Source organism: Bacillus sp. CIS52, from assembly GCF_053545315.1.
Window position 1 is genome coordinate 170,113 of record NZ_JBIUFR010000002.1, and the last position, 115,343, is coordinate 285,455.

Here is a 115,343-nt window from a genome sequence, read left to right on the forward strand (position 1 = left end):
AAGCGCTGAGGAAAGCGGCCAGCGACTGGTACCAAATTGAAAGAAGCGGGAAGCTTCCGGAACTGATTGATAAAACACAGCCTGTCCGTCTGCGGGAAAACAAGACGGAAAAGGACGATTCATTGAATGCCGAACTCATTGCACAGCTTGAGACCATATCACCGAGAAAGCTTCTTCAGGACATTGCGGACGGGACCGAGCCGTCCAAAGCAGACCTGCAGATCATCGCCGATATTATGTTCGAACAGAAGCTTGAGCCCGGTGTCACCAATGTGCTGATTTATTATGTCATGCTGAAAACGGATATGAAGCTGTCCAAAAACTATACTCAAAAAATCGCCGCTCACTGGGCCAGAAAGAAAGTAAAAACGGTCCGGGAAGCAATGAAGCTCGCAATAGAAGAGCACAGGCAGTATCTTGATTGGGCGGACGGCAAAACAAACGGCGCGGCACGCGGCAAAAAAACTGTCCGGGAAGAAAAGCGCCCTGATTGGATGAAAGAAGAAGAAACCGGGAAGAAGTCTGAACAGCAGCCGGCTCTTTCCGCGGAGGATCTTGAAGAACAGAAGAAAAAAATGATGGAAGAAATGAAAAAACTGAAAAAATACTCTGCCTACTGAGACAGAGAAGCGGGGTGATACTGAATGGAACCGATCAGCCGATCCTTAGAAGGCGTGACGAAGAGACCTGACTTTCAAAAACGCCTGGAACGAATGCAGCAGCAAGTCATGGCCGACAAAGACGTCCAGGCTTTTTTGAAGGAACAGAAAGATGCAATTAATCAAAGCATGATTGACAGAGGGTTAAATAAACTGTACGAATACGTTCAGCAAAGCAAGCGGTGCGCCTTCTGTTCAAAAGACAACGAGACGAACAGCCTGCTTGAAGGCTATCATCCGAAGCTTGTGATCAACGGACGTTCTATTGATATTGAATATTACGAATGTCCGGAAAAGAGAAAGCTCGACCGCCAGAAAAGACAAAAGTCCCTGATGAAGAGCATGTATATCCAGCGGGATCTTCTCGGCGCGACGTTTCAGCAGATCGACATTACAGATCCGAGCAGACTCGGCATCTTCCAGCATGTGACGGATTTTTTGAAAAGCTATAATGAAACGGGCAAAGGCAAAGGGCTGTACCTGTATGGAAAATTCGGAATCGGAAAGACATTTATTCTAGCCGCCATTGCCAATGAGCTGGCGGAAAAAGAGTATTCATCAATGATCGTATATGTTCCCGAATTTGTCAGAGAGCTGAAAAACTCGCTCCAGGATCAGTCGCTGGAGGAGAAACTGAATATGGTCAAAACGACGCCCGTCCTGATGCTTGATGACATCGGAGCGGAGTCAATGACAAGCTGGGTCAGGGATGAGGTCATCGGCACCGTGCTTCAGCACAGAATGAGCCAGCAGCTTCCCACGTTTTTCTCGTCTAATTTTTCACCTGACGAGCTGAAGCATCATTTTACGTATTCACAGCGGGGAGAAAAGGAAGAGGTAAAAGCGGCAAGATTGATGGAGCGGATTTTATATTTGGCTTCGCCTGTCCGTCTTGACGGGGAAAACCGCCGCCGTCCATAATGCCGGCGTCCAAAGGGAAGGATTTGAGGGAATGAGGAATAAGAAGGCTGTCACATGGGCTGCGGCTGCGGCGGGAGCGGGCCTTTTGCTTTGGGCAAACCGCAAATATCTGAATCTGTCGCCTAAGGAGATCCGTCTTTGGGTGTTATCGTTCGGTGTCTTTGCGCCGCTTGTGTTTATCGGAATTTCCATCGTCAGGCCTTTTGTGCTGTTTCCCGTATCAATCGTTTCCGTCGCCGGAGGATTGGCGTTCGGACCGTTTTTCGGCACCGTGTATACGCTGGCGGGCTCAATGGGCGCTGCGGCCGCGTCTTTTTTTGCGGCCGGGCTGTTTGCCTTTAAAGAAAAAAGCCGTCACGGAAAAATGGAAGCCATTCAAAAGCAGATGAAAACCAATGGCTTCTTTTATATTTTTATCCTTCGCATTCTGCCTGTGAATTTTGATGTGATCAGCTATGCCGCGGGTCTTTCGAAAGTCAGGCCGATGACGTATTTTTTGGCGACTGCAGCAGGCATCATTCCGGGGACGATCGTTCTGAATGTGCTTGGCGCGAGCTTTATGTCCGGAAATGTGCTGAACATGCTCGGAGTCATCTGTCTTTACATCGTGTTTTTATCGCTTCCCTTCATCTTTAAGAAGAAGGTCCGCCATTTGTTCGGCGGTGAAAGCTAACCTTTACGTCTATTTTAAAAACATCCCCCATATACTTGTAACAGATGCCGTAAGGGGGGACAAATATGCTTGAAGTGATCTTTGAAGATGACCACGATACCGCCGCTTTTTTACATCTCATTCAGCAATCGGACGACCGGAGACATTTTATTGTCCGTGAAGGCATAAAAAAAGTCGGAATCGCAAGGTCTGAATCGGCTTTTTGCGTCCAGCGCTTTATTGAGCCGATCCTGGTCAGATTTTTTTTAGAATGTAAAGAAGACGAGCATATGCTTTCGCTTATTGAAGACGAATACTGCTTCACCGATCAGGATGAACAGCAGCAAATCCTTCAGCTTGCACACAGCATTATGGAAGGGGAGCTTGATGATCATCCGTTTGAGCCGAAGAAAGAGCCGCGCACACAGTTTATTTCAGAAGCGCTCCGGACGATTTCACTTGATGCGGGTGTTTTTTCCGTGCGTTCGTTTCAGACGTTCCGGCTCGGCAGGTATTATGAGCGGCTCAGGGAATATACCGAGGCTGCGATAGATGAATACCGGATGGAACAGGAATATCAAAACTTTATCCAGTCTTTGAGAGATTACGTGACATCCAATCCGCCGCGGATGAAGAAAGTCCATATCGTACATGACCGGGCTTTTACACTGTGGGAGCTGCGCTACGTGTCAGAACGGGAACAGAAAAAATACATAGACAGACGGTTTGTGCGGGAGCACCCGATGTATATAGATTCCCACCTGCTTGCGCCGCTGATCTCTATCGCGCCTGAGACGGTAGAACTGTATACGGACAAACCGGAGCATATGATGTCCAGAACGATTCAAAACGTGTTTCAGGAGCGGGTGCGTCTTTTTCCGTTAGGCGCGTTTGCGGCGGAAAAGACGGAAGGATAGCTGCACAGACGGCCTTGCGGCAGCAGCGGGGCTGTCTGTGCGAAATCAGACGAAAAACCGAGTTGCATTTTTCTCACAGACATTTTATAATACATAACAGATTAATGATTGCTACACGTATTGATAAGGACATGAAGCATTGATACCGGCTTTATAAGAGAGGAGAGCCCAGGCTGAAAGCTTTCCAGCTATGGATCATTGTCTTTACCGCCTTTGAACTTCAGCTGTGAACGCCGGAATAAGCGCCAGTAATAGCTGACGGGAACTCCCGTTACAGAGTTTAGAGCCGCAGGTGCCGAAAAAAACCGGCCGCGCGGAAAAAAGGGTGGAACCACGATTCCGTTTATTTAACCTCGTCCCTTTCATAGGGGGCGGGGTTTTTGATTTGCATAAAAAAAGGAGTGACGAAGATGTCAGATATGATCAACATCACATTTCCGGACGGAGCGGTAAAGGAATTTCCGAAAGGAACAACAACAGAAGATATCGCGGCATCCATCAGTCCGGGATTAAAGAAAAAATCTTTAGCCGGAAAACTGAACGGACAGGAAATTGATTTAAGAACGCCGATTCAAGAGGACGGTGCCGTAGAAATTATTACAGAAGGCACAGAAGAAGGCCTGAATATCATGCGTCACAGCACGGCGCATTTATTGGCTCAGGCGATTAAACGCATTTATAAAGATGTGAAATTCGGAGTAGGCCCCGTTATTGAAAATGGGTTCTATTATGATGTTGAAATGGAGCAGGCGCTGACGCCGGATGACCTTCCTAAGATTGAAAAAGAAATGAAACGCATCATCGGTGAAAATCTGCCGATCATCCGAAAAGAAGTGAGCCGTGAGGAAGCAAAAGCCATGTTTGCGGAAATCGGCGATAATCTGAAGCTTGAACTGCTGGATGCCATCCCAGAAGGAGAAACGGTCTCCATTTATGAGCAGGGTGAATTTTTTGACCTCTGCCGCGGCGTGCACGTGCCGTCTACAGGAAAAATTAAAGAATTTAAGCTGCTCAGCCTTGCAGGCGCATACTGGCGCGGCGACAGCAAAAACCAAATGCTTCAGCGCATTTACGGCACGGCTTTCTTTAAAAAAGATGACCTGAAAGAGCATTTGCGCATGCTTGAAGAAGCGAAAGAACGCGACCACAGAAAACTGGGCAAAGAACTAAAATTGTTCGCCAACTCTCAAAAAGTCGGACAAGGCCTGCCGCTCTGGCTGCCGAAAGGCGCGACCATCCGCCGCGTGATTGAGCGCTACATTGTGGATAAAGAGCTGAGCCTCGGCTATGAACACGTGTATACGCCTGTTCTCGGAAGCAAAGACCTGTACGAAACATCAGGTCACTGGGAACATTATCAGGACGGCATGTTCCCGCCGATGGAAATGGACAATGAAACGCTTGTGCTCCGTCCGATGAACTGTCCTCACCATATGATGATTTACAAACAGGACATTCACAGCTACCGGGAGCTTCCGATCCGCATCGCCGAGCTCGGAACGATGCATCGTTATGAAATGTCCGGGGCGCTTTCAGGTCTTCAGCGCGTACGCGGCATGACGTTAAATGACGCGCACATTTTCGTCCGCCCGGATCAGATTAAAGAAGAATTCATCCGCACGGTCCGCTTGATTCAAGACGTATACGAAGACTTCGGCCTGAGTGATTACACATTCCGCCTGTCTTACCGGGATCCTGAAGACACGGAAAAATATTTTGATGATGATGAGATGTGGAATAAAGCGCAATCCATGCTGAAGGCGGCAATGGATGAAATCGGCCATGATTACTATGAAGCGGAAGGCGAAGCGGCATTTTACGGCCCTAAGCTTGACGTGCAGGTGAAAACGGCGATCGGCAAAGAAGAGACATTGTCAACCGTGCAGCTTGACTTCCTTCTTCCGGAACGCTTTGATCTCACTTACGTCGGGGAAGACGGCAAACAGCACCGTCCAGTCGTTATCCACCGCGGCGTCGTGTCAACGATGGAACGCTTTGTTGCTTTCTTAATCGAAGAGCACAAAGGCGCCCTTCCGACATGGCTTGCGCCTGTGCAATTCCAAGTCATTCCTGTATCACCGTCTGTGCATCTTGACTACGCGAAAAAGGTGCAGGAGCGCCTGCAGCGCGAAGGCCTGCGTGTCGAGCTTGACAGCCGGGACGAGAAAATCGGCTATAAAATCCGTGAAGCGCAAATGCAAAAAATCCCGTACATGCTTGTGGTCGGTGACCAAGAAGCTGAAAACGGCGCGGTAAACGTCCGGAAATACGGAGAGCAGAAATCCGAAACCGTTTCATTGGACGATTTTGTGAAAAAGGCTGTAGCCGAAGCGAAAAAATAACCAGACACACAAAAAACCCCATTCTGAATGAATGGGGTTTTTTTTATCTTTGTTTCTGCTTCTCTATAATCGCAAACAGTTCGTGAAGATCGCTGATCACATAATCAGGCGTAATGTCTGTTTCATTTTTCTTATTCGTCCGGTTTACCCACACCGTCGTGATGCCTGCCCGTTTCGCTCCCAAAATATCAGTGTTGAGATTATCTCCGACCATTATGGCATCTTCTTTTTTCAGCTTCAGGAGGCTGAGGCAATGTTCAAATATGGAGGCGTCGGGTTTCCCTTTTCCGAAAGCGCCTGAGATGACGATTTCATTAAAATAAGGCGCAAGCTCAGGAACGCCGGCAAGTTTTTCTTTTTGCAGGCTGGGATCGCCGTTTGTCAGCAGAAGCAGTTCATAAACACCTTTCAGCTTATCAAGCACCGCAAATGTTTCATCATACACATACGGGCGCTGTCTGCGTTCCGCCGCGAAAAACTCCGCCAAATATTCGCCGTAAGCCGCATCGTCTATGCCGACACTTTTTAAGCCGTTCGTCCAGGCGTTTCGTCTGTATTCCGGCGCAATCTGATTCAGCTGTTTAAATCCTTCGCTGACCGGCTCGGAGAAATTCGCCCACAACCCTTCAAACGGATTAATGCCGATCATGACCGTATAAGGATAGGTTTCGTATGACATATACAATTCCCGTGCCGCTTTCCGAACCGCTTCTTCAAAAGTGTGCGGGTCAAGGCCATATTTTTTTTCTGCTTGTAAACATGTTTCCCTGAATGTTGTTCTGACGCTTTTTTCATCCCATAACAGTGTATCGTCCAAATCAAAAAATACGGCTTTCATGATCTTCTCCTCTTTGTTATATTCTGAAACTCTCTGCCGCAAGGCTCCCGTTTATTCTACAATAGATACATAGACTGCGAAAGATTTGTTTTCAGATGATTTGAAAAAAACAGGCAGATTTGTGTCATATTCTGTCTCGAGCATTAAAACGTGATAAAATAAAATTTGAAAGAACAGGTGAAAAAGCATGCTGCATTTGATTATTATGATGCTGGAAAGAGTCGGAATAATCGTCATATTGGGCTTTGTTCTGGCTCATACCAGATTGTTCAGACAGGCGCTCCAGCAGCCTGAGAGCTATAAAGGCAAAGCGGTGCTGATTTCAATTTTCTCGCTGTTCAGTATTATCAGCAACTATACGGGAATAGAAATTCAGCAGAATACAATTATGAATAATGACTGGGTGTTTCAAATTAATCCGTCCGGTTCAATTGCCAACACGCGGATTATGGGTGTTGAAATCGGCGGACTCTTGGGCGGCCCGTATGTAGGGATCGGTGTCGGCATACTGTCCGGCCTGCATCGTTTATCACTAGGCGGCGCGACCGCAGTCAGCTGTGCCGTCTCATCCGTTTTAGCCGGGGTTTTGTCCGGCTGGATCGGGCGGTATTTCAGAAAGCGTTATGCAATGCCGACACCGCGAGTGGCCGCGCTGGTCGGACTCGGGATGGAATCATTGCAAATGCTGCTCATTCTTTTAATGGCCAAGCCGTTTTCTGACGCTTGGACCCTAGTGAGCATCATTGGCATCCCGATGATATTGGTAAACGGGTCAGGGACTTTTATTTTTCTTTCGATCATTCAATCGATGATCCGGAAGGAAGAACGGGCAAGAGCTCTTGAAACCCACAGGGTGCTGATGATTGCCGACCAGACGCTTCCGTTTTTCCGTCAGGGGCTGAATGAAAGCTCATGCAAAAGCGTCGCTGCCATCATCCACAGGCAAACAGGAACGGACGCGGTATCGCTTACGGATAATGAAAAGATTTTAGCTCACGTCGGAGCGGGTGCCGACCATCATATTCCGTCTGAAAGCCTGATTACCGGATTGTCAAAACGCGTCATTAAAACGGGGCATATTATGAAAGCGACATCAAAGAAAGAAATTGAATGCACGCACGATCCCTGTCCGCTGCATGCGGCGATCGTATTGCCGCTGACGTCAAACGGCAAAACAATCGGGACGCTGAAAATGTATTTTAAAAGCCCGTCAGGTTTAAGCCGGGTTGAAGAAGAGCTCGCAGAGGGGCTCGCCATGCTGTTTTCCACCCAGCTTGAACTCGGCGAGGCGGAACTGCAGAGCAAATTGCTGAAAGATGCAGAAATAAAGGCGCTTCAGGCACAGGTCAATCCGCATTTTCTGTTTAATGCAATCAATACGATTTCTGCTCTTTGCCGTACGGATGTGGAAAAAACCCGAAAGCTTCTGCTGCAGCTCAGCGTCTATTTCCGTTCCAACCTGCAGGGGGCAAGGCAGCTGCTCATCCCGCTTTCTAAAGAACTGAACCATCTGCAGGCATATTTGTCATTGGAGCAGGCCCGTTTTCCCGGGAAATATAAAATCAGTCTTGAAATTGAAAACGGTTTGGAGGACATCGAAATTCCTCCTTTTGTGCTGCAGATCCTCGTCGAAAATGCGCTCCGCCATGCATTTTCAAGAAAGCAGGACAGCTGTGCCGTCAATGTCAGCGTGGTATCCGCCGGCCCGTCGGTTTTAATGCGGGTGAGGGACAATGGACGGGGAATTGATCCGGAATTGCTGTCCGTGCTCGGAAACCGTCCGCTGCCGTCTAAAGAAGGAACGGGAACCGCACTTTACAATTTAAATCAGCGGCTGATCGGGCTGTTCGGCCCTGAAGCCGCTCTGCGATTGGAAAGTGAGCCCCAAAAAGGTACGGACGTATCATTTGAGCTGCCTTTGAAACTGATGACTAAAGGAGAAGAACATGCTGAAGGTGTTAATCGTTGATGATGAAATGCTGGCAAGGGATGAATTAGCTTATTTGCTGAAACGGACGAATGAAGTAGATGACATAAACGAGGCGGAAAATATTGAATCCGCTTTTGACAGCATGATGGATCAAAAACCGGATCTGCTGTTTTTAGATGTTGATTTGTCAGGAGAAAACGGATTTGACATTGCCAAGCGGCTGAAAAACATGAAAAATCCGCCGGCTGTCGTTTTTGCGACGGCTTATGACCAATTTGCTTTAAAGGCCTTTGAAGTCGATGCGCTCGATTATTTAACAAAGCCTTTTGATGAAGAAAGAGTCCGCCAGACAATCAGAAAGTTTAAAAGAGTGAAGCAGGACAGGGCAGAAGCCGTCTCAGAACAGCAAACCGCAGCCGGAGCGCATAAGCTTGCGGTATCAGCCGGCGAATCCATTGTCATTTTAGATACGAAGGATATTATTTTTGCGGGCATGGAGGACGGGCACGTTTCCGTCAAAACGTTTGCCGCGTCTTATTCCGTTCATGAAACCTTAGCTGTTATTGAGAAAAAACTGCCTGAGACGGGCTTCTTGAGAGTGCACCGCGCGTTCATCGTGAATACGGAGCATATTACGGAAATTCATCCGTGGTTTAATTCGACCTACAATCTGATCTTAAAAGACGGCTCTAAAATTCCCGTCAGCCGTACATACGCAAAGGACTTAAAAAAGCTGCTTCATATTATATGAGGCGGCTTTCTGCATTTCAGCAGCCGTTTTTTGCATTTCAGATTGAATATTCTGCCGTTTGTGATGAAAGCGCTTAATAAGCCGGTTTCTCTTTTATAATGGACCTAACTTAGAGAAAGAGGTGAAGAAAATGAGTGCGAAGAAAGTGTACGGATTTCTGACACAAGCATTTATTTTTGCCGGCATTATGCTCATATCTAATGGGATTGCAGCGATTGTCCCCATTCCTATACCCGCTTCCGTAGTAGGTTTGGTGCTATTATTTGTCCTTTTATGCCTGAAAGTGATAAAACTTGAACAAGTAGAAACGCTGGGAACATCATTAACGTCACTGATCGGATTTTTATTTGTCCCGTCGGGCATCTCCGTGATGAATTCACTTGGCGTCATGCAGCAGTACGGCGTGCAGATCGCACTCGTCATCTTACTCGCCACCATCATTCTGTTAGGGGCGACGGGCCTTTTTTCTCAGCTGATTCTGTCAGTCAGCCAAAAACGTCAGAAGGCAGCTCCGGCTGATAAACAAACGGTGCGCCGTTCCAATCAAGAAAATGAACTTGTGCAGCATTAGGAGGGAAATCGGATGAGTCCATATTTCGGTATTGTCGTTTCGCTTGCGGCCTTTGGCATCGGCACGTATTTATTTAAAAAAACGAAAGGATTTTTCCTCTTCACCCCGCTGTTTGTCGCGATGGTGCTTGGCATCCTTTTTCTGAAGCTCGGCGGTTTTTCATATGAAGATTATAAAAGCGGCGGAGACATTATTAAGTTCTTCCTGGAGCCCGCGACGATTGCTTTTGCCATTCCTTTATACAAACAGCGTGACAAGCTGAAAAAATACTGGTGGCAGATCATGTCGTCTATCATTGCCGGCTCTATCTGCTCAGTCACGATTGTCTATCTGATCGCAAAAGGCATTCATCTTGACGCGGCCGTTATGAAAAGCATGCTTCCGCAGGCAGCGACAACGGCAATTGCCCTTCCGCTGTCAAAAGGGATCGGCGGCATCACCGACATCACTGCTTTCGCCGTCATTTTCAACGCCGTCATTGTCTATGCTCTCGGGGCTTTATTCTTAAAACTGTTTAAAGTGAAACATCCGATCTCTAAAGGACTGGCTCTCGGCACATCCGGACACGCACTCGGTGTTGCGGTCGGTATTGAGATGGGAGAAGTAGAAGCGGCAATGGCAAGTATCGCGGTTGTCGTCGTAGGAGTGGTGACGGTGCTGGTCATCCCGGTATTCGTTCAGCTCATTGGTGGATAAACCCGGATCATACATCCGGGTTTTTTTATTGTCCGGCTCATCCGCGGACGGCAAAGAACGAAATTTCACATTTTTCCTTGCGCTCCCCCCGGTGCCGTGTTAAAATGAAAAAGTTGATCCGGATAAGTCATTCTTGACTAACGTTCCGGTATTGTGTAGAATAGTTATTGAATTGAATATAAATCACAAGCAGAGGCACCCGCTTCTCACCTGATTGACACATTCATGTAGTTGGCAGGTTGACCGTACATTTTTATTTATGCAGATGTTCGTAGTGTGGGTGTGTTGTCATGCCCGCACTTTTTGTTTGCCTGCAGAATGCAGTCAAAACGCGTTGTGAATCAATTCGAAGAAACTATGGAGGTGGCTCATTATTAGCAAAGATCAATTGGTTAATGAGGGTATCCGTGCACGTGAAGTTCGTCTGATCGGACAAAATGGCGATCAGCTCGGCATCAAGTCCCGTCAGGAAGCACTTGAAATCGCCGGCCGCGCAAATCTTGACCTTGTGTTAGTTGCAGCGAATGCAAAACCGCCTGTATGCCGCATCATGGACTACGGTAAGTTCAGATTCGAGCAGCAGAAAAAGGACAAAGAAGCACGCAAAAATCAAAAAATCATTAACTTAAAAGAAGTTAGATTAAGTCCGACAATCGATGAGCATGACTTTAACACGAAATTGCGAAATGCGATTAAATTCCTTGAAAAAGGCGATAAAGTGAAAGCTTCTATCCGCTTTAAAGGACGCGCAATCACTCATAAAGAAATCGGCCAGCGCGTATTGGACCGTTTCTCTGAAGCATGTGCGGAAGTTGCGACAGTCGAAACAAAACCAAAAATGGACGGCCGCAGCATGTTCTTAATGCTCGCGCCGAAAAACGAAAAGCAATAAGGAGGAAATCCCATGCCAAAAATGAAAACTCACCGCGGATCTGCTAAACGTTTTAAAAAGACAGGTTCTGGGAAGTTAAAACGTTCTCATGCATATACAAGTCACTTATTCGCCAACAAATCCCAAAAGCAAAAGCGTAAGCTTCGCAAGGGTGCTATTGTAAGCGCAGGAGACTTCAAACGTATCAAACAACAGCTTGCTAACATCAAGTAATCGGACAAGGAACAATTAGGAGGGAAATATAATGCCAAGAGTAAAAGGCGGAACTGTGTCGCGTCAGCGTCGTAAAAAGGTTCTTAAATTAGCAAAAGGTTATTTCGGTTCAAAACATAGATTATACAAAGTAGCAAACCAGCAGGTCATGAAATCTGGAAACTACGCTTTCCGTGACCGTCGTCAGAAAAAACGTGACTTCCGTAAGCTTTGGATCACTCGTATCAACGCAGCTGCTCGTATGAACGGTCTTTCTTACAGCCGTTTAATGCACGGTCTTAAGCTTTCAGGCATCGAAGTAAACCGCAAAATGCTTGCTGATCTTGCTGTAAACGATCTTACTGCTTTCAATCAGCTTGCTGATGCTGCTAAAGCTCAGTTAGACAAGTAAGTTGAAAAAGCCGCTCTCTTTCCGGGAGCGGTTTTTTTACGTAAAGGGTGACAATTAATGGCTCTCTTCATTTATGCCGTACTGATAAACGGATACGGCTTTTGGATCATGGGCGCTGATAAAAGAAGAGCGAAAGCGCACAGATGGAGAATATCAGAGAAACGGATATGGCTCACAGCCGCCATGTTCGGCTCACTCGGCGTATGGATCGGCATGCGCACCTTCAGGCATAAGACAAAGCACAAAGCTTTTTTATACGGGGTGCCGCTGCTTTTTCTCGTTGAAGCCGCCCTTGTGGTGATCTATTTGAATGATAAATAAAAAGCAGGAGGGCTCAGCGCCCGCCTGCTTTTTTTGCTTTTTTAATGGGCTGGTCCCAATCAATCTTGCAATTCGGGTACCGCTCCAATACCTTTTTCTCAACTTCTTCGAAATCATCTGCAGAAAAGCTGCTCAGCTTTTCCGGAGTCTCAGTCCATACAAATATCGTATGAATAAACAGCGGATGGTCTTTGGAAGGGATATGCTTCTCTCCTTCAAAGAGCACTCCTTTATAAGTAAGCTGGAGATTTTTTCGCGTGTTTTTCTGTTCATCAATAAAATAAAAATTTTCTTTTGATTGTGCCAGTCTGAGCCTTCTCTTCGGGTTTGCGTAGAATTTGACCGCCATGTAAATAAAATAAATAAGAAGTGCAAGCAAGACAATCCTGAATACTGTAATGGCCATCTGTGTGAAGGCACCTCCTCACCTTTGTCATGATCTGATGTAATACGAAAAACAAAACAAAAGGTTTCATTTTTTTAAAAGAAATAGATAAAAACATTTACCCGTTTTTCAGGCGAATTAATCGTATGCTTCTGCATCGGTTCTGTATAATAAGAAGGTAGTGAAAAAAAGGAGGTTTATTGATGACAAAATTAGATGAAACGCTCACCATGCTGAAAGCGTTAACGGACGCAAAAGGGATACCGGGAAATGAGAGAGAAGTCAGACAAGTGATGAAATCATACATAGAACCATTTGCCGATGAGGTCACAACCGACCGGCTGGGAAGCTTAATCGCCAAAAAAACCGGCGAAGAAAACGGTCCGAAAATCATGATCTCAGGGCATTTAGACGAAGTCGGTTTTATGGTGACGCAAATCACTGATAAAGGCTTTCTCCGCTTCCAAACCGTCGGCGGCTGGTGGTCTCAGGTGATGCTGGCCCAGCGCGTCACCGTCGTGACAAAAAAAGGAGACATCACGGGAATCATCGGTTCGAAGCCGCCTCATATTTTACCGCCTGACGCCAGAAAAAAAGCCGCCGATATCAAAGAGATGTTCATCGATATCGGGGCGTCCAGCCGTGAAGAAGCAATGGAATGGGGCGTTCTACCGGGTGACCAGGTTGTGCCGTATTTTGAATTTACAGTGATGAACAATGAAAAACATTTATTGGCGAAAGCATGGGACAACCGTATCGGCTGTGCGATTGCCATCGATGTATTAAAAAATCTGGAAAACAGCGATCATCCGAATGAAGTATACGGAGTGGGAACGGTTCAAGAAGAAGTCGGGCTGCGCGGGGCGAAAACAGCGGCGCATACCATCCAGCCTGATATCGCGTTCGGTGTGGATGTCGGAATTGCCGGAGATACACCGGGAATTTCTGAAAAAGAAGCGCAAAGTAAAATCGGCGAAGGGCCGCAAATTATTCTGTATGACGCATCTATGGTCTCTCACAAAGGGCTGCGCGACCTTGTCGTAAACACGGCGGAAGAAGCGGGAATTCCGTATCAATTCGATTCCATTGCCGGGGGCGGGACGGATTCAGGTTCCATTCATTTAACCGCAAACGGAGTGCCGGCGCTGTCTATTACGATCGCAACGCGCTACATTCACACTCATGCCGCTATTTTGCATCGGGATGATTATGAGAATACGGTAAAATTGATCACAGAAGTAATTAAAAAATTAGACCGGGAAACGGTTGACCGTATTACATATCAATAATGATACGGAAGAATCTGCTTTTTCAAGCAGATTCTTTTTTTTGTCTGTACAAATATGATCACGATGGCTACAATAAGAAAAGACATAGAAATATCTTACAGAAGATTTTTGTAAGCGCTTCAAAAAAAGAGAGGGGTTATGAAATGAAAAACAGATTCAAACGCATGATCCGCTTTTCGTGCGCAGTCGTCACAGCCGGGCTGCTGCTGCTGTCTTCGTCCCCGGCATCTGCCGCGTTTTGGGGTGCGTCGAATGAATTGCTGCACGATCCGACAATGGCGAAAGAAGGAAACACGTGGTACGCGTTCGGAACCGGTTTGGAAGGTGAGAGGGGGCTTCGTGTCTTAAAGGCGGGCAGCGGCGGCGTGTGGACCGTTCAGAAATCAATTTTTACTTCCCCGCTGTCTTGGTGGGGCAATTACGTGCCGAATTACGGGCTGAATCAATGGGCCCCCGATGTTCAATTTTATAACGGAAAGTATTGGCTTTACTATGCCGTTTCTTCATTCGGCAAAAATACCTCCGCGATCGGTCTTGCATCATCTACAAGTCTCAGTTCGGGAAACTGGAAGGACGAAGGGCTCGTCATCCGTTCAACAAGCGCCAATAACTACAATGCAATTGACCCGGAGCTGACAATTGATAAAGACGGAAATCCATGGCTTGCCTTCGGTTCTTTTTGGAGCGGCATTAAGCTGACAAAGCTTGATAAAAACACAATGAAACCGACGGGATCACTGTATTCCATCGCTGCCAGACCGAATAACGGCGGAGCTTTGGAAGCGCCGGCCATCACCTACCAGAACGGCTACTATTACTTAATGGTGTCGTTTGATAAATGCTGTTCAGGCGTGAATAGTACGTACAAAATCGCTTATGGAAGATCCAAAAGCATCACCGGTCCATATCTCGATAAAAGCGGGAAAAGCATGTCAGAAGGCGGAGGGACGATTCTTGATTCCGGCAATGACCGCTGGAAAGGCCCGGGCGGTCAAGACATTGTGAACGGAAATATTTTAGTGCGTCATGCGTATGATGCCGAAAACAGCGGAATCCCGAAGATGCTCATCAATGATATCGATTGGAGTTCAGGGTGGCCATCCTATTAATTGAGCAGCCGGGCATGTGTGTCCGGCTTTTTACTTGTAATAAAAGATTGACAGTTTGATTCCTCCTTAACTATAATAAAATTGTTCGTACAAATAAAAAGTTAAAAGTTTAATATTTTAATTTATACGTATATTTTTAAATGCAAGCGCTTTATTTTGACAGGAAGGGGAAATGATTGTGCTTCAGAACAAAGAATATGAATTTTGGTTTGTGACGGGAAGTCAGCACTTATACGGAGAGGAAACGCTTCAGCTTGTCGATCAACACGCAAAAGGGATATGTGACGGTCTCAGCGGGGTGTCATCAAGATACAAGATCAGGCATAAAGCGGTTGTTACGTCATCTGAAACAATCAGAGAGGTTTTGCGGGAAGCCCAATATCAAGAAAACTGCGCCGGGATCATCACGTGGATGCATACATTTTCTCCGGCGAAAATGTGGATTGAAGGTCTTTCCGCCTTTCAAAAGCCGATGCTTCATCTGCATACCCAATATCATCACGACATTCCGTGGGAAACGATTGATATGGATTTTATGAACAGCAACCAATCCGCCCACGGAGACCGGGAATACGGATATATCCAGTCAAGAATGGGGCAGACGAGAAAAGTCATTGCAGGCTATTGGGATGATGAAGAAGTTAAACGTGACATTTCACAATGGATGAATACTGCTGCCGCTTGGAATGAAAGCAGGCATATTAAAGTAGCCCGGTTCGGCGACAACATGCGGAATGTAGCCGTTACTGACGGAGACAAAGTCGGCGCCCACATTCAATTCGGCTGGCAGGTTGACGGGTACGGAATCGGTGATCTTACCGAGGTGATGAACAATGTCACCGATGCAGAAATTGAAGCGCTTTATGAAGAATACGACAAATTGTATATCATCAGCGATGAAACGAAACGGGATGAAGCAAAAGTTTCTTCCATTAAAGAACAGGCGAAAATCGAACTCGGATTAACGGCCTTTCTCGAACGGGGCGGATATACAGCGTTTTCGACCTCCTTTGAAGTTTTGCACGGAATGAAGCAGCTTCCGGGGCTTGCCGTTCAGCGTCTCATGGAAAAAGGGTACGGATTTGCCGGCGAAGGCGATTGGAAAACGGCTGCCTTGGTACGAATGATGAAAATAATGGCGGACGGAAAACAAACCTCCTTCATGGAAGATTACACGTACCATTTTGAGCCGGGGCGTGCGATGATTCTCGGATCACATATGCTTGAAGTATGTCCGACAATTGCCCTTGACCGGCCGAAAATCGAAGTCCATCCTCTCTCAATCGGGGGAAAGGAAGATCCCGCCCGATTGGTCTTTAACGGAATCGGCGGTTCAGCCATCATCGCAAGTATCATTGACATCGGAGGGCGGTTCCGTCTCATTCTGAATGAAGCGGAAGGCAGGGAAATTGAACATGATATGCCGAATCTGCCTGTGGCGCGGGTGCTGTGGAAGCCTGAGCCATCGCTGAAAACAGCTGCGGAAGCATGGATTTTGGCGGGAGGCGCTCATCATACCTGTATGTCCTTCCGTCTTACGGCTGAACAGATGCTTGACTGGGCTGAAATGGCAGGCATTGAAAGCATCTTTATTTCCCGCAATACCGAAATACGCGAGCTGAAAAAAGAGCTGAAGTGGAATGACGCATTATACCGGCTGGGAGGGAATTGATATGGCGTATACAATTGGTGTGGATTTCGGCACATTGTCCGGCAGGGCGGTGCTTGTCAATGTCCGGACAGGAGAAGAAATTGCATCCGCGGTCAAAGAATACACTCATGCCGTTATCGACCGTACGCTGCCGAAAACGGGGGAAAAGCTCCCTCGTGACTGGGCGCTTCAAGATCCCGCCGATTATATTGAAGTTTTGGAAACGGCGATTCCGAGCCTGCTTCAGCAGTCGGGCGCTGATCCAAAAGATGTGATCGGCATAGGAATTGATTTTACGGCCTGCACCATTTTGCCGGTAGACGGCGCGGGACAGCCGCTTTGTATGCTTCCGGAATTTGAGCGGGAGCCGCACAGTTATGTGAAGCTGTGGAAGCATCATGCGGCTCAAAAGCATGCAGACCGTTTGAACGCGATTGCCGAAGACACAAAAGAAGAATTTCTCAAAAGATACGGCGGTAAAATTTCTTCCGAATGGATGATCCCGAAAATCATGCAAATTGCGGAAGAAGCGCCGCATATATACGAGGCGGCAGATCGGATTGTGGAAGCGGCAGACTGGACCGTCTATCAATTGTGCGGTTCATTGAAGCGGAGCAACTGCACGGCCGGCTACAAAGCAATTTGGAATGAGGAGACGGGATATCCGCCTAATCATTTTTTCGAAAGGCTCAACCCGTTAATGAAAACGATTACAAATGATAAATTAAGCGGAACCATTTATTCAGTCGGAGAAAAGGCAGGAGGACTGACCGAAAAAATGGCGGAGCTGACCGGGCTTTTGCCGGGGACGGCCGTTGCCGTCGCCAATGTTGACGCTCACGTGTCAGTGCCAGCGGTCGGCATTACAGAGCCGGGGAAAATGCTGATGATCATGGGAACGTCCACCTGTCATGTGCTGCTCGGTGAGGAAGAACATATCGTCCCCGGTATGTGCGGAGTTGTCAATAACGGCATCTTGCCTGGATATGCGGGATATGAAGCGGGGCAGTCCTGTGTCGGCGACCATTTTGAATGGTTTGTTAAAACGTGCGTTCCGAAAGACTATGAGAAGGAAGCCGAGGAAAAACAGATCGATATTCACGAGCTTTTAAGCGAAAAAGCAGCTGAGCTTGCTCCGGGGGAAAGCGGTCTTCTCGCGCTTGACTGGTGGAACGGAAACCGGTCAACCTTGGTGGACGCCGATTTGACGGGCATGATGCTCGGCATGACGCTGCACACGAAACCGGAAGAAATCTACAGGGCATTGATTGAAGCGACGGCGTTCGGAACGAGGATGATTATCGAAACATTCCGCGAAAACGGCGTTCCGGTCGAGGAGCTTTATGCAGCCGGAGGAATCGCTGAGAAAAATCCATTTATCATGCAAATTTATGCAGACGTCACAAATATGGACATTAAATTATCCGGGTCTCCGCAGGCGCCGGCACTGGGATCCGCGATTTTCGGAGCGCTCGCTGCGGGACGGGAAAACGGGGGTTTCTCCAATATTGCTGAGGCTTGCGCACATATGGGGAAATTAAAAGACGGCTCTTATGTCCCGAATCGGGGAAGAGCTGAGATTTATGACAGCTTATATGCGGAATACAAAGAGCTCGTTCACTACTTCGGCAAAGAAAACAATGTCATGAAACGCCTGAAAGCCATTAAAAACCGTGAGTTCGCGAAAGGGGAGAGCCGCCATGCTTGAAGCGTTAAAAGAAGAAGTGCTCGCCGCCAACCTGAAGCTTGAGGAACATAATCTTGTCACGTTTACATGGGGAAATGTCAGCGGCATTGACAGAGAAAGCGGGAGAATCGTCATTAAACCGAGCGGTGTCGATTACAGTGAGCTGACCGCAGACAAACTGGTCGTCCTGAATGAGGACGGAGAGATTCTGGAAGGCTCGCTGAAGCCGTCCTCTGACACGCCGACCCATCTTTATCTGTATAAAGCCTTTCCCGCTATCGGCGGAATCGTTCATACGCATTCCCGCTGGGCGACGAGCTGGGCGCAGTCAGGCAGAGACATTCCCGCGCTCGGAACGACCCACGCGGATTATTTTGAAAGCGCTATACCCTGTACGAGGGAAATGTATGAAGAAGAAATTGTGAAAGATTACGAATATCATACAGGCAAAGTCATAGCGGAAACTTTTCAAAATGAATCGTATGAACAAAATCCGGGTGTTCTTGTCCACAGCCACGGTCCATTCTGCTGGGGAACGGACGCGCTGAATGCCGTGCATAACGCTGTAGTGCTCGAAACCGTGGCGGAAATGGCCTACCATTCGCTTATGCTGAACAAACAGCTCAGCCCGATAGACAGAGTGCTGCATGATAAGCATTTTTACAGAAAACACGGGGCGAATGCTTATTATGGCCAAACTTGACGCATCCGGGTTTCTGATTGATTTAGACGGAACCGTATTCAGGGGGCAGGAGCTGATTGACGGCGCAACAGAAGCCATTCATACCCTTCAGTCCCTAGGCAAAGCCGTTGTCTTTTTAAGCAACCGCGGCAATCTATCAAGAGCCATGTGCCAAAAGAAACTGCTTGGTGCCGGTATCCGCACGGATGAACGGAGCATCGTGCTGTCCTCCAGTGTGACGGCATCATTTTTAAAGAAGCATTATCCTTTGTCAAAGGTATGGGTGTTAGGAGAGAAAGGGCTGACTGATGAACTCGCTTTAGCGGGTGTCACCATGGCGCAAAAACCGGAGGCGGCAGACTGGCTTGTTATCTCTTTGCATGAAACTGTCACCTATGAGGATCTGAATCTCGCTTTTCAGGCAGCTTCCTCCGGCGCGCGCATCATCGCCACGAACCGGGACCGCTCGTTTCCGAATGAAGGCGGCCATGCTATGGACGTTGCGGGAATGATCGGGGCCATTGAGGCATCTGCCGGAGTAAAAACGGAGCTTGTCGTCGGCAAACCGTCTTGGCTGATGGCTGAGGCAGCATGTGAAGCGCTCGGGCTTTCTCCGGGAGAATGCGCAATAATCGGGGACAGCCTCGAATCAGATATCGCAATGGGAAGGCTGTACGGGATGAAAAGCGTGTTGGTTCTGACGGGATCGGCAAAACTTGGGGAGACGCGTCTCTATGAGCCTGACATCGTGCTCGATTCTATGAAAGACCTGACAGAATTAGCGAAGGGGGGAATCCTTTTATGAAACTTTCTCCGGCGGACATTCAATCCGAGTTTAATAAGGAAGGAGGCAGCCGCTCTCCTATTCAAATAGAAGACATCATCATCGGAGCGGATGCAAAAGAAGAGCTTTTCAGATTTCTTCAAAAAAAATGCTGGAAACATCCGGCGATCGTCTGTGACCGGAACACTGACGAAGCGGCGGGAGGGATGCTTGCGGACGAATTGAAGGCCGGCGGGATCAAAGCGGCAAAGATCATCATTCCGGAGCATGAAACAGGAACCGCGGCTGCTGATGAAAGGACACTGATCTATACGCTGATCAATATCGCGGAAGAGACGGATGTCATCATTGCGGCCGGGTCAGGAACGATTCACGACATTACGCGGTTTGCCGCCTGCCAGCGCGGTTTGCCGTTTATCTCATTCCCCACCGCTCCTTCAGTCGACGGATTTACATCGGCGGGAGCGCCGCTTATATTAAACGGCATCAAAACGACGATTCAAACGAAAGCGCCGATCGCCTTATTTGCGGATACGAATCTATTAAAAGAAGCGCCGCGCGCAATGACAGCCGCAGGCTTCGGCGACATGCTCGGAAAAATAACTTCGCTGGCAGATTGGGAGATCTCCCATAGGCTTGCGGATGAGCCGTACTCAGAAGCCGGGGCGAAACTTGTGAAAGACGCGCTTTGGCAGTGCATTGATCACCGTGCTGACATTGCCATGGGAACAGAGGCCGGCATTCGCATCCTGATGGAAGCGCTGATCGTCTCGGGTCTTGTCATGCTTGCTCTTGATCACTCCCGTCCCGCTTCAGGAGGAGAGCATCACATCTCGCATTGGATTGAGATGGAACTGCTGAAGACGAAACAGCCCCCGATTCTCCACGGTGCGAAGGTGGGCTGCGCGTGCGCGGTGCTAAGTGATATTTACAAAGATCTAGCCTGTCACGAAAAGCTTGCAGAACTTCCGCCGCACTTTCGCGAGGCGGTTCAATCAGCATATGAAGGGCTTCCTGACGGCAAAACAATTGCCGGGTGGCTCACATCTGCCGGAGGTCCCGCCAGTTTTGATGAAATCGGTGTAAAACAGGACCTTGTCAGCGACGCCCTTAAGCACGCGCACACACTGCGAGACCGTTATACCGGCTTAACCATCATAAATGAAAATATCGCGCTCTTTGCACATCATTCGCCGCACGGCCTGAAGCGGAAGGGGTAATGACATGAAAAAAACGACCGCTGCATGTTTGGCGCTGATGATGTTCTTATTATTTACCGCCGGCTGTTCACAAGAACGGACTGCCGGCAGGGCGGGAGAAACGGAGCTGACATTTTGGACGTTTAACGGACTGCACGAACAGTTTTATCAGGAAATGGCCAAAGAATGGAATCAGAAATATCCGGAGCGCAAAATTAAGCTGAATACCGTTGTTTATCCTTATGGACAAATGCATGATAATCTATCCGTTTCCCTGATCGCGGGCGAAGGGCTTCCTGATATTGCCGACGTGGAATTAAGCCGGTTCTCGAATTTTCTGAAGGGGAAGGATATCCCGCTTGCCGATCTGACTCCGCTGATTGAAAAAGACCGCGATAAGTTTGTGGAAGCGCGCCTGGCCTTATACAGCAAAAACGGCAAACTGTACGGCCTTGACACACATGTAGGGACGACCGTGATGTTTTACAACATGGATATTATGAAAAAGGCGGGCGTTGATCCCGCATCGATTAAGACATGGGAGGACTACCGGCGGGCGGGGAAAAAAGTACGCGAAATCGCGGGGAAACCGATGGGAACGGTTGAAACAAATGACTCCGCCACATTTCTTTCCGTGATTTCGCAGCAAGGATCAGGCTACTTCAGCAAAAACGGAAAGTTGATTCTGAACAATAAAACGAATATAGACACATTGAATGACTTAAAGGACATGGTAAATGATAAGACCCTTCTGCCGGCTCCCGGCGGCGGCCATCACAGTGAAGAATACTACGGTTTTATGAATCAGGGCGGGGCAGCGTCAGTGCTGATGCCCATCTGGTACATGGGACGGTTTATCGATTATATGCCTGATTTAAAAGGGAAAATGGCGATTTACCCTATGCCGGCCTGGAAAGAAGGCGGGGACAGATCAGCGGGCTTGGGCGGAACAGCCACCGTTGTGCCGAAACAGGCCGAACATCTGAAGCTCGCGAAAGAATTTCTCGGATTTGCGAAAGGTTCAAAGGAAGGAAATATTAAGCTGTGGACGGTGCTCGGCTTTGATCCGCTCCGCTGGGACGTGTGGGATTCAAAAGAATTGAAGGAGAAAAACAAGTACACGGATTTCTTCCGGAACGGTACATCCATTTTTTCCACGCTCCTTGAAGTAAAAGATGAGATCAATCCGATTTATTTGCATGAAGACTTCTCTAAAGCGGCTGATCTCGTCGTCAGACAGGTGCTGTTCGATGCGCTGAAGACGCAGGAAAAAACACCTAAGGAAGCCTTGGACGAGGCGGCACAGCAATTGGAAAAATAAGCAGCCGCCCATTTTAACGGAGAAAGCGGGGGAGCTTTTATGAGACCTGTAAAGACAGAGACAGCGCAAACCGTTTCCGCAGCCCGGAAGAAGCCGCGCCGGCGCAATGTGCTGTATTCCAAAAAAGCGGCGCCTTATCTTTTTACGGCGCCTTTTATCATTTCGTTTCTCGTTTTCTTTTTGTATCCGATCATCAGCGTGTGTATCATGAGCTTTCAGCGGATACTGCCGGGAGAAGCTGCATTTGTCGGTTTTTCCAATTACTCCTCTCTTCTTAATCCAACCTTTTACACCGCACTGTTTAATACATTGGAATATACCTTCTGGACGCTGATCGTGCTGATCCCGGTGCCGCTTCTTTTGGCGGTGATTCTGAATTCGAAGCTCGTCAGATTCAGAAATGTGTTTAAATCGGCACTGTTCGTACCGGCTTTGACATCGACGATCGTCGCGGGGATTATATTCCGGCTGATGTTCGGAGAAATGAATACGTCGCTGGCAAACGAGCTGATGATGAAGCTTGGCGTATCGCCTCAAAACTGGCTCAATAACAAAGGAACCGGCATGTTTTTAATGGTGCTGCTTGCATCATGGAGATGGATGGGCATTAACATTCTTTATTTTCTGGCCGGATTGCAAAACGTGCCGAAAGAATTATATGAGGCGGCTGAAATTGACGGGGCGAGTACGTGGAAAAAGTTCCGGCATATTACCCTCCCGTTTTTAAAGCCGGTATCGGTTTATGTGTTAACGATCAGTATGATCGGCGGTTTCAGAATGTTTGAGGAAAGCTATGTGCTTTGGCAGAATAATTCCCCGGGCAATATCGGCCTCACGCTTGTCGGTTATTTATATCAGCAGGGGCTTGCGTACAACGAAATGGGGTACGGGGCCGCCATCGGAATTGTCCTTTTGCTTGTCATCTTACTTGTCAGCCTTGTGTCGCTGAAACTGTCCGGTTCGTTTAAAGGGGAGGGATAGGTGGTGCGTAACAATCACATGTTTTCCGTGTACAGAGTCGCGTTTACCTTGTTTTTTATCATGCTGAGCCTGCTGTATATCTTTCCGATGATCTGTCTATTACTCGGTTCATTAAAGCCGTCATCTGAGCTGATGCGCATCGGACTGAATCTGCGTCTTGATCCGGATGTGATGAGCTTTGATAACTACACGTATTTGTTCAACGGGGGAAGCATTTATTTTAAGTGGTTTTTTAACAGCCTGCTGCTCGGCGTTCTCACCACGGTTCTCACACTGTTTTTTTCCTCTATGATCGGCTACGGACTCGGTGTATACGAGTTTAAAGGCAGAAATGTTATTTTCGTTCTTGTGCTGATCATTATGATGGTGCCTCTGGAAGTGATGATGCTTCCGTTATTTAAACTGACGGTGGGGCTTCATTTGATTGATTCTTATACGGGGGTGATTCTGCCGTTTATTGTGTCGCCTGTCGCCGTGTTCTTTTTCAGGCAATACGCACTCGGCCTTCCGAGGGATCTGCTCGATTCAGCGAGAATGGATGGCTGCACGGAATTCGGAATTTTCTTCAGAATTATGGCGCCCCTCATGAAACCGGCATTCGGAGCAATGATCATTCTCCAATCTTTAAACAGCTGGAATAACTTTTTATGGCCGCTGATCGTGCTTCGGTCGAAAGAAATGTTTACGCTTCCAATCGGACTGTCAGGGCTGCTGAGTCCGTACGGCAACAACTATGACATGCTGATCTCCGGTTCCGTTTTTGCGATACTGCCGGTGATTATCATATTCTTGTTTTTCCAAAAATACTTTATTTCCGGCCTGACAGTCGGCGGAGTGAAGGGATAGAGAGAGGGAGGAAACATAATGAAAAAAGCGGGAATTACAGCAGATAAAGAATATATCATCGGTGAAGTGGACAAACGGATGTACGGATCATTTATAGAACATATGGGCCGGGCGGTGTATGAAGGCATTTATGAGCCAGGACACCCGAAAGCCGACAAGGACGGGTTCAGAACAGACGTACAGGAGCTGATCAGAGAATTACAGGTGCCGTTCATCCGCTATCCGGGCGGGAATTTTCTCTCGGGCTACAATTGGGAAGACGGCGTCGGACCGGTGAAGGGCCGACCGCGGAGGCTTGATCTGGCATGGCAGACGACAGAAACGAACGAAGTCGGGACGAATGAATTTTTAACGTGGGCAAAAAAAGTGAACGCCGAAGTGAATATGGCGGTCAATCTCGGGACGAGAGGAATCGATGCCGCCCGGAACCTCGTCGAGTACTGCAACCATCCTGAAGGGTCATACTGGAGCGACTTGCGAAAATCGCACGGCTATGAAAAACCTTACGGCATAAAAACGTGGTGCTTAGGAAATGAGATGGACGGCCCTTGGCAGATCGGGCACAAAACGGCGCATGAATACGGACGGCTCGCCGCTGAAACGGCAAAAGTGATGAAATGGACGGACCCGACGATCGAATTGGTGGCCTGCGGAAGCTCAAACAGCGGCATGCCGACCTTTATCGAATGGGAGGCGGAGGTGCTTGAGCATACGTACGAGCATGTGGATTACATCTCACTGCATACGTATTACGGCAACCATGAAAATGATCTTGAAAACTATTTGGCGAAGTCGATGGATTTAGACCATTTTATCAAATCCGTCACAGCCGTATGTGATTATATGAAAGCGAAAAAACGGAGCAAAAAAACGATTCACCTTTCTTTAGATGAGTGGAATGTATGGTATCACTCCAATGAAGCGGATAAAAAAGTGGAGCCGTGGATTACGGCCCGGCCGATTCTGGAAGACATCTACAATTTTGAAGATGCGCTGTTGATCGGTTCATTGCTGATTACGATGCTGCAGCATGCGGACAGACTAAAGATCGCCTGTCTTGCCCAGCTTGTCAACGTGATTGCGCCTATCATGACTGAAAAGGGCGGAGAAGCATGGAGGCAGCCGATCTTTTATCCTTACATGCACGCCTCTGTCTACGGGAGAGGGACTTCGATGAAGCTGCTGATTACCTCCCCGAAATACGACTCAGCGGATTTTACGGATGTGCCGTATGTTGATGCCGCGGCCGTTTACCGTGAAGAGGATGAAGCCCTGACCATTTTTGCCGTCAACAAAAGCAAGGAACCGATAGAAACGGAGATCAAACTGAGAGGGTTTGAAGATTACCGCATCATTGAGCATATCGTGCTGGAGCATCAGGATATGAAAGCGACCAATCAAAAAAACAGAAAAGAAGTTATGCCTCACTCAAACGGAACGTCTTCCGCAAACGCTGAAGGGATAACGGCCTATTTTACGCCGCTGTCCTGGAATGTCATCCGTTTATCAGGAAAATAATGTTCCGAAAAGCCGGGCTGCGACGCCGGCTTTTTTTACGCAAAAATCATCTCTCGTTATCTGATAATTGTGATAATATTTAGAAAAAGAGAAAAGGGGCTGGGATTAAATGAATGCGATTACAATCGTCATAGCGTCTATATGCATTTTGGCGATCGCCTATCGGCTTTACGGTACCTTTATGATGGTCAAAGTATTAAAAATCAATGATCAGACACCGACTCCGGCCCATTTGCTTGAGGATGGGAAAGATTATGTGCCGACGAATAAATGGGTGTCATTCGGCCACCATTTCGCGGCAATTGCCGCTGCCGGCCCGCTTGTCGGACCGATTCTCGCAGCTCAGTTCGGCTATCTGCCCGGGCTGTTATGGCTGTTAATCGGGGCGGTGATCGGGGGAGCCGTGCACGATATTGTCGTATTGTTTGCATCTATGCGGAAAAACGGGAAAACGCTTTCTGAAGTCGCCAAAGAAGAGCTCGGCCCGGTGGCGGGCTTTTGCACGGGTCTTTCGATGCTGTTTATCATTACGATCACGATGGCGGGGCTGTCCATGGTTGTGCTGCACGCACTTGAGAAAAACCCGTGGGGAACGTTTGCGGTGGGGATTACGATTCCGATCGCGATGGGGGTCGGCGTCTACTATAAAAAAACGGGCAATCTCAAACTTGCATCAACTGTCGGTTTTCTTTTGTTAATGGCCGGCGTTGTGATCGGGCCGCGGCTGCAGACAACGGCTCTCGGCGACATGCTGACGTTGGATGCGAAAACACTCGCGGTGGCGCTTCCCGTCTATGCTTTTTTCGCCGCGGCGCTTCCGGTTTGGCTTTTGCTTGCCCCGCGTGACTATTTAAGCAGTTTTATGAAAATCGGGGTATTTGCCGCTTTGATCGCCGGAGTCTTTTTCGTTAATCCAGCCGTTAAATTCCCGGCCGTAACGGAGTTCATTCACGGCGGCGGACCGGTGATCGCGGGACCTGTCTGGCCGTTTATTTCAATAACGATTGCCTGCGGCGCCATTTCAGGCTTTCATGCGTTTGTCGGTTCCGGCACAACGCCGAAAATGCTGGATAAATGGAGTGATATAAAGCCGGTTGCTTTCGGAGCGATGCTTGTTGAATGTCTCGTCGGGATTATGGCGCTCATAGCCGCCGCCGCACTTGAGCCAGCCGATTATTTTGCCATTAACAGCACGCCGGAAATTTTCCGCGCCCTTGGGATGAATGTCGTCCATCTGCCTGAATTGAGCAAAGAAATCGGGCTCAGTCTGGAAGGAAGAACGGGCGGCGCTGTTACGCTTGCCGTCGGAATGACGTATATCTTTACGGAGATTCCGTTTTTCAGTCATTTGGCTTCATACTTTTTTCAATTTGTCATTATGTTTGAAGCGGTGTTTATTTTAACGGCGATTGATGCGGGAACCCGTGTCGCCCGCTACTTGATCCAGGAGTTTTTCGGAGAGGTGTATAAGCCTCTGAAAAAAACAGACTGGCTGCCGGGCTCGATTTTCTCAAGCGCGCTCGCCTGCCTGCTGTGGGGCTATCTTCTGTATTCGGGCGACATCAGCTCCATTTGGGCGCTGTTCGGCGTGTCCAATCAGCTTATGGCGTCCGTCGGATTAATCATCGGTGCGACTGTCGTATTGAAGATAGCCGATAAGCGGCGTTATATGCTGACATGCCTGATTCCTCTCGCTTATTTGTACGTGACCGTCAATTATGCGGGTTATTGGATGGTGCGGTATGTGTATTTGAATCCCGAAGCGGCGGGATACAATGTGCTGAATGGCGTTTTATCTATTATCATGCTCATTCTCGGGTTTGTGATTATCATGGCGGCTGTGAAAAAATGGGCAAACATTTGGCGTGATCCGAGTGCCAGATTGGAAGCTTCAATACCCGGATAAATCTGCCCCGAACTGTAAAACTTGCAGCATCATAAAAGCAGAGAGCCGTTCGGTCTCTCTGCTTTTTCCGTTTATGACAAATCCGCCGCTTCCAAAAGGTAATCCGCCAAATGGACCGCGCGGACACGGTCTGTTAATCCTTCGCGCAAAATGCCGAGCTGCATTTGCAAAAGGCATCCTGGGTTGGCTGTCACGATGACGGTTGCTTCCGTTTTTCCGGCGGCTTTCATCTTGCTGTCTAATATTTTCATAGACATCTCTGATTCTGTTATATTATAAATTCCCGCCGACCCGCAGCAGCTGTCGGCCTTTTCCATTTCTCTGTACTCAGCCCCTTTAATGCCTTTCAAAAGCATGCGCGGTTCCTCTGACGTATGCATCACATTGCGGAGATGGCAGGAGTCCTGATATGTGACGATATGAGGGGATTGCGCCTGAAGGTTCCTTTGATGGAACTTCAGTTCAACCAGTACGGATGAAAAGTCTTTGAGCTTCCGGACGAATTGTTCGGCACGATCCGCCCATTCAGGTTCATCCTTCAGCAAATGCGGATATTCCTGAAGAAAGGCGCCGCATCCGCCGGCGTTTGTAATGATATAATCTGCGTCAAGCGCTTCAAAAGCCGCGATATTCCGCTTGGCCAGTTCTTTTCCCGTCTCTTTTTCTCCGCTGTGCCCGTGAAGCGCGCCGCAGCACGCCTGACCTTCCGGAACCGCGATTTCACATCCGGCCGCCTGTAAAAGCGCCGTTGTCGCATGATTTGTTGCTAAAAACATCGTATCCATTAAACAGCCCGAGAAAAAAGCGGCCCGTTTTTGAACGGGACCCGAGGCGGGAAGAAAACGGGGCCGTTCCTTCATGTCTTTCCGTTTCGGGACGGGCGGGAGCACTTGTTCCATTGTGCGCAGATGCTCAGGCAAAACGCGCAGCATACCGGTTTTTCTGACGGCGGTCTGCAGTCCTGATCTTTGGTATATTCCGAGAAGATTCGCCGCTGTCCGCATGCGGTTTTGATGCGGGAAAAGCCCGGTAAATGCCGCTTTCCGCAAGAGTCGCACGCCCGGCTTATGTTTTTTATTTTGATGAATGATATCCCTTGCTTCTTCAAGCAGCTGTCCGTAATTGACTCCTGCCGGACAAACGGGCTCGCATGCCCGGCATCCGAGACACAGCGAAAGTGAGCGCTCGACATCTTCATCCGGCTCGATCAGTCCGTCTGTGACGGCTTTCATCAGGGCGATCCGGCCGCGCGGCGAATGGGATTCTTGAAATCCCGATTCGATATAGGTCGGACAGGAAGGAAGGCAGAAGCCGCAGCGCATGCAGTTCAGCAATTCACCTTCATCCATGCGGTTTTTGAATTCTGTTTGTATTTGTTTCTGCTCTTTAGCCGTTGTCATTTCATCACCACCACGCGTTTCCTTGACGAATTGGCGAATATTTTTCCCGGATTCAGCAGGTTTTGGGGATCGAGCGCTTGTTTGATCGCTTTCATGGCGGTGATGCCTTCTGTTTTCAGCTTCATTTCTAAATAAGGCGCTTTTACGATGCCGACCCCATGTTCACCTGTTATCGTTCCTCCCAGCTCAATCGCTTTCTCAAAAATGGCGGCAAAGGCTTTTTCGACACGTTCCATCTCCTCTGTATTTCGGATATCGGTGGTGCACGTCGGATGGAGGTTGCCGTCGCCTGCATGGCCGAATGTACAGATGGACAAGCCGTATGTTTCTGCAATCTCGTTAATGGCTCTGACCATATTGGCAATTTGTGATCTCGGCACGGTGGCATCTTCCAGAATCGTCGTCGGTTTCAGTCTGGCGAGAGCTGATAGTGCGGACCGTCTGGCCTCTGTAAGGGCGAATGCTTCCTCCTCGGTTTCAGCCGTTTGGACGGATACGGCGGCTCCGTTTTTACAGATGGCTTCGATTTTTTCCATATCGCGTCTGACCGTGTCGCTGTCACCGTCCTGTTCGATCAGCAGTACGGCTTTTGCGTCTGTCGGAAGCCCGATCTTGGCGTAATCTTCAATGACCTGCAGTGTCGGCTGATCCAGAAATTCGAGTGTCGCCGGAATGATTTTTTCAGCGATGATGGAAGAAACCGATTCTGCAGCCGCTTCAATATGTTCATAGAGTGCGAGCAGCGTTTTTTTCGTTTCCGGCTTCGGAACAAGCTTTAAAGTCGCTTCCGTCACAACACCGAGCGTCCCCTCTGATCCGACGAAAAGCCGGGTCAGATCATAACCGGCGACATCCTTTGTCAGCTTTCCTCCTGTGCGGATGATATCGCCTGAAGCCAAGACGGCTTCAAGGCCGAGGACATAATCCCGGGTGACACCGTACTTCAGGCCGCGCAGTCCGCCGGAATTTTCATTAATATTTCCGCCGATCGTCGATATTTTCATGCTGCTCGGATCAGGCGGATAAAATAACCCTTTCCGTTCAACCGCATGAATCATATCTTGCGTGATCACACCCGGCTGGACGGTTGCCGTCAAATTTTCCTCATCAATTTCAAGAATTCGGTTCATATGTTTGAATAAAAGAACAAGACCGCCCTCAGACGGACATGTGCCGCCGCATAAGTTTGTGCCTGAACCCCTCGGCACGATCGGAATGTCATGTCTGCTGCAAATCGTTAATATACGGGACACGTCATCCGTACAGCGGGGGGCGATTACCGCATCCGGCATGGCTTGCAGCTGAGGGGCCGCATCGTACGAATACACAAGACGGCCAGCCGCAGAATCATCATAATTCTCCTTCCCGACCGCCCGGATGAACTGTTCCTTTGCCTCTCGTGAAATCATATTCTCCCAACCTCCCGATTAGAAAAGCGTTTTCATTTAATTGTAAAGAAAAATGATTTCGTAAACTATGGAGAAATAGATGAAAAATGATGGTTATATCACGTGATTTTTGTATGTTGATCTAAAAAGCGAAGCGCCAAATAAAAAGCCGTTATGTCTTCAGGGCGGTCAAGCTTCATATTTGTCAGCGATTCCAGTTTGGAAAGACGGTAGCGCAGCGTATTAATATGAATATGCATGTCATCAGCGGTGCGCTTTAACGATAACTGCCGGTCGAAAAAGGCGCGCAGCGTATCCAGAAGTTCTTCACGGCCGAGCACATGCTCGAGAACCCGCCGTGAAAATTCAGACCGTGTGCCGGGCGCAATATCGGCAAGACACATATCCAGTTTTAAATCTTCTTCAAAGACGGCCTGCTTGTCAATAGCGCCCGCCGAAAGAGCTTTCTCCGCCTGTCCGTATGATTCCGTCAGGCGTTCTCCCGGAACGATCCGTCCGATGCCGGCCGTGACAGGCTGCCCAAAAACAGTGTTCATTCTTTTGACGAGCTTCTCCTTAGAATCCGAGTTTGTTTCATGATTAATGAGAATACGTTCATTTCCCCAGCGGACAAACAGGTCTCCAGGGTATTCACTTTGCCAGAGGCGCCCGAGCTCTTCTGCTTCATATTGCTCAAAACGGCTTTGAATGAGTATGATTCGGCGTTGCGAATGAAGGTCTGCTGCAAGGAGCTTTGCTTTTTCTAAAAAACCCGGCGACCATTCTTTTAACTGCAGCCAATCCACCATAAAGGATTCAAGCATTCTCTCACGCCATTGCACTTCTTCCAGGTGGCGCGTTTCTTTTATAAAAAGCTCCGTCATTTTTCTGAGCAATTCCCCGAAAGGCAGGATATCGTCAGGGTTTCCTGTCAGACCGAATACTCCGATCACCTCATGACCCGAAAAAACGGGGAGGTTTAATCCTGCTTTTACGCCCTCGAGCCGTTTTTCATCTTCTTTCGTAATGATGACATTCCGTTTTTCCCGCGCGCAGATCAGAGCTCCTTCATGAAAACATCCGGCGCGCGCAGCGTTGGTGCCCGCGATGATCATTCCTTTTGTATCGGCAATAATTACTTCGCGGCTGTACATATGTTTGACTTCGGCAATCAATTTTTTTGCCAGTTCCGGCTGTAACTGCATTGGCGATCCCCCTCGCCATTATTATACAAAAAAAACCGGGTGTGCCATCACCCGGTTTCATGCTTATTGCGCAGGTTTTAATCCGCCTTCAAGTGTTTTGAGCATTTCATTTTTTTCTGAGTCTGACGCATGCTGCCAAAGCACTTCGAATAAGACACCGAGACCCGGAAGCATTTTTTCTTCACCGCTTTGGATGGCGTCAACGATAGTATGCTCCAGCTGATCCTGGTTATTGCCGGTCACATTGGCAATAACGGCGTTGCGTAAATTAAGATCCATTACAACCGCTCCTTTTTTCCTGAATGTGATACGCATATTCTTACCGCGCACGCGGTTTATTATGTGCTGTTCTTGAGATATAATAACAACATGCATGAAAAAAGGAGAGCGCAGAAATAAAGTGAAACGAATTGACTCGGCAAAAAACCAAAAAGTGAAGGACTGGAAAAAACTTCACACAAAAAAAGAGAGACATAAAACGAATACATTTCTGATAGAAGGAGAGCATCTGGCAGAAGAAGCGCTCAAGTCAAAGGGAACAGTAAAAGAAATTCTCGTAAAAGATGAGAGCGCCATCCCGGCCGATCTGGACATGAGCATTCCGTGCTATGTGCTGAGCGAAGATGCGTTTTCAGCCGTGACGGAAACGGAAACGCCGCAGCAGATCGCCGCAGTGTGCCATATGCCGGACGAGAAGCCTGACCGGCTGAAGCGGCTGCTTCTGATTGATGCCGTGCAGGATCCGGGGAATTTAGGAACAATGATCAGAACGGCAGATGCGGCGGGGATTGACGCCGTTGTCCTTGGTGAGGGAACGGCAGATCCATACAACGGAAAAACGCTGCGTTCAGCCCAAGGATCTCACTTTCATATTCCCATTTTGAAACGTCCGCTCGACGAGTTTACCGATGAGCTGAAATCACAAGGCGTCGCGATCTACGGCACGGCGCTTGAAAACGGTGCGGCTTATCAAAGCGTGAAGCCTGAAGAATCGTTCGCGTTAATCGTCGGGAACGAGGGGGCGGGAGTGGACGCCGGTCTTCTGCAAAAAACGGATCTCAACCTGTACGTTCCGCTGTACGGACAGGCGGAGTCGCTGAATGTGGCGGTGGCGGCCGCCATCCTCGTCTATCATCTCAGAGGATAGGTTGCGCAAAGCCGCGAATTTCACTATAATAGATAGCAATAATGTAAAAACCGTGACAGAGGACGTCAATTTTTTCACAAGCTGCCTTCCAGGGAGAAAATGCCGCCGACTGAAAGCATTTTTATCGCAGCACAGAAATTGATTTTCACCTCTCGAGTTGTCACCGGGACCGCGCCAAACGCGCGTAAAGGTGAACCGGAACGATCGTTTCCGTTATGTCAATGAAGCTGTCGGCAGATGAAGTCTGCCTTAAAAAGGGTGGTACCGCGGCCACAACTCGTCCCTTCTCTCAAGGGGCGGGTTTTTTTGTTTTCTGAAAAAGGCATAGAACGGTTTGGTTTACATAAAAGGAGGATGCATGATGGAAGAGAAGCTTAAACAGCTCGAACTGGAAGCTGCAGAAAAAGTAGAAGCGGCAGGTTCATTAAAAGAAGTTAACGACATTCGGGTGCAATATCTCGGAAAAAAAGGGCCGATTACAGAAGTTCTCCGCGGCATGGGCAAACTGTCCGCCGAAGAACGCCCGAAAATGGGAGCGCTCGCCAATGAAGTGAGAGAGCGCATTGCAGCAGCCATTACGGCGAAAAATGAACAGCTTGAACAAGAAGAAATGAATAAAAAACTCAGCAGCCAGACGATTGACGTCACATTGCCGGGCAGTCAGGTAAACATCGGCGGGCGCCATCCGCTGACGGTCGTTATTGAAGAAATTGAAGATTTATTTATCGGCATGGGGTATACCATCGAAGAAGGTCCTGAAGTGGAAACGGATTATTACAACTTTGAGGCGCTGAATCTGCCGAAGGAGCACCCGGCCCGCGACATGCAGGACAGCTTTTACATTACAGAAGAAATGCTGATGAGAACGCAGACGTCACCGGTGCAGACGCGCACGATGGAAAAGCATAAAGGCAAAGGCCCCGTCAAAATCATTTGTCCCGGAAAAGTGTATCGCCGCGACAACGATGACGCGACACATTCCCACCAGTTCATGCAGATTGAGGGTCTCGTCGTGGATCGCAAAATCAGCATGAGCGATCTGAAAGGCACGCTTGAATTGGTCGCCAAAAAAATGTTCGGCCAAGACCGTGAAATCAGGCTCCGTCCGAGCTTTTTCCCATTCACTGAACCTTCTGTCGAGGTGGATGTGACCTGCTTTAAGTGCGGCGGACAAGGCTGTTCCGTCTGCAAAAAAACGGGCTGGATCGAAATTCTCGGCGCCGGCATGATTCACCCGAACGTGCTGAAAATGGCCGGATTCAATCCTGAGGAATACCAGGGCTTTGCTTTCGGAATGGGTGTTGAACGGATCGCAATGCTGAAATACGGCATTGAAGATATCCGCCATTTCTATACCAATGATGTCAGATTCATTTCGCAGTTTAAACAGGCGTAAGAGGAGGATACACATGTTTGTTTCATATAAATGGTTAGAAGATTACGTTGACTTGCAGGGAATCGACCCGGCCGTGCTTGCAGAAAAAATTACGAGAGCCGGTATTGAAGTTGAGGGTATCGAGTATAAAGGGGAAGGCGTAAAAGGCGTTGTCATCGGACACGTGCTTGAGCGTGAACAGCACCCGAATGCCGACAAACTCAACAAATGCCTTGTCGATATCGGTGCGGAGGAACCCGTTCAGATTATCTGCGGCGCCCCGAATGTTGATAAAGGACAGAAGGTTGCCGTTGCAACAGTCGGTGCCGTTCTTCCCGGCAATTTCAAAATTAAAAAAGCCAAGCTGCGCGGCGAAGCGTCTCACGGCATGATCTGTTCTCTCCAGGAGCTCGGCATTGAAAGCAAGCTCGTGGCGAAAGAATATGCGGAAGGCATTTTCGTGTTTCCGAATGATGCTGAAACGGGAGCTGACGCAATGGCAGCCCTTCAGCTTGATGATGCGATTTTAGAATTGGGCTTAACGCCGAACCGCGCCGACGCAATGAACATGCTTGGTGTGGCTTATGAAGTTGCGGCTATTCTCGGGACCGAGGTAAAGCTTCCGGAGACTTCATATGAAAAAGCGGCAGAAAAAGCAGCGGACGCTGTTTCCGTCAAAATTGAAGATACGCAGGCCAATCCGCATTATGCCGCAAAAATCATTAAAAACGTCAAAATCGGCCCGTCTCCGCTGTGGATGCAGACGAAGCTGATGAATGCAGGCATCCGCCCGCACAATAACGTCGTGGACATCACAAACTTCGTCCTGCTTGAGTACGGCCAGCCGCTTCACGCTTTCGATTACGACCGGTTCGGTTCAAAAGAAGTCGTCGTCAGAAAAGCGGCGGAAAACGAAACCATCGTGACGCTGGATGAACAGGAGCGCAAGCTGTCAAGCAGCCATTTGGTCATCACGAACGGAGAAAAAGCGCAAGCCGTTGCGGGAGTCATGGGCGGAGCAGAATCTGAAGTCCGTGAAGACACCACCGCGATTTTACTGGAAGCCGCTTATTTCGACGGACAGACCGTCCGCAAAGCGTCGAGAGACCTCGGGCTGAGAAGCGAAGCGAGCGCCAGATATGAAAAAGGCATTGACCCGGCACGCGTTCTGCTGGCGGCTGAACGGGCCTGCAGCCTCATTCAGGCGTATGCCGGCGGAGAAGTGCTCTCAGGCACGGTCGAAGAAAACCATCTGGAAATCGAAGCGAACAACATTCATGTATCTGTTGACAAAGTGAACGCCGTGCTCGGCATGACAATCACTAAAGAAGAAATCATCAGCATTTACAAGCGCCTCGGTTTTGCAGTCGGTGAAGCAAAAGACGTTCTGGTCGTAACGGTGCCGTCACGCCGCGGAGATATTAAAATCGAAGAGGACCTGATTGAAGAAGCGGCAAGACTGTACGGGTATGACAATATTCCGTCCACGCTTCCGGAAACGGCCGGCACGACAGGCGGCTTGACACCGTATCAGGCAAAACGCCGGAAAGTGAGACGTTTCCTTGAAGGAGCGGGTCTTTCACAAGCGACCACATATTCATTGACGAATGATAAAAAAGCGGCCGCTTTTGCGATCGAAAAATCATTCAATACGATGCTTGCTCTGCCGATGAGCGAAGAAAGAAGCATTCTCAGACACAGCCTCGTGCCGAATCTGCTTGAAGCCGTTTCATACAATCTGGCCAGACAGACTGATTCCGTTGCTTTATACGAAACGGGTTCTGTATTTCTGATGAAGGAAGAAAACACAAAACCGGTTGAAAAAGAACGGGTTGCCGGAGCCGTAACCGGATTATGGCGCAAAAACCTATGGCAGGGTGAGAAAAAGCCGGTTGATTTCTTCGTCGTCAAAGGAATCGTTGAAGGCCTGCTGCATCAATTGAATGTGTCAGACCGGATTGAATTTGTCCAGTCAGAACGCAAAAACATGCATCCCGGCCGGACCGCAAACATTCTTTTGAACGGCTCACTTGCCGGATTTATCGGACAGGTGCACCCGGCAATGGAAAAAGAGCTGGATATCAAAGAAACGTATGTGTTCGAGCTTGATCTTCACGCGCTTCTGACTGAGGAAACAGAACCTGTCGTGTACACGGCGATTCCGAAGTACCCGTCCGTCACACGCGACATTGCGCTTGTTGCAGATAAAACCGTCACAAGCGGACAGCTCGAAGCCGTGATCAAAGAAGCCGGCGGCGCGCTATTGAAAGAAGTCACCGTATTTGATGTGTACGAAGGTGAGCATATGGAAGAGGGCAAAAAATCCGTCGCCTTCTCGCTCCAATATGTCAACCCTGAACAAACATTGACAGAAGAAGAAGTGACAAAAGTCCACGAAAACGTGCTGAAAGCGCTGGAAGAAACGTATCAGGCCGTATTAAGAGGATAAAGAAAAAGCTTGCAGATCACTCTGCAAGCTTTTTTGTTATGACCTTTTCCGTTCTGCAAGGCGTTTTGCTTTTTGCGTATTGGCAAAATGCAGTTTAGTGAACGTCCTGAGGACATCTTCTCCTTTATTGATGATCAGTTTGGCGGCAGCTTCATCGACGTGCGGCCCCGCGCCTTTCGGAATCGTCATCCCGGCTTCCCGGGAAAGCTTATCCATTTCAATTAAGAAAGAATACCGCGCGATGATAGAGGCTGCGGCGACGGAAAGATGTATGCCTTCCGCCTTCGTGCTGAAAAACGTTTTTTCTTTTACGATATCCCGCCCGGAAAGATGCTTAAAATAAATGCCGGGCTCTGCAAATTGGTCAATCAGAATCGCTTCCGGTTTGACACCGTTCATTTTCCTCAGCAGATTGGAAATCGCCTGATTATGAAGGAGCGCCTTCATTTTCCCCTGGCTCATGCCTTTTTCCTGCATCTGATTGTATTTTTCATTTTTTAACACAAGCAGGCTGTAAGGAATGGTTTTAATTAACAGTTTGGCGATTTCAATAATCTGCGGATCTTTTAAATCTTTCGAATCCTTCACGCCCAGTTCTTTCATTAAAGAAAGCTTTGTTTTGTCGGCATAGGCGCAGGCAACCGTTATCGGCCCGAAGTAATCGCCTGTTCCGACCTCATCTGAGCCGATTACCGACATGGACGCAATGCCCGCCGGGGGAGCGTAGAGCGGGTCGGCCGCTTTTTTGACGGTTTTCTTTGCTTTCGGCGCCTCAGCCGTTCCCCAGCGGGCCGCTTCTGTGCCGGCGTTTTTTCCTTGAAAGAGAACCTTGCCCGAACGGTAGGCTGTAATGGTACAGCCCGGCGGCTTAGCCTGGAAGACGGCGCCCTGCGGAACGGCCGGAGTAAGGGAGCCGGCATAGGATTGTTTCATTTGTTCTATAGCGGAAGCGGATACTTTTATAACAGAATGGGACACGATATAATCTCCTTTTTTGGCACTTTTCACTGTATATACCAGTGTATCATAACAGCCTGAGGCTCGTCTTTCCATTCAATCGATAATCGTGGTATGATAGGAACTAGGATTCTCGCGGAATGGAGGAGAAACGTTGTCTGACGGCAAAAAAACCAAAACGACAGTAAACATTTACGGCCAGCACTTCACCATTATCGGGGAAGAAAGCAAAGCGCACATGCGCCATGTGGCCGGAATGGTTGATGATAAAATGAGAGAAATCAATGAGAAAAATCCATATCTTGATATAAATAAGCTCGCTGTTTTGACTGCGGTCAATGTCGTGCATGATTATATGAAACTGCAAGAAAAATATGAATTACTGGAGCGGCAGCTTAAAGAAAAGGAATGAACACCATATGATAGATATCATCATCTTAGTTTTGCTCTTGATGGGCACATTGCTTGGATTGAAAAGAGGATTTATCCTCCAATTTATATATTTAACGAGTTTCATCCTCTCGATTGCGTTTGCGGCGCTTTTTTACAAAAACCTGGCCCCGCATTTAAGTTTTATACCTGCGCCTGATTTTTCCGGCGGGCAGGCGGCTCTTTCTTTTATTAAAGGAAACGTAGAGACGGCTTATTACAACGCGATCGCGTTTGTCATTTTGTTTATCATTGCAAAGATTCTGCTTCGGATTATCGGAGCGGCGCTTAATATCATCGCAAGCATTCCGGTCATTAAACAGATCAACAAACTGCTTGGCGGGGTGCTTGGATTTCTGGAAGTCTATTTATTTGCGTTTATCCTGTTATACATCGCATCCGTACTGCCGGTGAGCACGCTTCAGGATATGCTCGCACAATCGACGCTTGCAAATATCATCACGCATCATACGCCGTATCTGTCTGGGCTCCTGCAAGAACTGTGGGCCCAGTACGGGGCATAAAAAACTTCTCTTGACCGGAGAAGTTTTTTTCAAGCTCTGCGTCAGTTGTGCCGGAGAAGAAAAATTTGTATGATGAAAAGCAGGAAACGACTGGGGGTTAACAGTATGCATAAAAAAGATATCATCAGGCTGCTTGAAACGATTGCGGTCTATATGGAACTGAAAGGGGACAACCCGTTTAAAATATCAGCCTTCCGAAAAGCGGCAGCGGCGCTTGAGCAGGATGACCGCAGCCTGTCGGAAATCGACGACATGATGTCTTTATCCGGAATCGGAAAAGGCACCTACGGCGTCATTCGTGAATATATGCAGGAAGGTGTGTCCAGCACGCTTCTCCAATTGCAGAAAGAAGTCCCGGAAGGCTTGGTTCCTCTTTTGAAGCTTCCGGGCCTAGGCGGCAAAAAAATCGCCAAACTGTATCAGGAGCTTGGCGTTCATGACGCGGAATCGCTGAAAGAAGCATGCGAGCAGCAAAAGGTGCAAGGGCTCGCCGGTTTCGGAAAAAAAACGGAGGAGAAAATCCTTCAAGCTCTCGGAGAAGCCGGAAAACAGCCGGAACGTTTTCCGATCGGCTATGCGCTCGGCATTGCTTCAGTAATTGAAGAACATTTGGACCGGCTGACGGATATTCAGAAATATTCCCGGGCCGGCAGTCTCAGAAGAGCGCGGGAGACTGTAAAAGATTTGGATTACATTATTGCTACAGATCATCCGGAGGCTGTCAGAGATCAGCTTCTGTCCCTGCCGAACGTAAAAGACGTGATAGCGAGCGGGGATACAAAGGTATCAGTTATCCTGACCTTTGAATATGAGACGAGTGTGGATTTCCGGCTTGTGACAGAGGAGCAGTTTGCGACCACACTGCATCATTTTACCGGCTCGAAAGATCACAACATTAAGATGCGCCAGCTGGCGAAAGAGCGCGGCGAACGGATCAGCGAATACGGGGTAGAAACCATAGAAACGGGAGAAGTCAAAACGTTTCCGAGTGAAGAAGCCTTTTACGCCCACTTCGGTCTGCCGTTTATTCCTCCGGAGCTCAGAGAAAGCGGGCAGGAGGTCGACACGTATCGGGAAGAAACGGACCTTGTGGAGCATAAAGCGATAAAAGGCGATCTCCACATGCACTCAGCCTGGAGTGACGGCGCTTTTTCCATCAGGGAAATGGCAGAAGCGTGTATGGCAAAAGGCTATCAGTACATGGCGATCACCGACCATTCCCAATATTTAAAGGTGGCCAACGGGTTAACGGCCGAACGGCTCAGAAAACAAGCGGAAGAAATTGACGCGTTAAACGCTGAGTTTGAAAACTTTCATATTTTTAAAGGCGTAGAAATGGACATTCTCCCCGACGGTTCGCTTGATTATGATGACAGTGTTCTGTCTGAAATGGATCTTGTCATCGCTTCTATTCATTCAAGCTTCAGCCAGCCGGAGCATGTCATTATGAAACGGCTTGAACAGGCGCTGACGAATAAGCACGTGGACATTATCGCCCACCCGACGGGCCGCCTGATCGGCAGACGGGCCGGCTATGAAGTCGACATCGACATGCTGATTGAGCTCGCAGCCAAAACAAATACGGCGCTTGAGCTGAATGCAAACCCCGCGCGTCTCGATTTACGGACTGAGCATCTGATCAAAGCAAACGAAAAAGGCGTGACTTTGGTCATTAATACGGATGCCCATAATATAGAGATGCTCGATGACATGAAAACGGGCGTGACCGCTGCGCGCAAAGGCTGGACTGAAACAAAGCATGTGTTAAACGCCCGGCCGTTACATGAGGTCAAAGCATTTCTGACGCGCAATGATTAAGTAAGGAGGACCATAAAACCGTGCAGCAAAAAGTGTTATCATCACTTGAATTTCATAAAGTAAAAGAACAGATTACCGCACATGCCGCCTCATCGCTCGGCCGGGAAAAGCTTCTGCAGCTGAAGCCTTTGACGGATCTCGCCGACATCCAAAAACAGCTGGATGAAGTCGAAGAAGCATCCGCGGTCATGCGCTTAAGAGGCCATGCTCCGTTCGGCGGGCTGACCGATATAAGATCGGCTTTGCGGCGGGCGGAAATCGGCAGTGTGCTGACTCCGGCGGAATTTACCGAATTGTCCGGGCTGCTGTATGCCGTTAAACAAATGAAGCACTTTATCAGCCAAATGACAGAAGACGGCGTCAGCATTCCGCTGATACAGGCCCATGCAGAAGAACTGATTACATTGGGCGATTTGGAAAGGGAGATTAACTCCTGCATTGACGATCACGGCGAAGTGCTTGATCATGCATCTCCCGCCCTAAGAGGAATCCGGACGCAGCTCAGGACGCTTGAATCAAGAGTGAGAGACCGTCTTGAATCGATGCTGCGTTCATCTTCCGCTTCAAAAATGCTGTCTGACACCATCGTTACGATTCGGAATGACCGCTTTGTCATTCCGGTCAAACAGGAATACAGATCAAGCTACGGCGGAATTGTCCACGATACATCTTCATCCGGTGCGACGCTTTTTATTGAACCGCAGGCGATCGTAGATATGAACAACTCGCTTCAGCAGGCGAAGGTAAAAGAAAAACAGGAAATCGAACGGATTCTCCGGATGCTGACGGAGCATACGGCTGAACACACACATGAAATCGCTAAAAATGTAGAAGTGCTGCAGACATTGGATTTTATTTTCGCCAAAGCGAGATACGCAAAAGCGATGAAGGCGACAAAACCATTCATGAACGGAGACGGCTTTATCCGTCTCAAAAAAGCGCGCCATCCGCTGCTGCCCCAAGATCAAGTCGTCGCCAATGATATTGAATTGGGCGGAGATTATTCAACGATCGTCATCACGGGCCCGAATACGGGCGGTAAAACCGTTACGTTAAAAACACTCGGGCTGCTGACGATAATGGCGCAGGCAGGATTGCACATACCGGCTGATGTGGGATCGGAAGCTGCCGTATTTGACAATGTGTTTGCCGATATCGGAGATGAACAGTCGATCGAACAAAGTCTGAGTACGTTTTCATCCCACATGGTCAATATCGTCAGTATTTTAAAAGAAGTGTCTGAAAACAGTCTTGTGCTGTTTGATGAACTCGGTGCCGGAACAGACCCGCAGGAAGGGGCGGCGCTTGCCATGAGCATTCTTGACGAAGTCCACCGGACAAACGCCAGAGTGCTTGCGACAACCCATTATCCGGAACTGAAAGCATACGGATATAACCGGCAAGGCGTCATGAACGCCAGCGTTGAATTTGACATTGAAACACTTTCGCCTACGTATAAGCTCCTGATCGGAGTACCAGGCCGAAGCAACGCATTTGAAATTTCAAGACGCCTCGGCCTGCCGGAGCATATCATCGGCCAGGCGAAGTCAGAAATGACCGCCGAACACAACGAAGTCGATCTGATGATCGCATCGCTTGAAAAAAGCAAAAAAAGAGCGGATGAAGAGCTTTCTGAAACCGAATCAATCAGAAAAGAAGCAGAAAAACTGCATAAAGAGCTTCAGCAGCAAATCATTGAGCTGAACGCCCAAAAAGATAAAATGATGGAAGAAGCCGAACAAAAAGCGGCGGAAAAACTGGAAGCCGCCGCAAATGAAGCCGAACAAATCATCCGCGAGCTCCGGTCCATCAAGCAAGAACACAGATCCTTTAAGGAACACGAGCTGATTGATGCCAAAAAACGTCTCGGAGACGCGATGCCGGCTTTTGAAAAATCAAAGCAGCCGGAAAGAAAAACAGAGAAAAAACGCGAGCTGAAGCCGGGCGACGAAGTAAAGGTGCTCACATTCGGACAAAAAGGGGCGCTGCTTGAAAAAACCGGCGAGAAAGAATGGAACGTCCAAATCGGCATCCTCAAAATGAAGGTGAAGGAAAAAGATCTCGAGTTTCTCAAATCGGCTCCTGAACCGAAAAAAGAAAAAGCAATCACCGCCGTAAAAGGGAAGGATTATCACGTATCCCTTGAACTTGACCTCAGGGGAGAGCGTTACGAAAATGCCCTCAGCCGCGTCGAAAAATATTTAGATGACGCGGTGCTTGCCGGCTACCCGAGAGTGTCCATCATTCACGGAAAAGGCACGGGCGCCCTTCGCAAAGGGGTGCAGGATCTTCTGAAAAACCACCGCAGCGTGAAAAGCGCGCGGTTCGGGGAAGCGGGAGAAGGAGGATCAGGCGTAACGATTGTCGAACTAAAATAAAAAGGGAGAAAACGTCATGAATGCTTTTTGGGAAAATGAGCTTGTTGAAATCGCGGCTTATTACAGTGTGGCCGTCTTGTGTCTCGTCATTTTTCTGACCGTGTTTGAATTGGTGACATCTTATAAAAACTGGGTGGAAATCCAAAAAGGCAATCTTGCGGTGGCAATGGCGACCGGAGGGAAAATTCTCGGTATCGCGAATGTCTTTCAACACAGCATCGCCCAGCATAATTCGCTTTTGCAAATGATCGGCTGGGGCGTATACGGATTTATTATGCTTTTAATCAGCTATTTTATCTTTGAATTTCTGACGCCCCGGTTTAAAATTGATAAAGAAATTGAAAAAGATAACAGAGCTGTCGGCTTTATTTCATTTGTCATCTCAGTCGGCCTGTCATTTGTGGTGGCCGCCGGGATTTAAGGGGACGGGGAAAAATGGAGAAGCTTGCGAAAGTGCTGCTGTCGGCAGCGGGAATTTTTCTGTTCATCGGACTTATTTATCTGGTCATGACATCTTAATACTGAAAAAGGGCTGCCGAATTGAAATCGGCAGTCTTTTTTATTGAGAATACCAGTTTATGCTCATCGTATCAGAGCAAATGACGGCTTCCCAATTCATGGCGCGGATAACAGACAGCATGTCTTGATCCTCCATGAGAAAGAGTGTTGTGAAAGAATCGTACACACTCATAAAAGCGGCGCGCCGCTTTACATCGGCAATCATCATGTCAGCCTGCAGCAGTCCGCATACATCCGAAGGCGACGTTTGCTTGAGTGAAAATAGGCCTTCCGCTTCGATCGGCTCATAAAAAGTGCAGCGCTCAATGCCTTTTGAACGAAACACGTCCAAGAGTCCCGGTATCAAAAATGGCGAAGTGACATCATCGCTCGGCAAGTACAGATCGGGGTGATGAAGCCGGTTTAACAGCGCGGCGGATTCAGGCCGGGCATATTCATCCCGCAGTGCCGTGACAGCAGTCATCAGTGCAAGCGCGGTCTCTTTTTCAGAGCGCAGTCCGCAAATGGTCATGACGGTTTTCCAGGAAACGGGTCTGCCCATCGCAAGGATTTCTTCATCACTCGGATAGATATGCTCAAAAGGCCGCTTGCGCTTTTGCGCTTCCCACCCATCCGGCATTCGGACAAAGGGATGAAGCAAAAAGGCGGCTGAAGTAAACGGCTTCGGCAGCTGGCGCAGGATAGGAACTCCCTCTTCAAAATGCAGCGTTTCCAGCAAACTCAACACCTCCTGAACTCGAAATAGCATGAAACGCTTTCCAATTCCAATCAGCCTTCTGCTATAATAATAGCGTATAGGAAAACAGAAGGGAGAGGTTTTATGCAGTCTGAAAAGCCATGGCTTTCTCAATATCCCGAAGAGATTCCGTATGAGCTTGAATTTACCGGTCAAACCCTGCCATCCAATCTGACAAACTCCGCAGCTCAATTCCCGAACCATACCGCCATTTATTTTCTCGGAAAAAAACTCACATTCCAAGACGTTCTCACAGATTCATTAAAGCTAGCCGCTTTTTTACGCAAAACAGGCCTGAAAAAAGGCGACAGAGCCGCCATTATGCTGCCCAATTGTCCGCAGTCGGTCATCGCATTTTACGGCGTATTGTTCGCAGGGGGCATAGTCGTTCAGACCAATCCGCTCTACACGGAACACGAGCTTGAGTATCAGCTGCAAGACAGTTCGCCGCGCGTGATCATCACCCTCGATATGCTGTTTCCGAAGGTGATAAAAATGAAAACGTTGTCAATTGTTGAACGCATTATTACAACCAGTATCAAAGATTTTTTGCCGTTTCCGAAAAATATGCTTTATACACTCACGCAAAAAAAACAAGTGCATATCGATTACGACGGACATGAACAGATTCACAGCTTAGCGGACATTTTAAAAAATGAAAAAGCGGAGAAGGCGGAGGAATTTGATATTGATCCTGAGCATGACATCGCCGTGCTTCAATACACGGGCGGAACAACCGGCTATCCGAAAGGCGTCATGCTCACGCACAAAAACATTCAAGCCAATACAGAAATGGGCGCCGCCTGGATGTACAAAATGAAAAAAGGAGCCGAAAAAGTGCTTGGCATCGTCCCTTTTTTTCATGTGTACGGATTAACCGCCGTGCTGAATTTTTCCATCATGCAGGGGTGTGAAATGATTCTGCTTCCTAAATTCAATCCCTTGGATACCCTGAAAACAATCGACAGGCAAAAGCCGACAGTTTTTCCGGGAGCTCCGACGATTTACATCGGGCTATTGCATCATCCGGAACTGAATCAATATGATCTGTCCTCCATAAAAAGCTGTCCGAGCGGTTCAGCGGCGCTGCCGGTCGAAGTCAAACAGAAATTTGAAAAAGTGACCGGCGGAAAGCTTGTGGAAGGCTACGGATTATCCGAAGCATCACCGGTGACCCATTCAAATTTCATCTGGGGAAAAAATAAGCCCGGCAGCATCGGCTGTCCCTGGCCCAATACCGATGCCGGAATCTATTCAGAAGAAAAACGCGGGCTTGCGGAGCCGTATGAACACGGCGAGCTGATCGTAAAAGGCCCGCAGGTTATGAAAGGCTATTGGAACAAGCAGGAGGAGACGGCCCGTGTCATCAGAGACGGCTGGCTGTTTACCGGTGACATGGGATATATGGATGAGGAAGGATTTTTCTACATCGCCGACAGGAAAAAAGACATCATCATTGCCGGAGGATACAACATTTACCCTCGTGAGGTGGAAGAGGCGCTGTATGAGCATGAAGCCGTTCAGGAAATCGTCGTAGCGGGCGTGCCTGATTCCTACAGAGGGGAGACGGTGAAAGCATTTGTCGTTTTGAAAAAAGGCGCCGAAGCGGATGCCGATGAGCTTGATGCGTTTGCCAGAGAGCGGCTTGCGCCGTACAAAGTCCCGAAGCTGTACGAATTCAGAAAAGAGCTTCCGAAAACGGCCGTCGGAAAGATATTAAGAAGGCGTCTCGTCGAAGAGGAAGATGCTTCTCATGAAAACAAGGTGCCTTAAAAGAAAAACTTGACAAAACCGGGAATCCTTTTTATCATGAAGTTATGAATGAATAGTCATTCATTTATTGAAGGAAGGAACGATGACATTGAACCAAAAACGGCCAAAGTATATGCAGATCATTGATGCAGCAGTAGAAGTCATAGCGGAAAACGGCTATCACCAATCACAGGTGTCCAAAATCGCCAAGCAGGCCGGCGTTGCGGACGGCACCATCTATTTATATTTCAAAAACAAAGAGGATATACTCATTTCTCTTTTTAAAGAAAAGATGGGCCAGTTCATTGAACGCATGGAAGAAGAAGTGAAAGAAAAAACGACGGCAAAAGAAAAACTCGCTCTCGTCATTAAGCAGCACTTCACACTGCTCGGCAATGACCGCCACCTCGCGATTGTGACCCAGCTTGAGCTCAGACAGTCGAATATCAAGCTGCGCCTGAAAATCAATGATATTTTAAAAGGTTATTTAAACATGCTGGACACCATTTTGACCGAAGGAATCGAGTCGGGCGAATGGAAAGACAATCTCGACGTCCGCCTCGCCCGGCAGATGATATTCGGGACGATAGATGAAACAGTGACAACATGGGTGATGAACGATCAGAAATATGATCTTCCGGATTTGTCAGACAAGGTATTGGAACTGTTGGTGTCAGGGATTCATCAAAACTAAAGGGGGTTGACGGATGAACAGCCTTTCAGTGGCGGTTGAACAATCTGTCGCGGTGATCACCATCAATCATCAGCCGGCCAACGCGCTGTCCGGTGCGGTTTTAGCTGAATTATCCGGTCTGTTCGACCGGTGTGAAACAGATGACAGCGTCAGAAGCATCATCATTCGCGGAGAGGGAAAATTTTTTTCGGCGGGCGCCGATATAAAGGAATTTACGTCGCTTGATGATCTTGAGCAATCCTCTGCCATGGCGGATAAAGGCCAGCAGCTGATGGAAAGAATTGAAGGGTTTCCGAAGCCCGTTATCGCGGCGATTCACGGCGCTGCGCTCGGCGGCGGTCTGGAGCTTGCCATGGCCTGCCATATCAGAATCGCCACATTGGATGCAAAGCTCGGCCTGCCCGAGCTGAATCTCGGCATTATTCCGGGCTTTGCCGGGACGCAGCGCCTGCCCCGGTACGTCGGCACGGCGAAAGCGCTTGAGATGATCGGCACCTCAGAACCTGTGACCGGAGAAGAAGCGCTCAGCCTCGGGCTTGTCACAATAGGCGCCGAAAATGAAGAGGAGCTGCTGGAAAAGGCGAAAACGCTAGCGGGCAAGTTTGCGGAAAAAAGCCCGCAGTCGATGGCTTCCCTGCTTGAACTTCTTTATTCAAACAAAGTCTATTCTTATGACGGCGGCTTAAAGCTCGAAGCAAAGCGCTTTGGGGAAGCATTTGCATCAGAAGACGCAAAAGAAGGCATTCAGGCATTTCTCGAAAAAAGAAAGCCTCAATTCGGTGGGCGAAGATAAAGGGGATAAGAATATGAATCTATTTGTACTGATGAAACGGACGTTTGACACAGAAGAGAAAATCGTCATTGAAGCAGGAAAGATTCAGGAAGACGGAGCCGAGTTTATCATTAATCCGTATGATGAATACGCCATTGAAGAAGCGATTCAGCTGAAAGAAGAGCATGGCGGAACTGTTACCGCCGTAACCGTCGGCGGAGAAGATGCGGAGAAAGAACTCCGCACCGCTCTTGCGATGGGGTGCGACCAGGCGGTATTAATCAATATTGAGGATGACCTGAGCGATCCCGACCAATACTCCATTTCCACGATCTTATATCACTATTTCAAGGACCGGGAATATGATCTGATTCTCGGCGGAAATGTCGCGATTGACGGCGGTTCCGGCCAAGTGGCGCCAAGGCTTGCCGAACTGTTGAACATTCCTTGCGTCACAACGATTACAAAACTGACAATCAGCGGCGATGAAGCTGTGGCAGAGAAAGACAACGAAGGGGATACCGAAGTCATTAAAACCTCACTTCCTTTAGTCATCACGGCACAGCAAGGCTTAAACGAGCCGCGCTATCCGTCGCTTCCGGGCATTATGAAGGCGAAGAAAAAACCGCTGGAAGAGCTTGAGCTCGATGACCTCGGCATTGATGAAGATGATGCTGCACCGAAACTCAAAACGATCGAACGTTTTCTCCCGCCGCAAAAAGAAGCGGGCAAACTGATCGAAGGAGAAGCCGCTGAGCAGGCGAAGGAGCTTGTCTCACTGCTGAGAAAAGAAGCCAAAGTCGTATAAACCGATATTAAAGAAACTGGGGGATGTCAGAATGGGAAAAAAAGTGATCGTACTCGGAGAAATTCGTGACGGCGCCTTACGGAACGTCACCTTTGAAGCCATAGCCGCAGGCAAAACCATTTCCGGCGGAGGAGATGTCATCGGCGTGCTGTTGGGAAAAGGCGCGGCTGATGCAGCATCAGAACTCATTCAGTACGGCGCCGATAAAGTATTTACGGCCGATGCAGCGGGACTTTCTCAGTATACGGCGGACGGATATGCCGCGGTCCTCGGGGATCTGATCGAAAATGAAAAGCCCGATGCGGTTATTTTCGGCCATACTTCTATGGGAAAAGATTTGTCACCGAAGCTTGCGGCACGGTTTGAAACGGGATTGATTTCAGACAGCACGGATGTAAGCGTTACCGGAGACAACATCGTATTTACAAGACCGATCTATTCCGGCAAAGCCTTTGAACAGGTGATTTCAACCGATCCTTTCATCTTGGCGACAATCCGTCCGAATAACATTCAGGCATTAGAAAGAGATGCAAGCCGCACGGGTGATATTGAAGAGCTTGCGGTCCCGCCGGCAGATTTGCGGACGGTCATTGAAGAAGTAGTTAAAAAAACAGCGGACGGCGTGGATTTATCAGAAGCGAAAATCATCGTTGCGGGCGGTCGCGGGGTAAAAAGTAAAGATGGGTTTGAACCGTTAAAAGAACTTGCCGAAGTGCTGGGAGCAGCGGTGGGCGCTTCGCGCGGCGCGTGTGACGCGGATTATTGCGACTATTCTCTTCAAATCGGCCAAACGGGGAAAGTCGTTACACCGGATTTGTATATTGCCTGCGGGATTTCCGGAGCGATTCAGCACTTGGCGGGGATGTCAAACAGTAAAGTGATCGTTGCCATCAACAAAGACCCGGAAGCGGAAATATTCAAAATAGCGGACTACGGAATTGTCGGCGATTTGTTCGAAGTGGTTCCGCTCCTGACTCAGGAATTTAAAAAGGCCAATATTCATTCATAACCAAAACCCTCTGGCTTCATTTGTCAGAGGGTTTTGGTTTGTGATGATTGATTCGTACAAATTATGTATTGGTAAAATAACAGATTGACATGTACGAACCAATATAATAAGCTTTCTGTAAAGCGCTTACAAACTTATCCTTTCAGCATACATACATCCCAGATACATAGATTGGCTGTAGTGCTTTCATTCTTATTAAGGGGAAGGAATGATCAAGTATGTCTCACAATACGGCAGTCATTCAAACGGATATCACACGGGGAACCATTAACAAAAACATATACGGACATTTCGCGGAACACTTAGGAAGAGGCATATATGAGGGCATCTGGGTCGGAAAAGATTCCGATATTCCGAATACCGGCGGAATCAGGGCGGATGTCGCCTCCGCCCTCAAACAGCTCCAGATTCCCGTTCTCAGATGGCCCGGCGGCTGTTTTGCTGATGAATATCATTGGGCAAACGGCGTAGGGGAACGAAAAACCATGCTGAATACCCATTGGGGCGGAACGATTGATTCAAACGAATTCGGCACGCACGAATTTATGATGCTTTGTGAACTGCTCGGCTGCGAACCGTACATCGCCGGAAACGTCGGCAGCGGAACGGTTAAGGAAATGGCTGATTGGATTGAATACATGACGTTTGAAGCGGGCACGCCGATGTCCGACTGGAGAAAGGAAAACGGGCGGGAAAAACCGTGGAAGCTCAAATATTTCGGTATAGGAAATGAGAACTGGGGCTGCGGCGGAAACATGCATCCTGAGTATTATGCCGACCTTTACCGGAACTTTCAAACGTATGTCCGCAATTACAGCGGGAATGAAATCTATAAAATTGCCGGCGGTGCGAATGTCGACGATTACCGCTGGACAGAAACATTAATGAAAAAAGCCGCTGATCTCATGGACGGGCTGAGCCTGCATTATTACACAATACCGGGCGACTTCTGGAAGGGAAAAGGGTCAGCGACCGAATTTACGGAAGATGAATGGTTCATCACGATGAAAAAAGCGGCTCATATGGATGAATTGATTACAAGGCACAGCGCCATTATGGATCAGTACGATCCGGAAAAAAGAGTCGGTCTGATCATTGATGAATGGGGCACATGGCTTGATCCTGAGCCTGGCACGAATCCGGGCTTTTTGTATCAGCAAAATACGATCCGCGACGCGCTTGTCGCCGCCACACATTTTCACATTTTTCATCAGCACGCAGACCGTGTGCAGATGGCCAATATCGCGCAAACCGTCAACGTGCTTCAGGCAATGATCCTGACAGAAGGCAAAAATATGCTGCTGACGCCGACATATCATGTGTTTGATATGTTTAAGGTTCATCAGGACGCTTCTCTTTTGGCCGCAGAAACAAAAGCGGCCGAATACGAATGGAAAGACGGCCGGCTCCCGCAAGTCAGCATTTCGGCGTCCAAACAGAAAAACGGCGGCATACATATCAGCATTTGCAATATCGATCACCTGCACAAAGCTGACGTGAAGATTGAACTGCGGGGCATAAAAAAGACAGGGAAGCCTTCCGCGACGATTCTGCATGCTGAAAAAATGAATGCTCGCAATACATTCAGCAGCCCGGAAAACGTCAAACCGAAGCCGTTTTCCGGGTTTACGCAGAAGAGCGGAAATCTGGAGGCGGAGCTTCCTCCGATGGCGGTTGTATTAATCACGCTGCCGGCGGGTCCATCTTAAGTTTTGAACGCCTGCTGATCGGTTATCATACATTCTATAAATAAGATTATTTTCGGCGGGTTCGGGAGAAAATAATATAAGCATTAAATTAGCATGAACGAATGGGAGATGCTATACTAAAAATCATCATTTGACATTGGAGGAATAACAAATGGCTATCGTAAAAGCAACTGATCAATCGTTCTCAGCTGAAACAAGTGAAGGTGTCGTATTAGCTGATTTCTGGGCTCCTTGGTGCGGACCTTGTAAAATGATCGCGCCCGTTCTTGAAGAGCTTGATCAAGAAATGGGAGACAAACTGAAAATCGTCAAAATCGACGTGGATGAAAACCAAGAAACTGCCGGTAAATACGGCGTCATGAGCATCCCGACACTTCTTGTGTTAAAAGACGGAGAAGTGGTTGAAACATCTGTCGGCTTCAAACCGAAAGAAGCCCTTGAAGAGCTTGTAAACAAACATCTGTAAGCCGAAAGTTTCTGTTACGGCTACGGCAGGGCGATTCCTTTAAAAGGGATCGCCTTTTTTGATCTTCCAAAAGCTGAGAATGGAGAAAAACAAATGTTCGTGATACACTGAATGGACACAAGAAATGAATGTAAGGAAGGGTAACGTATGAATAAACAACTGAAAGAAAAGCTGGCCCTCCTTCCCGATCAGCCGGGCTGTTATTTAATGAAAGACCGTCAGAAAACAGTCATCTACGTGGGGAAAGCGAAAGTGCTGAAAAACAGGGTGAGATCCTATTTCACCGGTTCTCACGATGCAAAAACCCAAAGGCTTGTGACGGAGATTGAGGACTTTGAATATATCGTGACTTCCTCCAATCTTGAAGCGCTTATTTTGGAAATGAATCTGATTAAAAAATACGATCCGAAATACAATGTCATGCTGAAAGATGATAAAACCTATCCCTTTATTAAAATCACCCATGAACGCCATCCGCGGCTTATTGTCACCCGCAATGTCAAAAAAGACAAAGGGCGCTATTTCGGCCCGTACCCGAATGTACAGGCGGCGCGGGAAACGAAAAAACTGCTGGACCGCCTTTATCCGCTCAGGAAGTGCTCGAATCTTCCGGACCGTGTCTGTCTCTATTACCATCTCGGACAATGCCTCGCTCCATGTGTAAAGGATATTTCCGAGGAGACAAACCGCGAGCTTGTGGAAGACATCACCCGCTTTTTAAAGGGAGGGCATAACGAGGTCAAAAAAGAGCTTGAAGAGAAAATGGCAGAGGCGGCGGAAAAGCTTGAATTTGAACGGGCTAAAGAATTCCGCGATCAGCTTGCTTACATCGAATCGACGATGGAAAAGCAGAAAATGACCATGAATGACCTTCTGGACCGCGATGTGTTCGCTTATGCGTACGATAAAGGCTGGATGTGCGTCCAAGTCTTTTTCATACGCCAAGGAAAGCTGATCGAACGCGATGTCAGCATGTTTCCGATGTACCAGGAAGCGGATGAAGAATTTCTGACCTTCATCGGCCAGTTCTATTCGAAAAACAATCACTTTCTGCCTAAGGAAATTCTGGTGCCTGACAGCGTTGACAGAGATATGATCAGCGAGCTTTTGGAAACCGCCGTGCATCAGCCGAAAAAAGGCCCGAAAAAAGAACTGCTTCTGCTTGCTCACAAAAACGCGAAAATCGCCCTGCGGGAAAAGTTCTCATTAATCGAGCGGGATGAGGAACGGTCAATCGGAGCAGCCGAACGGCTCGGCGAAGCATTGAACATTTACACGCCGCACCGGATTGAAGCGTTTGACAACTCCAATATTCAAGGCACAAACCCTGTATCGGCTATGATTGTCTTTATTGACGGAAAACCGAATAAAAAGGAATACCGCAAATATAAAATTAAAACCGTAACAGGGCCCGACGATTACGGATCAATGAGAGAAGTCGTCAGAAGAAGATATTCGAGGGTGCTCCGCGAAAATCTCCCGCTGCCGGATTTAATCATCATTGACGGCGGAAAAGGGCAGATTAACGCGGCGCGCGACGTGCTTGAGAATGAGCTCGGCCTTGATGTCCCGGTAGCGGGATTGGCGAAAGATGATAAACACCGAACATCCAACCTTCTGATCGGCGACCCGCTTGAACCGGTATTTCTGGAGCGGAACAGCCAGGAATTTTACCTGCTTCAGCGCATTCAGGATGAAGTTCACCGTTTTGCGATCAGCTTTCACAGACAGATCCGGGGAAAAAGCGCCTTTCAATCCGTATTGGATGATATCCCGGGGATCGGCGAAAAACGCAAAAAAATGCTCTTAAAGCATTTCGGTTCTGTCAAAAAGATGAAGGAAGCAAGTCTTGACGATATCAAAAAAGCCGGTGTGCCGGCTGCGGCCGCTCAGCTGCTGTTTGAAAAATTGAAAAAATAGTATTGTGCTTTTCTGAAAAGTCTGCTAGAATGTGAACTAATTTCATAAGATCGTGTTATATGGTGAAGATAGAGGTGCGAACTTCAATAGTATGCCTTTGGAGAATGATGGATTCTGCGAAAAAGGCTGAAAGGGGAGTTCGCCGAAGTGAAACACATCCCATCGGTGTGCTTTGCTGGCTTTGCATTAAATAAATGTAAAGCTGTCAAGAATTCATTTTCTTGGAGGGCTATCTCGTTGTTCATAATCAATCGTAATGATATGAAAAAGCAATGAGAGCTATTCCTCTCATTGCTTTTTTTATTGTGGACACAACGCTCTTTTCTCCTCACCCGCACGAACCAAAATGTAAAGGGTGGTCTAGTATGGGTCTTATCGTACAAAAATTCGGAGGCACTTCCGTCGGCTCTGCCGAAAAAATTCAAAATGCCGCAAATCGCGCTATTGTTGAAAAGAAAAAAGGCCATGACGTCGTTGTCGTCGTTTCGGCAATGGGAAAATCAACCGACGCGCTCGTCAATCTGGCGGCGGAAATTACATCTGAGCCAAGCAGACGCGAGATGGATATGCTTCTGTCTACGGGAGAGCAGGTCACGATTTCGCTTTTGGCCATGGCGCTTCAGGAAAAAGGATATGACGCCGTCTCTTATACGGGCTGGCAGGCGGGTGTCCGCACGGAGGCCGTCCACGGCAATGCGAGAATTACGGATATTGATATCACCGCAATTCAGGCGCAGCTTGCAGAAGGCAGGATTACAGTTGTCGCCGGTTTTCAGGGAGTAACCGAAGACGGCGGCATCACGACGCTCGGACGGGGCGGTTCCGATACGACGGCGGTCGCTCTTGCCGCAGCTTTAAAAGCGGATAAATGCGACATTTACACGGACGTTCCGGGCGTGTTTACGACAGATCCGCGGTACGTCCGGTCAGCGAGAAAACTGGCGGGAATTTCTTATGATGAAATGCTGGAGCTTGCAAATCTCGGAGCGGGTGTTCTTCATCCGCGGGCGGTTGAGTTCGCGAAAAACTATCAAGTGCCTTTGGAAGTGCGGTCAAGCACGGAACATGAAGCTGGAACATTAATTGAGGAGGAATCATCAATGGAGCAGAATTTAATCGTCAGAGGAATTGCATTTGAAGACCAGATTACAAGGGTATCCGTCACGGGCCTTGCAAGCGGGCTGACAACACTTTCAACGATCTTCACCGCGCTGGCGAAACGAAACATCAACGTTGACATCATTATTCAGACACAAGCGGATAATGGGGAAGCAGACATTTCTTTCTCAGTGAAAACGGAAGATTCCGCGCAAACGGTCGCTGTGCTTGAAGAATATAAAAACGCGCTTGACTATGAAAAAATCGAAACTGAAAGAAAGCTGGCGAAAGTATCCATTGTCGGATCAGGCATGGTCTCTAATCCCGGCGTCGCCGCGGACATGTTTGCCGTACTGGCGGAAAAAAATGTACAAGTCAAAATGGTCAGCACATCTGAAATAAAAGTATCAGCGGTTGTCAGTGACAATGATATGGTGAAAGCCGTCGAAGCGCTTCATGATGCGTTTGAGCTTTCTAAACAGCCGTCTGCCGTATAAACGGGCAGGCAAAAAGGCGGGACTTTTGAGTCACCGCCTTTTTTCAATTATACAGGGTCCTTCATATCCCATTTCACGGTCAGGACGACTTTATCCGCTCTCTTTTTGACCTGTTCATAAGATTCTGCAATCTGATCGTTCATCAATTGAATCTGTTCGGCTATAAAACCGGCTTCAAGCTGAAAACACGGCTCTTTCTGGTGTTTGAGCCTGCTGGATACGAGCGGCCCTTCCAGTTCAAATTCCAGCTCTTGCTTTTTTGATCCTGTGTTTGTCAAAGTTCCCCAGCCGGCTTTTTCAAAAAAGGCGGGGATTTCTTCCCATGATTGAAGAGGAAATTTGCGGGCGAGGCGTTTCCCTGCCCAATACATCATGGACGAATGCTCCGGGCCGAGGATATCCGGAAGCACGATTTCCCGGATTAATTCGTAGCCGTATGCGCTGACGCCGAGTTCAGTTAAAGGTTCTAAAGCTGCTTCATAATTATTCTTCATATTATGTATTCCCCTCTCTCCTTCGTTTATTATAGCTTAAACAGGGGGGAGGATTACAGGATGATCCTATAAAACACGTGAAAAAAAGTGAGAAAGGTATTGCAGGAAAATAAAATTTTCACGTCAAATAATCAATTCCGAAAATTATAATTTATGTACACGTTTTCTTGACGCCCTTTTGAGGGAGGAGTAAAATGAAATTGTCAATAAATTTTAATAAAGTGCTTACAATTGAAACGAAGTGGGGGCAGAGATTTTAGCACATTTCGCACTTAAATCAAACAGGGGGTAAAGTAATGTCTGGGAACAGAGAGTTTTATTTTCGAAGATTGCATTCCTTGCTCGGTGTGATTCCGGTCGGCATCTTTTTGATCCAGCATTTAGTCGTCAACCAATTTGCCGCAAGGGGAGCGGATGCGTTTAACAAGGCGGCCGGCTTTATGGACAGTCTGCCGTTCAGGTATGCGTTAGAAATTTTTATTATTTTCTTACCTTTAATTTATCATGCGGTTTACGGTGTGTACATAGCATTTACTGCGAAAAACAACGCTGGCCACTACAGCTATTTCAGAAACTGGATGTTTGTGCTTCAGCGTGTCACCGGTATTCTCACCCTTATTTTCGTCAGCTGGCATGTGTGGCAGACGCGGATTGCCGCACAGATGGGCGCTGAAGTCAACTTCGATATGATGGCGAATATTCTGAGCTCGCCGTTTATGCTCGGATTTTATATTGTAGGCGTTTTATCAGTCATTTTTCACTTTTCAAACGGCTTATGGTCTTTTGCGGTCACATGGGGGATCACGGTCACGCCGCGTTCTCAAAGAATTTCGACTTACGTGACGCTGATTATATTTTTAGCGCTTTCATACGTGGGTCTAAAAGCGATTTTTGCGTTTGTGTAAGAGAACTAGAGATTACTAGAGGGAGAGGGGCTATCATGAGTCAATCAAGCATTATCGTAGTCGGCGGGGGTCTTGCCGGCCTCATGGCGACAATTAAAGCAGCGGAATCAGGCACGGCCGTTAAATTGTTTTCCATCGTTCCGGTCAAACGCTCTCACTCGGTCTGCGCGCAGGGCGGGATAAACGGAGCTGTCAACACAAAAGGGGAAGGAGACTCTCCGTTTGAGCATTTTGATGACACGGTTTACGGAGGCGACTTTTTAGCAAACCAGCCGCCTGTAAAAGCGATGTGTGAAGCGGCGCCGTCCATTATCCACTTATTGGACCGCATGGGGGTTATGTTTAACAGAACGCCGGAAGGGCTCTTGGACTTCCGCCGTTTCGGGGGTACACAGCATCACAGAACCGCATACGCGGGAGCGACGACGGGTCAGCAGCTTCTTTACGCACTGGACGAGCAGGTGCGCAGATATGAAGTGGCGGGTCTCGTCACAAAATACGAAGGCTGGGAATTCCTCGGCGCCGTTCTTGACGATGAGCGCACGTGCCGCGGTATCGTAGCCCAAAATCTGACCAATATGCAAATCGAGTCATTCCGTTCTGACGCCGTTATTATGGCGACGGGAGGACCCGGAATCGTATTCGGCAAATCAACAAACAGCATGATCAACACGGGATCTGCCGCATCAATTGTTTATCAGCAGGGCGCTTACTACGCTAACGGCGAATTTATTCAAATTCACCCGACTGCCATTCCCGGAGACGATAAACTCCGTCTGATGAGTGAATCGGCGCGCGGTGAGGGCGGAAGAGTCTGGACGTACAAAGACGGAAAACCTTGGTACTTCCTCGAGGAAAAATATCCGGCTTATGGAAACCTCGTGCCGCGGGATATTGCGACACGCGAAATCTTTGACGTGTGCGTGAATCAGAAACTCGGCATCAATGGAGAAAACATGGTGTATCTCGATCTTTCGCACAAAGATCCGAAAGAGCTTGACGTTAAGCTTGGCGGCATTATCGAAATCTATGAAAAATTCATGGGAGATGACCCGCGTAAGCTTCCGATGAAAATTTTCCCTGCCGTTCACTATTCAATGGGCGGACTGTGGGTTGATTATGATCAGATGACAAGCATCCGCGGACTGTTCGCGGCGGGTGAATGTGATTATTCAATGCACGGAGGAAACCGTTTAGGGGCAAACTCTCTGCTTTCCGCCATCTACGGAGGAATGGTTGCCGGTCCGAATGCGGTGAAATATGTTGCCGGACTTGAAACATCGGCTGAAGATCTGTCTTCTTCATTATTTGATTCCTATGTGAAAAAAGAAGAAGAAAAATGGGCAGACATCATGAAGATGGACGGCGATGAAAATGCCTACGTGCTTCACCGTGAACTCGGAGAATGGATGACGGCCAACGTAACGGTGGTCCGCCACAATGACAAGCTTTTGAAAACGGATGATAAAATCCAAGAGCTGATGGAACGCTTTAAGAAAATCAATATTAATGATACGACAAAATGGAGCAACCAAGGGGCGATGTTCACCCGCCAGTTCTCCAATATGCTTCAGCTTGCCAGAGTCATCACGCTCGGCGCATACAACCGAAATGAAAGCCGGGGAGCGCACTATAAACCGGATTTCCCTGAAAGAAATGACGATGAGTGGCTCAAAACGACAATGGCTAAACATGCCGGTCCGTTTGAAGCTCCGGAATTTGAATATCAGGATGTCGATGTATCACTGATTGCGCCCCGTAAACGCGACTACTCGAAGAAGAAGGTGGCGAAATAATCATGAGTGAGAAAAAGATACGGTTTATCATTACACGCCAAGATACGCCCGAAAGCGCGCCATACGATGAAGAATTTGAAATCAATTACCGCCCGAATCTGAACGTGATTTCCGCCCTGATGGAAATCCGCAGAAATCCCGTGAATGCAAAAGGTGAGAAAACAACTCCTGTCGCATGGGACATGAACTGTCTTGAGGAAGTATGCGGCGCCTGCTCCATGGTCATCAACGGCAGACCGCGCCAGTCATGTACGGCGCTGATTGATAAGCTGGAACAGCCGATCCGTCTGAAGCCGATGAAAACATTCCCGGTTGTCCGTGACCTTCAGGTTGACCGCAGCAGAATGTTTGATTCACTGAAAAAAGTGAAAGCATGGGTGCCGATTGACGGGACTTACGATTTGGGACCGGGACCGAGAATGCCGGAAAAACGCCGCCAGTGGGCATATGAGTTGTCTAAATGCATGACCTGCGGCGTCTGCCTTGAAGCCTGCCCGAATGTCAACAGCAAATCGAAATTCATGGGGCCTGCCCCGATGTCGCAAGTTCGTCTGTTTAACGCCCACCCGACGGGCGCGATGAACAAGTCAGAACGTTTAGAAGCTTTAATGACAGACGGCGGTCTCGGAGATTGCGGGAATTCACAAAACTGTGTTCAATCCTGCCCGAAAGGCATTCCGCTCACGACTTCAATCGCTGCTTTGAACAGAGATACCAACTTACAAGCATTCCGCAATTTCTTCGGAAGCGACAGAGTATAAGATAAAGAAAAAGAGCCTCTTCCGCACGGGAGAGGTTTTTTTATAAGGAGCTGAAGGTGATGAAACAACCGCAATACATTGACATCCCGTTTGAAGAATGGAGACAGTCGTTTTCTTTCTTTACTGAAGTATCGGTTCGCTTTTCAGAAACGGATATGTTCGGCCATATGAATAATGTAACCCCTTTCATCTATTTTGAAGAAGCCCGGATCGCCTACTTTAAGCAGCGCGGCATGGAAGCGCAAAATGCGGAAACGATGACAGTCGTCGCAAGCCAGCAGTGTGACTATATGCGTCAGGTGATGCCGTATGAAAATCTGCGGATTTATGTCAAAGCAAGCTCTGTCGGAAATGCGTCCGTCACCCTTCATTACCTTGGAGAAAACGAGTCAGGCCTGCCGTGCTTTACCGGTTCCGTCGTTATGGTACAAGTATCAAAGACAAGCGGCAAAGCGGTCAGCTGGACGGAGCGGGAGAAAGGCATTCTGCTCGCCTGAACGGATAACTATTTCTTTAAGTGACGTCACCTCCGAAGCGGCTTTTACATATGATATCTTGACTATATAAACCCATTCGTTTCAGATTCGCTCTCACCTTAGCAAGGAGGGTTACAATACTTGAAGGAGAAAGATTTTCAATCAAAGCCGCTGCTGACCAAAAGAGAAAGAGAAGTATTCGAATTGCTCGTTCAAGACAAGACAACAAAAGAAATTGCAAGCGAGCTATTTATCAGTGAAAAAACTGTACGGAATCACATTTCAAATGCCATGCAGAAGTTAGGTGTGAAAGGGCGTTCGCAAGCTGTTGTCGAGCTTCTTAGAATGGGTGAGCTAGAGCTCTGATTCTTGCCGGTTTTCCTTCTTTACGAGAAGGAGCCGGTTATTTGTGTTGGCGCCCGGAGTGATAGGCATGCGATGAAAATCCCGGCTTTTCCTTTTTCTCCGTCAGTCTTGCATTTTCTTAAAAAAAGAAGGAAAATAGACACGGAGCGTGAATAGCCCAGAAAGATCCTTGAGTGAGGGATGGACAAATGACATCAAAATCTGTAGAGCATGTTGCGGATATCGAAAAATCACTCCGCCATATCGCTGCGATCATTAAACAAAAAGGACGAGAAATCCTTAACCAATATGCAATTACACCGCCGCAATTCGTAGGCCTTCAATGGCTTTATGAATTGGGGGATATGACAATAGGCGAATTATCAGGCAAAATGTATTTGGCTTGCAGCACGACGACGGATCTGATAGACCGCATGGAAAAAAATAAGCTTGTCGAACGGGTGAAAGACCCTGCTGACAGACGGGTCGTCAGAATTCATCTTCTCGCTGAAGGAGAGCGCATTATTCAGGAAGTGATTTTAAAAAGGCAGGCATATTTGCGGGATATGTTTGAGACATTTTCCGAAGAAGAAACAGCCGTCTTCGAAAAATCATTATTGAAACTGCAGCATGAAATGAAAAGAAAATGAGGCGATTTTGTTGGAACAGCCGATAGGAGTCATTGATTCCGGGGTTGGCGGGTTAACCGTTGCTAAGGAAATCATGAGACAGCTACCGAAGGAAAATATCATCTATGTGGGAGATACAAAACGCTGCCCGTACGGCCCGCGTCCTGAAGAAGAAGTTCTTCAATACACATGGGAAATGACCGATTACCTGCTGGAAAACCACCATATCAAAATGCTCGTGATCGCTTGTAATACTGCCACGGCCATTGCCTTGGAGGATATTCAGCGCAAAACGGATATTCCGGTTGTCGGCGTCATTCAGCCGGGTGCGAGAACGGCGATAAAGGTGACGAAAAACCAGCATATCGGCGTCATCGGCACGATAAATACCATTAAAAGCAGAGCGTATGAGCAGGCGCTGCTCGGATTAAATGCAGACCTTCAAGTCGAGAACACGGCTTGTCCGCTGCTGGTGCCGTTTGTGGAAAGCGGACGTTTTCTGCAGGAATCGGCGGAGGAAGCGGTCGAAGCATCGCTTGAGCCTTTAAAAGGTACAGCAATTGATACCTTGATTCTGGGATGCACGCATTATCCGATTTTGAAAGAACCGATTCAGGACTATATGGGAGATCATGTGAAAATCATTTCCTCCGGTGACGAGACGGCGAGAGAAGTGAGCACCATCTTGTCTTATAAAGGTTTGTTAAACCAATCGAATCGTGCACCGGAGTATCAGTTTCTTACAACGGGAGAGCGGAACGGCTTCGCAAAAATTGCCGAAGACTGGTTTGGCCATGAAATCGGCCATGTCGAGAGCATCTCCCTTCAAGAGCCGATCAGAAAATAAATCAAAAAAACCCGCTGTTTACGGCGGGTTTTTTTGCGCATCCCGGTCTATTTCCCGGACAGGGCTCGTATACATCATAGTACAAACAGCCTTAGGAGGGAAAAGTATGCTGAAAAAAGGACCTGCAGTCATTGCTGCAACATGTCTTACTTCGGCTTTTGTATTATCAGGATGCGGTTTGTTTCAATCCGATAAAACAGCCGGGGAAATTGACCCGCCTCAAGACATTTCATATGTAAAGGGTGAAGCGGGGATACAGGCAAAATCAAAGCAATCAGAAAAAAACGGCACGTCTAAAGCCGACCAGCCGGCCAATACAGTCATGAGAGAGCTGTATCTGATTGATAAAAACGGCTATGTCGCAGCACAGACACTGCCTCTTCCGAACAGTGAGGGAACCGCAAAGCAGGCCCTTGAGTATTTGGTTCAGGGGGGGCCTGTCTCAGAAATCCTGCCGAACGGATTCAGAGCGGTGCTTCCTGCGGATACGACGGTAAATGTTGACATTAAAAAAGACGGTACCGCCGTCGCTGATTTTTCGAAGGAATTTAAAAACTATAAAAAAGAAGACGAACAAAAAATCCTGCAATCGATTACATGGACGCTTACCCAATTCAGCTCCATAGATAAAGTCAAAATCAGAATGAACGGGCATGAACTGAAAGAAATGCCTGTAGGCGGCACGCCGATTACGGGCGACTTAAGCAGAAAAGACGGAATTAATATTGAAACCGCCGGAGTGAATGATCTGACAGACACCCATCCGCTGACTGTATACTATCTGGCGGAAACAGAGACGAGCGAATATTACGTGCCTGTCACAAAGCGGATTGACAATTCGGAAACAAATGACATCACCGCTGCCGTTGAACAGCTCGCCGACGGGCCGGGCAAAGCAAGCGGGCTTTTGACGGACTTTAATAACGATGTTAAGCTGCTCAGCAAGCCGGAAGTAAAAGATGGCCGGGTTACACTTGACTTTAACAGCTCTATTTACGGAAGCGCCGATGAAAAAACAAAAATGGTATCATCGGGCGTGCTGGACAGCATCGTTCTCACATTAACCGAACAGCCGTCGATAAAAAGTGTTTCTATAAAAGTAAACGGAAAATCAGAACTGGTGAATGAAAAGGGTGAATCCCTTTCAAAACCCGTTTCGAGACCGTCACAAGTGAATACGGGTAGTTTTTAATTTGTGATTTTTGATATACTAGTAAAAAAGAGGTTAGCGATCCGGGCTGCCTCTTTCTTTATTCACAATCCGGAACAAAAGGTTTATGTACATATAATCGGAGGTAAAATATGAGACACGACGGAAGACAGCACGATGAGCTGCGCCCTATCACATTTGATTTGGATTTTATCACTCACCCGGAGGGCTCTGTTTTAATTACAGCGGGAAATACAAAGGTTATCTGTAATGCATCTGTGGAAGACCGGGTGCCGCCATTTTTGCGCGGCGGAGGAAAAGGCTGGATCACAGCGGAATACAGCATGCTTCCCCGCGCCACGAATCAAAGAACGATAAGAGAATCTTCAAAAGGAAAGGTCTCCGGCAGAACGATGGAAATCCAGCGTCTGATCGGGCGTGCGCTTCGGGCCGTCGTTGATTTGGAAAAGCTCGGCGAACGGACGATCTGGATCGACTGTGACGTCATTCAGGCGGACGGCGGAACAAGAACAGCTTCCATTACCGGCGCCTTCTTGGCAATGGCTATTGCGGCCGGAAAACTCGTGAAAAGCGGCGTTATCAAAACTTCTCCCGTGACAGATTATCTTGCGGCCATTTCTGTCGGGATGGATAAAGAAGAAGGCCTGCTTTTGGATCTGAATTATGAAGAGGATTCAACGGCTGAAGTCGACATGAATATCATCATGACGGGAAGCGGACGTTTTGTAGAGCTTCAAGGGACGGGCGAAGAAGCCACATTCTCCCGTGAAGATTTAAACGGACTGTTAAGCCTTGCCGAAAAAGGAATCCAGACGCTTATTCAAAAGCAAAAAGAAGTGCTGGGAGAAACATTGCCTGAACTGAAATAAAGAAAGAGAGGCCTGATCAGCGTGAAAGAAGCTATTATTGCGACACACAATCCGGGAAAAGTAAAAGAATTTAAGGAAATACTCGAACCGAAAGGCTACAGCGTCTCTTCTTTGGCGGAAATCGGATTTACGGAAGAAATTGAGGAAACCGGGCATACCTTTGAAGAAAACGCCATCTTAAAAGCGGAAGCCGTGGCAAAAGCCATAAACAAAATGGTCATTGCAGACGACTCCGGTTTATCAGTGGACAACCTTGGAGGCAGACCGGGCGTTTATTCAGCCCGTTATGCCGGCGAAGCAAAAGATGATAAGGCGAATATGGACAAGGTGCTGTCAGAATTAAAAGGCATCGAAAAAGAGCAGCGTACGGCCCGTTTCCGCTGCGCCCTTGCCGTCAGCATGCCGGGCCAGGAAACAAAAACGGTTGAAGGTCATGTTGAAGGGTATATAGCAGAAGAACCCGAAGGAGATAACGGGTTCGGCTATGATCCCATTTTTATTGTAAAGGATAAAGATAAAACAATGGCTCAGCTGACAAGCGCTGAGAAAAACAAAATCAGCCACAGGGCGGAGGCGCTCAAGAAACTGTCAAAGCTGCTTGACGCGTAAGGGGGAGCGTATTGCAATGAAAGTGCTGATAATAAGTGACAGTCACGGCCTCGAAGACGAATTGGAGACGATCTCGAAGCGGCACGAAGCCGAAGCGGATCTGATGATTCATTGCGGTGATTCAGAGCTTGATGCCGCACATCCCGCGCTTGTGCCGTATCACACGGTGAAAGGCAATTGCGACTTTGGCGGCGGGTTTCAGGAGGAGCTCCTGCTGGACGCCGGTACAAAGAAAATCCTGGCCGTACACGGACATCTTCACGGCATTAAACAGTCACTTTTAACTGTTTTTTACCGGGCGGAAGAGCTTGGAGCGGATATCGTCTGCTTCGGCCACTCGCATATTGCCGGGAGTGAAGTGCTTCGGGGCAAGCTTTTGATTAACCCTGGCAGCATCCGCCTTCCGAGAGTCCGCAATGTGAAAAGCTATGCCATTCTTACTCTTACAGAAAGTGAAGGCACTGTGACGTTTTACGACGAAACGGGTCAGGAATTGAAGGACTTGGGGAATACAATCAGCTTTTAACTTTTGATGGGGAAGATTTCTTTCTCCCCCATCAAAAGTTTCTAAAAAAATATTGACTTATGATATGAACCTGTATATAATAAATCTTGTCGCTGATACATAAAGCAAAACCTGTCCCAGTAGCTCAGCTGGATAGAGCAACGGCCTTCTAAGCCGTCGGTCGGGAGTTCGAATCTCTCCTGGGACGTACAGAAAAAGAGCTGGTGACATCAGAGTGAAAACTGATGACGCTGGCCTTTTTTATCTGATGACCATATTGTCAATTCGCTGACATCATGGTAAAATGATCAGCAGTACGATTTGATTTTCATGTCCCAGTAGCTCAGCCGGATAGAGCAACGGCCTTCTAAGCCGTCGGTCGGGAGTTCGAATCTCTCCTGGGACGTATAATAAAAAACCTCAAGCCCTGACAATGGGTTTGAGGTTTTTTTGTATTTGTTTTGTTTTATGAAATAAAAGTCCTGTATTTAATGAAAATTGTAAAGAAATTTTAATATAAATGAAACTTAATGAAATATTTACCGTAAGAAATATATGTATAAAGATACTTAAGGCGCCCTTGAGTGATAAAATATCTGATTTCTATTATTTATTTTGTTAATAGTTGATAGAAAGACAGCGGGAGGAATTAGCTTTTGAAGTACGCATTTGCATATAAAAATGACAGGATAGAAACGATCTTTTGCGGAAAAGACGAGCTGTTTGAGGAACTGAAACAATTTTTAATGACTCAATGCGGTTTAATCATTGTTGAGGTTTCAAAGGCTGATTACGATACGGAGCAGGAAATAAATCAATGGAATGACCGTTATACATTGTAAGTAAGAAAAAACCGGCCGTGGGAGACCGGTTTTTATATCATCTGAATCCGCTCGGAGCGCTGAAGCCCCCGGCATGGCCGCTGAAACCGCCCCCGAGCGCGCCGGGATGGGACCCTGCGCCGAGGCTTCCGCCGACATCACTGAAGGTTTGACCGTAGTACCCGCTTGTATAAGGGTATGGGACGAATTGCTGCCCGGCGAATGACAGCGAGCTTTGCGGGGTCTGCTGTCCGTATCCGTATGACGGAAATCCCTGCTGAAAAGAAGGGCCGCCCTGAAACGGGGCTGTATGCATTGGTGCCGGAGGATAATAAGACTGCGGCGGCAGAACCGGTAAAGGCGGAAATCCGGGAGGCAGGCCTTGCATGCCTGATAACATCTTATTCATGACATCACTCATTTCTTCACGAGATAAGAACAGTGTATGCGTATGTCTGTATAAAGAGCCTGTTCAATCTGAACGGAATATCTGACAAGCAGACCGGAAAGAACATGAAAAATTGTGTAATAAAATGTGACATAATCGTATAAGAACGGAAAAATTTCATGTAATCTTGAGAGATTAACAAAAAAATGATAAAAACTTTTAACATTTACAGATCCCTTTGTACCAGTAATGAAAGCGTATACAAAGTAGATTGATTAATCTAAATTGTCTAATAATTATAAAAATGCTGTTGACACTGTCTGCAAACGGGCGTAATATGAGTTCAAACAAAAATAAATAAATGATTCACACTAAAAAGAAAAATCATAAAACACTGAAAAACAAACAAATGAGGGTTCTTTTTTTAAATAAAAGAGCCGCCATAATAAAAAGCGCAGAAGAGGATAAGTAGCTTTGCAGAAGTTTTTTACAGAGAGCCGGTAACGCTGAGAGCCGGTAAAAACAAAGCAAAGTGAACTCACCTCAGAGTGCCGGTCTGAAATGTGAAGAGTAGGACTCGGCCGAGTGAACGCAACGTTTACTCGTTATCAAAACGGATAGTAATTATCCATGAGACGGTCTTCATATGACCGTAAACAAGGGTGGTACCGCGGAAAGCAAAGCCTTTTCGCCCCTTTTGGCTATCGCATGAAATGCTTGGCTGAATGTGGGTGGGAAGGCTTTTTTATTTGCGTCAGCCGGCGCTGCGTTTTATGAATTTGATTTTAGAAGGGAACATTGAAAAGGAGGAACTGAAAATGGGCACAAATGTACAGGCGGATACTGCGTCTGCCGATTGTACAAAGACAATGAACGGGGCTCTGATGCTGATTGAATCATTAAAGAAAGAAAAAGTCGAAATGATCTTCGGATATCCGGGGGGAGCCGTTCTTCCGATTTACGATAAGCTTTATCAATCAGGATTGGTTCACATCCTGCCCCGGCACGAGCAAGGCGCGATTCATGCGGCCGAAGGGTATGCGAGAGTCTCAGGGAAGCCGGGGGTTGTCATCGCTACTTCAGGACCCGGAGCGACAAATTTAGTGACCGGTCTTGCGGACGCGATGATTGATTCACTGCCGCTCGTAGTGTTTACCGGCCAGGTGGCCACTTCGGTCATCGGCAGCGACGCTTTCCAGGAAGCCGACATTTTAGGAATTACGATGCCGATTACGAAACACAGCTATCAGGTCCGCCGTCCGGAAGATCTTCCCGGTGTGATCAAAGAGGCTTTCCATATCGCCACGACGGGAAGACCGGGTCCGGTATTAATTGATATTCCGAAGGATGTCGCAGCATTTGAAGGGGAATTCAGATATGATCATGAGATCAATCTTCCGGGTTATCAGCCGGTAAAAGAGCCTAACTATCTGCAGATCCGAAAGCTCGTAGAAGCTGTCAGCAGTGCGAAAAAGCCGGTTATTTTAGCCGGAGCGGGTGTTTTGCACGGTAAAGCTTCAGAAGATTTAAAAAATTATGCCGAACAGCAGCAAATACCGGTAGCCCACACGCTTCTCGGTCTGGGCGGTTTCCCGGCAGATCATCCTCTCTTTCTGGGAATGGCGGGAATGCACGGCACATACACAGCGAATATGGCGCTTTACCACTGTGACTTGCTGATCAGCATCGGAGCTCGGTTCGATGATCGTGTGACCGGAAATCTGAAGCATTTTGCAAAATCGGCCAAAGTGGCGCACATCGATATTGATCCGGCTGAAATCGGAAAAATTATCGAAACGCAGATCCCAGTGGTCGGCGACAGTAAAATCGTCCTTCAGGAACTATTGAAGCAAAACGGAAAACAGGGACAGTCAGATGAATGGAAACAGCAGCTTTCCGAATGGAAAGAAGAATATCCGCTCTGGTATACAGACGACAGTGAAGAGGGCTTAAAACCCCAAAAGCTGATTGAGTATATTCACCAATTCACAAACGGAGAGGCGATTGTGGCGACGGATGTCGGTCAGCACCAGATGTGGGCGGCTCAGTTTTATCCTTTCCGAAAGGCTGATAAGTGGGTGACCTCGGGAGGGCTCGGCACAATGGGCTTCGGCCTTCCGGCGGCTATCGGAGCGCAGCTGGCTGATCGTAACGCCACGGTCGTTGCCATCCTCGGAGACGGCGGTTTTCAGATGACCCTGCAGGAGTTAGATGTCATCCGGCAGCTGAATCTTCCGGTCAAAGTGATTATTTTGAACAATGAATGTCTGGGCATGGTCAGACAGTGGCAGGAAATCTTCTATGAAGAACGCTACTCTGAATCCAAATTCTCGGCGCAGCCTGACTTTGTCAAATTGTCAGAAGCCTACGGCATTAAAGGCATCCGGATTACATCAGAAGAAGAGGCGGAAGAAGAACTGCAAAAGGCGCTTTCATCAAAAGAGCCGGCCGTTATTGACGTCCGGGTCGCCAAAAGCGAAAAAGTATTTCCGATGATTGCGCCGGGTAAAGGACTTCATGAAATGGTGGGGGTGAAACCTTGAAACGCATTATCACATTAACGGTGGTCAACCGCTCGGGGGTATTAAACCGGATCACCGGCCTGTTTACAAAAAGACACTATAATATCGAAAGCATCACTGTAGGCCACACGGAAACAAGCGGTGTTTCAAGGATTACATTTGTCGTCCATGTGGAAGGCGAAAATGACGTTGAGCAGCTGACAAAGCAGCTTAACAAACAAATTGACGTCCTGAAAGTGACGGATATTACAAACCAATCAATTGTACAGCGTGAGCTTGCACTGATTAAAGTTGTTTCTGCACCGCCGACCAGAACGGAAATCAATGGAATCATTGAGCCGTTCAGAGCTTCCGTCGTTGATGTCTCAAAGGACAGCATCGTCGTTCAGGTCACTGGCGAGTCTGATAAAATCGAAGCCCTTATAGAGCTTCTCAAACCTTACGGCATTAAAGAAATCGCGAGAACAGGCACAACGGCTTTTGCGAGGGGAACCCAGCAAAAGGCGTCATCCAATAAAACAATTTCTATTGTATAACACAAAAAAGGGAGAGATTAAAATGGTAAAAGTATATTATAACGGTGATATCAAAGAGAACGTATTGGCAGGTAAAAAAGTAGCGATTATCGGTTACGGTTCACAGGGTCACGCACATGCGCTGAACTTAAAAGAAAGCGGAATTGATGTCATTGTCGGCGTCAGACAAGGCAAATCATTTACACAGGCCCAAGAAGACGGCCATCAAGTATTTTCTGTAAGAGAAGCGGCTGCCCAGGCTGACATCATTATGGTTCTTCTTCCGGATGAACAGCAGCAAAAAGTATATGAAGCTGAAATCAAAGATGAATTGACGGCGGGCAAATCATTGGTATTCGCACACGGATTTAACGTCCATTTCCATCAGATCGTGCCTCCTGCTGATGTAGATGTTTTCCTTGTCGCCCCTAAAGGACCGGGACACCTTGTCAGAAGAACATATGAACAAGGCGCAGGCGTACCGGCATTGTTTGCCATCTATCAGGATGTATCAGGCGAAGCGAAAGACACGGCTCTTGCTTACGCAAAAGGAATTGGCGGGGCGCGTGCCGGAGTTCTTGAAACAACATTTAAGGAAGAAACGGAAACGGATCTGTTCGGTGAGCAGGCTGTTCTCTGCGGAGGTTTAACAGCGCTTGTCAAAGCAGGTTTTGAAACGCTGACAGAAGCCGGATACCAGCCTGAACTCGCATACTTTGAGTGTCTGCACGAACTGAAATTGATCGTAGACTTAATGTATGAAGAAGGCTTGGCGGGCATGAGATACTCTATCTCCGATACGGCTCAATGGGGAGATTTTGTATCAGGACCGCGCGTAGTCGATGCAAAGGTAAAAGAATCTATGAAACAAGTATTAACGGATATTCAAAACGGTACATTCGCAAAAGAATGGATCGTGGAAAACCAAGTGAACCGTCCTCGCTTCAATGCGATCAATGCAAGTGAAAACGAGCATCAGATTGAAAAGGTCGGCAGACAGCTTCGTGAAATGATGCCGTTTGTCAAACAAGGTAAAAAGAAGGAAGCGGTGGTCTCCGTTGCGCAAAATTAACGTTTTCGACACGACCCTTCGTGACGGTGAACAATCTCCCGGGGTCAACCTTAATGCGCGGGAGAAACTGGCGATAGCCAAGCAGCTTGAAAGACTCGGGGTGGACATTATTGAAGCGGGATTTCCCGCTTCATCCCGAGGTGATTTTTTAGCCGTGCAGGAAATCGCAAGAACGATTAAAAATTGTTCGGTAACAGGGCTTGCCCGTTCTGTCAAAGGTGACATCGACGCAGCCTGGGAAGCGCTGAAAGACGGGGCCAGCCCGCGGATTCACATCTTTATCGCCACCTCAGACATTCATCTGAAGCATAAGCTGAAAATGACGCGGGAAGAAGTTAAGGAAAAAGCGGTTGAAATGGTGAAGTATGCAAAAGAACGCTTCCCGGTCGTTCAATGGTCAGCAGAAGACGCATGCCGCACCGAACTTCCGTTTTTGGCTGAAATCGTAGAAGAAGTGATTGATGCCGGCGCGAGCGTCATCAACCTGCCGGACACTGTAGGCTACCTGACGCCGGCGGAATACGGAAACATCTTTAAATATATGAAGAAACACGTTCCGAATATCAGCCGGGTAAAGCTCTCAGCTCATTGCCACGATGATCTCGGAATGGCGGTTGCCAACTCACTTTCGGCAATTGAGAACGGCGCTGATCAAATTGAATGCGCCATTAACGGCATAGGAGAAAGAGCCGGGAACGCCGCGCTTGAAGAAATCGCCGTTGCGCTTCATGTCAGAAATGACGCGTATCAAGCTGATTCATCTCTCACTCTTCATGAATTGAAGCGGACGAGTGATCTTGTCAGCAAACTGACGGGCATGGCCGTTCCCCGCAATAAAGCGATCGTCGGAGATAACGCTTTCGCCCATGAGTCGGGTATTCACCAAGACGGTTTCCTGAAAGAAAAATCAACATATGAAATTATTTCACCGGAACTTGTCGGTGTGACAGCGGATGCGCTCGTGCTCGGAAAGCATTCCGGACGCCATGCGTTCAAAGACCGCCTGAATACGCTTGGATTCCAGTTTGATAGCGATGAGATCAATAAATATTTTACGATGTTTAAAGAACTGACCGAAAAGAAAAAAGAAATCACCGATGATGACTTGATTTCTCTTATTTTAGAAGAAAAAGTGACGGACAAAAAAATCGGCTATGAATTTTTGTCTCTGCAAGTGCATTACGGGACGTCTCAGGTGCCCACTGCAACAGTCTCTTTGAAAAATCAGGAAAACGAACAGCTGATGCAAGAGGCGGCAACAGGGGCAGGCAGCGTAGAAGCCGTTTATAACACGCTCGGGCGCTGTATTGATAAAGATATTGAACTGATAGATTACCGCATTCAATCCAACCGAAAAGGCGAAGACGCGCTGGCTCAGGTTTACGTCAGAGTGACCGTGAACGGAAAAGAATCATCAGGACGGGGAATTGCGCAGGATGTTCTGGAAGCTTCTGCAAAAGCATATTTGAATGCTGTGAACCGGCAATTGGTGCTGGATTGCAATATAGACGGATTAAAGAGACAGACTGCGGTCGGCTCGTAATAGAAAGGAGAACGTTTGATTTGAAAAAACGCATTGCTTTGCTTCCCGGTGACGGGATCGGACCGGAAGTGGCGGAATCAGCGGCAGATGTATTGAAAAGCGTTGCCGAACAATTCGGACATGAATTTGAATTTGAAAACGGGCTGATCGGGGGCGCGGCTATTGACGCCCATCAAAATCCCCTTCCTGAGGAGACGGTGGCTCTTTGCGAGAGGTCTGACGCCATCCTGCTCGGTGCAGTCGGCGGACCGAAATGGGACCAAAATCCTCCGGAGCTCAGACCGGAAAAAGGCCTGCTCGGCATCAGAAAAAAACTCGGCCTGTTTGCCAATCTGCGTCCGGTGACCGTATTTGAAAGCCTGTCTGAGGCATCTCCGCTGAAAAAAGAATATATCAGCGGCGTTGACTTTGTAATCGTCAGGGAACTGACGGGCGGCCTCTACTTCGGAGAGCCGAGCAGACAGTATGTCAATGAAGCGGGAGAAAAAGAAGCGGTCGATACCCTCTTTTATAAGAAAGAAGAAATCGAACGCGTTGTCAGAGAAGCCTTTAAAATGGCAGCCGGCAGAAAAGGAAAAGTGACGTCAGTTGATAAGGCGAATGTGCTTTCCTCAAGCAGGCTGTGGCGTGAAACGGCAGATGAAATCGCAAAAGAATTTCCTGATGTGACGCTTGAACATATGCTTGTCGATAATGCTGCGATGCAGCTCATCTATGCTCCGAACCAGTTTGACGTCATCGTAACTGAAAACATGTTCGGCGATATATTAAGTGATGAAGCCTCCATGCTGACAGGTTCGCTCGGCATGCTGCCGTCAGCCAGTCTATCAAGTTCAGGTCTTCACTTGTTTGAACCGGTGCATGGATCTGCGCCTGACATCGCCGGTAAAGGGATGGCCAATCCGTTTGCGGCGATTTTATCAGCGGCGATGCTTTTGAGAACATCTTTCGGGCTTGAAAACGAAGCGCAGGCGGTAGAAAAGGCGGTTGCAAAGGTGCTTGCAGACGGCAGCCGTACACGTGATATCGCCCGGGACGGCCAATATGCCGGAACGCATGACATTACTGAAAAAGTAAAAGCCGCAATAGCCGGCGCAAATACAAAATCTATAGTGTGACGCTTTAAAGAAAGCGGTCTTAGTTCATAGGTAGAGGGAGGAAACAAAGATGATGCCTCGAACAATCATCGAAAAGATTTGGGATCGGCATGTTGTAAAAAGCGGTGAAGGAAAACCCGACCTTCTCTATATTGATCTGCACTTAATTCATGAGGTGACGTCTCCTCAGGCGTTTGAAGGATTAAGGCAGAAGGGAAGAAAAGTCAGACGGCCGCAGAATACATTCGCGACGATGGATCACAATATTCCGACCGTCAACCGTTTTGACATTAAAGATGAAGTCGCAAAGCGCCAAGTAACCGCGCTTGAAAGAAATTGCGAGGAGTTCGGCGTCCGTCTTGCGGATCTTCACAGCGCAGATCAGGGGATCGTTCACGTAGTCGGACCTGAGCTTGGTCTGACACTTCCGGGGAAAACGATCGTTTGCGGAGACAGTCATACATCGACTCACGGTGCATTCGGGGCGCTTGCTTTCGGTATCGGCACAAGTGAGGTGGAGCATGTTCTCTCCACACAGACACTCTGGCAGCAACGGCCGAAAACGCTAGAAATCCGCGTTGACGGAACGCTCCAAAAAGGAGTGACCGCGAAGGATGTCATCTTGTCGGTCATCGGAAAATACGGGGTGAAATTCGGTACCGGATATGTCATTGAATACACCGGGGAAGTATTCAGAAACATGTCTATGGACGAACGCATGACGGTCTGCAATATGTCAATAGAAGCGGGAGCCCGTGCGGGACTGATCGCTCCTGATGAAACGACGATTGAATACTGTAAAAACCGTAAATACGCGCCAAAAGGCGAGGAATTTGAAAAAGCCGCCGCAGAATGGAAAGCGTTAAAAACCGATCCGGGCGCCGTATACGATCATTCCATCGTGTTAGACGGCAGCGAGATTTCTCCAATGGTAACTTGGGGCATCAACCCAGGTATGGTTCTTCCGGTCGATGCCCAAATACCTGCGCCGGAAACCATTGATTCTGAAGACGATAAAAAAGAGGCCATCCGTGCCTACGAATACATGGGGATTGAACCGAATCAAAAAATTGAAGAGATTAAAGTCGAGCATGTGTTTATCGGCTCCTGTACAAATTCGCGGATGACCGACCTTCGCCAGGCTGCTGATATGATCAAAGGCCGAAAAGTCGCCGACAGCGTCAGAGCCATTGTGGTGCCGGGCTCTCAAAGCGTGAAACAGCAGGCGGAGGAAGAAGGGCTGCACCGTGTGTTTCTTGAAGCGGGCTTTGAATGGAGAGAATCAGGCTGCAGCATGTGCCTCAGTATGAACAATGATGTCGTGCCTGAAGGGGAACGATGCGCTTCCACATCCAACCGCAACTTCGAAGGCAGACAGGGAAAAGGCGCGAGAACACACCTTGTCAGTCCTGCTATGGCCGCAATGGCAGCCATTCACGGGCATTTCGTCGATGTAAGAAAGTTTTATCAAGAAAAAACAGTTGTGTAAGGAGTGTGCGAAAAGATGGAACCTTTAAAAACGCATACCGGAAAAGCGGCCGTCTTAAACCGGATCAACGTTGACACTGACCAGATTATTCCGAAACAGTTTCTGAAAAGAATTGAAAGAACCGGATACGGCAGATTCGCGTTTTTTGATTGGAGATACCTTGAGAACGGTGAGCCTGATCCTGAATTTGAATTAAACCGCAAAGTCTATGAGGGCGCGTCCATATTAATTGCCGGAGAGAATTTCGGCTGCGGATCATCCCGTGAGCATGCTCCTTGGGCGCTGGATGATTACGGATTCAAAATCATCATTGCTCCGTCATTTGCCGATATTTTTCATCAAAACTGTTTTAAAAACGGAATGCTTCCTATCCGTATGCCGTATGATCAATGGAAAAAACTCGCCGGTCAATATGAAAATCAGTCTCTTAATATGACGGTTGATTTGGAAAACCAGCTCATCCATGACAGTGAAGGAAGAGAAATTTCATTTGAAGTCGATCCGCACTGGAAGGAAATGCTGATTAACGGCTATGACGAAATTTCATTAACGCTCCTGCTGGAGGACGACATTCAGCAGTTTGAATCGAAAAGAAGTTCTTGGCTTCAAGCCTGAAAAACAGCCGCCCGGGATTTATCCGGCGGCTTTTTTTGCCATGTGCGTCATCCTTTCTTGTGTTTCATGACGCGTGTTGATACACTTGAACAAAATAAGCGCCTGAAAGGAAATAGAGTATGACGCATGACAAGAAAAAAGCTGATATCATTCCTTTCCCCCGTCTGAAAGAACGCTTGGTTGATAAAGGGATGGCCGCCATGAAGGATAAACAGTATCAGGAGGCCCTCGAACTGTTTTCAGAGGCGGTAAGCCACGGTGATACCGAGTCCGACGTACATTTAGGCATGGCGATTTGTTTTCTGGAGCTCGGGGAATTGGAAGAAGCAAAACAAGTTTGCGAGAAAATGCTGAACGAAGGGTACGGCCATTATTTTACCGTGCTGCAGGTGTACATGACCATTTTGATTCAGCTGAAACAATATGAAGAAGTCAAAAGCACAATTGAAGCTGTGCTGGAAGAAAACCAGCTCCCTGCAGAAAGTGCGGAGCAATTCTACCGGCTGCTCGAATTCAGCCGCAAAATGACCGATCCCGATCAGCAGGACGAGGTGTGGGAGGAGGAATATGAAGACGTTCTTGATGCGGAAAAAGTGCTGAACAGCCCCGCTGAACAAATGAACCTGATCCATTCTCTCAAAGACCGCAATATTGCGAAATACACGGGTCTCTTAAAAACGATTCTGCAAGATCCGGGCGCACATCCGCTGGTCAAGACGATGATTTTGACGCTGATGGCGGAGCACGACTACAGCAAGCCGGTCCATATTACAAAATTCGGCGATTCAATGACCGCGATACCGAGTGAAACCGTTCAGCCTGATGCGGCTCCGATTTTGCACCGCGTTCTCCGGGTGCTTGATGAAACGCTGGGCAATGAAAACCCTGCATTATACGCCGCCGTTGAGGAACTGTGGAGAAGGCATCTGTACGTCCTGCACCCTTTTATGCCGAAGCTTTTGAACGCTGATTTATGGGCTGCAGCGCTTCATAAGGTCGGTTACGAGATGCACGGCATTGACATTGAGCCGGAGGAACTTCATATGATGTATGAGTTTGACAGCCGCGAACTCGAAGAAGCCTGCACGATGATTAAGGATATTGAAGAAATTTCTTATTTGTAAATCACGCCATATAGTTGAAAGCGATAGGCGTTATGTTATAATATAGTGGTTGTATTTATGTATAGCGGTTTAACTGAAATGAGAATTACGGTTGGACAGGCTGCCAGTTCATTACATAATGATTCTGATTCAAAGCGGTTTTTTCTTTGACAAAGCCGCGGATTGCTTTAGAATGGAAGACCGACACAACCTGAATAGATTTTTGGAGGGAAATACATGTCTGTAAAATGGGAAAAACAAGAAGGCAACGAAGGCGTATTAACGGTTGAAGTTGATGCGGAAACGTTCAAAACAGCTCTTGATGATGCATTTAAAAAAGTAGTAAAACAGGTTTCTATTCCTGGATTCCGCAAAGGGAAAGTTCCGCGCGGTTTATTCGAACAGCGTTTCGGCGTTGAAGCTCTTTACCAGGATGCTTTAGATATTTTACTTCCTGTAGAATACCCTAAAGCGGTTGAAGAAGCCGGCATTGAGCCTGTAGACCGTCCTGAAATCGATGTTGAAAAAATCGAAAAAGGCGAAAGCTTAATTTTCACTGCAAAAGTGACTGTAAAACCGGAAGTGAAACTTGGCGACTACAAAGGCTTAGGAATCGAAAAAGATGACACTGCCGTTACTGATGAAGACGTACAAAACGAACTTAAAGCGCTTCAGGAGCGTCAGGCTGAGCTTGTCGTAAAAGAAGAAGGCGCTGTTGAAAACGGCGATACAGTCGTTCTTGACTTCGAAGGTTTTGTTGACGGAGAAGCATTTGAAGGCGGAAAAGCTGAGAACTACTCACTTGAAGTAGGATCAGGTTCATTCATCCCGGGCTTCGAAGAGCAGCTGACTGGTCTTGAAGCAGGAGCTGAAAAGGATGTTGAAGTAACATTCCCTGAAGAGTACCACGCTGAAGATCTTGCAGGCAAACCGGCTGTCTTCAAAGTGAAAATTCATGAAATCAAAGCGAAAGAGCTTCCTGAGCTTAACGACGAATTCGCAAAAGACGTTGACGAAGAAGTTGAAACGCTTGCTGAATTAACTGAGAAAACAAAAAAACGCCTTGAAGAAGCGAAAGAAAACGAAGCTGACGCTAAATTGCGTGAAGAGCTTGTGCTGAAAGCATCTGAAAACGCTGAAGCTGATGTTCCTCAAGCGATGATCGACACTGAGCTTGACCGCATGCTGAAAGAATTCGAACAGCGTCTTCAAATGCAAGGCATGAACCTTGAGCTTTACACTCAATTCTCAGGTCAAGATGAAAACGCGTTAAAAGAGCAAATGAAAGAAGATGCCGCAAAACGCGTAAAATCAAACCTGACTCTTGAAGCGATCGCTCAAGCTGAAAACCTTGAAGTGACTGACGAAGAAGTTGAAGCTGAGCTGACTAAAATGGCTGAAGCTTACAACATGCCGGTTGAAAACATCAAGCAGGCAATCGGTTCAACTGACGCGATGAAAGAAGATTTAAAAGTTCGAAAAGCAATTGATTTTCTTGTAGAAAACCGTTAATATGGTTCATAATAATAGACATAATGAAACAGGGCGCGATTATTTCGTGCCTTGTTTTGTACAATTATGATATAACTCTTTTTCTTGGGGCAAGATAGTCATTGCCGGGCTGTTTTTTGTCATACATATAGAATGTGCAAGCGCGAAACACATTGTTACCGTCTTACTGGAAAGTATGGTAAAATGCAATACATACTCGATCGTAGCAAGAACCGTTTTCTTTTGCCCTTCAGGTAAAAGAAAAAGTGAGACAAGATTAAGGGGTGAAAGAATGTTTAAATTCAACGAGGAAAAAGGACAATTAAAATGCTCGTTCTGCGGAAAAACGCAAGATCAGGTTCGTAAGCTGGTTGCAGGACCGGGTGTATATATATGCGACGAATGCATCGAGCTCTGTACAGAAATCGTAGAGGAAGAGCTTGGTACAGAAGAAGAAGTCGAATTTAAAGACGTTCCGAAGCCGCAGGAAATCCGTGAGATTCTGAATGAATATGTCATCGGACAGGATCAGGCGAAGAAATCACTTGCGGTTGCGGTATACAACCATTACAAACGCATCAACTCCAACAGTAAAGTGGATGATGTCGAGCTTTCTAAAAGTAATATTTCATTAATCGGGCCGACTGGAAGCGGGAAAACACTTCTTGCCCAGACGCTTGCGCGTATTCTGAACGTTCCGTTTGCGATCGCGGACGCTACATCTCTGACTGAAGCCGGATATGTCGGTGAGGACGTAGAAAACATCCTCCTCAAGCTGATTCAGGCTGCAGACTATGATGTGGAAAAAGCAGAAAAAGGCATTATTTACATCGATGAAATCGATAAAGTAGCGCGAAAATCTGAAAACCCGTCCATTACACGCGACGTATCAGGCGAAGGCGTTCAGCAGGCGCTGCTGAAAATTCTTGAAGGAACGGTTGCAAGCGTGCCGCCCCAAGGAGGACGCAAACATCCTCATCAGGAATTCATTCAGATCGATACGACGAACATTCTGTTCATTTGCGGCGGTGCATTTGACGGCATTGAACAAATCATCAAACGCCGTCTCGGACAAAAAGTCATCGGTTTCGGCTCAGATAATAAAGCGGCAGACCTGGAAAAAGAAGAACTGCTTTCTAAAGTTCTTCCGGAAGACTTGCTTCGTTTCGGTCTGATTCCTGAATTCATCGGCCGTCTTCCTGTCATTGCAAGCCTTGAGCAGCTTGACGAAACGGCACTGGTTGAAATTCTGACTAAACCTAAAAACGCACTCGTCAAACAATACAAGAAAATGTTAGAACTTGATGATGTCGAGCTTGAATTTGAAGGCGAGGCATTATCTGAAATTGCGAAAAAAGCGATCGAGCGTAAAACAGGCGCACGCGGCCTGCGTTCTATCATTGAAGGCATCATGCTTGACGTTATGTTTGATCTGCCGTCTCGTGATGATATTGAAAAATGTGTCATTACCGGATCGACAGTCGCAGACGGTGAAGCGCCTCGTCTTGTATTAAAAGACGGCACAGTTGTCGGCCAAGATAAAACATCAGCATAACATGACAAAACCTCCTGACTCGAATTGATCAGGAGGTTTTTTTTCTTGTCCTGACCCTTCTGAAAATGTTTATTCCGGGCTTTGCTGGGAGATACTAGCGGACAGAGGAATGAATTGGATACATAAATCGTTTTCAGGAGGGACCAGCATGAGTTGGACAGGGATCGCATTATTTGTACAGCTGTTTTTCGGGATAGTCATCGGATTATATTTTTGGAATCTGCTCAAAAACCAGCGTACACAAAAAGTGACGATAGATAAAGAATCAAAAAAAGAAATGGAACAGCTTCGCAAAATGCGCGCCATCAGTTTATCAGAACCTTTATCAGAAAAGGTGCGGCCGAAAAGCTTTCAGGATATTGTCGGCCAGGAGGATGGGATTAAAGCGTTAAAAGCTGCGCTTTGCGGTCCGAATCCGCAGCACGTGATTATTTACGGGCCTCCCGGAGTCGGCAAAACGGCTGCGGCGCGTCTGGTATTGGAAGAAGCGAAAAAGCATAAACAGTCACCATTTCAAAATCAGGCCGTTTTTGTTGAGCTTGATGCGACGACCGCGCGATTTGATGAACGGGGTATTGCCGATCCGCTTATCGGTTCGGTGCATGATCCGATTTATCAGGGAGCGGGAGCGATGGGTCAGGCGGGCATTCCGCAGCCGAAGCAGGGGGCTGTGACTCATGCGCACGGCGGCGTCCTATTTATTGATGAAATCGGTGAGCTTCACCCGATTCAGATGAATAAAATGCTGAAGGTGCTTGAAGATCGGAAAGTCTTTTTAGACAGTGCGTATTACAGTGAGGAAAATACGCAAATCCCGAATCATATTCATGATATTTTTCAAAACGGGCTTCCCGCGGATTTCCGCTTGATCGGAGCGACGACGAGAATGCCGACTGAAATTCCGCCGGCCATCCGTTCGCGCTGCCTTGAAGTGTTTTTCCGTGAGCTGGAAAAGGATGAGCTTAAAACCGTAGCGAAAAAAGCGGCCGACAAAATTCAGAAAGAGATTTCTGATGAGGCTCTCGATGTACTGACCGCATATACGAGAAACGGCCGTGAAGCCGTCAATATGATCCAGATTGCTGCCGGCATGGCGGTAACCGAAGACAGAAAAGAAATTACGACAGAAGATATAGAATGGGTTGTTCATTCCAGTCAGCTCACACCTAAAAACGAGCAGAAAATCGCCGATGAACCGCAAGTCGGCATCGTGAACGGACTTGCCGTATACGGACCGAACAGCGGCGCATTGCTGGAAATCGAAGTGAATGTCACGCCTGCACAGGACAAAGGAAGCCTGAATATTACGGGGATTGCAGAGGAAGAGAGCATCGGCAGCCAATCGAAGTCGATCCGCCGCAAAAGCATGGCGAAGGGATCGGTGGAAAACGTTCTGACGGTTCTCCGCACAATGGGCATCAAACCTTCGGACTATGACATTCATGTCAATTTTCCGGGCGGAGGCCCGATTGACGGACCGTCAGCGGGTATCGCGATGGCCGCGGGGATTTTTTCCGCGATTCACCGCATCCCTATCGACCATACGGTGGCGATGACGGGAGAGATCAGCCTGACGGGCCTTGTCAAACCGATCGGCGGCGTCATTCCGAAAATTAAAGCCGCGAAACAGGCTGGAGCTAAAACCGTCATTATTCCTTACGAAAATCAGCAGTCCATTCTGAAACGAATAGACGGAATCACCATTAAAGCGGTAAAAACGTTCCAGGAAGTACTTGACGCCATATTGGTTGATCCGCCTTCAGAACAAAAACCGTTTGATATCCAAATGAATAAAGAATCCGTATAAACCCCATTTTTATAATGGGGTTTTTTTATGGAGGACATCTTTTCCTTTTTCAGAACAGAAAGAAAGGGTATACTACGAAGAGACTGTTTTATATACTGGGCAGGCGGTAAGCCGATGAAAGCCCGATCCCGGAATTGTACAACGATGAAAAAGATGTATTATAATGGTTCATACTAAAGTCACGGAGGTGTCAGTCATATGGCAGAAGATACAAAACGCAGCATCCCGCTCCTCCCTTTAAGAGGTTTATTGGTATACCCGACGATGGTTTTACATTTAGATGTAGGCCGGGACAAGTCGGTTCAGGCTCTTGAACAGGCAATGATGCATGATCATATGATTTTTTTAGCCACTCAGCAGGATATTTCGATAGACGAACCGGGTGAAGACGACATTTTCACCGTCGGCACTTATACAAAAATCAAACAGATGCTGAAGCTGCCCAACGGTACGATCAGAGTGCTTGTAGAAGGTATTCAGCGGGCGCAGATCCTTGAATACACCGAACTAGAAGATTATACTTCGGTCGATATACAGCTGATGCATGAGGACGATTCGAAAGACGTCGAAGATGAGGCGCTTATGCGGACGCTGCTGGACCATTTTGACCAGTACATAAAAATTTCTAAAAAAATCTCCGCAGAAACGTATGCGGCTGTGACTGATATTGAAGAGCCCGGCAGAATGGCGGATATCGTCGCTTCTCATCTCCCGCTGAAATTAAAGGACAAGCAGGACATTTTAGAAACGGCGGATATTAAAGAACGTCTGAATAAGGTCATCCGTTCGATTAATAATGAAAAAGAAGTGCTGGAGATTGAGAAAAAAATCGGTCAGCGAGTCAAACGTTCGATGGAGCGCACCCAAAAAGAATACTACTTGCGTGAACAGATGAAAGCCATTCAAAAGGAACTTGGCGACAAAGAAGGTAAAACCGGCGAAGTTCAGTCGCTCACGGAAAAGATAGAAGAAGCGGGCATGCCTGAGCGTGTCAAAGAAACGGCGCTTAAGGAATTGAGCCGTTACGAAAAAGTGCCGTCAAGCTCAGCGGAAAGCTCTGTTATCCGCAACTATATTGACTGGCTCATCGCCCTGCCGTGGTCGGACGAAACAGAAGATAAACTGGATATTAAAAAAGCCGGGGAAATCTTAGACAAAGAGCATCACGGTTTAGAGAAAGTGAAAGAACGGATTCTGGAGTATCTGGCCGTGAAACAGCTGACGAAAACGCTGAAAGGGCCGATTCTTTGTCTGGCCGGACCGCCGGGAGTCGGAAAAACATCTCTTGCAAAATCAATCAGTACGAGCATGGGACGCCGGTTTGTGAGAATTTCACTGGGCGGAGTGCGCGATGAATCTGAAATCCGCGGCCACCGGCGTACATACGTCGGAGCGATGCCGGGCCGGATTATCCAAGGAATGAAAAAAGCCGGCAAACAAAATCCGGTCTTTCTCCTCGATGAGATTGATAAAATGTCATCTGATTTCAGAGGCGATCCGTCTTCGGCGATGCTTGAGGTGCTGGATCCGGAACAAAACAGCACATTCAGCGACCACTATATTGAAGAGACGTTCGATTTATCGAAAGTGCTTTTTATCGCGACTGCGAATAACCTAGGTTCCATACCGGGCCCTCTCAGAGACAGAATGGAGATTATCAGCCTGTCAGGTTATACTGAGAACGAAAAGCTGGAGATCGTAAAGGATCACCTGCTTCCGAAACAGATTAAAGAGCACGGGCTCACAAAGAGCAGCCTGCAGATTCGGGATCAGGCCATTACTGACATCATCCGCTACTATACGAGGGAAGCCGGCGTGAGAACGCTTGAACGCCAGATTGCCGCCATTTGCCGAAAGGCTGCAAAGGCCATTGTTTCTGAAGAGAGAAAACGTATTACCGTTACAGAGAAAAATCTGGCCGACTATCTCGGAAAACGGATATTCAGATACGGACAGGCGGAAACCGAGGATCAAGTCGGAGTTGTCACGGGTCTGGCGTACACGACGGTCGGCGGAGATACGCTTTCAATCGAAGTGTCACTGTCACCGGGAAAAGGAAAGCTGATTCTGACCGGGAAGCTCGGAGATGTCATGAGGGAATCCGCGCAGGCCGCTTTCAGTTATGTCCGCTCGAAAACGGAGCAGCTCGGAATCGACCCGAAATTCCATGAGAAGTATGACATTCATATCCATGTCCCTGAAGGAGCGGTGCCGAAAGACGGCCCTTCTGCGGGAATTACGATGGCTACTGCGCTCGTATCGGCATTAACGGACCGTGCGGTAAAACGCGAAGTCGGTATGACCGGGGAAATCACGCTGCGGGGCCGCGTGCTTCCGATCGGCGGACTGAAAGAAAAGGCGCTCGGCGCGCACAGAGCGGGCCTGACCACGATTATTGCGCCTAAAGATAACGAAAAAGATATAGAGGATATTCCTGAAAGCGTCAGAGAAGGGCTGAAATTTATATTTGTGTCTCATCTCGATGACGTTTTGGAACATGCCTTAGTAGGAGAGAAGAAATGAAAGTCACAAAGTCAGAAATCGTGATCAGCGCGGTCAAACCTGAGCAGTACCCTGTTGGGGGGCTTCCGGAAATCGCGCTGGCGGGAAGATCAAATGTAGGAAAGTCATCTTTTATCAATTCATTAATCAATCGGAAAAACCTGGCCAGAACGTCATCAAAACCGGGGAAAACACAGACCTTAAACTTTTACATCATCAATGATGAATTGCATTTTGTCGACGTTCCCGGGTACGGGTTTGCGAAAGTTTCCAAAAGCGAGCGGGAAGCATGGGGGAGAATGATTGAAACTTATATGACGACCCGTGAAGAGCTGAAAGCCTGCGTGCAGATTGTCGACCTCAGACACGCGCCGTCTGCTGAAGACGTCAACATGTATGAATTCCTGAAGTATTACGGCATTCCCGTCATCGTCATTGCGACAAAAGCGGATAAAATTCCAAAAGGAAAATGGGACAAACACTTAAAGGTTGTCAAGCAGACGCTTGATATGGACCCTGAAGATGAACTCATTTTATTTTCCTCTGAAACAAAAAAAGGAAAAGATGAGGCATGGGGAGCCATTAAAAAAATGATCAGCCGGTAATGAAAAACCCAAAACGCAGTGCGTTTTGGGTTTTATCGTATAGTTTTGTTCCGCTTGATAAACAATAATAAAAGGCTGATTCCGATGAAAACATACGGCCAGTATGTTTTGAAATGTTCGGTCGGAATGTGGACGGACTCCAGCCACGCCGTAATTTGTTTAAAGAAGTATAAAAAGAGGGAAAAACCAATCATGGCAGCCGCTTCGTATACATATTCTTTTCTGGCAGCCGCAAATAAGGAGAACCCGAATATAAAGAGCAGCATTTCAAAATCTCCCGGCCACCATGAGAGTTCAGGTTTGGCGAAAAAATGCAAACCTATACCGAACAAAAGCATGCCGATTAGGACGTGAGATCCCGCCGCTTCCTTTTTGCCCTGATACAAGAGTACGGCGCCTAAAAGCATAAGGAGCACCGGCCATTCTCCCTGATTTGCAAACAGGTGAACCTGTCCGCTCTGAAGCCAAGCGAATAATGAAGCGGCAAGCAGAAGTCCCGGTAATAAAATTGATGTTTTTTTCATCCTGTCACCTACCCGCAGTAAAGGATTTTTAGTATGATGATTACAGAGGAAACGAAGCTTTTTATACTATAGCATAACATGTTTGAAATCTGTTCACATTTTCACGAAGAAACTATGTTATAATCATTATAAATAATAAATTCTATGTTAGAATGATTATAAATAAAATGCGATGTACGGGGGTGCATGAAAGGCTATGCATATTCTTGTTGTGGGAGTAGATTATAAATCCGCCCCTATTGAAATACGCGAAAAAATAAGTTTTCAGCCGGATGAGCTTGCAGAAGCGATGCTCCGTTTAAAAGAAGAAAAAAGCGTTCTTGAAAACATTATCGTGTCAACCTGCAACCGCACTGAAATTTATGCGGTGGTCGACCAGCTTCATACCGGCCGTTATTATATAAAGACATTTTTATCCGAATGGTTTTCTCTGCCGAAAGAAGAGCTGTCTCCGTTTCTGAAATTTTATGAGAGCGACGCGGCGATTGAGCATTTATTCCGAGTGGCGTGCGGTTTGGATTCCATGGTCATCGGAGAAACGCAAATCCTCGGCCAGGTCCGTTCGAGCTTTAAAACAGCGCAGACAGAAAAGACAATCGGCACCATTTTCAATGAGCTGTTTAAACAGGCAGTGACCGTCGGTAAACGCACGCATGCTGAAACCGATATCGGCGCCAATGCCGTATCCGTCAGTTACGCGGCCGTTGAACTCGCGAAAAAAATCTTCGGCTCTCTGTCAAATAAGCACATTTTGATTCTCGGTGCGGGAAAAATGGGCGAGCTTGCCGCAGAAAACCTGCACGGCCAGGGCATAGGGAAAGTAACGGTCATCAACAGAACGTTTTTAAAGGCAAAAGAACTTGCTGACCGTTTTTCCGGAGAAGCGCGCAGCTTAAACCAGCTTGAACATGCACTTGCTGAAGCTGATATTTTAATCAGCTCGACAGGCGCAAGTGATTTTGTCGTGTCTAAAGATATGATGGAGAGAGCGGGCAGACAGCGGAAGGGCCGCCCGTTATTTATGGTGGATATCGCTGTTCCGAGAGACCTTGACCCTGCGCTGAACGATCTTGAAGGTGTTTTTCTGTACGATATTGACGACCTTGAAGGAATCGTTGAAGCCAACTTACAAGAACGCCGTGAAACCGCTGAAAAAGTCGAGCTGTTCATTGAAGCGGCAATTGTTGAGTTTAAGCAGTGGCTTAATACGCTCGGCGTTGTGCCGGTCATTTCGGCGCTTCGTGAAAAGGCGCTGTCTATCCAGTCCGATACGATGCAGAGCATTGAGCGCAAGCTGCCTCATCTGACGGTAAGAGAGAAAAAGCTTCTCAGCAAACATACGAAGAGCATCATTAACCAAATGCTGCGCGATCCGATTCTGAAAGCGAAAGAGCTTGCGGCTGAAGCGGATTCTGAGGAAAAGCTGAAGCTGTTTATGCAGATTTTCGATATTGAGGATGAAGCAGGACGTCAGCTGGACAAAAGCCTGGATAACCGCCAGACGGTTCATTCGCTTCAAAAGGCAGAAACAAAAACGGGCTTGCGTCCGCTTGTAAGTGAGTGAGCGCTGTATGATTGATACAGCAATGGCAAGGCTTAATGAAGCGACAATTGTGATTTACGCAATAAGCGTCCTTTTTTACTTTATAGATTTTCTTCAACACAACCGGAAGGCTGGGAAAATGGCCTTCTGGTTGCTTTCTATTGTCTGGACTCTGCAAACCGTCTATCTTTCTTATTTTATGTGGCAGACGGGCAGATTTCCGGTCTTAAATATTACAGAGGCCCTTTACTTTTATGCGTGGGTGCTTGTCACGCTCTCACTTGTTGTCACGCAGATCCTGCGGGTTGATTTTATCGTGTTTTTCACGAATGTCATCGGTTTCTCGATGATTGCGATCCATACATTTTCACCGACGGATCAGCATTCGGCCGCCTTTTCCGGCCAGCTGGTCTCAGAGCTTTTGGTCATTCATATTACAATGGCGATTCTCTCATACGGCGCATTTTCCCTTTCTTTTGTCTTTTCGCTTCTTTATCAGTTTCAATATTCTTTATTAAAGAAGAAAAAATGGGGAAAATGGCTGTTGAGAATTGAAGATTTGTCAAAACTTGATTATATGGCTTACGTTTTAAATGTCATCGGGGTCCCGATGCTGCTGTTAAGCCTGATATTAGGCGTGATCTGGGCGTATGTGTCTCTGGAAACGCTGTACTGGTTTGATTCAAAAGTGCTCGGCTCGTTTATTGTGCTGCTTTTATACAGCTACTATTTATATATCAGAATGATTAAGGAACTGCAGGGAAAAGTGGCGGCGTTATGGAATTCAGCATGTTTTCTTGTGCTGATGATTAATTACTTCCTGCTCGGAAGCCTGTCGCAATTCCATTGGTTCAGTTAACGTCACGCGCCCAAACAGATTCGGGAGGAAAGAAAATGAGAACGATTAAGGTAGGTTCCAGACGGAGCAAGCTGGCTATGACCCAAACAAAATGGGTGATTAACAAACTGAAGGAATTGAATCCTTCCTATAACTTTGAAATCCGGGAGATTGTCACAAAAGGCGACCGCATCCTCGATGTCACACTGTCAAAAGTGGGCGGCAAAGGTTTGTTTGTCAAAGAGATTGAACAGGCGCTGCTGCATCAGGAGATTGATATGGCGGTCCACAGCATGAAAGATATGCCCGCTGTTTTGCCTGAGGGTCTTGTCATCGGCTGCATACCGAAACGCGAGGATCCGCGTGATGCGCTGATTTCGAAGGGGCATCAAAAGCTGGAGGACATAAAAGAAGGCGGCATTATCGGCACCAGCAGTTTAAGAAGAAGCGCCCAGATTCTTGCTGAGCGTCCTGATCTTACTATTAAGTGGATCAGAGGAAACATAGATACGAGACTTCAAAAGCTTGAGACGGAGGATTACGATGCGATTATTTTAGCTGCTGCGGGTCTTTCAAGAATGGGCTGGAAAGACGACGTCGTATCTGAATTCCTCGAACCGGACCGCTGTCTGCCTGCGGTCGGCCAAGGCGCTCTTGCCATTGAATGCAGAGAGTCGGATGAGGAGCTTTTGAAGCTGTTTGCGCAATTCACCGATGAGTATACGCAGCGCACGGTGGCAGCCGAACGGGCTTTCTTACACGCGATGGAAGGCGGCTGCCAGGTGCCGATTGCCGGGTATGCGTCCGTCAATGACAGGGATGAAGTTGAGCTGGTCGGTCTGGTTGCGTCTCCGGACGGAAAGACGATTTATAAAGAAACAGCGGCGGGACATGATCCGGAAGAAATCGGGAAACGCTGTGCGGCGATGATGTCTGAAAAAGGAGCCAAAGCCTTAATCGACAGCGTGAAACAGGAGCTCGATCAGGATGGCAAATGACCTTCCTTTACAAGGAAAGACCGTGCTTGTCACCCGGAACAAAAGACAGGCCGCTCCGTTTCGAAAAAAAGTGGAGGCGCTCGGCGGAACGGCTGTTTCCGCTTCGCTGATCGCTTTTCAGGAAGCGCTCCCGGATGAATGCGCGGACAGTCTCCGGGAAGACCTTTCTGAGCCGGGATGGCTTGTGTTTACAAGCGTAAACGGCGTCCGGTTCTTTTTTTCCTACCTTGATCGGCACGGTCTTGCGCTTTCCGGACGGAAAAAAATCGCAGCTGTCGGTGAAAAGACTGCGCGCGCCTTGAAAGAGCGGGGAGCCGGGACGGATGCGATGCCTGACGAGTATGTGGCCGAATGTCTGGCTGATACATTAAAACGGCACGCATCAGCTGCCGAACCCATTTCAGTGATAAAGGGCAATTTATCACGTGATGTCATAAAAGCGGAGCTTGAGCCGCTTGGCTATCAAATAAGGGAATGGGTATTGTACAATACCATTCAGGATGAACAAGGCATGGACGAGCTGAGACAGGCTGCATCCCGCTCTCATTTTGATTTTATTACATTTACCAGTTCATCGGCGGTGCATACGTTTATGCATGCGGTCGGAAACGGAGAAAAAGCGTGGAAAAACAGCGGCGCGAGCTATATCAGCATCGGCCCTTTGACAGAGAAAGCGCTATTGGAATACGGGATCTCATCCCATGTGCCTGACACTTATACGATTGAAGGCATGCTGGACGTCATGTGCAGCATGTCGGGAAAGGATAGATAATGATGAATCAAACATTTAACAGACACCGCCGTTTGCGCGCGAACGCTGCGATGAGAGATTTAGTAAGAGAAACACGTCTTCACCCTTCAGATTTTATTTACCCTCTATTTGTCGTTGAAGGGCTTGAAGGAAAAAAAGAAGTTTCTTCCATGCCGGGGGTTTACCATGTATCCCTTGATTTATTGAAGGATGAGATGGCTGAGCTGATATCACTCGGCATTAAATCGGTCATCGTTTTCGGCGTGCCTGAAGAAAAAGATGCCTGCGGAACACAGGCTTTTCACGATCACGGCATTGTGCAAAAAGGGATTGCTGAAATTAAAAAGCATTATCCTGAAATGATCGTCATCGCTGATACATGCCTCTGCGAATACACGGACCACGGCCATTGCGGTGTCGTCAAAGACGGAGAAATCCTCAATGACGAGTCGCTTGAACTGCTGGCTCAGACAGCCGTCAGCCAAGCCAAAGCAGGCGCTGACATCATCGCTCCTTCAAATATGATGGACGGTTTCGTCACAGTAATCAGAGAAGCGCTTGACAAAGAAGGGTTCACAAATATTCCGATCATGTCTTATGCAGTGAAATATTCAAGTGAATTTTACGGTCCGTTCCGCGACGCGGCTGACAGCACACCGCAGTTCGGCGACCGAAAAACTTATCAGATGGATCCGGCCAACCGCCTGGAAGCGCTTCGTGAGGCAGAATCAGACGCCGCAGAAGGCGCTGACTTTTTAATCGTCAAACCGTCTATGTCATACTTAGATATTATGCGTGATGTGAAAAACCGCCATCGCCTGCCGCTGGTCGCTTATAATGTGAGCGGGGAGTATTCCATGGTGAAAGCTGCAGCCCAGAACGGCTGGATTAAAGAAAAAGAAATGGTGCTTGAAATTTTAACGAGCATGAAACGTGCAGGCGCTGATCTGATTATGACGTATCATGCAAAAGATGCAGCAAAATGGCTTGCTGAGTAACGATTTCATTTGACGGGAGCTGAGGCAGATGAGAAGCTATGAAAAATCAAAAGCCGCTTTTAAAGAAGCGCAGAAACTGATGCCGGGCGGAGTGAACAGTCCGGTGCGCGCGTTTAAATCAGTTGATATGGATCCGATTTTTATGCAGCGCGGCAAAGGATCGAAAATTTTTGATATTGACGGCAATGAATATATTGACTATGTGCTGAGCTGGGGGCCGCTCATTTTGGGCCACACCAATGACCGCGTCGTTGAAAGCCTGAAAAAAGTAGCGGAAAACGGGACAAGTTTCGGGGCATCCACTGAAGTGGAAAACGAACTGGCCAAATTGGTCATTGACCGTGTGCCGTCTGTTGAAATCGTGCGGATGGTCAGCTCCGGCACAGAGGCGACAATGAGCGCCCTTCGTCTGGCAAGAGGATATACCGGCCGCAACAAAATTTTAAAATTCGAAGGCTGTTACCACGGCCACGGTGATTCACTGCTGATCAAAGCGGGATCCGGAGTGGCGACACTCGGTCTTCCGGACAGCCCGGGCGTACCTGAAGGGATTGCGATGAATACGATTACCGTTCCGTACAACGACTTGGAAAGCGTTGCACTCGCATTCCGGGAGTACGGTGAAGATATCGCCGGAGTCATTGTTGAGCCGGTAGCCGGCAATATGGGCGTTGTTCCGCCGCAGGAAGGGTTTTTACAAGGGCTTCGTGACATTACGGAACAATATGGCGCGCTGCTCATTTTTGATGAGGTTATGACCGGTTTTCGCGTGGACTATAACTGTGCGCAAGGATATTTCGGCGTGACGCCTGATTTAACGTGTCTCGGCAAAGTCATCGGCGGCGGTCTTCCTGTCGGTGCGTATGGCGGCAAAGCCGAAATCATGGAAAGAATCGCTCCGAGCGGTCCGATCTACCAAGCGGGAACCTTGTCAGGAAATCCGCTTGCCATGACAGCGGGACTTGAGACGTTACAGCAGCTCACACCTGAATCTTATCAAGAATTTGTGAAAAAAGGCGATATGCTTGAAGAAGGCATTTCAAAAGCCGCTGAAGCACATGGGATTCCGCACACGTTTAACCGTGCGGGTTCAATGATCGGATTCTTTTTCACAAACGAGCCTGTCATTAACTATGAAACAGCCAAATCATCTGATTTAAAGCTGTTCGCCAAATATTATAAAGGGATGGCTGACGCAGGTGTATTTCTGCCGCCGTCTCAATTTGAAGGATTGTTTCTCTCCACTGCGCATACAATGGAGGATATCGAAAAAACCATTCAAGCCGCTGAGAAAGTGTTCCAGACGATCAGCCGCTGATACCGAAAAGCCGATGCAAGCAAGTCTTGTATCGGCTTTTTTCAATGTCTCCTTTATCATATTTATCCATATTGCGGCATACACCTTTAGTGACATCTAATTGTAAGGATTAGATGAAAGGAGGATATGAACTTGCCGCATAATCACCGGTTGCAATTTTCTGTTGAAGAATCAATCTGTTTCCAAAAAGGACAGGAAGTTTCTGAATTACTTTCGATTTCATTAGACCCTGATATCAGGGTGCAGGAAGTAAATGATTATGTCTCAATTAAAGGATCATTAGAACTTACTGGCGAGTACAACATAGATCACAGCAGTCAATTCGAAGAGCTTGGAAGAGAGCTGAGACATGTAGAGGAAGTGAGGGCGAGGGAGGATGGCACAGCTGAGCTCCTTCATTGCTTCCCGGTGGACATCACGATTCCGAAAAATAAAGTGAGCCACCTCAATGACGTTTTCGTTTTTATTGATGCCTTTGATTATCAGTTAACGGATTCAAGGATCTTAACCATTCAGGCTGATTTGGCAATTGAAGGGCTGCTTGAGGAATCCGAGCCAAAAGAGCCGGAGATCCCTCTGTATGTGGCGCCTGAATTTGCCAGAGAAGAAATGATCAATCTGGCTGACCATCGCTCTGAGGAAGTAAACGAACCTGAATTAGTGATACGCCATAGGCATGAAGAACCTCTGCCTGAAGCTGAAGAACCCCTGGCTGTATCAGAAGAAGCGGCACAAGAAGCCGGGGAGAATGAGGAAGAGACTCCGCCTATACTCAGGCAGGAGGAAGAGGAAGAAGAGGAGGCTGAGGAAACTGAAGAACCTGCCCCTGTTCTGAGGCTGGAAGAGGCGCCGGAACCTGTCTCATATACTGAGCCTCCCCCTCCCGCTGCCATCCTGGAGGAAGAAGAGCCGGAAGAGCCGGAAGAGGCTGAGGAGCTTGAGGAGCCTGCAATCATGGCGGCTGAGAGGAATGAACCTGTATCTGGGGATGATTCAGCAGAAATGCTTGAAGAAACAGCAGATGATGTTGAACCGTTTTCCCCTGCTTTTACTCTGACCCCGCATGCCGATAAAGCAGAGATTGAGGAACAGCCCGTCCTTCAAAAAGAAGAGGAGCCTGAGGCCGAACCGCTTCTCCGTCAGAGTGATCAAGAGGAGGCGGAAGAAGCCGAAGATGAGCCTGCGGTTTTTGAAGAAGAGCAGGCGCCCGCTTATCGCGAGTTCGTTCTGGAACCGCGGGAAGAGGAATTTTACAGCGCACCTAAGTTTCTTGAGGAAGAAGCTCAAGCTGATGAAGGATTTGAAGTTGAGGTGAGGAAGATGGCGCAGCCGGAGGAGGAAACCGGGGAGCCTCTTGATTTGTCCTTTCAGTTTTCCAAACTGCCTCCTGAGGAACCGGCGGCATCTGAGCCGTCTGAGCCGCTTAAAGCAAGAGAGAATCAAGAAGCGGCATCGAAAACGGAGCAGAAGGAAAATGACAACTCTCATTATTTGACGAAATTATTTACAAGAGAAGAAGAAAAGTTTTCAAGAATGAAAATCTGCATCGTCCAGCAGCAAGATACAATCGACCGGGTGTGTGAACGATATGACATCACATCCCAGCAGCTCATTAGAACGAATGCTTTATCGTTTGATGACGAACTGGAAGAAGGTCAGCTTCTGTATATACCTGAATATAATAACAGCCATGCGTAAGCACAAAGAGGCCGTAAAAATGTGGTGAATGGAATGGAAGCAGTCCAATCAGTGCTTCAGGAATACGGGCTGGCGGCCGAATATATTGAGCCTGTCAGCCCGCATGTATGGAAAGTCTACTCAAACCACGGCATTTTTGCTTTGAAACAGCTCAAGCCGGCCCGCAGCAGTGAATTTACGGACTATATGATTGAGATTGAGGAGAAAGGCTACCGTTCATTTGTTCCGATTTACCGCACGCATGCAGGCGATTTTTTTGCGGGAAGCCGCACGGAGGCGTCTTATTATTTAATGCCCTGGCTTCAGTACGATCAGGAAGAAGAACGGGATCAAAAACATGTTTACCTTTTTAAAGAGGTGGCGAAGCTCCATTCCGCGACCGTGCGGGACATCCAAATCCGGACTGAAGATATCAGCGGCTTTTATGAACTGACGAAAAGAGATTGGGAAAATGATAAGCTCGTCTATGAACAATTTGCCGACCGGGCGGAAAAAGAGTGGTACCTTTCTCCTTTTGAATTGCAGGCTGTTACGTATCTTACAGAAACGGTTTCAGCTGTTAATTTTGCTCTTGAACGTCTGGAAGAATGGTTTGACGCGGCAAAGGATCATGACAAAACGAGAGCGGTGATCAATCACGGCAGCTTATCGAGCCGCCATTTTCTATATAATGATGTGGGAACGGGCTTTTTTACAAATTTCGAGAAAGCCGGGCTCGGACCTCCGCAAAATGATCTGCTCGGCTTTTACTCCAGAATGTTCAGAAGCTATCCGAAAGCGTGTCCGGAGTGTCTTGAATGGTTTTATACGTATCACAAATCATTCCCCCTCCGTGAAGCGGAAATCAGCCTGTTCCTCAGCTATATGGCTTATCCGAGCGGCATGTACAAAGTGCTGAAACGGTATCAAACCGGCCAAAGGGGTTCTGAGAAAGAAGAGTGCACGCAGTTATTAAGAGCGTTTTGGCAGATGAAAAATGTTGAACCTTTTCTCATGAAGGTGTATCAGATTGAGCAGGAGAAAAAAAGAAAGGCGGAAAACGAGTCCTCTTCATAGCGGGACTCGTTTTTTTATATCCATTCCAAATGCAGGGCGCATGCTAAAAAAAGCAGGATGGCAAGCAGCAGGACGTCAAAAGTCGTCGGAAAGAAAATCGTCCTGATCCCCTGAAAGATCGTAATCGGTATAATGACTTGCGCGGATACAAGGCGGACCTGTCTGGCCCACGGGGGGAGCGAATAAGAATTGAATTTTTTTCTCACGGCAATTCCTCCTTACATTCGCCTTTCTTTGTATCGTATGTGAGGGAAAGGGCGGGGTGCATGCCCATTTATGTATGACGGCAGCGGTTTTTGGAAAAGATGATTGACGAAACAAAAACACTTTTACTATAATAAAGAACATAATAAATAAGATCATGAGCTGATATAAATACACCTGCTTTGAACGGGAAGAGTACAAGAAAGACGCATGAAGAGAGAGAAGCTACTGTGCTGAAAGGCTTCTTATGCCGTCTCATTGGAAGGTCGCCCGGGAGCATAATTTCTTGAACATACAGTAGAGAAATTCGGGCCGCACCCGTTATCCGTTTAAGTGCATGAACAAATCTGTTCATGAAAAAAGGTGGTACCGCGAAAGAGCTTTTCGTCCTTTATCAGGATGAAGGCTCTTTTTTAGTTGCTCAGCCATTTCTAAACATGCTGGAGGGTTATCATGGATACAAACGAACAAACAATGCCGACAAAATATGATCCGTCTGCGATTGAAAAAGGCCGCTATGATTTTTGGCTGAAAGGAAAATATTTTGAAGCGGGCGGCGATCAAACGAAACAGCCGTATTCTGTCGTCATTCCGCCGCCGAACGTGACGGGCAGGCTGCACCTCGGTCATGCGTGGGATACGACGCTGCAAGATATCGTTACGCGTATGAAACGCATGCAGGGCTATGACGTGCTCTGGCTTCCGGGTATGGATCACGCCGGGATTGCCACTCAGGCAAAAGTCGAAGCGAAACTCCGCGAACAGGGTACAAGCCGCTATGACCTTGGCCGCGAAAAGTTTCTTGAAGAAACGTGGAAGTGGAAGGAAGAGTACGCTGATTTCATCCGCAGCCAATGGGCCAAAATGGGACTCGGGCTCGATTATTCGCGCGAACGTTTCACTCTTGATGAAGGGCTGAACAAAGCCGTGCGTGAAGTATTCGTCAAATTGTACGAAAAAGGTTTGATTTACAGAGGCGAATATATCATCAACTGGGACCCTGCCACAAAAACGGCTTTGTCCGATATTGAAGTGATTTACAAAGACGTACAGGGCGCGTTTTATCATTTGCGCTATCCGTTAGCAGACGGTTCAGGCTCAATTGAAATCGCGACCACCCGTCCGGAAACGATGCTTGGCGACACGGCTGTCGCGGTTCATCCTGAAGATGAGCGCTACAAGCACTTAATCGGCAAAACGGTGATTCTGCCGATTACAAACCGCGAAATTCCGATCGTCGGCGATGATTACGTAGACATGGAATTCGGATCAGGAGCCGTTAAAATCACGCCTGCCCATGACCCGAATGACTTTGAACTCGGAAACCGCCACAATTTAGAACGGATTCTCGTCATGAATGAAGACGGAACAATGAATGAAAAAGCGCTGCAATATAACGGAATGGACCGGTTTGAATGCCGCAAAAAACTCGTCAAAGACCTTCAGGAGACAGGCGTTCTCTTTAAAATCGAAGACCATATGCATTCAGTCGGACACAGTGAGAGAAGCGGCGCCGTTGTTGAGCCGTATCTGTCCACACAATGGTTTGTCAAAATGCAGCCGCTGGCCGATGCGGCGATTGACCTTCAGTCGAAAGAAGAGAAAGTTCACTTCGTTCCTGACCGTTTCGAGAAAACGTACCTGCACTGGATGGAAAACATCCGTGATTGGTGTATTTCCCGTCAGCTTTGGTGGGGCCACCGCATCCCGGCTTGGTATCATAAAGAAACAAAAGAAGTGTATGTCGGCCTTGAAGCGCCTGAGGACAGCGAAAATTGGGAACAGGATTCAGACGTGCTTGATACATGGTTCAGCTCAGCGCTGTGGCCGTTTTCTACAATGGGCTGGCCTGATGGAAATGCTGAAGACTTTAAGCGTTATTACTCAACCGATGTGCTTGTGACAGGGTATGACATCATCTTCTTCTGGGTATCCCGGATGATTTTCCAAGGTCTTGAGTTTACCGGCGAGCGCCCGTTCAAAGACGTGCTGATCCACGGCTTAATCCGTGACGAGCAGGGCAGAAAAATGAGTAAATCCCTTGGGAACGGCGTTGATCCGATGGATGTCATCGACAAGTACGGAGCGGATTCACTGCGCTACTTCCTGGCAACCGGAAGCTCACCTGGACAGGATCTCCGTTTCAGCTATGAAAAAGTGGAATCCACATGGAATTTCGCAAATAAAATTTGGAACGCTTCCCGTTTTGCTTTAATGAACATGGACGGCATGACGTATGACGAACTTGATCTGTCCGGTGAAAAATCAGTTGCTGATAAGTGGATTCTTACAAGACTGAATGAAACGATTGAAGACGTTACCCAGCTTGCGGATCGTTATGAATTCGGTGAAGTCGGACGCCATCTGTACAACTTTATCTGGGACGATGTGTGCGACTGGTATATCGAAATGGCGAAGCTTCCGCTGTACGGGGAAGATGAAGCGGCGAAGAAAACAACCCGCTCTGTTCTTGCTTACGTGCTTGACCAGACGATGCGTCTTCTGCACCCGTTTATGCCGTTCTTAACAGAGGAAATCTGGCAGCACCTTCCTCATGAAGGCGAGTCAATCACGATCAGCTCTTGGCCTGTTCCGGTTCCGGAACATACGGACAAAGAGGCAGCGGCGGATATGAAACTGCTTGTTGAATTAATCCGTTCTGTCCGCAATATCCGAAGTGAAGTTAACACGCCGATGAGCAAACAGGTTGAACTTTACATTAAAACATCTACGGAAGATATTGCCGGACGCCTTGAGAAGAACCGTTCTTACGTTGAGCGTTTCACAAATCCGAGCACGCTGAAAATCGGGACGGATATCACCGCGGCAGACAAAGCGATGACAGCGGTCGTCACCGGAGCGGAAGTGATTCTGCCGCTTGAAGGGCTGATTAACATCGATGAGGAAATCGCCCGTCTGCAAAAAGAATTCGACAAGCTGACAAAAGAAGTCGAACGCGTTCAGAAAAAACTCGGCAACGAAGGATTCATCAAAAAAGCTCCTGAGCAAGTCATTGAAGAAGAACGCGCAAAAGAGAAAGACTACACGGCAAAACGCGAAGCAGTCCGGCAGCGGATCGCAGAGCTGAAAGGCTGATAAAACAGCGGGGCGGTTTCCTAAGAAACCGCCTTGTTGTATAAAAGAGGGGATTTCATTGTTTAATACGTACAAAGAAGCGATCAGCTGGATTCACGGCAGACTTAAGTTCGGCGTTAAGCCGGGCCTTCTCCGTATGGAAAGGCTGATGGAAAAATTGGAACATCCGGAAAAGAACATCCGCGCCATTCATGTCGCGGGCACAAACGGCAAAGGCTCCACCGTCTCTTTTATCCGTTCCGTGCTTCAAGAAGCCGGTTATACGGTCGGCACATTCACATCTCCCTACATCATTACGTTCAATGAGCGTATCAGCGTCAACGGCACGCCGATTTCTGATGAGGAATGGAGAGCGCTCGTTAATGAAATCAAACCGATAGTCGATGAGATTGATAAAACCGATGCCGGAACGGTGACAGAATTTGAAATCATTACAGCGTGTGCATTTTTATATTTTGCGAAGCGGGATGATATCGATTTTGTTATTTTTGAAGCGGGGCTCGGCGGCACATTCGATTCAACCAATATTGTGAAACCGCTTTTGTCGGTCATTACAAGCATCGGACATGACCATATGGCGATTTTAGGCAATACCATCGAGGAGATCGCCGGGCAGAAAGCCGGTATTATTAAAAATGCCACTCCGGTCATTACAGGTGTCAATCAGCCGGAAGCACTCGGCGTTATTGAAGCGGAGGCCGAAGAAAAGCAGGCTCCGTGCCAGTCGCTATATAAAACATGCAGACTGTTTAATGGTGCGGCGCTTCCGTCCGGCGAAAGCTTTTCGCTGGAAACGGAAACGAAATGTTATGAGGACGTTCAAACGTCGCTGATCGGCATTCATCAAAGGCAGAATGCGGCCTTGGCGATATTGGCCGCTGAATGGCTGAATCGCCTGAAAATCACTGCCATTTCTGAAGAAGCATTGCGAAACGGTCTGAAAAAAGCTTCATGGCCGGGCCGGTTTGAACAGCTTCAAAGCCGCCCTTTAGTGTTTGCGGACGGCGCCCATAATGAAGAAGGCGTTGATACGCTGACACAAACGATCAGGCAGCGATTTGCCGATAAAAGCGTCCATGTCGTATTCAGCGCATTAAAAGACAAACCGTATCAGGAAATGATTAAAAAGCTTGAAACCGAAGCAGATTCCATTCATTTTGCGTCATTTGACTTTCCGCGTGCCGCAAGCGCCGAAGACCTTTACAATGCAAGCGGTCTTGCGGATAAGAGCTTTGATGAGAACCCGGACAGTGTGAAAGAGTGGATAGAACAAAAAGACGGAGCGGATGATGTCATCATTATTACCGGTTCTCTATACTTTATTTCAGAAATGAGAAAGCGGCTGATTTGACAGCCCCTGGAACACCCGGCAAGCCATTTTACGGTTTTGCCGGGTGTTTTTATGAGGAAAACACAATTTCAGCCATTTCAGGCATGATATTTTTCTATGCTACAATCTGAGCCAGATTGATAGAAAAGGTGTGGTCTGAATGCTTTTCATTCTGTTTGTTCTCGGTCTGATTTTCGGTTCTTTTTTTTATACAGTCGCATGCCGTATTCCGCTTCGAATCTCGGTTATTTCGCCGCGTTCATCCTGTTCGTTCTGCGGCTTGCCGCTCTCTTGGGGGGAGCTTGTGCCCGTTGTTTCCTATATCCTGCAAAGAGGAAGGTGCAGACACTGCCGTACGAAGCTGTCAGTGATGTATCCGGCAGCGGAATGCTGGACGGCATGTTTATTCACGGCTGCCGGTATCCATTTCGGTTTCTCAAAAGAGCTGCTAATCGCGCTGTTATTTTTGTCTCTGCTGATGATTGTTACTGTGACGGATCTGCAATATATGCTGATTCCTGACAAGGTTCTGCTGTTTTTTCTTCCGCTTTTTATCGCCGGCCGTATTTTTTCTCCGCTGGATTCATGGTATGCGGGGGTTGCCGGAGCTGTTTGCGGATTTGCTCTGCTTGTTTTTATCATGTTTGTCAGTAAAGGAGGCATCGGCGCAGGTGATGTGAAGCTGTTTGGAGTGATCGGACTTGCGCTCGGCGTGAAGCTCGTCCTTATTGCATTCTTTCTTTCCGTTATAATCGGAGCCGTATACGGTATGTGCGCCGCAGCGGGAGGCAGGCTTGGTAAAAAGCAGCCTTTCCCGTTTGCGCCGGCCATCGCAGCCGGGAGCGCTGTGAGTTACTTATACGGTGAAGAGCTGTTCGCGTTTTACATCACACTCGCTTCAGGCGGGGCTTGAAAAATTTGGCGAACGTTTTTTGGACAAGACGACAAAAGTCTTGTTCTTTTTTTTTACGCCTATGCTAAAGTGTGAACCATGATCAGTTCAAGGTACGGCCAAGACGAATGCAAGGGGGAAGAGACGTTGAAAAAAAGGAAAAGCAAAAAGAACAGCAAAGCCAAAAACAATGCCCTTAAAGTAACGATTAACGGAAAAGAAGAAACGATGTATGGACAAGAAGATGTGAATGAAGGCGGGGAGAAAACCGTCACATTTTCAAATTGGGAAGAAACAAAGAAGGCGGAGCAGGAGATTGCAGCATCTCATGAAGAACCGAAAGAAGAAGACTTCAATTGGGATGATGAGAAGAATCATGAGGTATTTGAAGACGATCCGAAAGTCGTCCCGCCATACCAGAAGAAAAACAAGGGTCCTCATTTTCCAAAAAAGAAGCAGCCGTCTTCTCCAGTTAAAAAAGCGGTCACGACAATTGCCGTTGCGGCTGTTTTAGGCACCGGCCTCGGCCTTGTCGCCTTAAATATGTCGGGAAGTAAAGAAGCCTCCGCCCCCGCCTCCGCTGACAAAGGTTCACAAGGACAGACGGTGAAAGCGGGAGACGTTTCAAAAGACAAATCAGAAACAAGCGGCACAGGAAACGCGGAACAGTCAGACGGAAACTATAAAACATTTGCGGTGCAGGCCGGAAAATTTTCATCAGAAAAAGGAGCGCAAACGCTTGTTGACCAGCTGACTGAAAAAGGATACTCGGCTGTCTCTCTGGCAAAAGAAGACGGGTACACATATGTGATAGCGGGTCTTGCAGCGGAAAAAAGCTTATCACAGCAATTGGGACAGACGCTGATAGACCATGATTTTGAGGCTTGGGGCGGAAAAGAGCTCAGCTTTGCGGTCGATTCAGGATTGGAAGGCTCTTTTAAACAAGCATCTGAGCTCTCGGCCAAAGCGATTACCGGCAAAGACATTTCAAAAACGGATGTGGCTGAAGCAGCCAAAGCCGCAGACGGCGCAGACGCCGCTGACAAAAAGCAGAAAGAGGCCGTGCTTCAAGCGCTGAAAGAACTGGAAACGTCCGGTTCCGAATCCGGCTGGAAAGCCCAAAAACAGCTTTTAAGCGTTGTGAAATAATAATCTCTCAATTCCCGTCATCCGGCGGGATTTTTTATTTTGTCATCAAAAAGTTATTTTTCTGAAATTGTGGTTGCCCGTTTGATTTGGTAGGATAGACAAGTATCTTTTTTTCTTAAGCAAACCCTGAAAGGATGACAATCATGACAAAACGCTTAATACTCGCATCACAATCTCCGCGAAGAAAAGAACTCCTTAATCTTCTTCAGATTCCTTACAGCATTATTGCGAGCCGCACAGATGAAAAATTAAATCGAAACCTTTCGCCGGAAGAAAACGTCCAATGTTTGGCCGAGCAAAAAGCCGGTGCTGTATTGGCCGAAAATCCCGATGCAGCCGTTATCGGCGCTGACACGATGGTGTGCATAGACGGCGAGTGCCTCGGCAAACCGCGTGACAGAGAAGAAGCGGCACACATGCTGCGGAAGCTTTCCGGCCGAAGTCATCAAGTCATTACGGCGGTCAGCATTCAGACGCATGACCGGAAAGAAACGTTCTGTGACACGACGGAAGTGACGTTTTGGCCGCTCAGTGAAGACGAAATACAGCTCTACATTGAAACTAAAGAACCGATGGATAAAGCAGGTGCATACGGCATCCAAGGAAAAGGCGCGCTTTTAGTGAAAAAAATAGACGGTGATTTCTATTCTGTCGTCGGGCTTCCTGTCGCTAAAACAATGAGAGCCCTGAAAGAATTTAATATAAAAGCTTGATGTTCAAACCGGGAAGGGGAACAAGGAGGGGTTGATCATCCGTGATCTGCCGTTAAAATTAAGAGATTTCCCCGAAAATGAAAAACCGAGAGAGCGGCTTCTGCACTTCGGAGCCGAACATCTGTCTAACAATGAACTGCTTGCCATCCTGCTGCGGACGGGAACGAAACACGAGTCCGTCATGAACCTCTCTCACCGGCTGCTGCGGACGTTTGACGGGCTGCGCCTGTTAAAAGGCGCTTCTGCTCAGGAGCTTTCCAGCATTCCCGGAATCGGCACGGTGAAGGCCGTTCAGATTCTTGCCGCAATTGAGCTGGGCAGCCGTATTCATAAGACTGCCGCCGGGGAGCACCGGGTCATCCGTTCTCCCGAGGACGGGGCGAAGTATGTGATGGAGGATATGCGCTTTTTATCCCAGGAGCATTTTGTCTGTTTATATTTAAATACTAAAAATCAAGTCATTCATAAACGCACCGTTTTTATCGGAAGTCTGAATTCATCTATTGTCCACCCGCGGGAGGTGTTTAAAGAAGCTTTCAAACGATCCGCCGCATCCTTCATTTGCGTTCACAATCATCCTTCAGGAGATCCTACACCGAGCAGGGAAGATATAGAGGTAACCAGGCGGCTTTTTGAGTGCGGAAATTTAATCGGCATCGAGCTGCTCGATCATTTGGTCATTGGTGACAAAAAATTTGTGAGTTTAAAGGAAAAAGGATATTTGTAACACTTTTTTTTTCGTTGATTTAAGATATAATAGATTTTATGAGTTTTTCCCTTTAGGGTATTTTTGCTTTAAGAAAGGAAGATACATACATATGTTCGGAATTGGTACAAGAGACCTTGGTATAGATTTGGGAACTGCGAATACGCTTGTGTTTGTTAAAGGTAAAGGAATTGTTGTGAGAGAGCCGTCAGTCGTTGCTCTGCAAACGGATACGAAATCGATCGTTGCGGTCGGTAACGATGCGAAAAACATGATCGGAAGAACTCCGGGCAACGTGGTTGCGCTCCGTCCGATGAAAGACGGCGTTATCGCTGATTATGAAACAACTGCGACAATGATGAAATATTACATTAATCAGGCTGTGAAAAATAAAGGATTATTTGCGAGAAAGCCGTACGTTATGGTGTGTGTGCCGTCAGGTATTACTGCCGTTGAAGAACGGGCGGTCATTGACGCGACAAGACAAGCGGGCGCACGCGACGCTTATCCGATTGAAGAACCGTTTGCGGCAGCAATCGGCGCGAATCTTCCTGTATGGGAGCCTACGGGCAGCATGGTCGTTGATATCGGCGGCGGAACAACTGAAGTGGCGATCATTTCATTAGGAGGCATTGTCACGTCTCAGTCAATCCGCGTAGCCGGTGACGAAATGGACGACTCAATCATCAGCTATATCAGAAAAACATATAATCTGATGATCGGTGACCGCACGGCGGAAGCCATTAAAATGGAAATCGGTTCAGCAGAAACCGGTGAAGAAAATGCGTCAATGGAAATCCGCGGCCGCGACCTTCTGACAGGTCTGCCGAAAACGATCGAAATCACGGGAACGGAAATTGCAAATGCCCTGCGTGATACAGTTCTTTCAATCGTTGACGCGGTGAAGAGCACGCTTGAAAAAACACCGCCTGAGCTGGCCGCTGACATTATGGACAGAGGCATTGTGTTAACCGGGGGAGGCGCCCTGCTCCGCAACCTCGACAAAGTCATCAGCGACGAAACGAAAATGCCTGTACTTATCGCTGAAGATCCGCTGGATTGTGTTGCGATCGGCACTGGAAAAGCACTGGAGCACATCCATCTTTTCAAAGGAAAAACAAGATAATCAGGAGTTAAATAGAAGAGGTGTATCACGATGCCGAACAAACGGTTAATGCTATTACTTCTGTGTATTATCATATTGGTGGCTATGATTGGATTCTCGCTGAAGAACGGCCGTAATACCACCTGGCCTGAAAAGCTGATCGGTGATACGACGGGAGTATTTCAAAATATTTTTCACACGCCTGCCGAATATTTTGCAGGGTTCTTCGGGGACATAAAAGACCTGAAAAACACGTACAAAGAAAACGAACGCTTAAGACAAAAGCTGGACGGACAGACACAATATGAAGCGAAGCTCCAAGAACTCAAAGATGAAAACAAGAAGCTGCGTGATGAACTCGGACATGTCAAATCGATTTCCGACTATGATCCGATTTTAGCGACCGTTATCGCCAGAAATCCTGATCAATGGTACAAGCAGATCATGATCAATAAGGGAACGAAGCAGAAAGTGGCCAAGGACATGGCGGTCACAAACGAAAAGGGTGCGCTTGTCGGGAAGATCAAAAGCAGCGGACTCAACAGTTTCACATCAGCCGTTCAGCTGCTGAGCGATGTTGACCGCAATAACAGAGTGGCCACCAAAATCTCCGGCAAAAAGGGAAGCAAAGGCTACGGTTTAATTGAGGGGTATGATAAAAAGAAACAGACCCTGAAAATGACCATCCTTGAACCGGATGAAAAACGCGAAGTGAAAAAAGGCGACCTTGTGGAGACCTCCGGAACGGGCGGCGTATTTCCTCAAGGGCTGACGGTCGGCGAAGTAACCGATGTCGAATCAGATGCTTACGGCCTGACGAAAATCGCTTACGTTAAACCGGCTGCCAACCTGTATGATCTTGACCATGTCATCGTTGTCAATCGAAGCGTAGCAACAGGGGAGGAAGGATCGTGAAACGTTTCCTTCTCCCTTTGATTATGATTTTAGTCTTTTGTGCGGAAAGCATCTATACAGATCTGGTGCATTTTCCTTTCGTTTCCGACGAGCAGCAGGTCGTTCCGCATTTTCTTTTGCTTGCGCTGATTTTTATGTCCGCTTATATCAACCAAAAGCATGCGGTGATCTACGGTCTCATTTTCGGACTTCTTTATGACATCAATTATACGGGTGTTTTAGGCGTTTATATGTTTGGTTTTGCCGGTTTATGCTACCTGGCGGCCAAAGCGTTTAAAGTGCTGCAGACAAATGCCCTGATGGTCATTCTGGTCGCTGTGCTGAGCGTATGTGTGCTTGAATTTTACGTTTACGGCATTCAGACGTTAATCCGCAGCGGCACAATGACGTTTAACGACTTTGTCATTCAGCGGTTTTTGCCGACCGCTGTGCTGAATATTGCGGGAGCCATTATATTAGTCCTGCCCTTTAGGCTGTTTTATATAAGTCTGAAGAAAGAATTAAGAGATGAGTAAAAAGGATTTTATCTTTTTTTGGCGAAAAGAGTATGTTGTTGAGGTGAACATTGATGAAGACCAAAAAGCAGCAATATGTAACAATAAAAGGAACAAAAAACGGCTTAACATTGCATCTGGATGATGCGTGTTCTTTTGATGAGCTTCTCGATGGTCTTCAAAATATGCTGTCGATTGAACAATATACTGATGGCAAAGGCCAAAAAATCAGTGTTCATATCAAACTCGGGCATCGGTATCTGTATCAGGAACAGGCAGAGCAGCTGACTGATCTGATCGCGTCAAAGAAAGATTTAGTCGTGCATTCAATTGACAGTGAAGTCATCGCCAAAGAAGAAGCGCAGCGGATGAAAGAGGAGCAGGAAATTGTTTCTGTTTCTAAAATCATCCGTTCAGGTCAGGTGCTTCACGTAACGGGAGATTTGCTTTTAATCGGAGATGTGAATCCCGGCGGTACGATCAGAGCCGGAGGAAATATATTTGTTCTCGGTTCATTAAAAGGGATTGCCCATGCGGGTTATAACGGAAATAACCGGGCTGTGATCGCCGCATCCGAAATGATGCCGACACAATTGAGGATCAATCATGTGTTAAATCGCTCCCCAGACCACATTCAAAAAGGGAACGACATGGAATGTGCTTATTTAGATACTGACGGAAATATGGTCATTGAACGCCTTCAACAATTGGCTCATTTAAGACCTGATCTAACAAGGCTTGAGGGAGGAATGTGAAATTGGGTGAGGCTATCGTAATAACTTCGGGAAAAGGCGGAGTAGGTAAAACAACAACATCTGCAAACCTCGGTACCGCCTTAGCCATTTTAGGGAAGCGCGTCTGTCTGGTAGACACAGATATCGGACTGCGCAACCTTGATGTCGTAATGGGTCTTGAAAACAGAATTATTTACGACTTAGTAGATGTAATTGAAGGCAGATGCAAGACGCATCAGGCGCTTGTCAAGGACAAACGTTTTGATGATCTGCTTCATTTAATGCCGGCTGCCCAGACAAGCGACAAAACGGCTGTTGTCCCTGAGCAGATCAAATCGCTTGTGCAGGAGCTCAAGCAGGAATTTGATTATGTCATTATCGATTGTCCGGCCGGAATTGAACAAGGCTATAAAAATGCCGTTTCCGGAGCTGATAAGGCGATTGTGGTGACGACGCCGGAAATATCAGCGGTTCGGGACGCTGACCGCATTATCGGACTTTTGGAGCAGGAAGATATTGAACCGCCGCGCCTCATCGTCAACCGCATCAGAAATCACCTTATGAAAAACGGTGACACGATGGATGTGGATGAGGTTGTTCATCATCTGTCTATTGATCTCCTCGGAATCGTTGCTGACGATGATGAAGTGATCAGAGCTTCAAATATCGGCGAACCGATTGCCATGAATTCTAAAAACCGCGCCAGCATTGCTTACCGCAATATCGCCCGGCGTATTTTAGGAGAATCCGTTCCTTTGCAGGTGCTTGAAGAGCAGCAAAAAGGGATGATGGCGAAAATCAAGTCGTTTTTCGGCGTGCGTTCATAAATATACTGGAATACAAAGATCTGATAAAGCCCAGCTTATCAGGTCTTTTTTGTTGTTCAACAGGGCGCATATTTGCAATGGACAAGGCATAGGATGTACAAACCCAACGATTGCAAAGGATGATGGCGATGAGTCACAGAGCTGATGAAATTAGAAAAAGACTGGCCAAAAGGAGAAAACCGCGCCCTGAACCAAAACGGACTTTCGTTCATAATGCCCGACCGCAGAAGCCTCCCGCATGGCAGACGGTCAAGGAGCAGGAAAAGCACAGGCTCCTTCCGGACTATGAATATCAAACGGAACATCCGCCCGAATTTAACGGACGGCATCCGTTGATCAACGCTCATTCTATTATTTTGAAATGCCTGCTGGCCGCCTGTCTCGTACTGATTTCCGCTATCGCCTATAAAACTGACAAACTGCCGCTGAGTCAGATTAAACCGGCGATTGCACAAACCTTTCAAAAAGAATTTCAGTTTGCTGCCGTGAATCATTGGTTTGTATCCTCATTCGGAAACCCGCTCGCTTTTCTCACCCCGGGAACGAAAAAGAAGGACGGTCAGGTAGCGGTCAGCCAGGATATGGCCGTTCCCGCCGCGGGGAAAATCCAGCAGAACTTTCAGAATAACGGAGAAGGCGTCGTTGTTGAAACGGCCAGTGAAGCCATTGACAGCGTAAAAGAAGGCTACATTACGGAAGTGAGCAAAGATGAAAAAACAGGGCTGACGGTGAAGGTGCAGCATGCCGACAATACAAGCAGCATTTACGGCCGGCTCAAAGATGTTGACGTATCATTGTATGACTTTGTCGATAAAGGAAAAAAGATCGGTTCGATCAAGCTTAACGATAAAAGTAAAGGACAGTATTATTTCGCGATTCAGGATGGCGATAAATTCATAGATCCGATTCAGGTGATCACATTTGATGAATAAATGGCTCAGCCTTCTCTTCAAAATTCATGTCCATCCTTTTCTTTGGATTATCATGGGGCTTGGTCTTCTGACGGGGCACATTAAAGCGCTGCTGTGTCTTTTGCTGGTCGTATCCGTTCATGAGCTGGGGCATGCTGCTCTGGCTGTGTTTTTTTCGTGGCGCATTAAACGCGTCTTTCTGCTCCCTTTCGGCGGGACGGTTGAGGTGGAGGAGCACGGAAACCGGCCGCTTAAAGAGGAATTCGCGGTCATTCTGGCGGGCCCGCTCCAGCATGTGTGGCTTCAGGCGGCAGCCTGGCTCCTTTTTATGTCCGGCTTTACAAGTCAGCAGACATTTGAGATGTTTACCTTTTATAATCTCTCTATTCTCTTCATCAATCTTTTGCCGATCTGGCCGCTTGACGGCGGAAAGTTCGTGTTTTTATACTTCACTAAACAAATGGCTTTTCAAAAAGCGCATCTCCTCAGCCTGCAGACATCAGCCGTTTTTGCGCTTTTGCTCTGCTGCTGGATTGTTCTGGCCGTCCCCCTCCAGGTCAGCGCATGGGTGCTGTTCGTCTTTCTCGCCGCTTCTTTATGGGATGAATACCGCAAGCGGCATTATATTCAGCTGAGGTTTCTTTTAGAGAGATATTACGGTAAAAACCGCGATGTCGCCATGCTGCATCCTTTGACTGTCGCAGCCGATGCCAAAGTAAAGCATGTCATGGCCGAATTTAAACGGGGCTGCAAGCATCCCATTATCATTGAAAAAGCCGGCGAGCAGCTCAGCCAGCTTGATGAAAATGAAGTGCTTCATGCATATTTTGCCGATAAACGGACAGATTCCTCCATGGAAGACCTGCTGCTGCCTTACTAGAAATAGATTGACATATCTCTTTAGGTCTGATATATTTTTTAATGTTATGGATATGTAGCACCAATGCTACAACCGCTCGGGACAGGTGATAAGAGCTTTAAAGCCCCCTGTTGCTGGCGAGTCTTAGTCTAATAGGAGGTGCAGAGAATGTACGCAATCATTAAAACAGGCGGAAAACAAATCAAAGTTGAAGAAGGTCAAACTGTTTACATCGAAAAACTTGCTGCTGAAGCAGGTGAAACAGTGACGTTTGAAGACGTATTGTTTGTTGGCGGAGACAGCGTGAAAGTCGGCAACCCAACAGTTGCAGGCGCGACAGTTACAGCTAAAGTTGAAAAACAAGGCCGTGCGAAAAAAATCACTGTTTTCCGTTACAAGGCAAAGAAAAATGTTCATAAAAAACAAGGTCATCGTCAGCCTTATACTAAATTGACAATCGAAAAAATCAACGCGTAAGCATGATTGAGGCAACAATTCGAAGATCCCGAAATGACGGGGGCATTTTGTCCTTTGAAATGACGGGACATGCCGATTTTGCTGAACATGGACGAGATCTCGTTTGCGCCGGGGTTACGGCTGTCGTTTTCGGGGCGGTCAATGCGGTTATCGCGCTGGCTCCTCTCGAACCGATTCTTGATATAGGCGAGGACGGGGGTTATTTCTACTTTGAATTCCCTGAAGCCGCTGATCAGGAAGCTTTGCAAAAAGCGCAGCTGCTGATTGAAGGCATGATTGTTTCTCTTGAAACGATCGAGCGGGATTACAGTGAACACTTACGGTTGACTGCAAACCAAATATAGGAGGTGAGTTACATGCTTAGATTAGATCTTCAGTTTTTCGCTTCTAAAAAAGGTGTAGGTTCTACAAAGAACGGACGTGACTCTGAATCTAAACGTTTAGGCGCTAAACGTGCAGACGGTCAATTCGTAACAGGCGGATCTATCCTTTACCGTCAACGCGGAACGAAAATCTACCCAGGTGAAAACGTGGGCCGCGGAGGAGATGACACTCTTTTTGCTAAAATCGACGGAACTGTTAAATTCGAACGTTTCGGCCGTGACCGCAAAAAAGTGAGCGTATATCCTGTAGCTCAATAATGACACAAAAAACTCCGGTCGTTGACTGGAGTTTTTTTTGCAGTAAGCGGAGTAACATCAAGAATGAAAAGCAGAGGATGCGTGAGTGAACCCCGCCTTGAATGAGGACATCAGCTTCTCATACCCACTGGATATGTTCCCCAAGCAGTGATACCAAAAATGTTTCTGCCTGGCATCCGCAGTGCATGCGATCCGAAAAAGGAACATGATGAACCAGGAAAAACAAGTGTTTTTTTAACAAAGCCTTCTCTGTTATAATTCATAGTACACACTTATCAAGACTCCTAAAAAGAAATTAAACGATTGGGAGTGCGAAAATGAAGGATGTATCGAAGAAACAAGAAGAACCTGTAAGCGATGCGGCTCTGATTAATGAGCTGATCCAATTAATGGGCCATTTCCGTCATGATTGGATGAATAAGCTGCAGCTGATAAAAGGAAACTTAAGTTTGCAGAAGTATGACAGGGTCGTTGAAATAATCGACGAAATGGTCATAGATGCAAAGCACGAGTCAAAGCTCTCAAACCTGAAAATCCCGCACTTGGCGTTTGACTTTCTTACATTTAATTGGAAGTCCCGTTATATGAGGCTCGAATACGAAGTGCTCGGAGAAATTAAAGATTTATCGGCATATGATCAAAAGCTGTCGAACCTGATGAGAAAACTGTTTCATCTGTTCGGTCTGGCGGTAAGCAATGAAAGTGAAAATCATCTGACCGTATCGCTGCAGACGGATCACCCTGACAGACAGCTTATTGTATATCTCGATTTTCATGGAACGATTGCGAATGCAGATGTGTTTGATGAATTTCGCAAATCGCGGTATGAGGACTTTGATGTCATGCAATTTGAGCTGACCGGCCATGAATGTGTGGCCGAAATTGGAATGAACTAGCGGTTTTTTACGGTTTAGAACGGAGGATATTATGTTTGTAGATCAGGTGAAAGTATATGTAAAAGGCGGCGACGGCGGTAACGGAATGGTTGCGTTCCGCCGTGAAAAATATGTGCCGAAAGGCGGTCCTGCCGGCGGTGACGGAGGGAATGGAGGCGACGTCGTCTTTGAGGTTGATGAAGGATTGCGCACGCTTATGGACTTCCGGTACCAGCGCCATTTCAAAGCGATACGCGGCGAGCACGGCATGTCTAAAAACCAGCACGGCAGAAACGCGGACGATATGGTTGTTAAAGTTCCGCCCGGCACGGTCGTTACGGATGACGATACAAAACAGGTCATTGCCGATCTGACTGAACACGGACAGCGCGCCGTCATCGCAAAAGGCGGACGCGGCGGACGCGGGAATACCCGTTTTGCGACACCGGCTAACCCGGCACCGCAGCTGTCAGAGCACGGAGAGCCAGGAAAAGAGCGCTATATCGTGCTTGAACTGAAGGTGCTTGCAGACGTAGGTCTCGTCGGCTTCCCGAGCGTCGGAAAATCTACGCTTCTGTCTGTCGTTTCATCGGCAAAGCCGAAAATTGCCGATTATCATTTCACAACGCTTGTTCCGAATCTGGGCATGGTGGAAACGGATGACGGAAGAAGCTTCGTCATGGCGGATCTGCCCGGCCTGATTGAAGGAGCGCACGAAGGAGTCGGCTTAGGCCACCAATTTCTCCGCCATATCGAACGGACGCGCGTCATCGTTCATGTCATTGACATGTCAGCGATGGAAGGTCGTGATCCGTATGAGGATTATGTGACCATTAATCAGGAGCTCAGTGAATACAATCTGCGGCTGACGGAGCGTCCGCAAATTATCGTTGCGAATAAAATGGACATGCCAGAAGCGGCTGAAAATCTTAAAGCGTTTAAGGAAAAGCTTCAGGATGACCATCCTGTCTTCCCGATCAGCGCGGTGACGAGAGAAGGGCTCCGCGATCTTCTGTTTGAAGTCGCCAACCAGTTGGAAACAACGCCTGAATTCCCGCTGTATGATGAAGAAGAACTGGCGGAAAACCGCGTAATGTACACGATGGAAGATGAAGAAATTCCATTTAACATTACCCGTGATCCGGACGGTGCGTTTGTGCTTTCAGGTGACAGTCTGGAACGCCTCTTTAAAATGACTGACTTCTCCCGTGACGAATCCGTCAAGCGTTTTGCAAGACAGATGCGCGGAATGGGCGTTGATGAAGCGCTCAGAGAACGCGGGGCTAAAGATGGCGATATCATCCGGCTTCTGGAATTTGAATTTGAATTTATTGATTAAAAAGACGGAGAGCTTGCGATGCAGGCTCTCTGATGTAAGAGGGAGGGGTGCAGGTGAAAGAAGAGACATTTTATTTAGTGCGTGAAGACGTTCTGCCTGATGCGATGCGGAAAACCCTTGAAGTCAAAAAACTGTTGGACAGAAAAAAGGCTGAATCGGTTGCAGATGCCGTGCAGAAAGTTGATTTAAGCAGAAGCGCTTTTTACAAATACCGAGATGCGGTTTTCCCTTTTTACACGATGGTTAAAGAACAAATAATCACACTTTTCTTTCATTTAGAGGATCGGTCAGGCGCGTTGTCCCAGCTTTTGCAGGCGGTGGCTGACTCAGGAAGCAACGTGCTTTCCATTCACCAGTCGATTCCGCTTCAGGGCAGGGCGAATGTCACGCTCTCAATCAGCACATCCGCAATGGAAGAAAACATTCATACGTTAATGAATAAACTGAGAAAATTTGATTTTATAGAAAAAGTTGAGATCTTAGGGTCAGGCGCGTAAGGAGAGAAGAGAAACATGAGAGTCGGTTATTTAGGGCCAGAAGCCACATTTACACATCTAGCAGTCAGTTCCTGCTTTCAAAACAGCGTGACACAAGCACCTTATCATACAATACCGGCATGCATGGATGCGGCGGTTGCGGGAGAAGTGGATCTTGCGTTTGTTCCTTTGGAAAACGCGCTGGAGGGATCGGTTAACTTAACGATTGACTATTTGATTCATGAGCAGCCTCTTGCGATTGTGGGGGAAATGACGCTGCCGATTTACCAGCATCTGCTCGTTCACCCTTCGAGAGAAAATGAGTGGAAAAAGCTTGAGAAAATTTTTTCTCATTCACATGCGATTGCGCAATGCCACAAATTTCTTCATCGGCATTTTTCGTCTGTCCCTTATGAGTATGCGAAGTCAACAGGTGCGGCTGCTAAGTATGTGAGTGAGCATCCGGAACTTCCGATCGGCGTGATTGCGAATGAAATGGCGGCTGCTACATACGGATTGAGCATCGTGAAACGGGATATTCAGGATTATCAGGATAACCACACGAGATTCGTCATTCTTTCGCCTGAAAAAGACGTCTCATTTGAAGTGAATGCAAAACTGTCATCAAGGTCGAAAACGACGATGATGGTGACGCTTCCCCAAGATGACCAATCAGGCGCGCTGCACAGGGTGCTGTCCGCTTTTTCATGGAGAAACCTGAATTTATCAAAGATCGAATCGCGCCCGACAAAAACGGGTCTCGGCAACTATTTCTTTATCATTGATATTGAACAGGCGATGGATCAGGTGCTCATTCCCGGAGCCGTTCAAGAGATGGAAGCCCTCGGCTGCCGGGTCAAGCTTCTGGGAACATATCAATCCTATTCGATATAAAAAAAGCCCTTCTGGGGGCTTTTTTTTAATCTTTTATTAATATACCCGCGTCGTCTAAGGCTTGGCAGGCTTGATCAATCCGCTCTTTCGTCGGCGCGCTTAACGTATGGAGATGCACGCCTCCTGTCAGTTGTGAAAGGTAAGCGGCATTTGTCGAGTTAATGTGATCCATGAATTGTTTAACTTCTTTCCGTGTGCTGACTCTTATGGCAGCGGTTAAATCGCCGTATACGGGGTGTTCAATGATGACGTCCTTTATGGTGACCCCTTCATCGACGATGAGTTCAAGCTCTTCTTCCGTCCGCTCCGGGCCGTGCAGGCAGGCGACAATCCGTTCGGCGTTTTTTTCGCCGCCGGCATTCATGCTGATGTATAAATAGCCTTGGCTCGTTGCGATAATCGGTTCGCTTTTTGCTTTCAAGAGTGATATATCTTGTACGATCACCTGTCTTGAGACATTTGCTTTTTTGGCCAATTCGCCCCCTGTTAATGGTGAGCCGGCTTCTTTCAGCCATTGAAGCAGCATGTCGCGTCTTTTCGCCCCCGTAAGCTTCGTTCCTTCTGTCAAATTGCTGATTCTCCTTTCTTTTGCTCCCATAGCGCCGTAAGTGTATGTATCAGCATATCGAGCTGTTCACATGTTGTTTCATTTCCGAATGAGATCCGGAAAAACTGCCGCGCTTCCCGTTCGGTTTTTCTCAGCGCCTTCATAGCTGAAGAAGGGCCGTGACTGCCGGCGGAACATGCGCTCCCGGTTGAGATGCAAATATCATTACGATTACATTCTAACATAACATATTGTCCTTCAAAGGAGTGAAAAAAACACCCGACAATGTGGGGCAGGCATTCACCGCCGGTTTCTTCCTCTGAAAATGTAATAGGGAGGCCCTGAAGCCGAATTTGTTCATAAAAATATTTCCTCAGCTTCTCTGCATGCTCACGGTGTTCCGCCATGTGTTTCACTGCATACTCCGCAGCAGCGGTAAAAGCGCCGATGGCCGGTACATTCACGGTACCGGGCCTGAACCCGTTTTCATGCACGGTATGCGGATAAACCGGCTTCCAGCTGACGCCGGGCCGAATGTAAACAGCCCCGGTGCCTTTCGGGCCGTATACTTTATGACCGGAGACGGAAAGGGCGTCGATTCCCGTCTGATCTGCATTAATCGGCAGTTTGCCGAAACTTTGAACACAATCGCAATGAAGCAAAATGTTTCGATGGTGAAGAAAAGCGGCCAGGCGATCCACTGGCTGGCTGAGCCCGGTTTCTGAATTGGCGTGCTGTATAGAAACAAGCCCCGTGTCAGGACGGATATGAGCCGCCAATATGTCCTCGGTTATAAGACCGTTTCTGTCGGGGTAAATGACAGTGACTTCAATTCCCTGATCAGCTAAAAACGCCGCGGCATTATGGATCGAATGGTGTTCCATTGCGGTCGTAATAAAATGTTTTTTGTGAGAGGGAAGGCCATGCAGCAATGATTGGACGGCCAGAATGTTCGCTTCCGTGCCGCCGCTTGTAAAATAAATGCCTTCTGCCGCTCCGCCGATCAATTTTCCTGCAGACTGTCTGCAATATTCCAGCACATCCGCCGCTCTCCCTCCGGCATCATGAAGGCTGCTTGCATTTCCGAATACCTCTGTACTGAGATGCTGAAAGACTTCCGCGGCTTTTTGGTTTAAAGGCGCTCCCGCCGCATAATCAAGATAAATCATACAGGCCGTCTCCTATCCGTTTATGTTAAAAAAAGCTTGAGTTTATTTTATCCTTGTGTAAATATAGGTGTCAAGACAGGTGTAAATATAACAGGAGGGTGATTATGTCTGGAAAAACAATTATCATCATTGGTTCGGGGACGGCGGCCCTTGCCTGTGCTTCTGCATTTCCTCCGTCATACCAAGTGACCGTCATAACGAAAAGAAACGTAACAAACAGCAATTCGCATTATGCTCAAGGCGGGATTGCTGTTTCATATGCAGAAGATGACTCCATTGACTCCCATGTGAACGATACACTGTATGCGGGCTGCGGCCATAATGACGTGACAGCCGTGCGGGATTTGCTGCAAAGCGGACAAAGCATGATAAACAGGCTGATAGAAAGTCAATTTCCATTTGATACGAAATCAGACGGAACATTTTGTCTCGGCAGGGAAGGCGCTCATTCCAAAAGACGAATTCTGCATGCCGGGGGAGATGCGACCGGGCGGATTTTGGTTGAGTATCTGCTTCGGCAGCTGAGGGACGGCATACGGATCATTGAACACGAAACGGCTGTTGAGCTGCTGATTGAACACGGACGGTGCGCGGGCGTTGCCGTAAAGGATGCTTCAGGCTCCGTTTCTTACAGAAGAGCGGATTGCGTAGTGCTTGCATCAGGCGGGTGCGGCAGTCTGTATCAGTATCATACAAATGATTCCGCCATAACGGGAGACGGCATCGCTCTTGCCTTACGTGCGGGAGCAGAGATCACGGATATGGAGTTCACCCAGTTTCACCCGACCCTCCTTGTGAAAAACGGGACTGTGTACGGGCTGATTTCTGAAGCTGTGAGAGGGGAAGGCGGATATTTAACGGATCGTTCAGGCCGCAGAATCATGACGGGCAGACACGCGCTTGAAGATTTGGCGCCGAGGGATGTCGTTTCACGGGCGATTTTCGAAGAAATAATGAAAGAAAATCCAGTTTACATGAATTGCAGCCGAATAGCCGATTTTAACAAACGTTTTCCGACCATAACAGAAATTTGTAAAACAGCGGGCGTTGATATTGAAAGCGGAATTCCCGTAGCCCCGGGGATGCATTTTTTAATGGGCGGAGTAAAAACCGATACATGGGGGAAAACGTCTGTGCCTGATCTCTACGCCATAGGCGAGACCGCCTGCACAGGCCTGCACGGGGCAAACCGGCTTGCGAGCAACTCGCTGCTGGAAGCTTTGGCAAGCGGACAAAGGTGTGCGGAACATATCATTCAAACGCCGTTAAACGGAAGATATAAAAAAGCTTCGAAAAAATCTGACGTCATCTTACAAGTGCCGGACACAACGCTTCACATACTCCAAGCCAAAATGACAGCCGGAGCGGGCATCGTCAGAGATAAAGAAAACATGCAGGCGCTGGCATCCTGGCTTAACAAAGTACCTGTTCATCATATGAATGTGAAGAATATCACAACGGAACAAGCGGAGCTGTCCTGCTTATGGCAGACCGCACAACTCGCCGTATCTTCTGCTCTTATCCGGGAGGAAAGCAGAGGCGCCCATTTTCGCGCTGATTTTCCCGGGACAGAGAAAGAGTGGCATGGAAAACAAATCATTCATTCAACATCAGGAACAGTTATCAGAAAAAACGAAGGGATTGGAGAAATATGGACATTCTGCAGCTGAAGCAAATGCTGACACATTTTTTTCAGGAAGATATCGGAACGGGTGACGTAACGTCACAAGCGATTTTTTCGGATCAGCAATGTAAGGCCGAGATTATCGCAAAAACAGACGGTGTGTTTGCCGGAGAAGCCGTTATCCGTGAAGGGTGGAAGCTTTTAAACAACGATATCCGCGTCCGCTCTCTGAAAAAAGACGGAGAACGGATGAAAAAAGGGGACGTGCTTGCTGAAATGGAAGGCCCGGCGGCGGCTCTTCTTACGGGGGAGCGTGTCATCCTGAATCTTATCCAAAGAATGTCAGGCATTGCGACAATGACGGATGAGGCCAAAAGGCGTCTTGATGATCCGTCCATTAAGCTTTGCGATACGAGAAAAACAACACCGGGGCTCAGAATGCTGGAAAAATACGCCGTCCGGATCGGCGGCGGCTGTAATCACCGCTTCGGCCTATATGACGGCATCATGATTAAAGATAATCATATTGCCGCCTGCGGATCGATAAAGGCGGCAATGGAGCGGGCGAGAAAAGCTGCGGGGCAAATGCTTGCGGCAGAAGTCGAAAT

At 47.7% G+C, this 115,343-nt stretch carries 111 protein-coding genes, 2 tRNA genes, 1 riboswitch and 4 other annotated features (2 of these 118 only partly in view); of the genes, 99 read left to right on the forward strand and 14 right to left on the reverse strand.

Annotation, left to right across the window (positions count from 1 at the left end; all coding sequences use genetic code 11):
* The 5 genes from ACH32G_RS10745 to thrS all read left to right on the forward strand — a co-directional run.
* Positions 1–620, forward strand: partial view of a replication initiation and membrane attachment family protein gene (locus ACH32G_RS10745; RefSeq protein ID WP_448814342.1) — the final stretch only. 793 nt of this gene lie to the left of the window's left edge; the window shows 620 of its 1,413 coding nt (coding positions 794–1,413); its start codon lies beyond the left edge, outside the window; its stop codon occupies positions 618–620.
* 24 nt (positions 621–644) lie between these two features.
* Positions 645–1,580 carry a primosomal protein DnaI gene (dnaI, locus tag ACH32G_RS10750; RefSeq protein WP_415305469.1) on the forward strand — a complete coding sequence of 312 codons (936 nt, stop codon included), beginning with the start codon at positions 645–647 and terminating at the stop codon, positions 1,578–1,580.
* Between the two features lie 31 nt (positions 1,581–1,611).
* Positions 1,612–2,253, forward strand: a complete 642-nt coding sequence (locus tag ACH32G_RS10755) for a TVP38/TMEM64 family protein (RefSeq protein ID WP_064777774.1) — start codon at positions 1,612–1,614, stop codon at positions 2,251–2,253.
* Positions 2,254–2,318: 65 nt separating this feature from the next.
* Positions 2,319–3,149 (forward strand): putative sporulation protein YtxC, encoded by an 831-nt coding sequence (gene ytxC / locus ACH32G_RS10760; RefSeq protein WP_016938621.1) that lies wholly within the window; start codon positions 2,319–2,321, stop codon positions 3,147–3,149.
* Between the two features lie 410 nt (positions 3,150–3,559).
* Complete coding sequence (thrS, locus tag ACH32G_RS10765; RefSeq protein ID WP_448814343.1) at positions 3,560–5,491, forward strand: threonine--tRNA ligase; 1,932 nt, start codon at positions 3,560–3,562, stop codon at positions 5,489–5,491.
* Between the two features lie 43 nt (positions 5,492–5,534).
* Here thrS and ACH32G_RS10770 read toward each other — a convergent pair whose 3' ends face one another.
* The gene (locus ACH32G_RS10770; protein ID WP_047478303.1) at positions 5,535–6,329 is read right to left on the reverse strand and encodes an HAD family hydrolase; all 795 of its coding nucleotides are present in this window, start codon (positions 6,327–6,329) and stop codon (positions 5,535–5,537) included.
* Positions 6,330–6,516: 187 nt separating this feature from the next.
* Here ACH32G_RS10770 and ACH32G_RS10775 point away from each other — a divergent pair, with 187 nt between their 5' ends.
* The 8 genes from ACH32G_RS10775 (at position 6,517) to ACH32G_RS10810 (ending at position 12,094) form a co-directional block, all read left to right on the forward strand.
* Positions 6,517–8,298 carry a LytS/YhcK type 5TM receptor domain-containing protein gene (locus ACH32G_RS10775; protein ID WP_448814344.1) on the forward strand — a complete coding sequence of 594 codons (1,782 nt, stop codon included), beginning with the start codon at positions 6,517–6,519 and terminating at the stop codon, positions 8,296–8,298.
* Complete coding sequence (locus tag ACH32G_RS10780) at positions 8,276–9,010, forward strand: LytR/AlgR family response regulator transcription factor (protein WP_016938626.1); 735 nt, start codon at positions 8,276–8,278, stop codon at positions 9,008–9,010. The genes ACH32G_RS10775 and ACH32G_RS10780 overlap by 23 nt, the downstream gene beginning before the upstream one ends.
* Before the next feature lie 130 nt (positions 9,011–9,140).
* Positions 9,141–9,581 (forward strand): antiholin-like murein hydrolase modulator LrgA, encoded by a 441-nt coding sequence (lrgA, locus tag ACH32G_RS10785; protein WP_016938627.1) that lies wholly within the window; start codon positions 9,141–9,143, stop codon positions 9,579–9,581.
* 12 nt (positions 9,582–9,593) lie between these two features.
* Positions 9,594–10,277 (forward strand): antiholin-like protein LrgB, encoded by a 684-nt coding sequence (gene lrgB, locus ACH32G_RS10790; RefSeq protein ID WP_016938628.1) that lies wholly within the window; start codon positions 9,594–9,596, stop codon positions 10,275–10,277.
* 181 nt (positions 10,278–10,458) lie between these two features.
* Positions 10,459–10,589 (forward strand) — a sequence feature (ribosomal protein L20 leader region).
* A gap of 58 nt (positions 10,590–10,647) precedes the next feature.
* A complete protein-coding gene (gene infC, locus ACH32G_RS10795) occupies positions 10,648–11,169 on the forward strand; it encodes a translation initiation factor IF-3 (RefSeq protein ID WP_071543361.1) in 522 nt (173 codons plus the stop codon).
* Between the two features lie 12 nt (positions 11,170–11,181).
* On the forward strand, positions 11,182–11,382 hold the full coding sequence (gene rpmI / locus ACH32G_RS10800) for a 50S ribosomal protein L35 (protein ID WP_003152493.1): 201 nt from the start codon (positions 11,182–11,184) through the stop codon (positions 11,380–11,382).
* 31 nt (positions 11,383–11,413) lie between these two features.
* Entirely contained in the window at positions 11,414–11,773 is a 360-nt protein-coding gene (gene rplT / locus ACH32G_RS10805; RefSeq protein ID WP_007613019.1) for a 50S ribosomal protein L20, read from the forward strand.
* A gap of 57 nt (positions 11,774–11,830) precedes the next feature.
* Positions 11,831–12,094 carry a DUF1294 domain-containing protein gene (locus ACH32G_RS10810; protein ID WP_099744759.1) on the forward strand — a complete coding sequence of 88 codons (264 nt, stop codon included), beginning with the start codon at positions 11,831–11,833 and terminating at the stop codon, positions 12,092–12,094.
* Positions 12,095–12,107: 13 nt separating this feature from the next.
* Here the strand turns inward: ACH32G_RS10810 and ACH32G_RS10815 are convergent, their stop codons facing one another.
* On the reverse strand, positions 12,108–12,500 hold the full coding sequence (locus ACH32G_RS10815) for a hypothetical protein (RefSeq protein WP_016938630.1): 393 nt from the start codon (positions 12,498–12,500) through the stop codon (positions 12,108–12,110).
* A 182-nt stretch (positions 12,501–12,682) separates the two neighbouring features.
* On the opposite strand from ACH32G_RS10815, the gene ACH32G_RS10820 reads away from it, so the two are divergent.
* The 12 genes from ACH32G_RS10820 to cstA all read left to right on the forward strand — a co-directional run bounded on the left by ACH32G_RS10820 (position 12,683) and on the right by cstA (position 27,452).
* Positions 12,683–13,768, forward strand: coding sequence for a M42 family metallopeptidase (locus tag ACH32G_RS10820; RefSeq protein WP_064777656.1), 1,086 nt, complete (start codon positions 12,683–12,685; stop codon positions 13,766–13,768).
* A 143-nt stretch (positions 13,769–13,911) separates the two neighbouring features.
* Positions 13,912–14,877 carry a glycoside hydrolase family 43 protein gene (locus ACH32G_RS10825; RefSeq protein WP_448814345.1) on the forward strand — a complete coding sequence of 322 codons (966 nt, stop codon included), beginning with the start codon at positions 13,912–13,914 and terminating at the stop codon, positions 14,875–14,877.
* Positions 14,878–15,055: 178 nt separating this feature from the next.
* Complete coding sequence (gene araA, locus ACH32G_RS10830; protein WP_448814346.1) at positions 15,056–16,549, forward strand: L-arabinose isomerase; 1,494 nt, start codon at positions 15,056–15,058, stop codon at positions 16,547–16,549.
* Between the two features lies 1 nt (position 16,550).
* Entirely contained in the window at positions 16,551–18,236 is a 1,686-nt protein-coding gene (araB, locus tag ACH32G_RS10835) for a ribulokinase (RefSeq protein ID WP_448814347.1), read from the forward strand.
* Positions 18,229–18,918 carry an L-ribulose-5-phosphate 4-epimerase gene (gene araD / locus ACH32G_RS10840; RefSeq protein WP_016938635.1) on the forward strand — a complete coding sequence of 230 codons (690 nt, stop codon included), beginning with the start codon at positions 18,229–18,231 and terminating at the stop codon, positions 18,916–18,918. The genes araB and araD overlap by 8 nt, the downstream gene beginning before the upstream one ends.
* Positions 18,896–19,702 (forward strand): HAD-IIA family hydrolase, encoded by an 807-nt coding sequence (locus ACH32G_RS10845; protein WP_406795079.1) that lies wholly within the window; start codon positions 18,896–18,898, stop codon positions 19,700–19,702. Before araD ends, ACH32G_RS10845 begins: the two co-directional genes overlap by 23 nt.
* Positions 19,699–20,901 carry a sn-glycerol-1-phosphate dehydrogenase gene (locus ACH32G_RS10850; RefSeq protein WP_366971307.1) on the forward strand — a complete coding sequence of 401 codons (1,203 nt, stop codon included), beginning with the start codon at positions 19,699–19,701 and terminating at the stop codon, positions 20,899–20,901. The genes ACH32G_RS10845 and ACH32G_RS10850 overlap by 4 nt, the downstream gene beginning before the upstream one ends.
* A gap of 4 nt (positions 20,902–20,905) precedes the next feature.
* Positions 20,906–22,201, forward strand: coding sequence for an ABC transporter substrate-binding protein (locus tag ACH32G_RS10855; protein WP_366971308.1), 1,296 nt, complete (start codon positions 20,906–20,908; stop codon positions 22,199–22,201).
* A gap of 39 nt (positions 22,202–22,240) precedes the next feature.
* Entirely contained in the window at positions 22,241–23,182 is a 942-nt protein-coding gene (locus ACH32G_RS10860; RefSeq protein ID WP_448814348.1) for a carbohydrate ABC transporter permease, read from the forward strand.
* An 18-nt stretch (positions 23,183–23,200) separates the two neighbouring features.
* On the forward strand, positions 23,201–24,028 hold the full coding sequence (locus ACH32G_RS10865; RefSeq protein WP_032864872.1) for a carbohydrate ABC transporter permease: 828 nt from the start codon (positions 23,201–23,203) through the stop codon (positions 24,026–24,028).
* Positions 24,029–24,046: 18 nt separating this feature from the next.
* Positions 24,047–25,546, forward strand: a complete 1,500-nt coding sequence (gene arfA, locus ACH32G_RS10870) for an arabinosylfuranosidase ArfA (protein ID WP_448814349.1) — start codon at positions 24,047–24,049, stop codon at positions 25,544–25,546.
* Between the two features lie 109 nt (positions 25,547–25,655).
* Positions 25,656–27,452, forward strand: a complete 1,797-nt coding sequence (gene cstA / locus ACH32G_RS10875) for a carbon starvation protein CstA (RefSeq protein ID WP_448814350.1) — start codon at positions 25,656–25,658, stop codon at positions 27,450–27,452.
* A gap of 71 nt (positions 27,453–27,523) precedes the next feature.
* Here cstA and ACH32G_RS10880 read toward each other — a convergent pair whose 3' ends face one another.
* From ACH32G_RS10880 to sspI, 4 genes are all read right to left on the reverse strand, one after another.
* Complete coding sequence (locus tag ACH32G_RS10880) at positions 27,524–28,852, reverse strand: (Fe-S)-binding protein (RefSeq protein WP_448814351.1); 1,329 nt, start codon at positions 28,850–28,852, stop codon at positions 27,524–27,526.
* A complete protein-coding gene (gene glcD / locus ACH32G_RS10885; RefSeq protein WP_448814352.1) occupies positions 28,849–30,261 on the reverse strand; it encodes a glycolate oxidase subunit GlcD in 1,413 nt (470 codons plus the stop codon). The genes ACH32G_RS10880 and glcD overlap by 4 nt, the downstream gene beginning before the upstream one ends.
* Before the next feature lie 98 nt (positions 30,262–30,359).
* Positions 30,360–31,445, reverse strand: coding sequence for a CdaR family transcriptional regulator (locus ACH32G_RS10890; protein WP_448814353.1), 1,086 nt, complete (start codon positions 31,443–31,445; stop codon positions 30,360–30,362).
* A 63-nt stretch (positions 31,446–31,508) separates the two neighbouring features.
* A complete protein-coding gene (gene sspI, locus ACH32G_RS10895; RefSeq protein WP_003152527.1) occupies positions 31,509–31,724 on the reverse strand; it encodes a small acid-soluble spore protein SspI in 216 nt (71 codons plus the stop codon).
* A 121-nt stretch (positions 31,725–31,845) separates the two neighbouring features.
* On the opposite strand from sspI, the gene ACH32G_RS10900 reads away from it, so the two are divergent.
* The 3 genes from ACH32G_RS10900 to pheT all read left to right on the forward strand — a co-directional run bounded on the left by ACH32G_RS10900 (position 31,846) and on the right by pheT (position 36,416).
* The gene (locus tag ACH32G_RS10900; RefSeq protein ID WP_064777777.1) at positions 31,846–32,592 is read left to right on the forward strand and encodes a TrmH family RNA methyltransferase; all 747 of its coding nucleotides are present in this window, start codon (positions 31,846–31,848) and stop codon (positions 32,590–32,592) included.
* Positions 32,593–32,953: 361 nt separating this feature from the next.
* Positions 32,954–33,988 carry a phenylalanine--tRNA ligase subunit alpha gene (pheS, locus tag ACH32G_RS10905; RefSeq protein WP_016938647.1) on the forward strand — a complete coding sequence of 345 codons (1,035 nt, stop codon included), beginning with the start codon at positions 32,954–32,956 and terminating at the stop codon, positions 33,986–33,988.
* Positions 33,989–34,001: 13 nt separating this feature from the next.
* Positions 34,002–36,416 carry a phenylalanine--tRNA ligase subunit beta gene (gene pheT, locus ACH32G_RS10910; protein ID WP_448814354.1) on the forward strand — a complete coding sequence of 805 codons (2,415 nt, stop codon included), beginning with the start codon at positions 34,002–34,004 and terminating at the stop codon, positions 36,414–36,416.
* A gap of 36 nt (positions 36,417–36,452) precedes the next feature.
* On the opposite strand, the gene rnhC is transcribed toward pheT, so the two are convergent.
* The gene (gene rnhC / locus ACH32G_RS10915) at positions 36,453–37,394 is read right to left on the reverse strand and encodes a ribonuclease HIII (RefSeq protein WP_016938649.1); all 942 of its coding nucleotides are present in this window, start codon (positions 37,392–37,394) and stop codon (positions 36,453–36,455) included.
* 133 nt (positions 37,395–37,527) lie between these two features.
* Between rnhC and zapA the strand changes: the two genes are divergently transcribed.
* The 5 genes from zapA (at position 37,528) to ACH32G_RS10940 (ending at position 42,943) form a co-directional block, all read left to right on the forward strand.
* The gene (gene zapA / locus ACH32G_RS10920; protein ID WP_016938650.1) at positions 37,528–37,785 is read left to right on the forward strand and encodes a cell division protein ZapA; all 258 of its coding nucleotides are present in this window, start codon (positions 37,528–37,530) and stop codon (positions 37,783–37,785) included.
* Between the two features lie 7 nt (positions 37,786–37,792).
* Positions 37,793–38,326, forward strand: coding sequence for a CvpA family protein (locus tag ACH32G_RS10925; protein ID WP_269774685.1), 534 nt, complete (start codon positions 37,793–37,795; stop codon positions 38,324–38,326).
* A gap of 105 nt (positions 38,327–38,431) precedes the next feature.
* Positions 38,432–40,144 (forward strand): DNA polymerase/3'-5' exonuclease PolX, encoded by a 1,713-nt coding sequence (gene polX / locus ACH32G_RS10930; RefSeq protein ID WP_099744739.1) that lies wholly within the window; start codon positions 38,432–38,434, stop codon positions 40,142–40,144.
* Between the two features lie 20 nt (positions 40,145–40,164).
* On the forward strand, positions 40,165–42,522 hold the full coding sequence (locus ACH32G_RS10935) for an endonuclease MutS2 (protein ID WP_448814355.1): 2,358 nt from the start codon (positions 40,165–40,167) through the stop codon (positions 42,520–42,522).
* Between the two features lie 16 nt (positions 42,523–42,538).
* Positions 42,539–42,943, forward strand: coding sequence for a DUF350 domain-containing protein (locus ACH32G_RS10940; RefSeq protein WP_003152541.1), 405 nt, complete (start codon positions 42,539–42,541; stop codon positions 42,941–42,943).
* Positions 42,944–43,081: 138 nt separating this feature from the next.
* On the opposite strand, the gene ACH32G_RS10945 is transcribed toward ACH32G_RS10940, so the two are convergent.
* The gene (locus ACH32G_RS10945; RefSeq protein ID WP_448814356.1) at positions 43,082–43,759 is read right to left on the reverse strand and encodes a DUF2711 family protein; all 678 of its coding nucleotides are present in this window, start codon (positions 43,757–43,759) and stop codon (positions 43,082–43,084) included.
* A gap of 102 nt (positions 43,760–43,861) precedes the next feature.
* Between ACH32G_RS10945 and ACH32G_RS10950 the strand changes: the two genes are divergently transcribed.
* From ACH32G_RS10950 to ACH32G_RS10990, 9 genes are all read left to right on the forward strand, one after another.
* Complete coding sequence (locus ACH32G_RS10950) at positions 43,862–45,550, forward strand: AMP-binding protein (protein WP_448814357.1); 1,689 nt, start codon at positions 43,862–43,864, stop codon at positions 45,548–45,550.
* Positions 45,551–45,638: 88 nt separating this feature from the next.
* A complete protein-coding gene (locus ACH32G_RS10955; protein ID WP_014470798.1) occupies positions 45,639–46,223 on the forward strand; it encodes a TetR/AcrR family transcriptional regulator in 585 nt (194 codons plus the stop codon).
* Positions 46,224–46,236: 13 nt separating this feature from the next.
* On the forward strand, positions 46,237–47,016 hold the full coding sequence (locus ACH32G_RS10960; RefSeq protein ID WP_016938656.1) for an enoyl-CoA hydratase: 780 nt from the start codon (positions 46,237–46,239) through the stop codon (positions 47,014–47,016).
* Between the two features lie 13 nt (positions 47,017–47,029).
* Positions 47,030–47,803, forward strand: coding sequence for an electron transfer flavoprotein subunit beta/FixA family protein (locus ACH32G_RS10965; RefSeq protein WP_060964609.1), 774 nt, complete (start codon positions 47,030–47,032; stop codon positions 47,801–47,803).
* A gap of 31 nt (positions 47,804–47,834) precedes the next feature.
* Complete coding sequence (locus tag ACH32G_RS10970; protein ID WP_045925249.1) at positions 47,835–48,812, forward strand: electron transfer flavoprotein subunit alpha/FixB family protein; 978 nt, start codon at positions 47,835–47,837, stop codon at positions 48,810–48,812.
* Positions 48,813–49,030: 218 nt separating this feature from the next.
* Entirely contained in the window at positions 49,031–50,521 is a 1,491-nt protein-coding gene (locus ACH32G_RS10975) for an alpha-N-arabinofuranosidase (RefSeq protein ID WP_448814358.1), read from the forward strand.
* A 151-nt stretch (positions 50,522–50,672) separates the two neighbouring features.
* Positions 50,673–50,987 (forward strand): thioredoxin, encoded by a 315-nt coding sequence (trxA, locus tag ACH32G_RS10980; protein ID WP_003152560.1) that lies wholly within the window; start codon positions 50,673–50,675, stop codon positions 50,985–50,987.
* 147 nt (positions 50,988–51,134) lie between these two features.
* Positions 51,135–52,907 carry an excinuclease ABC subunit UvrC gene (gene uvrC / locus ACH32G_RS10985; protein ID WP_016938660.1) on the forward strand — a complete coding sequence of 591 codons (1,773 nt, stop codon included), beginning with the start codon at positions 51,135–51,137 and terminating at the stop codon, positions 52,905–52,907.
* Positions 52,908–52,968: 61 nt separating this feature from the next.
* A riboswitch (Lysine riboswitch) is annotated at positions 52,969–53,147 on the forward strand.
* A gap of 125 nt (positions 53,148–53,272) precedes the next feature.
* Positions 53,273–54,502, forward strand: a complete 1,230-nt coding sequence (locus tag ACH32G_RS10990; RefSeq protein ID WP_448814359.1) for an aspartate kinase — start codon at positions 53,273–53,275, stop codon at positions 54,500–54,502.
* Positions 54,503–54,549: 47 nt separating this feature from the next.
* Here ACH32G_RS10990 and ACH32G_RS10995 read toward each other — a convergent pair whose 3' ends face one another.
* A complete protein-coding gene (locus tag ACH32G_RS10995; protein ID WP_016938662.1) occupies positions 54,550–54,996 on the reverse strand; it encodes a YslB family protein in 447 nt (148 codons plus the stop codon).
* Between the two features lie 296 nt (positions 54,997–55,292).
* On the opposite strand from ACH32G_RS10995, the gene sdhC reads away from it, so the two are divergent.
* The 14 genes from sdhC (at position 55,293) to ACH32G_RS11065 (ending at position 64,751) form a co-directional block, all read left to right on the forward strand.
* Positions 55,293–55,901, forward strand: a complete 609-nt coding sequence (gene sdhC, locus ACH32G_RS11000; RefSeq protein WP_003152571.1) for a succinate dehydrogenase cytochrome B558 — start codon at positions 55,293–55,295, stop codon at positions 55,899–55,901.
* Positions 55,902–55,936: 35 nt separating this feature from the next.
* Positions 55,937–57,697, forward strand: coding sequence for a succinate dehydrogenase flavoprotein subunit (sdhA, locus tag ACH32G_RS11005; RefSeq protein ID WP_016938664.1), 1,761 nt, complete (start codon positions 55,937–55,939; stop codon positions 57,695–57,697).
* Between the two features lie 2 nt (positions 57,698–57,699).
* Positions 57,700–58,458 (forward strand): succinate dehydrogenase iron-sulfur subunit, encoded by a 759-nt coding sequence (gene sdhB / locus ACH32G_RS11010; RefSeq protein WP_045925255.1) that lies wholly within the window; start codon positions 57,700–57,702, stop codon positions 58,456–58,458.
* Between the two features lie 59 nt (positions 58,459–58,517).
* Positions 58,518–58,955 carry an acyl-CoA thioesterase gene (locus ACH32G_RS11015; protein WP_016938665.1) on the forward strand — a complete coding sequence of 146 codons (438 nt, stop codon included), beginning with the start codon at positions 58,518–58,520 and terminating at the stop codon, positions 58,953–58,955.
* Positions 58,956–59,075: 120 nt separating this feature from the next.
* Positions 59,076–59,300: a spore germination transcription factor GerE gene (gene gerE, locus ACH32G_RS11020; RefSeq protein ID WP_003152579.1), complete on the forward strand. Its 225-nt coding sequence runs from the start codon at positions 59,076–59,078 to the stop codon at positions 59,298–59,300.
* A gap of 188 nt (positions 59,301–59,488) precedes the next feature.
* Positions 59,489–59,929: a MarR family winged helix-turn-helix transcriptional regulator gene (locus ACH32G_RS11025; protein ID WP_016938743.1), complete on the forward strand. Its 441-nt coding sequence runs from the start codon at positions 59,489–59,491 to the stop codon at positions 59,927–59,929.
* A gap of 7 nt (positions 59,930–59,936) precedes the next feature.
* Positions 59,937–60,755, forward strand: coding sequence for a glutamate racemase (racE, locus tag ACH32G_RS11030; protein WP_095241530.1), 819 nt, complete (start codon positions 59,937–59,939; stop codon positions 60,753–60,755).
* 106 nt (positions 60,756–60,861) lie between these two features.
* On the forward strand, positions 60,862–61,947 hold the full coding sequence (locus tag ACH32G_RS11035) for a GerMN domain-containing protein (protein WP_049627125.1): 1,086 nt from the start codon (positions 60,862–60,864) through the stop codon (positions 61,945–61,947).
* A 110-nt stretch (positions 61,948–62,057) separates the two neighbouring features.
* A complete protein-coding gene (gene rph / locus ACH32G_RS11040) occupies positions 62,058–62,795 on the forward strand; it encodes a ribonuclease PH (RefSeq protein ID WP_016938746.1) in 738 nt (245 codons plus the stop codon).
* A gap of 12 nt (positions 62,796–62,807) precedes the next feature.
* Entirely contained in the window at positions 62,808–63,404 is a 597-nt protein-coding gene (locus tag ACH32G_RS11045; RefSeq protein WP_116746198.1) for an XTP/dITP diphosphatase, read from the forward strand.
* 16 nt (positions 63,405–63,420) lie between these two features.
* Positions 63,421–63,930, forward strand: coding sequence for a YfcE family phosphodiesterase (locus tag ACH32G_RS11050; RefSeq protein ID WP_448814360.1), 510 nt, complete (start codon positions 63,421–63,423; stop codon positions 63,928–63,930).
* 113 nt (positions 63,931–64,043) lie between these two features.
* A tRNA-Arg gene (locus ACH32G_RS11055) sits at positions 64,044–64,117 on the forward strand.
* 124 nt (positions 64,118–64,241) lie between these two features.
* A tRNA-Arg gene (locus ACH32G_RS11060) sits at positions 64,242–64,315 on the forward strand.
* Positions 64,316–64,565: 250 nt separating this feature from the next.
* Positions 64,566–64,751, forward strand: coding sequence for a hypothetical protein (locus ACH32G_RS11065; protein WP_064777683.1), 186 nt, complete (start codon positions 64,566–64,568; stop codon positions 64,749–64,751).
* Positions 64,752–64,788: 37 nt separating this feature from the next.
* On the opposite strand, the gene ACH32G_RS11070 is transcribed toward ACH32G_RS11065, so the two are convergent.
* Positions 64,789–65,139, reverse strand: coding sequence for a hypothetical protein (locus ACH32G_RS11070; protein WP_047475519.1), 351 nt, complete (start codon positions 65,137–65,139; stop codon positions 64,789–64,791).
* A 425-nt stretch (positions 65,140–65,564) separates the two neighbouring features.
* Positions 65,565–65,817: a binding site (T-box leader), on the forward strand.
* Positions 65,818–65,936: 119 nt separating this feature from the next.
* Between ACH32G_RS11070 and ilvB the strand changes: the two genes are divergently transcribed.
* The 13 genes from ilvB to yihA all read left to right on the forward strand — a co-directional run bounded on the left by ilvB (position 65,937) and on the right by yihA (position 83,034).
* Complete coding sequence (gene ilvB, locus ACH32G_RS11075; RefSeq protein WP_326351268.1) at positions 65,937–67,661, forward strand: acetolactate synthase large subunit; 1,725 nt, start codon at positions 65,937–65,939, stop codon at positions 67,659–67,661.
* Entirely contained in the window at positions 67,658–68,176 is a 519-nt protein-coding gene (gene ilvN / locus ACH32G_RS11080; RefSeq protein ID WP_016938753.1) for an acetolactate synthase small subunit, read from the forward strand. Before ilvB ends, ilvN begins: the two co-directional genes overlap by 4 nt.
* Positions 68,177–68,198: 22 nt before the next feature.
* Positions 68,199–69,227, forward strand: coding sequence for a ketol-acid reductoisomerase (gene ilvC, locus ACH32G_RS11085; protein ID WP_007408142.1), 1,029 nt, complete (start codon positions 68,199–68,201; stop codon positions 69,225–69,227).
* Positions 69,214–70,770 (forward strand): 2-isopropylmalate synthase, encoded by a 1,557-nt coding sequence (locus ACH32G_RS11090; RefSeq protein ID WP_198697972.1) that lies wholly within the window; start codon positions 69,214–69,216, stop codon positions 70,768–70,770. Before ilvC ends, ACH32G_RS11090 begins: the two co-directional genes overlap by 14 nt.
* 20 nt (positions 70,771–70,790) lie before the next feature.
* Complete coding sequence (gene leuB, locus ACH32G_RS11095; protein WP_064777684.1) at positions 70,791–71,888, forward strand: 3-isopropylmalate dehydrogenase; 1,098 nt, start codon at positions 70,791–70,793, stop codon at positions 71,886–71,888.
* Between the two features lie 49 nt (positions 71,889–71,937).
* Complete coding sequence (leuC, locus tag ACH32G_RS11100) at positions 71,938–73,356, forward strand: 3-isopropylmalate dehydratase large subunit (RefSeq protein WP_045926466.1); 1,419 nt, start codon at positions 71,938–71,940, stop codon at positions 73,354–73,356.
* 15 nt (positions 73,357–73,371) lie between these two features.
* A complete protein-coding gene (gene leuD, locus ACH32G_RS11105; RefSeq protein WP_016938757.1) occupies positions 73,372–73,971 on the forward strand; it encodes a 3-isopropylmalate dehydratase small subunit in 600 nt (199 codons plus the stop codon).
* Positions 73,972–74,090: 119 nt separating this feature from the next.
* Positions 74,091–75,095: a DNA damage checkpoint antagonist DdcA gene (ddcA, locus tag ACH32G_RS11110; protein WP_448814361.1), complete on the forward strand. Its 1,005-nt coding sequence runs from the start codon at positions 74,091–74,093 to the stop codon at positions 75,093–75,095.
* A gap of 216 nt (positions 75,096–75,311) precedes the next feature.
* On the forward strand, positions 75,312–76,586 hold the full coding sequence (tig, locus tag ACH32G_RS11115) for a trigger factor (RefSeq protein ID WP_047475527.1): 1,275 nt from the start codon (positions 75,312–75,314) through the stop codon (positions 76,584–76,586).
* A 271-nt stretch (positions 76,587–76,857) separates the two neighbouring features.
* Entirely contained in the window at positions 76,858–78,120 is a 1,263-nt protein-coding gene (clpX, locus tag ACH32G_RS11120) for an ATP-dependent protease ATP-binding subunit ClpX (RefSeq protein ID WP_016938761.1), read from the forward strand.
* 148 nt (positions 78,121–78,268) lie between these two features.
* Positions 78,269–79,927: an ATP-dependent protease LonB gene (gene lonB, locus ACH32G_RS11125; protein ID WP_047475531.1), complete on the forward strand. Its 1,659-nt coding sequence runs from the start codon at positions 78,269–78,271 to the stop codon at positions 79,925–79,927.
* A gap of 198 nt (positions 79,928–80,125) precedes the next feature.
* Positions 80,126–82,450, forward strand: coding sequence for an endopeptidase La (lon, locus tag ACH32G_RS11130; RefSeq protein WP_016938763.1), 2,325 nt, complete (start codon positions 80,126–80,128; stop codon positions 82,448–82,450).
* Positions 82,447–83,034, forward strand: coding sequence for a ribosome biogenesis GTP-binding protein YihA/YsxC (gene yihA, locus ACH32G_RS11135; protein ID WP_016938764.1), 588 nt, complete (start codon positions 82,447–82,449; stop codon positions 83,032–83,034). The genes lon and yihA overlap by 4 nt, the downstream gene beginning before the upstream one ends.
* A gap of 32 nt (positions 83,035–83,066) precedes the next feature.
* On the opposite strand, the gene ACH32G_RS11140 is transcribed toward yihA, so the two are convergent.
* Entirely contained in the window at positions 83,067–83,558 is a 492-nt protein-coding gene (locus ACH32G_RS11140) for a hypothetical protein (RefSeq protein ID WP_045926469.1), read from the reverse strand.
* Positions 83,559–83,754: 196 nt separating this feature from the next.
* On the opposite strand from ACH32G_RS11140, the gene hemA reads away from it, so the two are divergent.
* From hemA to ysxE, 8 genes are all read left to right on the forward strand, one after another.
* Complete coding sequence (gene hemA, locus ACH32G_RS11145; protein ID WP_060964633.1) at positions 83,755–85,122, forward strand: glutamyl-tRNA reductase; 1,368 nt, start codon at positions 83,755–83,757, stop codon at positions 85,120–85,122.
* 7 nt (positions 85,123–85,129) lie between these two features.
* Positions 85,130–85,960 (forward strand): cytochrome c biogenesis protein, encoded by an 831-nt coding sequence (locus ACH32G_RS11150; RefSeq protein ID WP_060964634.1) that lies wholly within the window; start codon positions 85,130–85,132, stop codon positions 85,958–85,960.
* Between the two features lie 35 nt (positions 85,961–85,995).
* Complete coding sequence (gene hemC, locus ACH32G_RS11155; protein ID WP_366971324.1) at positions 85,996–86,937, forward strand: hydroxymethylbilane synthase; 942 nt, start codon at positions 85,996–85,998, stop codon at positions 86,935–86,937.
* Entirely contained in the window at positions 86,927–87,709 is a 783-nt protein-coding gene (locus tag ACH32G_RS11160; protein WP_269774704.1) for a uroporphyrinogen-III synthase, read from the forward strand. Before hemC ends, ACH32G_RS11160 begins: the two co-directional genes overlap by 11 nt.
* Before the next feature lie 2 nt (positions 87,710–87,711).
* On the forward strand, positions 87,712–88,686 hold the full coding sequence (hemB, locus tag ACH32G_RS11165; RefSeq protein ID WP_415273204.1) for a porphobilinogen synthase: 975 nt from the start codon (positions 87,712–87,714) through the stop codon (positions 88,684–88,686).
* A gap of 28 nt (positions 88,687–88,714) precedes the next feature.
* Entirely contained in the window at positions 88,715–90,004 is a 1,290-nt protein-coding gene (gene hemL, locus ACH32G_RS11170) for a glutamate-1-semialdehyde 2,1-aminomutase (RefSeq protein WP_198697963.1), read from the forward strand.
* Between the two features lie 132 nt (positions 90,005–90,136).
* A complete protein-coding gene (locus ACH32G_RS11175) occupies positions 90,137–91,702 on the forward strand; it encodes a LysM peptidoglycan-binding domain-containing protein (protein WP_448814362.1) in 1,566 nt (521 codons plus the stop codon).
* Between the two features lie 33 nt (positions 91,703–91,735).
* The gene (gene ysxE, locus ACH32G_RS11180; RefSeq protein ID WP_188154680.1) at positions 91,736–92,758 is read left to right on the forward strand and encodes a spore coat protein YsxE; all 1,023 of its coding nucleotides are present in this window, start codon (positions 91,736–91,738) and stop codon (positions 92,756–92,758) included.
* 14 nt (positions 92,759–92,772) lie between these two features.
* Here ysxE and ACH32G_RS11185 read toward each other — a convergent pair whose 3' ends face one another.
* The gene (locus ACH32G_RS11185) at positions 92,773–92,964 is read right to left on the reverse strand and encodes a hypothetical protein (protein WP_045926471.1); all 192 of its coding nucleotides are present in this window, start codon (positions 92,962–92,964) and stop codon (positions 92,773–92,775) included.
* Between the two features lie 171 nt (positions 92,965–93,135).
* Positions 93,136–93,357, forward strand: a binding site (T-box leader).
* A 58-nt stretch (positions 93,358–93,415) separates the two neighbouring features.
* Between ACH32G_RS11185 and ACH32G_RS11190 the strand changes: the two genes are divergently transcribed.
* The 20 genes from ACH32G_RS11190 (at position 93,416) to pheA (ending at position 111,395) form a co-directional block, all read left to right on the forward strand.
* Complete coding sequence (locus ACH32G_RS11190) at positions 93,416–96,058, forward strand: valine--tRNA ligase (RefSeq protein ID WP_188154608.1); 2,643 nt, start codon at positions 93,416–93,418, stop codon at positions 96,056–96,058.
* Between the two features lie 58 nt (positions 96,059–96,116).
* Positions 96,117–97,409, forward strand: coding sequence for a bifunctional folylpolyglutamate synthase/dihydrofolate synthase (locus ACH32G_RS11195; protein WP_448814363.1), 1,293 nt, complete (start codon positions 96,117–96,119; stop codon positions 97,407–97,409).
* A gap of 139 nt (positions 97,410–97,548) precedes the next feature.
* Positions 97,549–98,301, forward strand: coding sequence for a prepilin peptidase (locus ACH32G_RS11200; protein ID WP_448814364.1), 753 nt, complete (start codon positions 97,549–97,551; stop codon positions 98,299–98,301).
* Positions 98,302–98,427: 126 nt separating this feature from the next.
* Entirely contained in the window at positions 98,428–99,429 is a 1,002-nt protein-coding gene (locus ACH32G_RS11205; RefSeq protein ID WP_448814365.1) for an SPOR domain-containing protein, read from the forward strand.
* 143 nt (positions 99,430–99,572) lie between these two features.
* Positions 99,573–100,142, forward strand: a complete 570-nt coding sequence (locus tag ACH32G_RS11210; protein WP_342007988.1) for a Maf family protein — start codon at positions 99,573–99,575, stop codon at positions 100,140–100,142.
* 31 nt (positions 100,143–100,173) lie between these two features.
* Positions 100,174–100,869 (forward strand): RadC family protein, encoded by a 696-nt coding sequence (gene radC, locus ACH32G_RS11215; RefSeq protein ID WP_016938780.1) that lies wholly within the window; start codon positions 100,174–100,176, stop codon positions 100,867–100,869.
* A 91-nt stretch (positions 100,870–100,960) separates the two neighbouring features.
* Positions 100,961–101,974: a cell shape-determining protein MreB gene (gene mreB / locus ACH32G_RS11220; protein ID WP_003152647.1), complete on the forward strand. Its 1,014-nt coding sequence runs from the start codon at positions 100,961–100,963 to the stop codon at positions 101,972–101,974.
* 30 nt (positions 101,975–102,004) lie between these two features.
* The gene (gene mreC, locus ACH32G_RS11225) at positions 102,005–102,868 is read left to right on the forward strand and encodes a rod shape-determining protein MreC (protein ID WP_016938781.1); all 864 of its coding nucleotides are present in this window, start codon (positions 102,005–102,007) and stop codon (positions 102,866–102,868) included.
* Positions 102,865–103,383 (forward strand): rod shape-determining protein MreD, encoded by a 519-nt coding sequence (gene mreD, locus ACH32G_RS11230; RefSeq protein WP_016938782.1) that lies wholly within the window; start codon positions 102,865–102,867, stop codon positions 103,381–103,383. Before mreC ends, mreD begins: the two co-directional genes overlap by 4 nt.
* 53 nt (positions 103,384–103,436) lie before the next feature.
* Positions 103,437–104,117: a septum site-determining protein MinC gene (gene minC / locus ACH32G_RS11235; protein WP_016938783.1), complete on the forward strand. Its 681-nt coding sequence runs from the start codon at positions 103,437–103,439 to the stop codon at positions 104,115–104,117.
* A gap of 2 nt (positions 104,118–104,119) precedes the next feature.
* The gene (gene minD, locus ACH32G_RS11240; protein ID WP_016938784.1) at positions 104,120–104,923 is read left to right on the forward strand and encodes a septum site-determining protein MinD; all 804 of its coding nucleotides are present in this window, start codon (positions 104,120–104,122) and stop codon (positions 104,921–104,923) included.
* A 128-nt stretch (positions 104,924–105,051) separates the two neighbouring features.
* A complete protein-coding gene (locus ACH32G_RS11245; protein WP_448814366.1) occupies positions 105,052–105,855 on the forward strand; it encodes a peptidoglycan DD-metalloendopeptidase family protein in 804 nt (267 codons plus the stop codon).
* Positions 105,848–106,714, forward strand: a complete 867-nt coding sequence (locus ACH32G_RS11250; RefSeq protein ID WP_448814367.1) for a M50 family metallopeptidase — start codon at positions 105,848–105,850, stop codon at positions 106,712–106,714. Before ACH32G_RS11245 ends, ACH32G_RS11250 begins: the two co-directional genes overlap by 8 nt.
* A gap of 60 nt (positions 106,715–106,774) precedes the next feature.
* Positions 106,775–106,848: a sequence feature (ribosomal protein L21 leader region), on the forward strand.
* A 13-nt stretch (positions 106,849–106,861) separates the two neighbouring features.
* Positions 106,862–107,170 carry a 50S ribosomal protein L21 gene (gene rplU / locus ACH32G_RS11255; RefSeq protein ID WP_016938787.1) on the forward strand — a complete coding sequence of 103 codons (309 nt, stop codon included), beginning with the start codon at positions 106,862–106,864 and terminating at the stop codon, positions 107,168–107,170.
* 2 nt (positions 107,171–107,172) lie between these two features.
* Positions 107,173–107,514, forward strand: coding sequence for a ribosomal-processing cysteine protease Prp (locus ACH32G_RS11260; protein ID WP_012118103.1), 342 nt, complete (start codon positions 107,173–107,175; stop codon positions 107,512–107,514).
* 12 nt (positions 107,515–107,526) lie between these two features.
* Complete coding sequence (gene rpmA / locus ACH32G_RS11265) at positions 107,527–107,811, forward strand: 50S ribosomal protein L27 (protein WP_003152662.1); 285 nt, start codon at positions 107,527–107,529, stop codon at positions 107,809–107,811.
* 317 nt (positions 107,812–108,128) lie between these two features.
* Positions 108,129–108,707, forward strand: a complete 579-nt coding sequence (locus ACH32G_RS11270) for a sporulation initiation phosphotransferase B (protein ID WP_188154604.1) — start codon at positions 108,129–108,131, stop codon at positions 108,705–108,707.
* A 31-nt stretch (positions 108,708–108,738) separates the two neighbouring features.
* Positions 108,739–110,025 (forward strand): GTPase ObgE, encoded by a 1,287-nt coding sequence (gene obgE, locus ACH32G_RS11275; protein ID WP_007408172.1) that lies wholly within the window; start codon positions 108,739–108,741, stop codon positions 110,023–110,025.
* A 53-nt stretch (positions 110,026–110,078) separates the two neighbouring features.
* The gene (thrR, locus tag ACH32G_RS11280; RefSeq protein ID WP_016938790.1) at positions 110,079–110,522 is read left to right on the forward strand and encodes a transcriptional regulator ThrR; all 444 of its coding nucleotides are present in this window, start codon (positions 110,079–110,081) and stop codon (positions 110,520–110,522) included.
* A 15-nt stretch (positions 110,523–110,537) separates the two neighbouring features.
* Positions 110,538–111,395, forward strand: a complete 858-nt coding sequence (gene pheA / locus ACH32G_RS11285; RefSeq protein ID WP_016938791.1) for a prephenate dehydratase — start codon at positions 110,538–110,540, stop codon at positions 111,393–111,395.
* 25 nt (positions 111,396–111,420) lie between these two features.
* Here pheA and ACH32G_RS11290 read toward each other — a convergent pair whose 3' ends face one another.
* The gene (locus ACH32G_RS11290) at positions 111,421–111,963 is read right to left on the reverse strand and encodes a transcription repressor NadR (protein ID WP_198697949.1); all 543 of its coding nucleotides are present in this window, start codon (positions 111,961–111,963) and stop codon (positions 111,421–111,423) included.
* On the reverse strand, positions 111,960–113,111 hold the full coding sequence (locus ACH32G_RS11295; RefSeq protein WP_342007985.1) for an IscS subfamily cysteine desulfurase: 1,152 nt from the start codon (positions 113,109–113,111) through the stop codon (positions 111,960–111,962). Before ACH32G_RS11295 ends, ACH32G_RS11290 begins: the two co-directional genes overlap by 4 nt.
* A 104-nt stretch (positions 113,112–113,215) precedes the next feature.
* Between ACH32G_RS11295 and nadB the strand changes: the two genes are divergently transcribed.
* Positions 113,216–114,781: an L-aspartate oxidase gene (gene nadB / locus ACH32G_RS11300; RefSeq protein ID WP_448814368.1), complete on the forward strand. Its 1,566-nt coding sequence runs from the start codon at positions 113,216–113,218 to the stop codon at positions 114,779–114,781.
* On the forward strand, positions 114,763–115,343 hold the 5' portion of the coding sequence (gene nadC, locus ACH32G_RS11305) for a carboxylating nicotinate-nucleotide diphosphorylase (RefSeq protein ID WP_269774717.1). The gene runs 271 nt beyond the window's last position; 581 of the gene's 852 nt are visible here — the first part of the coding sequence; it begins with the start codon at positions 114,763–114,765; the stop codon falls past the right edge of the window. Before nadB ends, nadC begins: the two co-directional genes overlap by 19 nt.

Bases quoted from the DNA above. Each gene is read 5' to 3' on its own strand.
- ACH32G_RS10890 (WP_448814353.1), bottom strand. From the start codon at position 31,445: ATGCAGTTACAGCCGGAACTGGCAAAAAAATTGATTGCCGAAGTCAAA.
- polX (WP_099744739.1), top strand. From the start codon at position 38,432: ATGCATAAAAAAGATATCATCAGGCTGCTTGAAACGATTGCGGTCTAT.
- ACH32G_RS11160 (WP_269774704.1), top strand. From the start codon at position 86,927: ATGGCAAATGACCTTCCTTTACAAGGAAAGACCGTGCTTGTCACCCGG.
- ACH32G_RS11260 (WP_012118103.1), top strand. From the start codon at position 107,173: ATGATTGAGGCAACAATTCGAAGATCCCGAAATGACGGGGGCATTTTG.
- clpX (WP_016938761.1), top strand. From the start codon at position 76,858: ATGTTTAAATTCAACGAGGAAAAAGGACAATTAAAATGCTCGTTCTGC.
- ACH32G_RS10820 (WP_064777656.1), top strand. From the start codon at position 12,683: ATGACAAAATTAGATGAAACGCTCACCATGCTGAAAGCGTTAACGGAC.
- hemL (WP_198697963.1), top strand. From the start codon at position 88,715: ATGAGAAGCTATGAAAAATCAAAAGCCGCTTTTAAAGAAGCGCAGAAA.
- ACH32G_RS11245 (WP_448814366.1), top strand. From the start codon at position 105,052: ATGAGTCACAGAGCTGATGAAATTAGAAAAAGACTGGCCAAAAGGAGA.
- mreB (WP_003152647.1), top strand. From the start codon at position 100,961: ATGTTCGGAATTGGTACAAGAGACCTTGGTATAGATTTGGGAACTGCG.
- ACH32G_RS11295 (WP_342007985.1), bottom strand. From the start codon at position 113,111: ATGATTTATCTTGATTATGCGGCGGGAGCGCCTTTAAACCAAAAAGCC.
- dnaI (WP_415305469.1), top strand. From the start codon at position 645: ATGGAACCGATCAGCCGATCCTTAGAAGGCGTGACGAAGAGACCTGAC.
- rph (WP_016938746.1), top strand. From the start codon at position 62,058: ATGAGACACGACGGAAGACAGCACGATGAGCTGCGCCCTATCACATTT.
- araD (WP_016938635.1), top strand. From the start codon at position 18,229: ATGCTTGAAGCGTTAAAAGAAGAAGTGCTCGCCGCCAACCTGAAGCTT.
- sspI (WP_003152527.1), bottom strand. From the start codon at position 31,724: ATGGATCTTAATTTACGCAACGCCGTTATTGCCAATGTGACCGGCAAT.
- ACH32G_RS10995 (WP_016938662.1), bottom strand. From the start codon at position 54,996: ATGAAGAATAATTATGAAGCAGCTTTAGAACCTTTAACTGAACTCGGC.
- rpmI (WP_003152493.1), top strand. From the start codon at position 11,182: ATGCCAAAAATGAAAACTCACCGCGGATCTGCTAAACGTTTTAAAAAG.
- hemC (WP_366971324.1), top strand. From the start codon at position 85,996: ATGAGAACGATTAAGGTAGGTTCCAGACGGAGCAAGCTGGCTATGACC.
- ilvB (WP_326351268.1), top strand. From the start codon at position 65,937: ATGGGCACAAATGTACAGGCGGATACTGCGTCTGCCGATTGTACAAAG.
- ACH32G_RS10950 (WP_448814357.1), top strand. From the start codon at position 43,862: ATGCAGTCTGAAAAGCCATGGCTTTCTCAATATCCCGAAGAGATTCCG.
- ACH32G_RS10860 (WP_448814348.1), top strand. From the start codon at position 22,241: ATGAGACCTGTAAAGACAGAGACAGCGCAAACCGTTTCCGCAGCCCGG.
- ACH32G_RS11270 (WP_188154604.1), top strand. From the start codon at position 108,129: ATGAAGGATGTATCGAAGAAACAAGAAGAACCTGTAAGCGATGCGGCT.
- ACH32G_RS10755 (WP_064777774.1), top strand. From the start codon at position 1,612: ATGAGGAATAAGAAGGCTGTCACATGGGCTGCGGCTGCGGCGGGAGCG.
- ACH32G_RS10770 (WP_047478303.1), bottom strand. From the start codon at position 6,329: ATGAAAGCCGTATTTTTTGATTTGGACGATACACTGTTATGGGATGAA.
- hemB (WP_415273204.1), top strand. From the start codon at position 87,712: ATGAATCAAACATTTAACAGACACCGCCGTTTGCGCGCGAACGCTGCG.
- ACH32G_RS10975 (WP_448814358.1), top strand. From the start codon at position 49,031: ATGTCTCACAATACGGCAGTCATTCAAACGGATATCACACGGGGAACC.
- lrgB (WP_016938628.1), top strand. From the start codon at position 9,594: ATGAGTCCATATTTCGGTATTGTCGTTTCGCTTGCGGCCTTTGGCATC.
- ACH32G_RS10965 (WP_060964609.1), top strand. From the start codon at position 47,030: ATGAATCTATTTGTACTGATGAAACGGACGTTTGACACAGAAGAGAAA.
- ACH32G_RS11140 (WP_045926469.1), bottom strand. From the start codon at position 83,558: ATGAAAAAAACATCAATTTTATTACCGGGACTTCTGCTTGCCGCTTCA.
- ACH32G_RS10825 (WP_448814345.1), top strand. From the start codon at position 13,912: ATGAAAAACAGATTCAAACGCATGATCCGCTTTTCGTGCGCAGTCGTC.
- ACH32G_RS11050 (WP_448814360.1), top strand. From the start codon at position 63,421: ATGAAAGTGCTGATAATAAGTGACAGTCACGGCCTCGAAGACGAATTG.
- sdhC (WP_003152571.1), top strand. From the start codon at position 55,293: ATGTCTGGGAACAGAGAGTTTTATTTTCGAAGATTGCATTCCTTGCTC.
- ACH32G_RS10815 (WP_016938630.1), bottom strand. From the start codon at position 12,500: ATGGCCATTACAGTATTCAGGATTGTCTTGCTTGCACTTCTTATTTAT.
- arfA (WP_448814349.1), top strand. From the start codon at position 24,047: ATGAAAAAAGCGGGAATTACAGCAGATAAAGAATATATCATCGGTGAA.
- minC (WP_016938783.1), top strand. From the start codon at position 103,437: ATGAAGACCAAAAAGCAGCAATATGTAACAATAAAAGGAACAAAAAAC.
- ACH32G_RS11015 (WP_016938665.1), top strand. From the start codon at position 58,518: ATGAAACAACCGCAATACATTGACATCCCGTTTGAAGAATGGAGACAG.
- ACH32G_RS11025 (WP_016938743.1), top strand. From the start codon at position 59,489: ATGACATCAAAATCTGTAGAGCATGTTGCGGATATCGAAAAATCACTC.
- ACH32G_RS11200 (WP_448814364.1), top strand. From the start codon at position 97,549: ATGCTTTTCATTCTGTTTGTTCTCGGTCTGATTTTCGGTTCTTTTTTT.
- lrgA (WP_016938627.1), top strand. From the start codon at position 9,141: ATGAGTGCGAAGAAAGTGTACGGATTTCTGACACAAGCATTTATTTTT.
- mreC (WP_016938781.1), top strand. From the start codon at position 102,005: ATGCCGAACAAACGGTTAATGCTATTACTTCTGTGTATTATCATATTG.
- tig (WP_047475527.1), top strand. From the start codon at position 75,312: ATGTCTGTAAAATGGGAAAAACAAGAAGGCAACGAAGGCGTATTAACG.
- thrS (WP_448814343.1), top strand. From the start codon at position 3,560: ATGTCAGATATGATCAACATCACATTTCCGGACGGAGCGGTAAAGGAA.
- ysxE (WP_188154680.1), top strand. From the start codon at position 91,736: ATGGAAGCAGTCCAATCAGTGCTTCAGGAATACGGGCTGGCGGCCGAA.
- uvrC (WP_016938660.1), top strand. From the start codon at position 51,135: ATGAATAAACAACTGAAAGAAAAGCTGGCCCTCCTTCCCGATCAGCCG.
- lon (WP_016938763.1), top strand. From the start codon at position 80,126: ATGGCAGAAGATACAAAACGCAGCATCCCGCTCCTCCCTTTAAGAGGT.
- ACH32G_RS10850 (WP_366971307.1), top strand. From the start codon at position 19,699: ATGAAACTTTCTCCGGCGGACATTCAATCCGAGTTTAATAAGGAAGGA.
- ACH32G_RS11070 (WP_047475519.1), bottom strand. From the start codon at position 65,139: ATGAATAAGATGTTATCAGGCATGCAAGGCCTGCCTCCCGGATTTCCG.
- ACH32G_RS10990 (WP_448814359.1), top strand. From the start codon at position 53,273: ATGGGTCTTATCGTACAAAAATTCGGAGGCACTTCCGTCGGCTCTGCC.
- ACH32G_RS11190 (WP_188154608.1), top strand. From the start codon at position 93,416: ATGGATACAAACGAACAAACAATGCCGACAAAATATGATCCGTCTGCG.
- ACH32G_RS10970 (WP_045925249.1), top strand. From the start codon at position 47,835: ATGGGAAAAAAAGTGATCGTACTCGGAGAAATTCGTGACGGCGCCTTA.
- sdhB (WP_045925255.1), top strand. From the start codon at position 57,700: ATGAGTGAGAAAAAGATACGGTTTATCATTACACGCCAAGATACGCCC.
- rplU (WP_016938787.1), top strand. From the start codon at position 106,862: ATGTACGCAATCATTAAAACAGGCGGAAAACAAATCAAAGTTGAAGAA.
- ACH32G_RS11210 (WP_342007988.1), top strand. From the start codon at position 99,573: ATGACAAAACGCTTAATACTCGCATCACAATCTCCGCGAAGAAAAGAA.
- ACH32G_RS10775 (WP_448814344.1), top strand. From the start codon at position 6,517: ATGCTGCATTTGATTATTATGATGCTGGAAAGAGTCGGAATAATCGTC.
- rplT (WP_007613019.1), top strand. From the start codon at position 11,414: ATGCCAAGAGTAAAAGGCGGAACTGTGTCGCGTCAGCGTCGTAAAAAG.
- pheA (WP_016938791.1), top strand. From the start codon at position 110,538: ATGAGAGTCGGTTATTTAGGGCCAGAAGCCACATTTACACATCTAGCA.
- ilvC (WP_007408142.1), top strand. From the start codon at position 68,199: ATGGTAAAAGTATATTATAACGGTGATATCAAAGAGAACGTATTGGCA.
- ACH32G_RS11150 (WP_060964634.1), top strand. From the start codon at position 85,130: ATGATTGATACAGCAATGGCAAGGCTTAATGAAGCGACAATTGTGATT.
- leuD (WP_016938757.1), top strand. From the start codon at position 73,372: ATGGAACCTTTAAAAACGCATACCGGAAAAGCGGCCGTCTTAAACCGG.
- ACH32G_RS10810 (WP_099744759.1), top strand. From the start codon at position 11,831: ATGGCTCTCTTCATTTATGCCGTACTGATAAACGGATACGGCTTTTGG.
- ytxC (WP_016938621.1), top strand. From the start codon at position 2,319: ATGCTTGAAGTGATCTTTGAAGATGACCACGATACCGCCGCTTTTTTA.
- leuC (WP_045926466.1), top strand. From the start codon at position 71,938: ATGATGCCTCGAACAATCATCGAAAAGATTTGGGATCGGCATGTTGTA.
- yihA (WP_016938764.1), top strand. From the start codon at position 82,447: ATGAAAGTCACAAAGTCAGAAATCGTGATCAGCGCGGTCAAACCTGAG.
- ACH32G_RS10940 (WP_003152541.1), top strand. From the start codon at position 42,539: ATGAATGCTTTTTGGGAAAATGAGCTTGTTGAAATCGCGGCTTATTAC.
- ACH32G_RS11250 (WP_448814367.1), top strand. From the start codon at position 105,848: ATGAATAAATGGCTCAGCCTTCTCTTCAAAATTCATGTCCATCCTTTT.
- nadB (WP_448814368.1), top strand. From the start codon at position 113,216: ATGTCTGGAAAAACAATTATCATCATTGGTTCGGGGACGGCGGCCCTT.
- ddcA (WP_448814361.1), top strand. From the start codon at position 74,091: ATGACGCATGACAAGAAAAAAGCTGATATCATTCCTTTCCCCCGTCTG.
- ACH32G_RS10865 (WP_032864872.1), top strand. From the start codon at position 23,201: ATGTTTTCCGTGTACAGAGTCGCGTTTACCTTGTTTTTTATCATGCTG.
- ACH32G_RS10780 (WP_016938626.1), top strand. From the start codon at position 8,276: ATGCTGAAGGTGTTAATCGTTGATGATGAAATGCTGGCAAGGGATGAA.
- ACH32G_RS10845 (WP_406795079.1), top strand. From the start codon at position 18,896: ATGCTTATTATGGCCAAACTTGACGCATCCGGGTTTCTGATTGATTTA.
- cstA (WP_448814350.1), top strand. From the start codon at position 25,656: ATGAATGCGATTACAATCGTCATAGCGTCTATATGCATTTTGGCGATC.
- glcD (WP_448814352.1), bottom strand. From the start codon at position 30,261: ATGATTTCACGAGAGGCAAAGGAACAGTTCATCCGGGCGGTCGGGAAG.
- sdhA (WP_016938664.1), top strand. From the start codon at position 55,937: ATGAGTCAATCAAGCATTATCGTAGTCGGCGGGGGTCTTGCCGGCCTC.
- ACH32G_RS10880 (WP_448814351.1), bottom strand. From the start codon at position 28,852: ATGACAACGGCTAAAGAGCAGAAACAAATACAAACAGAATTCAAAAAC.
- lonB (WP_047475531.1), top strand. From the start codon at position 78,269: ATGAGTTGGACAGGGATCGCATTATTTGTACAGCTGTTTTTCGGGATA.
- trxA (WP_003152560.1), top strand. From the start codon at position 50,673: ATGGCTATCGTAAAAGCAACTGATCAATCGTTCTCAGCTGAAACAAGT.
- pheS (WP_016938647.1), top strand. From the start codon at position 32,954: ATGGAAGAGAAGCTTAAACAGCTCGAACTGGAAGCTGCAGAAAAAGTA.
- rpmA (WP_003152662.1), top strand. From the start codon at position 107,527: ATGCTTAGATTAGATCTTCAGTTTTTCGCTTCTAAAAAAGGTGTAGGT.
- ACH32G_RS10960 (WP_016938656.1), top strand. From the start codon at position 46,237: ATGAACAGCCTTTCAGTGGCGGTTGAACAATCTGTCGCGGTGATCACC.
- araB (WP_448814347.1), top strand. From the start codon at position 16,551: ATGGCGTATACAATTGGTGTGGATTTCGGCACATTGTCCGGCAGGGCG.
- pheT (WP_448814354.1), top strand. From the start codon at position 34,002: ATGTTTGTTTCATATAAATGGTTAGAAGATTACGTTGACTTGCAGGGA.
- ACH32G_RS10925 (WP_269774685.1), top strand. From the start codon at position 37,793: ATGATAGATATCATCATCTTAGTTTTGCTCTTGATGGGCACATTGCTT.
- ACH32G_RS11035 (WP_049627125.1), top strand. From the start codon at position 60,862: ATGCTGAAAAAAGGACCTGCAGTCATTGCTGCAACATGTCTTACTTCG.
- ACH32G_RS10855 (WP_366971308.1), top strand. From the start codon at position 20,906: ATGAAAAAAACGACCGCTGCATGTTTGGCGCTGATGATGTTCTTATTA.
- obgE (WP_007408172.1), top strand. From the start codon at position 108,739: ATGTTTGTAGATCAGGTGAAAGTATATGTAAAAGGCGGCGACGGCGGT.
- hemA (WP_060964633.1), top strand. From the start codon at position 83,755: ATGCATATTCTTGTTGTGGGAGTAGATTATAAATCCGCCCCTATTGAA.